This window comes from Robertmurraya sp. GLU-23, from assembly GCF_052983275.1.
Genome location: NZ_JBRKCV010000017.1, coordinates 1 through 101,320 on the forward strand (window position 1 = coordinate 1; position 101,320 = coordinate 101,320).

Here is a 101,320-nt window from a genome sequence, read left to right on the forward strand (position 1 = left end):
GTCTAGGGCTTCCTTCAGATTCCTCGTCACCACGGACACCCTTGCCTTCGACTAATGGTTCGCATATCCCAACGCCCATAGCGGACTCTCACCGCCAAGTTGATGAACATGCCTGGCACACTAAAAAAAGCCCCTCCGAATCAAAGATTCGAAGGGACGACTTATATAATCGCGGTACCACCCAACTTGAGGAACAGCAAGCTCCTCCACTTAAAAAGATAACGGACTAACCGTTTACTGCTATAACTGACTTTAAATACAGGTTCACAGTAAATGCTCAGGGAGGTAATTCGATATTCTACATGTACTGACTCGCATCAACCGTCAGCTTTCTTTAACAGAGATAGAACAACTACTAATTTCCCGTCAAGGCAAAATATTTAGGTGTTATTAGCATTTTTAACATAAAGGAACCTTTATTGTCAATCCAATTTTAGGTAATTTCTCATAAAACGACAGGATTCCCCTTTTTGATAGCCTTTTTATGTTATAATATAACTTGATTTTAGGGGGAATGTTGCCAATGAATGAAGAACGTAATTGGAAAGAAAAACTGAGGACATTGCTTCAACTTTTTACAAATAAAAAAACAGTAAAAGGTGCGAGCATTACCTATCAAGTAGTTTGGAACCTGACCTTAATATTACTTATTATTATTCTACTTGGTGGGGCGTTTGCAGGTGGTGTTGGAGCAGGCTACTTCGCATCATTGACAAAAAACGAACCTATCCGATCTTACGAAAGTATGAAGAAAGATATATACAACTATGAAGAAACATCAAATCTTTATTTTGCAAATGATGTATACCTCGGAAAGCTTCGAACGGATTTGGAGAGAGAAGAAGTAAAACTAGAGGAAGTGTCCGACTACCTTTTAAAAGCGGTCGTTGCTACTGAGGACGAATACTTTTATGAGCATGACGGAGTCGTTCCTAAGGCAATTCTACGCGCACTTTTCCAAGAGGTAACAAACTCCTCTGTCCAGTCTGGTGGAAGTACGTTAACACAACAGCTTATTAAGAATCAAATCCTTACAAATGAAATTTCTTTTGAACGTAAAGCGAAAGAAATTCTACTTGCTCTACGTCTCGAAAAGTTTTTTGACAAAAAAGAAATTTTGGAAGCGTATTTAAATGTATCGACCTTTGGTAGAAATTCCTCTGGAAGAAATATTGCAGGGGTCCAATCTGCTGCAAAGGGCCTTTTCGGTATTAGTGCAAAGGAATTATCACTCCCACAGGCAGCCTTTATTGCTGGTTTGCCGCAAAGTCCTTTCGGCTATACTCCCTTTACCAATAAAGGCGAACTAAAAAAGAACCTTGAGCCAGGGTTAACAAGAATGAAGACGGTATTGCAAAGAATGTACGAAAATAACTCGATTACAAAAGATCAATACGACGAGGCATTAGCGTATGATGTAACAAAGGATTTTATCCCTGCTGGGACAAGCTCAATTGAACAATACCCTTGGGTTACTTTTGAAATCGAAAAAAGAGCCGTAGACATACTAGCGAAAATACTTGCTGAAAAAGATGGTTATACAGAAGAAGACTTACAAAATGACAATGCTTTGTTTGAAGAATATCAAACTTTAGCAGACAGAGATATTCGTCGTAACGGGTATGAAATTCACTCCACGATTGATAAGAACATTTACGACGCAATGGATAAGGTGAAAAATGAGTATCAAAACTATGGGCCAGACAAGTCAGAAACGGTGATAGACCCTGAAACAGGGGAAGAAGTGACCATTATGGAACCTGTCCAAGTAGGTGCGATTCTTATTGAAAACAAAACCGGTAAGATCTTAAGTTTCGTAGGTGGTAGAGAGTATTCTGAAGACTCGCAGCTGAATCATGCTACGAATGCCATTCGTCAAAACGGGTCAACAATGAAGCCTCTGCTTGTTTACGCTCCAGCTTTTGAGCTTGGAAAGGCTTCACCAGGTAGTATTTTACCTGATGTACCGTTACGTTTAGCACCAGGCATTAATCGTCCTTGGCCAACTAACTACACCAAGACTTATAGTGGACTAGTTACTGCTAGATATGCGTTAGCTAAATCATTTAACGTACCTGCTGTTAAACTTTACAAAGATATTATTGGTCAAAGGCCAGCAGAATACTTAAAAAAGATGGGATTCTCATCTTTAACTCCTGGGGATTATGAACAATTATCAACAGCTATTGGTTCATTAGATAACGGAGTAACCGTTGAAGAAAACACAAATGCATTCGGTACTTTTGCAAATAGTGGACAATTTATCGATGCATATATGATTGAAAAAATCGTTGATAAAGATGGAAATATTCTTTACCAGCATGAAGTAAAACCAGTAGAAGTATTCAGTCCACAAACCGCTTACCTCACAATCGATATGATGCGTGATGTAATTAATTCGGGGACAGCTACTTCCGTTAAAAGTAGACTAAAGTTTTCATCAGATTGGGCTGGGAAAACTGGTACAGGAACAGATTTCCACGATGCTTGGTTTGTGGCGGTAAATCCAAATGTTTCCTTTGGTATTTGGAACGGGTATGATACGCCAAAATCTCTAAAATCATCTGGTCTCAATTATAGCTTACGAAATAATTATTTATGGGCTGATCTCATGAATGCAGCTTATGATGTAAATCCAGCTTTAATTGACCCTGCTGAAAGCTTTAACATGCCTGGTGGAATTGTGAGGCGTTCATTCTGTGGTATTTCCGGATTGCTCCCTTCAGATGCATGTTCAAAGGCTGGCCTAGTTCAAACCGACTTATTTAATGCGAAATACGTTCCGACGACGGTTGATGACAGCTTAGTCCAAGGAAAATATGTCACCATCGGAGATAAAAAGTATTTAGCCCTAGATTCAACACCAGCTGAGTTTGCTGAAACAGGAATGATATTAAACCCTGATTATATTGAAAAACTCTTTGGAATTAAGACGGGAGTTCAAAACCTGATTCCGAAAAAGAACAATAGCAATTGGGCAAACATTCTACTTCCGGATGATAAACTTACAGATAACGGAAAGGCACCATCTCCTTTATCAATAGGTGTTAATGGCAATCAAATTACTTGGGGTTCTCACCCTGAAAATGATATTGTTGGATATCGTGTGTATTTGAATGGAAATAAAGTTGCTAGTATTAAGACCGGCTCTGCACTTTCATTTAGTGGTGGAAACGGAAAATACTATGTAACAGCAGTTGACATTGCTGGACAAGAATCAGCACCTTCGAATGAGGCATTAATCGGGCCAAAAGAAGAGGAAAAGCCGGCAGAACCACCAGTAACAGATCCAGGGACTGGAACAGACCCTGGTACCGGAACAGACCCTGGTACAGGTGGTGAAACCGGTTCAGAAAATGGTAACGGAAATGGTAACGGGACAAATCCTGGTAATAACGGTGGAAATGGTTCAAACGGATAACCAAAAAAGCAATCCTCTATGAAAAAGAGGATTGCTTTTTTCTTAATCTTCCATTGTAGAAAGATCACCTGTTGGTAAATCTAACTCCCACGCTTTTAAGACGCGTCGCATAATTTTACCACTTCTTGTTTTCGGAAGTTTATCACGGAATTCAATTTCACGAGGTGCAGCATGAGCTGCTAACCCTTTTTTCACAAATTGACGGATATCCTCCTTTAACTCTTCTGTTACTTCGTATCCATCTCTTAAAGCAACAAATGCTTTAATGATTTCCCCTCTAACTGGATCTGGCTTCCCTATGACACCTGCTTCAGCGACTGCTGGATGTTCAACCAGTTTACTTTCCACTTCGAAGGGTCCAACACGTTCACCAGATGTCATAATTACATCATCAATTCTTCCTTGGAACCAGAAATAACCGTCTTCATCCATATATGCAGAGTCACCAGACACATACCAACCACCCGGCATAAAATACGACTCGTATTTCTGCTCATTTTTCCAAATGGTATGCATCATGGATGGCCAGCCTTTTTGGATGGCTAAGTTGCCCATTCTATATGGAGGTAATTCATTTCCTTGGTCATCAACGATTGCTGCTTTTACTCCTGGGATTGGTTTTCCCATAGAGCCTGGCTTGATTTCCATACAAGGATAATTACAAATTAACTGAGCACCCGTCTCAGTCATCCACCATGTATCATGAATTCTAAGTTGGAATACTTTCATTCCCCAACGAACGACCTCTGGATTCAAAGGCTCACCCACACTTAAAATATGCCTTAAGCTACTTAGGTCAAAGCGCTTCACCACTTCATCTCCCGCACCCATCAGCATTCTAAAGGCAGTTGGAGCACTATACCAAACACTAACGCCATATTCTTCAATCATCTTATACCATGTTTCCGGATTAAAACGGCCACCTACAACCACATTAGATGTCCCTGTAAGCCATGGACCAAAGATTCCATAGGAAGTTCCAGTTACCCAACCTGGATCAGCAGTACACCAGTACACATCGTCATCCTTAAGGTCTAATACCCATTTTGCCGTTTGATAGTGTTGAATCATTGCATTATGTACATGCAGGACACCTTTGGGTTTCCCTGTTGATCCTGATGTATAGTGGAGAATGAGTCCATCTCTTCGGTCTACCCATTCAATATCTAGCTTGCTGCTTGACTCTTCGAATCTCTTTTTAAAATCAATAAATTTTCCTTCCTCTTTAATATTCTCTCCCACCAAGAAAATCGTTTTTAGTGCAGGAAGTTCATCGACTGGGACTCTCTCAAGAAGTTCCGGTGTTGTCACTAGAACCTTTGCCTCACTGTCTTCCAAACGATCCCGAACAGCACCTTCCATAAATGCTTCGAATAATGGTCCAACAATCGCTCCTAGTTTAATTGCTCCTAAAACAGAAAAATACAATTCTGGTGATCTTGGCATAAAAATGAAGACACGGTCCCCTTTTTCCACATCTCCAAATGATTTTAATGCATTACCAGCTTTGTTTGAGAATTGCTTCATTTCTTTAAACGTATACTTTTCATTACGATCTGCATCTCGATAGTAAAGAGCAACCTTGTTTTTACGGTAGGATTCTGCATGTCGATCAATCGCTTCATACGCAAGATTTACTCGACCTGTTTCAGACCATGAAAATTCCTTTTCCACTTCACGCCAGTCGAATTGCTTGTACATTTGATCGTAGTTTCCTAGATTAAATACACCATTAACTACTGATAGCGCTTCCACTTTCATCAAACCGTATCCCCCTTTGTTCATGCTTACTGTTATTATATAACAGAAAAATCTTTTTCTCAATTTTTAAAATATTTGTTTAGGAAAATATTTATGTCACAAAATCTATTTAAATTTAACAGAAAATTATGTGAAAGCGCTTAAATTTAGTGATTTTCATGTATAATATGGATTACAAAAGGTATGATTTTCATTGGGTGGTGTATAGATGGAACATATTAAAATATATAATGCAAAAAAATTAAAAACGCCTCATGGTGATTTAATTATTGAAGGGCCTATTTCTTCTGAAGCCTTATCAGGTTATGAATTTCATCATGACTTAGTTGCTTTTCGCCCCCCAGCGCAACAGCATCAAGCACTAATTGAAATTGCAGCCCTGCCAGAGGGAAGGATTATTGTAGCGAGGGACCGGCATACAATTGTTGGTTATGTTACTTATTTATATCCAGATCCTCTCGAACGCTGGTCTGAAGGGAAAATGGAAGACCTAATTGAATTAGGTGCCATTGAAGTTATTCCAAAATACCGAGGCTGTAGTGTAGGGAAAAACTTACTTATCGTCTCCATGATGGATGATGCAATGGAAGATTTCATTACAATTACAACAGAATATTACTGGCACTGGGATTTGAAAGGTACTGGCTTAAACGTATGGGAGTATCGTAAAATAATGGAAAAAATGATGAATGCCGGCGGTTTAGAATATTTTGCTACTGATGACCCTGAAATTAGCTCTCATCCAGCTAACTGTCTTATGGCTAAGATTGGAAAACGTGTTCCCAATGAATCGATTGAAAAGTTTGATCGATTAAGATTTATGAATCGTTTCATGTACTAACTCTTTATTATTCTCTAAGAGTGATGTATTTATAGAAGGGGAGAAATAGTATGATAGTCGAAGAGATTATGAAATCTGACGTCTCAACTTTAACCTCTGACAGCACGATAGCAGACGCCATTCAAATGATGAAAACAAAGCGGATTAGACATCTTCCAGTAGTAGATAAAAGCAATCAGATCATCGGATTAGTGACGGACCGTGATATTAAGGATGCAACGCCTTCCATTTTTTATGCGTCAGAACACAGTGATGTACTACAAAAACCAGTAAATGAAATTATGAGAACCAATCTAATTACTGGACATCCTTTAGATTTTGTAGAAGAAATTTCAGCTGTTTTTTATGAACATCATATAAGCTGTGTCCCCATCATAAAAGATCAAAAACTTGTTGGAATCGTAACGGAAACGGATCTATTACATACGTTAGTACAATTAACTGGAGCCCATCAGCCTGGTTCTCAAATAGAAGTAAAAGTGCCTAATCGAGCTGGAATGCTTTGTGAAGTCACTTCAGTAATTAGTAAGCGAAAAGCCAATTTACTTAGCGTGCTTGTCTATCCAGACAAAAAGGATGAAAACTATAAAATTCTAGTATTGAGAGTACAAACGATGAATCCCGTCACTCTCATTAACGAATTAAAAAAAGCAGGATATACGGTCCTATGGCCCAATCTGCCAGGGATTACGACATGATTCATGATTCTGTTTTTATCTTTTCTGAAGAACAACTGAAGTACAAATTTAACTCCAATCATCCTTTTAACCAACTTCGCCTAAAAATTACTTTAGATTTATTAAAACAATTGAATGCCCTATCTGATCATCAAATGATTCTACCTAGAAAAGCTAGCAATGAAGAGTTACAGCTTATTCATGATCCTAGTTATATTAATGCGGTAAAGCTAGCTGGTCTCGGTCAACTCTCTGCCGAAAAGGCAGAAAATTATGGACTTGGAACAGATGATACTCCAATCTTCCCCGATATGCATGATGCGAGTTCTTGGCTAGTTGGGGGAACATTAACCGCCGTTGACTATGTTATGACAGGGAAAGCCAAACATGCCCTGAACCTTGGTGGTGGTTTGCATCACGGTTTTAAAGGAAAGGCTTCTGGCTTTTGTGTTTATAATGATAGTTCCGTAGCTATAAAGTATCTTCAAGAAAAATACCATGCAAGAGTTCTTTATGTGGACACAGATGCTCACCATGGTGATGGGGTACAATGGTCCTTTTATGATGATCCCGATGTTTGTACATTATCCATACACGAAACAGGGAGATATTTATTTCCTGGTACTGGGAATGTGAATGAAAGAGGGCAAGGTAAAGGCTATGGTTTTTCCTTCAACATCCCTGTTGATGCCTTTACGGAAGATGAATCATGGCTCGAAGCGTATACCACCTCTTTAACAGAAGTTGCAGCTTTTTTCAAACCAGATGTGATCGTAACCCAGAATGGCGCTGATTCTCATTACTTGGACCCTTTAACCCATTTATCAGCTACCATGAACATTTATCGTGAAATCCCTAAACTTGCGCATCGTATTGCCCATCAGTATTGTGAAGGTAGATGGATAGCTGTTGGTGGTGGCGGATATGATATTTGGAGAGTTGTTCCTAGAGCTTGGTCATTACTCTGGCTTGAAATGACCAATAACTTAGAACTTTTAAAGCATCCATTACCTGTTGAGTGGATTCAAGCTTGGCAGTCAAAAGCCTCTGTCCCTCTACCAAAACAATGGGATGACCCAAGCGATTTATATCCACCTATCCCTCGGAAAGCTGAAATTACTGAAAAAAATTCACAAACAGTCGAAAAAGCATTATTTCCCATTCGTAACCATAAAAAGAGTATTGAAAAAGGCTGAAATTTTTCAGCCTTTTTCCTCAACTATCAGCTATTCATTTGCATGGTATTTTGGATCAGAGATGACAATCTCAACCCTTCGATTTTTTTGCCAATTTTCCTCACTGTTGTTTGGAACAATCGGCCTCGTTTCACCGTATCCAACAGCAATAAATCTGGTTGAGTCAAGCTGAAAGTTTTCAATTAAATATCTGATGACTGACCCTGCTCTAGCTGCAGAAAGCTCCCAATTGGATGGATAACGCTCAGTTGTAATTGGTCGATTATCTGTATGTCCTTCAACCTTTACTAGATTCGGCATCTCTCCAAGCAATGCTCCCACTTTGTCCAAAAAGGCATTTGATTCATTTAGAATTTCTGCTTCTCCTGACTGAAACAATGCTTGTTCTTGAAGTACTAATACAACGCCACGCTCTGTTCGATTGGCAACGATAACGTTGTTTAATCCGTTATTATCTAAATAGGATTGAACCTCCTCCAAAAGATCATCTAAACTTTGAGCAGAGTCATTATTCTCTTCTTGCTCCGTCTCGCCTTCTCCTTCGAGCGGTACAATTGAAGGATAAAAATCTAGGAATTGCTTATCTCTCATCGAGTCAGCCAGTGCTTGGAACTTAATCAGATCGATTTGCGACATAGAAAATAAGAGAATAAAAAATACAAGTACAAGCGTTATTAAATCTGAAAAAGTTACCATCCAACGTGGTGCCCCTTTATGAGACAGCCGCTGTTTTTTAGTAATTTTCATCATCTAAAGCCTCGCTATTTAACCCTTTTTCCTTGGCTTCACGTTCTTCTTCAGACAGAAATGCACTTAGCTTCTCTTGAAGAAGTTTCGGATTTTGCCCTGATTGGACACCGATCACCCCTTCAACAATGACCTGTTTGATAAAAGCTTCATTTTCTGTCTTCAACTCTAGCTTTGCTGCTATAGGGATAAAGACAAGGTTCGCAAGCAAGGATCCATATAATGTTGTTAATAAAGCGATAGCCATATTAGGTCCAAGTGTAGATGGGTCATTTAAATTTTTTAGCATGAGAACAAGCCCAATTAATGTCCCAATCATCCCCCAAGCTGGAGCATAATCACCAGCCTTTTCGAGAATTGCCCTTCCCTTTCTATGCCGGTCTTCCATCGCAGAAATTTCAGCTAATAGAATATCTTGAATAACATCAGGATCCGTTCCATCAATAGCTAATAACATTCCTTTTCGTAAAAATCGATCTTCTACTTGGTCAATCTCCATTTCAAGTGAAAGGAGACCTTCTCTTCTCGCTTTGCCCGATAAATGGACAAAGGTATCAATCAAGTCTTGAAGCTTCCTTTCGTCAGAAGAAAAAGACTGTCTCATAACTTTGATCATCTGCTTTATATCTTTTAAAGAAAAGCTGACAAGTAAGCCTGAAAGTAGTCCACCTATAACAATAAGCAATGATGCAGGGTCAACAAATGACAATAGTCCGCTTATTCCCCCGTTGTATACAATTCCAAATAACAGCATAATTACACCTATCGATAATCCGATAGGTGTTAGAACATCAAGCTTTTTCATAGTTTCTCTCCCAACTATCATAAACGAATTTGTCCACTACCTTACATATCGACAAACGGTTTACTTTGTTGAGCTTCTTAGCTCAATTCGGTGCGGAAGTACTACTGTATGTTCTGAGACTTTTTCCTTATTCATAAATTTCGTTAACAAACGCATCGCAACTGCACCGATATCATACAGAGGCTGGATAACCGTTGTTAGTTGTGGTCTTACCATAAGAGAAATTCTTGTATTGTCTGAACTAATCACTTCAAAGTCATTAGGAACGCTGTACCCTTTATCTTGTGCTCCATGTACAACTCCGACGGCCATCTCATCAGAACCAACAAAGATAGCTGTTGGTTTTTCAGGAAGTTCGATTAACTTGTCAAACGCTTCAATACCTGAATCGTACGTATAATCTCCCTCAACAATAAGGGCTTCTTCAACAGGAATTCCAGCTGCCTCTAATGCCTTTTTGTAACCTACCAACTTCTTCTCTTTGTTAATCGGTTCATGATAAGGACCAATTACCATAGCAATTCTTTTATGTCCTTTTTCAATAAAGGTATTTACAGCATCAAACGTAGCTTGCTCATAATCAATATTTACAGAAGGTACTTGTTCAGAATCTTCCAAGGATCCAGCAAGAACAATTGGAGCTGGAGATCTTTTAAATTCTGCCACATGCTCCTCAGATATATTTCCACCCATAAATACAATTCCATCCACTTGTTTTCCAAGCATGGTGTTCAACAAGTGTAACTCCTTGTCCTTATTTTGGTCTGAGTTACTTAAGATGATGTTATATTTGTACATGGTCGCAATATCTTCAATACCACGAGCAAGTTCTGCAAAAAATGGATTCGAGATATCTGGGATAATTACCCCAACCGTTGTTGTTTTTTTACTAGCCAATCCTCTTGCTACGGCATTTGGACGATAGCCTAATCTTTCAATCACTTCTAAAACTTTCTTTCTTGTAGCTGGTTTTACATTTGGATTACCATTCACAACACGAGACACTGTAGCCATGGAAACATTTGCTTCACGTGCTACATCATAAATTGTTATGTTCACAATACCCACTCCTTCTATATACGTCCTAACTTTACGTTTATTTTACTGCAAGTCTGTCATTTTTAACCATTATATAAAAATCGAAACTTGTCTATTTATGTATCATTATCATACTTCACATAGTGAATTGTCGCAATGTAAAGGCTATCTATTTAACAAAAAAAACAATTTTACGGTGGAAAACGCAAAAAAACCGACTATGATCAGCTCTCATAAGTCGGTTTTTTGTGTTATATCTTATACACGCACTAAGTTAGAAGCTTGAATTTCTTTGTAGAAAGCATTAAATTGGTCAATGTTCATTTGTTGAGCCGAATCCGACAATGCAACTGCTGGATCTGGATGAACTTCTGCCATTACTCCATCTGCACCTACAGCAAGGGCTGCTTTTGCCATTGGAAGAAGGAGATCTCTACGTCCAGTTGAGTGAGTTACGTCAACTAGAACAGGTAGATGTGTTTCTTGCTTTAAGATTGGCACAGCTGAAATATCTAATGTGTTTCTTGTTGCTCTTTCATACGTACGAATACCACGCTCACAAAGGATAATTTGGCCATTACCTTGAGACATAATATATTCAGCTGCATTAATAAATTCTTCAATCGTTGCAGCAAGTCCACGCTTCAATAGAACAGGCTTATTTACAGCACCTGCAGCTTTTAGAAGCTCAAAGTTCTGCATATTACGTGCACCAATTTGGATGACATCAATATAGTCAACAGCTTTCTCTATGTCAGCTGGGCTTACGATTTCACTAATTACAGCTAGATCGTACTCGTCAGCTACTCTTTTTAAAATTTTTAATCCTTCTACACCAAGTCCTTGGAAATCATAAGGTGAAGTTCTAGGCTTGTATGCTCCACCACGCATGAATTTTAATCCTTTTTCTTTGATGGAAGCAGCAACAGCAGCAACCTGCTCATATGACTCAACTGCACATGGTCCGAAAATTAATTGTGGGATGCCATGTCCAACTTTTTCTCCCTTTACTTCAACAATTGTATCTTCAGCTTTCTTCTTACGAGAAACAAGCAATGCTTTGCTATGATCATCCTTTTGAAGCTCTAACCCAGCCTTAAATATTTCTTTAAAAATATGTTCAACCGTAGAATTTTCGAAAGGTCCATCGTTGTTTTCCTTAATTATATCAAGCATGCTTCTTTCACGAACTGGATCGTAACGGTATACCCCTTGTGTTTCCTTTACACGTCCAATTTCTTGAACAAGTCTAGCTCTTTCATTAATTAACTTTAAAAGCTCAACATTTAACTCGTCAACACGGTCCCTAAGCTGATCTAACTCAACATTACTCATCATTTCTCGCCCCTTTGAATTGTAGATTTGAAAACAATGCTTTATTACATGCGAAAAGGAAAACCAAAGAAGGATTGTTCTTTATCCGCTTCATAAAGTGTGTTACATTTCTATATAAGTTAGAGTCATTATATATGAAATTTTTTCAAATGTCACGCAATTTTCTTTAATAATTAAACGCTTTTAAGTATTAAAGTAGATTCTTTATTATATGAACCTAAGCTAGAAGGTGTGATTTTCTTTGTCAATGAATAATAAATTGTTTGCTTTAGATATAGGTACTCGCTCATGTGTTGGTATTATCCTAGAAGAAACCAATGGTCAATATCATGTGGTTGATATGTTATCAATCGAACATTCGGAGCGCGCGATGTTAGATGGCCAAATTCATGATGTTATGGCTGTATCAAAGCTTATTACCCAAATAAAAGAAAAACTTGAAATTAAACATGGTCCTCTTCAAAAGGTATGCGTCGCAGCTGCGGGAAGGGCTTTACAAACGGAACGCTCAAAGGTATCACTTCCCATTAACGGCAAACCAATTATGCAAAAACAGGACATTCTTCATCTGGAGCTTTTAGCTGTTCAACATGCTCAAGCAGCAGTTGCTGAGAAATATAAGGAAGAGAAAAGTCATTATTATTATTGTGTCGGATATTCTGTGCTTTATTATCGTTTAGATGGAGAAGAAATCGGTAGCCTGATTGACCAACAAGGAGACGAGGCATCTGTCGAAATTATTGCCACTTTTTTACCGAAAGTTGTGGTTGAATCTTTATTAGCTGCCTTAACACGCTCAGGGTTAGAGATGGAAGCTCTAACTCTGGAACCGATAGCAGCCATCAATGTTCTCATCCCCCCCTCCATGAGGCGGTTAAATGTAGCGTTGGTGGATATCGGTGCTGGAACGTCTGATATTGCCTTAACTGATATGGGAACAGTGATTGCTTATGGAATGGTTCCTATCGCAGGAGATGAAATTACAGAAGCAATCAGTGATCAATACTTACTTGATTTCCCTTTAGCCGAAATGGCAAAAAGACAATTAAATACCCAAGAGTCCATAACAGTCACTGATATTTTGGGATTTGAGACAGAGGTTTCGAAGGGGGAGGCAATCGAACAAATTTCTTATGCAATTGATCGCCTTGCTGGTTCCATTTGCGATGAGGTATTACAGCTTAACAATGGAAAATCTCCAAAAGCAGTTATGCTAGTCGGAGGTGGAAGCTTAACACCTGAACTGGCAAAAAAAATGGCTGAAAGGCTTGAGCTTCCTCCAAATCGAGTCGCCATTAGAGGGATCGATGCCATTTCGTCATTAACGATTTCTGAGAAAATCACTAAAGGACCAGAGCTTGTCACTCCTATTGGTATTGCCTTAGCTGCCAAACAATCACCGGTACAATATATGACGGTTTACGTAAATGAACAACCCGTTCGACTATTCGAGGTAAAAAAATTAACAGTTGGAGATTGTTTATTAGCTGCAGGAATTAAAATGAATAAGCTATACGGTCGACCTGGACTAGCCATGATCATTACTTTAAATGAGAAAAATATAACCATTCCTGGTCAATATGGTCATCCTCCGACATTAATGAAAAATGGAGAAAGTTGTGCCCTAGACGATTCTATTGAAAACGGAGATATTCTGTATGTTGAAAAAGGACAAGATGGAGAACGTACTACATTATCCATTGGTCAGTTACTTGATGAAATCCCAACCAAAGAAATAGAGATCAACGGAAAAGCATATCAAGTTGAACCAATATTTATATGCAATGGTGAAACGATCGATAAAAATTATCTACTAAATGATCGAGATGTCATGGTGTTTCAATTTTCGAAGACACTTGAAGATCTGTTTCATTATCTAAATCTGTCCAATCTTATGGCAGATCTTCGACCATTTCATCTAATCCTGAATGGTAAGGATACATTTTACCCCTCCTATTCAGCTAAGCTCTACCGTAATGGGATGGAAACAAGGCTTCAAAGCAGCTTTGAGAATCATGACAAAATCACCGTACAACTGAGGGAAAATATTACTCTACAAGATCTTGCTGATGCAAATCAATATATACTTAATCAAACCATACCTGTTACATTTAATGATAAAGAAATACTCTTAAAAAAGAGTATCACCGTTGTGAAACGAGGAAATCAAATTTTGGATGAAGATAGCATCATCTATGATGGTGACTCCTTAAGTATCACCCATCAACGTTTACAGCCCTTTATCTTTCAAGACATTTTTAAGGAGGTCAACATTGACCTTCCAAAAGAAACAAATGGGTCATTCATACTTTTGAAGAACAAAGAAGAAACAACGTTCTATGATCCTCTTGAACCGTTCGACTCTTTACAGATCATTTTTCCAACTCAAAAAGGAAGCCCGGTTATCACATGATACCTGGCTTCCTTTTATTATCATATTTGATTTTCTTGCGAAACGGTAGCTAACGTTTTGCTTGTAATCTTCCAGTGAGAGGCATGCCAAGCAACGTCCCCTTTTACAAATAGGATGGCTTGTGGTGACTCATGTTTAATGTGAAAGCGTTCTGCGATATAATTTGAAAGCTCTCTCGATGATTGAACAATTAAATAATAGCTTTTAACACTTGAGTTAGTAGTAAATTCTTCGTATTCCTCATAAGCTGCTTGACTGATTGGACAAGTATTCGAGTGCTTTAAAAGATAAAAACTCTCATTGTCTACAAGAGCATCAAATTGCTCCTTCGTTTGAATTTGTTCCATTTCTAACCCTCCTAAGGATATGTATAAGTATATTTTACACAAGTTATAATAAAAAACGCAGTGTAGATATAATATCATTACACTGCGCTTTTGAACATTTATCTGCTTATTAATGATTTAACTGAGATTCTGTTTCATCAAAAGCTCTTTTTGTTTCTTCTAGCTTTCTTTGAAGCTCCTTGTCTTCACTTAACACAGGAGAAAAATCTTCTTCATATACGACGTCTGTTTCCGTGACATCAACAGGTTTGACTGACTTCACTTTACTCATAATGTCATTGGATTGCTTGGAAACAGCTTGTCCAATGGAAGAGGACTTTACTTTAGCAACCTCTGCTAATTCAGTACTCTTTGTTTTTGCTACATCATAGAGCTGACTAGTCTTCCCTTTTAAATTTCCAGCTTGTGTGTTTAAATCTGTTCTCATTTCTTTTCCTGACTTTGGAGCGAGGAATAGTGCCGTTGCTGCTCCAACAAGCCCTCCGATGATGGCACCCAATAAAAATTCTTTCGACCCTGATGTTTCATTTACATTTTGTCGATTTTCCTTTTCAGTTTCGTGATTCACCATATCATATTCCTCCTCTAATAATAACCTCTTTCTCTTCCCTTCTCGCTAGGACCTTTTTCAACAATTGCCTTTTCCTTTTTCCTATGAGTCCATCGATCCTTCATTTCCAGAAGGACATTGCCCCATTGGAGGACTTGACTAACCTTGTCCTTATTTTCCTCAACTGCAAAGTTCACAGAATTTGTGATCGTTTGAAGTGAAGAGTTAAACTTTTGAATTGTTACTCCTACATCCTTAACGGAATCAACGACACTTCCTAAGCTATCTGATTTCTTTTGAATATCTTCCGCTAGAGCATTGGTTTTATGCAACAAGTCCGTTGTTTCCCTTGTGACGCCGTCCAGCTGACGCTCCAACCCATTTAATGTTTTTGAAATACTATCTAAGGTTACTTGAAGAGACTGTAACGCTTTCGATAGAAAAATAACTAAAATAAGAAAAGCAATTGCCGCAATCCCTGCACTGACATAAAGTATCCACTCCAAAATATCCTGCACCTCCATTGACGCTTACATTTCATTACTTACCCTACTAAGAATTCATTAAACGTCAATCGTAATAAATCAATACTAAAATTTTACCATAAATAAAACAAAATTGTTATAAATGCGCCAACTTTCGCCCTTTAGGTTACAATAATAAATGTATTAAAAAGTTTTTTAAAAGGAAGGGAAAAAAATGAAAGATTCACGCATTGAGCTTCTAGCCAAAAACCTTATTAATTACTCTGTTAAGCTACAACCTGGTGAAAAGGTGCTAATTGAAAATTTTGGTTTGCAGCGAGAGCTAGTAACAGCATTAGTAAAGGAAGCATATGCAGCGGGAGGACATCCTTTCGTACTTCTTAAAGATCAGCAAGTGGACCGAGCATTGCTTCTTGGTGCCGAAGAAAAACAATTTAACTTGATGGCAGATTTTGAAGCAAACGTTATGAGTCAAATGGATGCATACATAGGGTTACGTTCCGGTGACAATATCAACGAGCACGCTGATGTTCCCGATGACAAGATGAAAATTCACGGATCAACAATCGGAAAGAAAGTACACCGTGATATCCGTGTTCCTAAAACGAAATGGGTAGTCCTGCGTTATCCAAATTCATCAATGGCGCAGCTAGCAAAAATGAGCACAGAGGGCTTTGAAGATTTTTACTTTAATGTTTGTAATTTAGATTATGGGAAAATGGATCAGGCAATGGATGCCCTGGTAGAATTAATGAACAAAACCGACAAAGTAAGAATCACAGGCCCAGGAACGGACCTATCCTTCTCGATCAAAGACATACCTGCCATCAAGTGCTCGGGGCAAATGAATATTCCTGATGGAGAGGTATATACGGCTCCAGTACGTGATTCTGTCAATGGAGTCATCACTTACAACACACCATCTCCCTATCAAGGCTTTACCTTTGAAAATGTAAAACTAACCTTTGAGGATGGGAAAATTGTTGAGGCAACTGCAAATGATGCAGAGCGGATTAATAAAATATTCGATACAGATGAAGGGGCACGCTTTGTCGGAGAATTTGCCATTGGTGTGAATCCTTTTATCTTACATCCGATGCAAGATATTTTATTTGATGAAAAGATTGATGGTAGCTTCCATTTTACGCCTGGCCAATGTTATGATGATGCCTTTAATGGAAATCATTCGAACATTCACTGGGATATGGTCAATATTCAACGCAGCGACTACGGCGGAGGAGAAATGTACTTTGATGATGTGTTAGTTAGAAAGGATGGACGCTTCGTAATTAAAGAGCTCGAGGTATTAAATCCCGAAAATTTAAAATAACAAAAAGATGCAGCCATCAAAGCTGCATCTTTTTATAATTGGCGTTCGTAAGCTTCTTGAAACTTTTGAATATCTCCTGCTCCCATGAACAGGATGACACTGTTTACGTGTTGCTTTAGAGTTTCTGTATTTTCTTCGTTAATCATTTCAGCAGATTCAATCTTATTACGTAAGTCCTCAATGGATAACTTACCATGGTTTTCTCTGGCCGAACCGAAGATATCACATAAATAGACTTTGTCTGCTAATTGAAGACTATTAGCAAAGTCCTCTAAAAATGTTTGTGTTCTTGTAAATGTATGAGGCTGGAATACAGCAACAATTTCACGATCTGGATACTTTTGTCTTGCTGCATCAACCGTCGCCTTAATCTCCGTTGGATGATGTGCATAATCATCAATCAACACTTGAGAGCCGACATGTTTTTCTGTAAATCTTCTCTTAACACCTGTGAAGCTTAAGAGCTGTTCCTTGACCTTATCAGCTGACAGCTCCTCATAGTGACAAATGGCAATAACAGCAAGAGCATTTAATACATTATGATCACCAAAGGTTGGTACCTGGAATGTATCATAAAAAGTGTTTCTAACAAATACATCAAAGGTCGTTCCTTCAGTAGTTTTTACAACATTTCTAGCCTGGAAGTCATTTTCTTCGCCAAAGCCATAAAAAACAACCGGCACTTTTGCTTGAATCTTTTGAAGCTGTTCATCATCTCCACAAGCAAAAATCCCTTTTTTCACCTGCCATGCCATCTCTTGAAATGCTGAAAAAACATCATCAATATTGGCAAAATAGTCAGGGTGATCAAAATCAATATTCGTCATAATTGCATAATCTGGAAAATACGAAAGGAAATGCCTTCTATATTCACAAGCTTCAAATACAAAATACTCGGCATTCTCTTCTCCTTTACCAGTACCATCTCCGATTAAAAACGCAGTTGGTTTTGCACCTCTCATGACATGCGAAAGGAGCCCGGTTGTAGATGTCTTCCCGTGGGCACCAGTCACAGCAATACTAGTGAAATTTTGCATAAAATCACCTAAGAAACGGTGATATCGAATGACAGGTAAACCTAGTTTCATCGCTTCTTGAATTTCTTCATGTTCATCTTTATAGGCATTTCCAGCAATAACTGTTAATCCTGGTACAATATTTTCTTTTTGGAAAGGTAGGATCTTTATTCCTAAATGCTCAAGGGCCGTTTGTGTAAAGAAACGTTTCTCAACATCTGAACCCTGAACCTCAAAATTCATATCATGAAGAATTTGTGCTAGTGCACTCATTCCAGATCCTTTTATACCCACAAAATGGTAAATTGTCATATAAAGAACCTCCAACCATCTTCTAACTGTATCACAGTATATGACATTTTCTTTTATTTGCTCATTTTTGCATTACAAGCCTCTTTGTTTGCAAATAGTGAACACGATTTTATCATATTGTGACATTATATCATTTTTTAATTATAAAAACTATGCAACGTTTGGCCATAATACCTTTTCTTTCTATGTCTATTTTACTCCATAGTTTATGAAAAAAAGCCTAAAATAACCATACTTACACTTCTTGTATACTTTGAAGATCATCCTGAGTAATTAATACATCACGCGGTTTACTACCACGATTTTCAGAAATATACCCGTTTTTCTCCATCATATCAATTAACCTAGCTGCTCGATTATATCCAATCTTGAATCTTCTTTGAAGGCTAGAGGTGGAAGCAGATCCTTGATCAACAACAAATTCACAAGCTTCAAAAAATAGTTCATCTTCTTCTTCTGTAACAGCAGCCCTCTTTAAGAGTTCCTCTTGATGAAACAAGTAGTTTGGACTTTGTTCCCTTCGTACATGAGTGACTACTTGATCAATTTCTTCATCCGATACAAATGTACCTTGTAGACGAACAGGCTTTGAAGAACCATTTTCTAAAAATAGCATATCCCCACGACCAAGTAGACGTTCCGCTCCGGCAATATCAATAATCGTACGAGAATCGATTTGACTTGATACAGAGAAGGCGATTCTTGTAGGAACATTTGCTTTAATTAATCCGGTAATAACATCAACAGACGGGCGTTGTGTTGCAATAATTAAGTGAATACCACATGCTCTAGCCTTTTGGGCAATACGACATATCGCTTCCTCGACATCAGCAGGAGCCATCATCATCAAGTCTGCCAATTCATCTATAATAATGACAATAAACGGTAGCTTATCAGCATGTTGATTATGCTGTTCACATTGTTCATTAAAACGATTAATCTCACGTACACCTGTATGTGCAAATAATTCGTATCGTCTTTCCATTTCTTCGACAGCCCACTTTAGGGCTGCTGTAGCTGCTTTTACATCGGTAATTACTGGGCTTACAAGATGCGGTATTTGATTATAAGGTGCTAGCTCCACCATCTTCGGATCAATTAAAAGAAGCTTTAATTCATCCGGTCTAGCTTTATAGAGAAGACTGACTAAGATGGTATTTATGCACACACTTTTCCCCGATCCAGTAGCACCTGCAATTAAGCCATGCGGCATTTTACGCAAATCAGTTACAATTGGCTTCCCTGATATATCTAGTCCGAGTACAGCTGTTAAAGGTGATTTCGATTCGAGAAATTCTGGGCTGTTAATAATTTCTGAGAGTAAAACCGGTCTACTTACTTCATTTGGGACCTCAATCCCGATCGTGTGCTTCCCAGGAATCGGTGCTTCAATCCGAATATCTTTTGCGGCAAGACTTAATTTGATGTCATCTGCTAAATTAGTAATTTTGTTTACCTTTACACCCGGCTCTGGTTGCACTTCAAACCTCGTAACCGATGGACCTTGTGTTACATTTACCACACTTGCTCGAACGTTAAAACTTTCTAACGTGTCGTTAAGAAGTCTTTCCCTCTCTTCAAGCCATTCCCCACTTGTATCATAAATAACAGGAGGTGACAGGAGATCGAGCTCTGGGAAAACGTAGTACGGATTTTCTTCATCAATCACTTCAGCTATCTGATTGACATTAGTAAGCTTCTCTTTGTCTTCTGCTTCCTTTTCAGGTATCAAAGGTATCGGAGGTTCAATAGTGGCCTCATTCTTTATTTGATTTCTTTTTTCCTCTAATTTACGACGATCTTCTTTCAACATTAATACATTAAAAGGCAATTGCTTGCGTTTAGGCGCAGGTTCGACAGGAGGTTCTTCATGACCATCTAATTCCCCCTGTTCGGTAATTTGTTGCGTGCTTTCTTCGATTGTTTGCACCTCTACCTGTTCAAGTTCCTCTTCAGCTACATTGAGATCTTCTGTCTGTATACTCTTTTCAAATACGTTCAGTTCGTCTATTTGTACACTCTGTTCACCTTCTAGTTCTTCCGCTTCCTCGGCAAAACTCTCAACTGCTACGGCAACCTCCAATTCCCCAGTAGTCACCAATGGGACATAGTGCTCTAAAACTTCCTCTTCAACTGTCTCTATTTGATCTAAATGATCATGATCCGGTTCTGCACCTGTTTCTGCAGGAAGCAATTCCTCCGTAACATCCATGCTAATGAAATCAATTGGATCCGTATTTATAATCGTTTCTTCTACTTGAACAACTTCTTCAATGGCCTGTTTTTCTATTTTTTCTACTTTAACAGGTGTTTCTGAAGAACGTTCTATGTACTCTTTCTTCAAAAAGGAATTTAACTCGTACTCTACCGGCTTTTCCTCCTGCATTTTTACCCTTTTCTCAAATCCATGGACGGGAGAAGGAATTTCTGTTGGTCGAAACGGCCTTCTTGACACATCTCTATTTTTCGTTTCACTTTTAGTAGGTGGACTTACTTTGCTTTCTGTCAGTGGGCTGACTCTAGGTTTCGAACGAACCGTTTCACTTTTCATAACTGGTTCTGTTCGTTGACGGGAAGAAGTCCTTTCTTTTCTACTTTTTCTAGCTGTTTGTTGCATTTCTCGTTCATCAGGTATTAACGGAAACTTAAATTTACCTTTCGGATACTGGTAGACAATTCGAGCATCCATATCTTTTTGTTCTTTTTTTGTTTCTTTAAATGATTCTACTTTTTGTTCATATATTTCTTCCGCTTCATCGTCACTTATTTTGCTAAACAATTTCTTAAACCAATTCAAACCTTATCACTCTTTCTTCTATCTCATCATGTCTTCTTATTTTATCACTGAATACAATAATATCGATAAGAAATAAAAGATTGCTAGTAATAATATAATTTTGAATCTTTTGACCTAACCAATTCTTAGCTTGTTGATCTTAGATTTAGGACACCCTAACGAAAAAAAGGACCACCATTGGCCCTTTAGTTTGGTTTTTTACTTCTGTTTTTTCCTAAGATAAAGATGGGTTCTAATTCACCATTTTCATATAAAAAGGATAATGCCGTTATTGGGACGCGACCGCTGGCAAAAAAGCTCATGGTCATTTGTGCGAGAATATCATACCCTGTCTCATTTTGAATATCTGCAAGAATTAATACATCCTGATGTGGAACCGCTATCGCCATATCTCCAGTAATTTTCGAACTCATTTCCTTCAAAAACGCATCGTTTAGGACACGGCTTGCATCATACCCGTCATTTGTATTGAGAAAATAAAAGATATTTCCTGCCACTTCATCACGTTTCATAGTAGTTTTTAGGCTTCTTACATTGAAAAGAGCGACTTCCCGAATATAGTCTCTCGTCCAATTTTCCTTTGCCATTAATGCTTCATCAATAATTCGGTATGCATTTCCCAAATCTAACGCATAATAAACTCTAGTTTCAGCCGTATGATCATCATATACTAAAGGAATTTCTTCACGCGATACAACAGGAGTAGACGTAGAGCGTATGACAGGGAAAATCCGAGTCTTTTCACCTTCTTGAGTCGTTTTCTCATCCATTGCCTTAAGGCCTTCCTCCACATAATATACAACTTCGTCGATGGCCTTTTCTTTGTCTACTTCCCATTTTGCTATAATTCTAGGCAACTCAACCGTAATTCCTCTTCCACTTTCCTTGCTCTCTATACGTAATTGATCATTTTTACGATCATAAGTGATCGTTCGGTTATCACTTTGAAGGCGCTTTTCAAGCTCCATCTTCATTTTTTTACTATCCATTTTCATATATACTTTGCCTCCTTATTGGAGAATTTCGCTTTTATCTACATGAAATAGCCCCAATCTTGTGAGGATTGGGAGCTATTTTTTTATTTTAGACCTTCGATAAATTGCTCAATTTCCTCTTGGGTTTTCCGGTCTTTGCTGACAAAACGACCTAACTCGTTTCCATCTGCAAACGCAATAAAGCTTGGGATTCCAAACACATCTAAGCTAATACAAAGATCAATAAACTGATCACGATCCACATGTACAAACTTGTATTCACTATATTTCGCTTCTATTTCTGGCAAGACTGGCTCTATCACTCGGCAGTCAGGACACCAATTTGCTGAAAACATAAATATATGTTTCCCGTTGTTTTTCATCGTTTCAAACTGTTCTACACTCTCAAGCATTTTCATATGATTACCTCCCATAACAGTTTATACAGTACGTAAATAGTTATTCAGACTACCCCATATTCTAAAACATTGTAGCTTCTTTTGAAAAGAAATTAGCTTCTAATAAAAAACGAAGGAATTCATCCTTCGCTTTCTTTTAACTTTATGGAGTTAACGATGTCACTCATCATATCTGCTTCGCTGCTTAGGGACCTAGTTTTTGTTTCTGTGGTAATCTTCATACCACCGACACCAATAGTAAGCTCATTCATATGATCTTCGAGCTTTTTTACTAATAGAAAGCCATATTTCCCATTTGTTTTAATTACTTTATCGATATCATATTTGTCTTGAGCGACAGTCGCTTGGTAAACGACTTCACTATCTTGAGCTTCTATTGGATTGTAAAACAATATATATGTTTTTGAACCATTCTTTAAAATAATATTATTCGGAGATTCTTCATCCACTTCAAAACCAAAAGGTAAATAATACTCAATTTCCTCAGTTTTATTATTTGGTTTTTTAGCCTCTTCCTTAAATGAGTTCTCCACAACATCAACTGTTTCTGTTTCCTCTTCGTCAAAGGATGCAGAACATCCACTAAGGTAAAATAGAGCAGCTATACAGAGGAGAGATGCCTGTATATACTTTCTCATACTTTCTTCCTCCCTACATAGGAACTATTGTCTTCTTTTCTATCATACCCGTCTCCCTATCCAATGACAAGCCTTCCAATTGTTACAATTGTGTATCTAAACCATTTATGTTCCTGTATTCAAATTGACCGACAAGCAAAGAGCTAACGTGAAGAAACATTTCCTTCCTTGGAATAAGCCCATTCGTCAAGATTCCTATTGCTCCTTCTTTGCTTCGAATATTTACTTTATCCATGAAATCATCCATAATCGGACCCAATTCTTCCCCTACTAAAAGCCTATGCTCAATTTCTTTTGGTAATAAGATTCTAGCTCCGCCGCTGATAATGGGGGGAGTTCCATGTTGAGCTAATGCCCCCCAATTACATAACATCATACCAAATTTCGTTTGCTGTACTCCACCTTCAAGACCAATCCCTATTTCTGCACCACTGATTTCAAGGGCTGCTTGCGCTCGATTGATGGCTCCTTGAATCGTCTCTTCATCTGAAAATGGTTGTTCACTTACTCCAGATGCGACATCCATTCCCTTAACTTTTGCATCATATCCCTTAAAAGCCTCTTCAACAGCTTTTACTTTCGTTTGGTTTTTTGAACCTACTGCCACATGCATATACCTACACCTCAACTTCAATATGAAAGGAGGTTCCCAATGGTTACCTCCTCTTGTTTTTAACTATTTTGTCTAATTGTATCTACTGTAGTCTGGTCACAAGCTTTTACAAGTTTTATTAAAAGCTCTTTTGCTGCAGCATAATCATCAACATGAACAATCGAAGCGGCAGTATGAATGTATCGAGAGCAAATACCAACAACAGCACTTGGAACACCTTCATTTGAAATATGCACTCGTCCAGCATCAGTACCACCAGGGGAGACAAAGTATTGATAGGATATATTATGCGTTTCTGCTGTATCTAGAACAAACTCTCTCATCCCACGATGGGTTACCATTGATCGATCTAGAATTCTTAGCAACGTTCCTTTTCCTAATTGACCAAACTCATTTTTATCACCCGCAGCATCATTTGCAGGACTTGCATCAAGGGCAAAGAAAATATCTGGTTTTATCAATGACGCTGCTGTTTGCGCCCCTCTTAATCCAACTTCTTCCTGAACGGTTGCTCCAGAATATAAAGTGTTTGGTAAGGTCTCTCCTTGAACTTCTTCTAATAATTCAATAGCTAAACCACATCCATATCGATTATCCCAAGCCTTTGCCATTATTTTCTTTTCATTTGCCATTGGGGTAAACGGACAGATTGGCACTATTTGCTGTCCCGGCTTAATTCCTAATTCTTTTGCATGATCCCTGCTATCTGCCCCAATATCAATCAACATATTGCTAATTTCCATCGGCTTACTTCTCTTACTTTCGTCCAATAGATGAGGAGGAATGGAAGCAATCACCCCAATAACAGGACCGTCATTTGTCATGACCTGTACACGCTGTGCTAGTAGAACTTGGCTCCACCAGCCGCCTAATGGCTGAAAACGAATCATCCCATTATCAGTAATCGCAGTAACCATAAATCCTACCTCGTCCATATGTCCTGCAACCATAACACGAGGGCCATTGGCATTTCCGTGCCTCACTCCAAAAATACTTCCTAAATTATCTTGAATGATTTCATCAGAATACTGAGTTAATTGTTCACGCATAAACTTTCTAACCAAATGCTCGTTTCCAGATGCACCCTGAAGTTCCGTTAACGTTTTAAAAAGCTGTAATGTCTTCGAATTCATGTATTATGACCTCCTAATATTCACATGACTCTTTATGTACAATCTTATTTTACTGAACTTTCCTACGTGTTACCACTTTATTGGCTGTCACTCTTAATTATGTACGCAAAATTTGATATGATGGAAGAAGGAGTTATTGGTATGTAAAAGGAGGGGCTTTATGAACTGGAAATCATTTTTAACTGGTGTTTCTGTTGGAATCATTTCAGGCTTTCTAGCTAGCGAGTGGGTCTCCCAAAAGGGCAAAGTGTCCCCAGAAAAAGCCCTTACACACGCAAAGGCAAAATTTAAAGAAAGAGGTCCGATTAGCGGCTCTTGGATTCAAATGACAACCGAGCCGTTTGAAAAAAATAACATCACCTATGATGTGTATAAAGGTGGAGTATCACGAACGGTAAATGATACTTTAGAACAATACGAATTTATTTCAGATGCAAAAACCGGATCTATTTTAGAAGTATATCCACTATAAGAAAAGCTGCCGAAAGGCAGCTTTTCTTATATGACTTTCTTTACTGACTCAACAATTTCATAATGTTCATTCCACTTTATCGCTCGATAGAAAGCATCATGATAAAAGGTAAACCAAGCATGTTTCTCCATTCCAAATTGGAGCCACTTTTGTTTTGCCTCTATCGAATTCATTGGATAATCATCATATGCCATAACCCAAAGTGGATTTAAATGGGCATGAGTGGGCATGATATCTGCCATATGAACAATCACTTCATTGTCATCCTCTACAATAAGAATGGAATGTCCATCACTATGTCCACCAGTATGAACCATTTTTATTTTCCCGTTGACCCACTCTTGCTCAAAGGGAACAACCTGTAATTCTATACTTTGCCAATTCTCTTTCCAGTATGTATTTTGAGACCGAATATTTGGTTTTCTCATTTCATTCCACTCTACTGTGGAAACGATAATTTCTGCATTAGGAAATGCAGATACATACTCGTTATTTACTTTTTCTGTTAGCCCACAAGCATGATCAAAATGCATATGTGTCATTAAGACATAATCAATATCTTCTTTTGTTAACCCAAGTACTTCTAAGGATTGTAGCAGTTCTGATTCCTCTGTTACACCGAAATTCTTTATTTGTTTGTCAGAGAGCTTTCCTTTCCCTATTCCAGTCTCAACCAAAAAGTTTTTCCCATCCTGCTGGATTAGAATAGGGTCGGTTCTAAGTTCAATTTGATTCTTGTCGTTATGAGGGTATTTCTTTGACCAAAGTGCTTTCGGTACGACACCAAACATGGCACCACCATCTAAATGAGTAACTCCACCATTCAACCAAGTAAGCTTAACATGGTTTAACTGCAACGTTTCCATTTCATCCCCCCTAGGTCATATACCTGTATTGTACCATCCCTTCCTTTTTTAGGAATATAAAAAAGAGTCTATTAAGAAAATAGACTCACTCAATTTACTGTAAAAAATTCTTCCCATAAAAAATTTCATCCATTTCAGAGGTTAAGCTTTCTGTTATTTCTTCCTGCTCATATAGGCTTAACGAATCCTTTGTGTATCCAAATAAGTAATTATTTAAATCAAAATTTTTCAATTTACACTTCGTGTGAAAGATGTTTTCTTGGTACACATTCACATCAATCATATCATATTGATTTTTGATCTCGTCTGGAATAAAGTTTTGAATCGAAGTAATATCATGGTCTATAAATAATTTATGACCAACTTTATCCCTCGTAAATCCGCGTACCCGATAATCAATAGTCATAATATCTGTATCAAATGAATGTATTAAGTAATGTAACGCTTTTAAAGGAGAAATTTCCCCACAGGTAGAAACGTCAATATCGGCTCTGAAGGTACTTATTCCTTCATATGGATGATACTCAGGGTACGTATGAACAGTGATATGACTTTTATCTAACTGAAACACAACATTATCTGGTAATGGTCCTGGTGATTCATCATATGTTGACTCTGTGGGAACCTCTACTACAGGTCCTTCAGACACGAGAATGGTCACACTTGCACCCTGTGGTACATAGTCCTGCTGAGCAATATTTAGAACATGTGCACCAATAATATCGGACACATTATTTAAAATTTTTGTTAACCGATCTGCATTATATTGTTCATCAATATACTCTAAGTAAGCTTCCCGCTCCTGCCTGGTTTTTGTATAACAAATATCATACATATTGAAGCTAAGTGACTTAGTTAAGTTATTAAATCCATGCAACTCAATTCGCTGTTCTGGAGTGAGCATTCATTCTTCCCCCTTCACATAATCTCCGTAAATATTATTAACTTACCCAACTCCTTACGAAAAAAACAGTCCTACAATAGTAGGACTGCTTATTTTTTCTGAAATTGAACTTCGCAACGATTGATACGAAAGCCTTTGGCGGAAAATTTCTCTTCGTATTCTGTCATAATATTCCCTTCATAAGAACTATTATGAAGATCTAAGCTTACATACTTTAAAAGCATTCCGTACTCTGAAAAGCTTTTAAGAGAGAACTCAAATAAGCCTTGATTATCTGTTTTAAAATGAATCTCACCGTTATCTACCAGAATATTTTCATAAATGGAAAGGAAGGTTTTGTATGTTAACCGCCTCTTCTCATGGCGTGTTTTTGGCCAAGGATCAGAGAAATTTAAATAAACTTGATCAACATCACCCTTAGCAAAATAGTTCTGAAGTTCGACAGCATTTACGTTCATTAGACGCAGATTAGGAAGGTCTTCCTCAATTAGACGGTCGAGAGCAATCACAATTACACTTTTATATACCTCAATCCCAATATAATTAATATGTGGATTTGCTTTAGCCATTTCAGTAATGAAACGACCTTTACCTGTTCCAATTTCGATATGAATAGGCTGGTCATTACCGAATACTTTATTCCAATTTCCTTTGTAGCTTTCTGGACTTGCTACAACATATTGCGGATAGGATTCGAGCCTATCCTTTGCCCAAGGCTTATTTCTTAAACGCATGTTGACACCCCTAAAATAATCTATCGTTCAAACCATATCATGCGAACAATTTTGTTGCAACCCAAACTAATACTTCGTCCATATAATTAATTTACGTATAAATAAAAAAAGGAATTCACAACATAAATGTGAAGTTCCTTTTTGCGTATTTTCAAGCAACCTTGAAAGGGTGTATCGAATGCCTTTAGAACAGAAAGATCAAATGAATTTATTAAAAGATATATTAACGAATCACAGTACCGATTGTTGTGGGTCCGTATCTGAATGTGAACAATTAGAACGTTTGGTAAAATCACTAATGGTTAACACGGAACTCAATCATGATACAAAAAATACACTGGAACAAATTTACAGTTATTCACAGCAAGGTACAAATACGAATGAACTTGATCAACATATCGAGTCACACCAAGAACAACTTGGACAGTGGGTATCAGAAATCGATCAATTTTCTTGAGCAACCAGTGTAGCTAAATAATTGACCCAGTAATTCATCTCTTCGTATCTATTCTTATTTTTATGCCATTGAATAGATGAAATGGTCTGTGCAATCGTATACCATTTCATTCGTAGCATCAGTTCGTCCGTCAGCTCTATTTCATACATGTCCAACCATTCGCGCCATTTGTCTTGCGGGAGATACCAGTACAGCATCATCCCTAAGTCTATGGCAGGGTCTGCAATCATCGCGCCATCCCAATCAATGAGATACAACTGGTTGCTTACTGTGAGCAACCAGTTATTGTGATTAACATCGCAATGACAAACAACTTTTTCCTCATAATGTATACGATCGAGCTCCTGATGCAAGAATAATAGAGCCTCTTGGATGGCCGCTTGAGATTTCACTTCCTTATCTAGCCCTTCCACTACAATGGACAAAAGATGAACAGGCTCTAAGGGTGTTTTCCCCATCCTTTTTAGCATGCCGAGTAAGGCTTCCGACTGGTGGATTTTCTTTAGAAGTTTTGCCACTCGCTTCGTATTCATATCTTGCGGCTTTAGCTCTCTGCCCTCTAACCATTGCTGAGCAGTGATTACATCCCCGTTTTCAAGCCTTTTCGTCCAAATTAGCTTTGGAACAATACCTTCTGCTGATAATACGGCAAGGAATGGAGAGGAATTTCGTTTAAGAAAGAGCCTCTGATCTTCATGCTGTGCAATAAACGCTTCTCCTGTCGCTCCTCCTGCAGGAACGATTTCCCACTCTTGTCCAAATAAGTGTTCCAAAATTGTTCACCTTCATTTTAACTGCGTCGTTAGTTTCTATAAATAAGTAGCTTTACTCTATTAAGTATTCACCATGGCAATGCACAAGTCTCTTACAAGTAAAAAAGACGGCTATTGTAAAGAAAATCGACAATAGCCATCTTTTATAGATTTTATCTCCTAGTGTTTCCTTCGTCAAGTAGAGACATCATACTTTCTTACTTGACTAGTACATACACACTAAGTTGAGGGAGACTAAATTCTTTTTCATGTAATTGATAAATCCCATTCATTTCTACGATGTTTTGGTCCACAATGACCTGCCAATCAACGGTAGGTAACGAAACATAACGTTCTGTTTTTAGAGGATTGAGTAGTACGATAATTTCACTCCATATTCCAAATTTCCTAACATCACGAAGGGTGTATCCAATAACGGGCTTTTCCACTGGTAAAAAAGACATATGCTTATTAATCAGTTCGGTAGAATGAAAACGGAATGCTTGATGTGATTTTCTTAATTTGATTAATCCCTTGATATAATCTACATGCTCTTTGTTTTCAAATACTCGGTCCCAATCAACTTGATTAATGTCATTAGGGGCTCTATAACTATTTCCGTTACCTTTTTTTGTCCGAAAAAATTCTTGGCCACAATGTAAGAAGGGAACCCCTTGAGAAAGGAGAACAAATGCGGTTGCCAATCTCTGTTGCTTTTTTCTAATCTCCTCAGGTTCCTCTTTTTCACATATAAGGAGTTTATCCCAAAAGGTATGGTTGTCATGAGATTCAATGTAATTTACCGATTGAATCGGTTCTTGAAACAATCCCTTTTCCTTCAAACCTACACTACCTGCTAAAATTTTCTTTGCAGCCTCGTAATATCTTTCATTTCCTAATGCGTAGCCTTTATCATGGAGATTGAATGTATTGCCCTTTACCGTATCCCTAAAGAAGTCATTGAATTGACCAACTCTTGGAAGTTTCTTCTGATTACGAATACTCGCCTTTGTATCAATGGCAATTGGCGTATTTAAATCCCATCCTTCCCCAATCATAATGGTTGAAGGATCCAATAAATCAAGTGATTTTCTTATTTCATTCATTGTTTCTATATCTAAGATCCCCATCAAATCAAACCGAAACCCATCTATACCATATTCTTTTTTCCAAAAGAGTACCGATTCGACGATAAATTTCCTTACCATTTTTCGTTCTGAAGCAATATCATTACCTACTCCAGTTCCATTAGAGGGCATTCCATTTTGATCATGTCGAAAAAAATAGCCGGGTACAATTTTTTCAAAAGAAGATTCTTCTCTAATGTATACATGGTTGTATACAACATCCAATATCACTCGAAGTCCTTCATCATGAACAGCGCCAATTAACATCTTTAATTCATTGATTCTTGCATACGGATCATGACAATTTGATGAATAACTTCCTTCAGGGGCATTGAAGTGTATTGGATTATATCCCCAGTTATAATCTTCCTTATCCCCCAGCTCATCAACACCTGCAAAATCATGAAGCGGAAGGAGCTCAATATGAGTTACTCCTAAATTCTTTATATAGCTAAGACCCGTAAGCTGACCGTGGCTAGTAAACGTATCTCGTTCACTCGCACCTAAATATAAACCTTTATCTGTAACTCCACTATTTGGGTGGATGGTTAAGTCTCTAATATGTGCTTCATAAATAATAGCGTCAGTTGGGGAATTAAATCCTGTTAGCGGTTTACTGACCACAGGGGTTCGATTCAAATCGACTATCACTCCTTTTTCCCCATTAGCTGTAACAGCAACAACATAAGGATCTACCGCTTCTCTCCATTGAAGATTTACACAAACGAGATAAGTATAGTGATATCCTTCCAGATCTCCTTCTACCGTAGTGACCCATATTCCTTTTTCCATACGAGTCATTTCGTAATGACATGTTTGATCGTCAGCTGTTCTAGCAAGTTTAAGCTGACATTGTGTTGCGGTAGGCGCCCAAAGTGTAAAGATGGTCCTTTCTGGTGAATATTGAATCCCTAAAGGCCCGTCATAGTAAAATTTTTCGTCAAACTGCGGAGTACGGATAACCGCTCCAATTTGGAGATCCGTCTCTCCTCCATATTCATCCATTACACAATAAGTCAATCCGATTTCTGGTTTATTATCGGTAGTACAAATATATTTAACGGAATCATGTAATCGTATTTTCTCAATAATAGCTAATTTCTCCGTTTGATCACCAGCTTTAAGTGAAAATTCCTTTGACTCGCCATTATGATAACTCATAGGTAACAAGATCGTAATTATGTTCACATCATCTAAATAGGCATAAAAAAGTCTTTCAATAATAATCATGCATTTTTCAGCTCCTTCTGCCCCCTATCCTTCTTTATTCCCCTTGTTTTAATTGGCAACACCTGCTGACAAGCCTGAATTTGTAAAGGCGTTTCAGCAAAATAATCACCATCAGCATGTGCCATCATTGGGGTAGAAGAATATATTTGAATTTCTCGTCCAGTTAACATCTTCACTTCTTTGAAGGCGACATGACCACCCCAAAAAACGCTTACAAACACAGAAAGCATTTTTAGCCTTGATAAACGATGTACGATAATAATATTTAACAAGCCATCATCGGTTTTGGCATTTGGAGCAATTTGCATTCCTCCGCCATAAAACGGCTGGTTGGCCACAGTCACAAACCAAGTAGCAGGAAAATCATAAACGATTCCATCCACAGTAAGTTGAACATCTGTCGGTTTAAAAATAAGAATTTCCTTAATAAGCAAGTACACGTATACTAGGCCACCCAAGGAAAATTTATTTAGCCACTTTTTCACCTTAGATTGATTGGCGAGTTTGGAAATTAAGCCGTCTAGACCTGCCCCCATGTTATTTATGAAGTACAGGTCCTCCATACTAGAGCTTGATATTCTACCAATGTCTGCTAACCTCGGTTCTTGCTTTCTCTCTCTTAACAATACAGTTAATGCATGAAGAGGATTTCTTGGTATTTGAAATCCTCTTGCAAAATCATTTCCAGAACCAGCGGGAATAAATCCAACCTTAACATGTGGAATAGAGATGACCCCATTAACTACCTCATTTAATGTTCCATCTCCTCCAACAACAGTGATTATTATCTCGCCTTCTTGCTTAGCAAGAAACATCGCTATTTCAGCACCATTTCCTTTGTAAGCGGTCAGAAAGGCTTCGTAGGGTATTTGTTTTCTTTCTAATTCTTTTTCTACTTTAGCCCATACTTTTAAACTGTAGCCATTTTTCGCATTTGGATTAATAATAAAGTATAATTTCCCCATTTTTCTCATCCCATACGTATCTAAAATTCTTTTTCTTCTTGTTCCCCTTTATTTAAAACATCCCATTCTAGTCGGCGCATACTGGTTGTTTGGCTAAACTGCAGGAGCATTTGTGCTGCTTTTAGCTGAGCATGCTTTAGTGGAGTTTTATTGCTTCTCATCGTTCGAAACCAATCTTCGTAATTTCTTTTTTCAATGAGTTGTATACCATAGGGTGGATAAGGATAATCAATATAGCCATTTCTACTTAATACTACTTTATGAATCGGCAACTCTATTTCATACAACTCAAATATTTTCTTTACAATTTTTTCTGTACGATTAAGTCCAATAAGTGGATTTAGCACCTTTTGTTCCTGATCTTGATGACGCTTTATCCAAAACCTTTCTTTCGTCCCTTGAAATACAGTATGGTCCTCTTCCTCTAAGAAACTGATACACCACACATCTGTTGGAGTGATCAAGATCGTCTCTACTTCTACCGGAGCTTTTTTCAATAGAAAGATTGGCTCATACATCACGAGCGTTGTATCGGGAAAGCGTTGCAAAAAGTACTTAAGTCTGTGATCATACAAATACTTCTTACTGATATTTGATTGCTCTAACAAGGTTGTGCTCGCCCATTTCATTTGAAAACGAAATAATTGGTCAAGAAATTGATGCTTGAGCTCAACTTCAGTAGCTGGTTTAAAGGTAAAAGAAGGGGAAAATGAGAGACCTGAAGATTCTTGTACCTCCGATTGTATCTCCTTCTCCAGCGCTACTTCGTCTTTTCTTTCTCTTTTAAAAAACCCCTTCATACGATCAACTAAAGGCTGTTTATCTTCTTCTAACCAATTCGTTGAGACGGGTTGAATGCTCTCAATAATAGAATCTGACTCCCAGAGAGAATAGATTTTTTCCCATTGCTGCTTTTTCAACCTTACATATCTAGTTGGATATTCATAAATATTTTGTTCGTAACGTGAAACATAATCTTGCAGTTTAATTAATTGTCCCATACGGGTTTTCCTTTCTATAAACAGATGATCTATAACTTAAAAGATTGAATAACCTCGTATTTTGGTTCTCTTTCCAAATGTGTCTGGTATAACACCATTTCATTAGCAACAAACGAGATCGTGTCACGAACAAAAGGGTTCTTTTGTTGTAGTGATTCAGGCGTAAATAGGGTATCACCCTTCCACTTTCTTGCTACTGTTATATGTGGATGAAACGCTCTCTTCTCTAGGGAATAACCCGCTAACTCACAAGCATGAAATACCTTTTTCCTTACTTCGTATAAACATATTTGTTCCACTAATCGCACCCAAAAGATTCTTGGAGACTCCTTTTTTCCAAAAGTATCTAGTCCTTCCATTTCTAAAGGAAACGTATTTTCTTTCTTAAGTGCATCTGATACAAGTTGAATCGACTTTTCCAACATGCCTATTTCTGAGTTACCTAAAAAGGCTAGAGTAATATGATAATCCTCAGGATGAACCCATTTTTGAAAAGGAAATTCTTTTTGGATTGGAAGTAGTTTATTATATACAAGTTTTTTCGTATCACTTGGTATTTTTACTGCATAAAAAAAATGAGTTTTTTTATCCATTAATTTTTCAAACCTTTCAAGCTTTCTTATATTTTAACAGAGATTGTAACTGAATCGAAAAAATGACGATTACATGAAGCACATATGTTTGAATACAATATACCTCTTTAGGTATAATAAAGTTATTCTCTTTTATATGTTACATTTCCCATTTTTGTAGTAAAAATTTCGAATTCTAAGGAAAATAATTGAAGGTTAGGAGAACATTAGATGAAAGTTGTTCAAAATATTGCAGAACTAATTGGGGAAACCCCTTTACTTAAATTAAATCGTTTGGCCCCAAATAATGGTGCTTCCGTCTATTTAAAACTCGAATTTTTTAATCCTAGTAAAAGCGTAAAGGATCGTGCTGCATTCAACATGATTATTACAGCTGAACAGAAGGGATTATTAAAAAAAGGAGCAACCATTATTGAGCCGACAAGCGGGAACACAGGAATTGGACTAGCCATGAATGCTGCAGCCCGAGGATACCGTTCCATATTAGTCATGCCTGATACCATGACTAAGGAACGCATAAATTTATTAAAGGCATACGGTGCTGAAGTTGTTTTAACACCAGGTGATGAAAAAATGCCTGGGTCGATTAAAAAGGCACAAGAGCTTGCGAAAGAAATACCTAATAGTTATTTACCTATGCAATTTGAAAACGAAGCAAATCCAGATGCACACAGACACTCTACCGCTCTTGAAATTGTTGGGGCGATGAAGGAAATTGGTAAGCCCCTTTCCGCATTTGTTGCCACTGCTGGAACAGGAGGGACGATCACTGGAACGGGTGAATTGTTAAAAGAACATTATTCAAATTTGCAAGTTCATGTAGTGGAACCTGCAGGCTCCCCAGTCCTTTCTGGGGGCCAGCCCGGGAAGCATAAATTAGTAGGAACGAGCCCAGGATTTATACCTGAAATACTAAACCAGGATGTATACGACCAGATTCATAAAATTACAGATGAAGATGCCTACTCAATCACAAGAAGATTGGCTAGTGAAGAAGGAATATTAGTTGGACCATCCTCAGGTGCCGCTTGCTACGCTGCCATTGAAGTTGCTAAAACTCTTGGCCCTGATGACGTGGTTGTCTGCATCGCATGCGATACCGGTGAAAGATATCTTTCAAGTGATTTATTTTCTTAAGATACTAGAGAAGGCTGCCCTAGTAGGCAGCCTATTTTAGTTACTCTATCGATCCGCATTCCTTCTCTATTTCGTCCTTTATCAACTGCTGAAGCTTTTTCGTAACTTCACCTGGAGTTCCTTCAGAAATTTTTTTCTTCTCAACTTCTACAATGGGTGTTACCTCCACGGTTGTTCCAGATAAAAATACTTCATCTGCACGTAAAACCTCTTCAACTGTGAATTCTCTTTCTTCAAAAGGAATTTGATTTTGCTCACATACTTGCTTTACTTTTTGCCTTGTAATTCCGTTTAATATCAAGTTGTTCGCAGGATGAGTGATAACCGTTCCGTTTTTCACAATGGCAACATTAGAGGAACTTCCTTCTGTTACGATATCCCCTCGATGTTGTATGGCCTCAAAGCAACCAGCTTCAACTGCTTTTTGTTTAGCAAGTAGATTTCCTAGTAAATTGAGACTCTTAATATCACAGCGAAGCCATCGAATGTCTTCAATGAATATAGCCTTTATGCCTTCTTGCATACTGCTAACCGGACGGTCCACTTTTCTCGTATATGCAACAAAAGTAGGAGCTACGTTGTGAGGGAAGGCATGATTACGCGGAGACGCCCCTCTTGTAAATTGCATATAAATAATGCCATTTGCCAGCCCATTTTTCTCAATAAGACCTTTTAACATTTCCTCTAGTTCCGACGGTTGATAAGGTATTTGAATGCTTATCTTTTCCGCACTTTCCTGCAATCGATTCAAATGCTCTTTTGCCGTAAACATTTTTCCATTATACACCCGTATTACTTCATAAACACCATCGCCGAACTGATAGCCACGATCTTCAATATCTACCGTTGCAATTTCACGATCTACTATTTCTCCACCCACAATAACGTATTCCATACATACACTCCCTTTGTTCTCTATTTATTTAGCTAATTCATATAAGGCTTGAGCATAGATTGCTGTTGCTTTTAGCAAATCCTCTACAACCATATACTCATCCTTTTGGTGAGCCACGTCCGGTCGACCTGGGAATAATGGCCCAAAGGCAACTCCTGATTGCAGTGAACGTGCATAAGTGCCCCCACCAATCGCAAGCAACTCTGCCTTCTCACCTGTTTGTTCTTCATAAACCTTTTTCAGGGTTTGAATTAGAAAATCCTTTTCATCCACATGATGAGGTTTGGAGTCTGATATATTTTGAACCTCAAACCCTTGTTCATGTAGAACAGGAGCTAGCTTTTCCTGTATTTGATCAAGTTCAGCTGTAACTGGGTAACGAAGATTGATTCCTAACATCCCGCCATTTTCTTTTGTAAAGGAAAGTTTACCAACGTTCATCGTAAGATCCCCAGAGATCTCATCTGTATAAGCAATTCCCAATTGTTTTCCACGGCTATCTTGATAGAAATAGGTTTGAATAAACGAAAAATACTGTTTGGCTAGGCCACTTAGCGATAATTTATTTAGGAAAACAGCGAGAAGGATGCCGGCATTTTTCCCAAGATCAGGTTCCATCCCATGCACAGATACTCCTTCTAGTTCTAAAATAAGTTCTCCATTATCAAGTAAGTATTTTCCATTCAGCTGTTGCTCATTTAGGAAGGTTTGGAATTCTTGAATAATATGTGTTTCTTCTTGATTGGTATGTAAGGCCACCTTGGCGAAGTCTGGAACCATATTGTAGCGTCTGCCTGCTTGAAAAGATAAAACAGTGGTTCCACTGTTTTCCTCCGTTTCGTAAACCCTTTGCACAATGTCAAAATCCGAGATTCCTTTTTCAGCAAATATGATTGGGAAATCAGCATCTGGCGCAAAACCCATAGTCGGCATCTCTTCCTGTTCAAAATAATGCTCCACACAGCGCCAGTTGCTTTCTTCATCCGTTCCAATGATCATTCTCACTCTTTTCGAAAGAGGTAATTGAAGTTCTTTTACAATTTTCATCGCATAATAAGCGGCCATTGTTGGTCCCTTATCATCAATGGCCCCACGAGCATATATATTTCCATCACGAATTTCTGCTGCATACGGATCACTCGACCATCCATCTCCTTCTGGCACCACATCAACGTGACAAAGAATGCCGACGCTTTCCTGTCCTTCTCCAAATTCTACATGCCCAGCAAGATTTCCTACATTCTTGATTGCAAAGCCATCAGACTTCCCAAGTTCAAGCATGTGGACGAGTGCATCCTTTACCCCCTGTCCAAGCGGTGCATCATCAGTGGCATTTTCTTCATCTAGAACGCTTTTTATTTGTAAAAGCTTTCTTGTATCTTCAATTAATGAATCTTTTCTTTTTTCGACTTCTGAAAACCAATTGATGTTTGTCACGAAAATCCTCCTAAAAAATCCAATCTACTTGACTTAAATAATATATCCCCGTGCAGGAAAAGACAACCGCAATGACCATTCCTAGAAGAAGTTTCAAAATAAAAAATGCTGTCCTTTTTTTGGACAGCATTTTTCTTATGGACCCAGTAGCTCTTGCAGTTCGGCATTTTCGTAATCTAATGCGTAATCATAGGCGGTGTAGCCAGAGGCATCTATGTAGTTGGCATCTGCCCCGTATTCTAACAATAGCTTTACCATTTCTACGTCCTCCGCAAAAACAGCACTGATGAGTGGGGTGGCATCATATATATCGACCGTATTGGCATCTGCCCCATTTTCAAGTAATAAAGCTGCAGCATCATAGTAACCCGAGTAAACCGCCCAATGTAGAGCAGTTGAGCCTTCACTATCTGCTTCATTTACATCAGCACCTTCATCTAAAAGAGTGGATATGGCATCCGTATCGTTCTCACTTGCTGCCTCCATTAGGGGTGTCATGCCCTCGATTTCAAAAGCTTCAGAGAATACATTGAACTTCTCTAGTACCTTGTAGGTCATATACACGCCGCCAGCAAATACAAGTGATAGAAATAAAGCTACGATTACTCCAATTACGATTCCTCTTTTTGGTTCCTTTAACGTCTCCACTTCTGTTTCTGAAAAGAATTTATCAACTTCATATAATCTTTTTGGCAGATGAGGATGTGTAGAGAGCTTTTCATTTAACCAAACAAAGAAGCCTGCTTCCGATTCTATTTGTCTCATATATGACTCTTTGTTGACCTTTTTATAAAGCTCCTTCCCAATTGCTAAAATGGTCAAAGCGTTTTTTGATGCTGGTAGTGATCCAGAGTAATAGGTTGCATAACGGTCGCATGTATATTCACATGCCCGTAAGTAGGCATCTCCTAAAAAAGGGACCCACATGGCTGGTAATAGAAGAAAATTCACCGTTACATGCTTCCTTTTTAAATGAGCAAACTCATGAGCAAGAACAAATAGTACTTCATCTTCTGCATCTCTTTCAATAAGTTCAAATATCTCCGAATAAAGGACCACCATATTTCTCCCAAAAAATCTGGTCGCAAATGCATTTAATGTTCCTTGTGATTCAATAACATACATTTGGGGCATCTTTTCTAAGCCCATTTGTGCGGCCATTTCCTGTGCCTTTTGATAAAGGATAGGAAATTGTTCTTCACTTATACGTACGCCATTTCTTCTAATGCCTCCGACCATTAATCCATGAAAAAATACGGATAAGAGGACCATGACGATAATAATTCCAATACCTAGAATAGAAAAAACTAAAAAGAGATAGGTTAAAATACTAAAAGTTAAAACAAGTGCAAAATAGATATTCTCTTTGCGATGGACAAGCTGTGAAGGTAAATAAGTATTCAATCTGTGTCATTCCTTTCAAATTATTATTGTCCTATTTTTTCAAAAATCAAATTTCTTATCATAACCGGTATGACTTAAGTAATAGAATGTAACAGCAGCAAGAAAAAGGAGGGATATTTTAAAGAAAAGATTACCGTTTTATTAAATTATTATGTAAAAGTAGAAATTATCTGTAAATAAGAGTACAATAATCTACAAGAAAAGACATTTTCATTTAGTCAGCTTATAATTCACTTGTAAAGGGGTTGTCTAGGGAAAAGAAGCTTACATACATTTGGAGAGTCATCTTCAAGAAGTCGTCCGTTGTAGCTATTTGCCAAAGGTTTGAAAAAAGGATAGGGAGTGGTTTTTTGAAACCTTCGACTAACCGGATGTTAAACCGTATCAAATCCATCTACATGTTTATTAATAACCATGGAATTGTCACGACGCAAGAGCTTGTGGAGGAATTTGGTATCACTCCTCGAACGATCCAGAGAGATCTAAATGTTTTAGCTTATAATGACCTAGTCGAAAGTCCAAGTCGTGGAAAATGGACAACAACCGAAAAAAAGGTAAAAATATCATCTTAAATGACGGTTCGCCCTTCCCTCATCGGAAGGGCGAACTCTTTATTTCACTTCATAATTGATTAACTCTTCTAGTTCCTCGTCCGTTAATTCTCGATACTCCCCTAATTCTAGAGTCTCATCAAGCTTTAGTGGTCCCATTGATAATCTTTTTAAATAAATGACTCTTTTTCCTACGGCTTCAAACATTCGTTTTACTTGATGGAATTTCCCTTCTGTAATCGTTAGCTCAATATCAGATGTTATTCCTGATTTCAAAATCGTTAAATAGGCTGGCTTCGTCACATACCCATCATCGAGTGTGACTCCCTTTTGAAAAGCTTCCCCATCATCGTTAGTGACCATTCCTTCAATAACTGCGAAGTAAGTTTTGGGTACGTGCTTCTTTGGAGATAACAAACGATGAGATAGCTGCCCATCGTTTGTTATCAATAAGAGTCCTTCCGTATCTTTATCAAGGCGTCCCACTGGAAACGGTTCAAACACTTGATCCTCATATTCAAGCAGATCAATCACTGTCTCATCATGATTATCTTCAGTAGCTGATATGACACCAGGTGGTTTGTTCATCATTAAATAAACAAATTCCTTGTACTCGACTACCTCTCCATTTAAGGTAACCACGTCATTGTCTGGATCAATATGTTGTTTGGAATCTTTTATTACTTTATCATTCACGACTACTGCGCCGTCTTTTAACAGTTTTTTTACATCTTTTCTACTTCCATAGCCTAAATTAGCAAGCATTTTATCAATACGCAATTGTTTCCCTCCCAGTGGAGTCTTACCCTCTTAGTTTGACCTTCTTCATGATTCTTTCCACACGTTCACCAAATAAAAAGTAGATGAGGCGAGTTTTAAAGCTTAAATATACATAAATTCCTGCGCCAGCTGCTGCTGAGAGGAGGATAATAATAATAGACTCCATCTCAGATTTTGGAGATAAAACCAGTGTTGTTAAATAGTATACAAGGGCTGCTACGAGTATCATAAGCACATTAAAAATAACAATCAGCAATCCTCTCCGCAAAACGAGGCGGAAACGATACCCAGAGAATATTTTAATAACGACCAAATTAATCGCAATCGCAACTCCGTAACCAAGTGCGGTTGCGTAAATTGCTCCGTCTGTCTCAAACCACTTTATGAATGGAATATTTAGGGAGAGCTTCACCAGAATTCCTACTAACAGGCTTAGTATGGTGAACTTTTGCTGGTCAATTCCTTGTAATATCGCTGCTGTCACTGAGTAAAGGGCAAACAAAACCGCAACTGGTGCATATAACTGGAGGATGTCAGTCCCAGATGCATTAGGTCCGTAAAAAACCGTATACGCAGGCTCAGCAAGTAGTGAAAGTCCAAGTGCAGCTGGCAAGGTGATGAACATCAGCACCTGAAAGGTTTGGTTGAGTTGCTTGTTTACTGCCTTTTGGTCTTTTGAAATAAAGGCTTGAGTAATACTAGGCACTAGTGTTAATGAAAAAGCCGTTGCCAACGATACAGGAATGATCACTAACTTATGGGTATTAAAGCTTAATTTAGCAAGCTCTATTTCTGAAATACTTCCAAGACCAATCGAAGTCATTGCCCTGTTAAAGGTCATCGTATCAATCCATTGGAATAAAGGATTGGCAATTCCAACAAGAATAAATGGAATCGAATAAATCAGAATTTCCTTGTACATATCTTTTAATGATACTTGAACGGTTCCCTTATCTTGTAGAAGTAATTCATCAAGATGTGGCTTTCTCTTATACCAATACCAAAAGAGAACAAATAAACTACCCAAACCTCCAACGAAGGCTGAGAATGTTGCAATACTAATGGCAGTAACAACTTCACCTTTCATTACATTTAGGACGATAAAGGCTCCCGATAATAGAAAAGCGATTCGAACAATCTGTTCAACCACCTGTGACACAGCCGAAGGTCCCATCGATTGATGACCTTGAAAAAATCCGCGTATTAAACTCATAAACGGAATTATGATAAGAGCAAAACTTACTGCTCGAATGACTGTTACAATATCTTTTGGGTTGGTTTGTTTGTCATGATCAGCAATGATTATGTCTGCAACAATTGGTGCTGATAAATATAGAATTAGGAAGGCAGCCAAACCTGTCCCAAGCATGACGACTAATCCTGACTTAAAGAGCCTCCTGCCAACCGCATATTCATCCATGGCATTATATTTAGAAATAAATTTAGCTACAGCTAGAGGTACTCCAGCGGTTGCAAGACTAATAAATATGGTATAAGGAACATAGGAATATTGATACAGGACGGTCCCTGTCTCTCCTACAATCCTTGCAAACGGAATAACATAAAAAAGACCTAATAATTTTGAAATAAATGTTCCTAAAGTTAGAATAAATGTTCCTCGTAATAACTTAGATTGCATGTGATCCCTTCCTATGTAGAAATGCAGAAATGATTTCAAACGCCAAATTCATATTTTATCATAAAGTTTGAAAAAAACTGTGATTTTTGTGTGAACCTAATTTGAGTGTACACAACTCCGTGCTTTGATGCTACTTTTTGTGGAAAAGTTTTCTTTCTATGCAAGCTGTCTTATAATGATGTAATGAAAGTTGGTGATTGATATGAATTATGACGTAATCGTCATCGGTGGTGGCCCTTCTGGTTTAATGGCTTCCATTGCTGCAGGTGAAAAAGGAGCTAAGGTGCTTTTAATTGATAAAGGAGACAAGCTAGGGAGAAAGCTTGCTATATCTGGTGGTGGTCGGTGTAATGTGACGAATCGACTTCCAGTGGATGAAATTATCAAGCATATCCCTGGTAATGGTCGATTTTTATATAGCGCGTTTTCGATATTTAGTAACGAGGATATCATTTCCTTTTTTGAAAAGCTTGGAATTCAACTAAAAGAGGAAGACCATGGACGGATGTTTCCTGTTTCAGATAAAGCACAATCTGTTGTTGATGCAATGATCAGAAGGATGAAAGAGCTTAGAGTGGATATCCTGACAAACTCCCCAGTCGAAACAGTCGAGTTTGAAAATGGCAAGGCGGTTACAGTACGATTAAAAAACAAAGAAAGATACTCTGCCTCTGCGATTATTTTAGCAGTCGGTGGAAAGTCTGTTCCTCATACAGGTTCAACGGGAGACGGATATGCTTGGGCGGAAAAGGCAGGACACACAATCACTGACCTATTTCCAACCGAAGTTCCTATTACTTCAAATGAACCTTTTATTCAGTCAAAGGAGCTTCAAGGATTGTCATTACGTGGAGTAGGCCTTAGTGTGTTAAATCCAAAGGGCAAGCCTCTCATCACCCATGAGATGGATATGATTTTCACTCACTTTGGGATTAGTGGCCCGGCAGTTCTTCGTTGCAGCCAGTATGTGGTGAAGGCGATGAAAAAATGGGATCTAAAGGAAGTGGTAATGAGTATTGATGCCCTTCCTGGTAAAAAAGAGGAACCACTATTCCAGGAAATCATTGCGATGGTAAAAGCCGACCCAAAGAAAAGTGTAAAAAATATACTTAAGGGGTATTTGCCCGAACGCTATTTATTGTTTTTATTACAGGTTGCTGACATCGATGCAAACGAACAGGGTGGTGTCATTTCCCATGATAAGCTTCGAAACTTTGTAAAAGCTTGCAAACAGTTTCAGTTTAAGGTGAATGGAACTCTTTCCCTTGAAAAAGCTTTCGTTACAGGTGGCGGAGTGTCTGTGAAAGAGGTTGAACCGCAAACAATGGCATCCAAGCTTGTTGATGGGTTGTATTTTTGTGGGGAGATACTAGATATCCACGGATATACTGGTGGGTATAATATTACTTCTGCCCTCGTAACGGGACGATTAGCTGGAGTGAATAGTGCTGAATATGCTTTAAGTCAAGCCTGAGGATGTTTTCTTCCTCAGGCTTTATATATAATCATGGCGGTAAAACAATAAATTTGCTCATCCACGTCTTCTGGTAAGGCAGCAATATTGTATTTAATATCAACTAGCTTTTGTTCATCTACCTTTTCGAGAAAACGATTCATTTTCTTTTCAAGGTCTTTTTCATGCTCCTCATCAAACAGTTTTACCTGAATCATTAGTCTCACTCCCTTTTATTATAGAGTATTAACAAAATTCAGATATTTTAAAAGCATAAAAAAAAGCCTAGTTTCCTAGGCCCCATTACATTATTCTACTTTTCCAGTCCATTTCATCATGCCGCCGACCATATTCACTACATTATAGCCATGGTCATGCAGGAAATAGCATACATTTTCACTTCTTCCACCTGAGCGACAAATGAATATGTACTCCGTATCTTGATCTAATTCGTCTAAACGCATAGGGATTTCCCCCATTTTAATATGCTTTGCACCAGGAATCATTCCAGCAGCTACTTCTTCATCCTCACGCACGTCGATCAGTTCTAGCTTTTCCCCTTTTTCTAGCTTTTCTTGTAACTCTGCAGTTGTAATTTCTTTTACCATCCAACATTACCCCTTTTAATTTTTCTTCTATCGTACACGACTTGCTCGGTACATTTCAATCTTTCTATTTTAGAAAAAGAGCCCCCGAGTGAATGGGAGCCCTATCATACACTTAATTTGCTACAATATTAACTAATTTCCCTGGTACAGCGATTACTTTTCGAACAGTCTTGCCATCGATTTGCTCTTTGACTGTTGTATCATCCATTGCTATTTGCTCTAGTGCTTCTTTATTTGCATCAGACGGTACCATAAGCTTCGCCTTCACCTTACCGTTAATTTGAACGACGATTTCTACTTCATCATCAACTAGCTTCGCTTCATCAAATGCTGGCCAAGCTTCATAGGAAATGCTTTCGCTATGACCTAACTTTGACCAAAGCTCTTCTGCGATATGTGGACAAATCGGAGCAAGCAATTTCACAAAGCCCTCCACAAAGTCTTTTGAAAGCACTGGTGTTTTATAAGCTTCGTTAATAAATACCATTAACTGCGAAATAGCTGTATTAAAGCGTAATCCTTCAAAGTCCTCAGTCACCTTTTTCACGGTTTGGTGATAAACCTTTTCCAGACTAGAAGAATCAACCGATTGAACCTTCTCTGCAATCTCTCCATTTTCATCCACTAACAAGCGCCAAATACGGTCTAAGAAGCGGCGAGAACCGTCTAATCCTTGTGTTGACCATGCAATCGATGCTTCAAGTGGACCCATGAACATTTCGTATAAACGTAGAGTATCGGCACCATGGGTTCCAACAATTTCGTCAGGGTTTACGACATTTCCTTTTGATTTACTCATTTTTTCATTGTTTTCTCCAAGAATCATCCCTTGGTTAAACAATTTTTGGAATGGTTCTTTTGTGCTTACTACACCGATATCATATAAAAACTTATGCCAGAATCGAGCATAAAGCAAGTGAAGAACCGCATGCTCTGCTCCACCGATATAAATATCAACTGGAAGCCACTCTTTTAATTTTTCTGGATCTGCTAACGCTTGATCATTCTTCGGATCAATATAACGTAAGTAGTACCAGCAGCTTCCTGCCCATTGCGGCATCGTATTTGTTTCACGACGTCCCTTTTTACCTGTTACAGGGTCAACTACGTTCACCCAGTCTTCAATATTCGCAAGTGGCGATTCACCTGTACCAGACGGACGAATTTCTGTCGTTTTTGGCAACACCAATGGAAGCTCTGAATCAGGAACAGCTGTCATTGTTCCATCCTCCCAGTGAATGACTGGAATTGGCTCTCCCCAATAGCGTTGGCGGCTAAATAACCAATCGCGTAGACGGTACGTAACCTTCTTCGTTCCGATTTCTTTTTCCTCTAACCAAGCAATCATACGAGAAATCGCTTCTTCTTTGTTCATTCCATTTAAGAAGTCAGAGTTTACATGCTCACCATCACCTGTATAAGCTTCCTTGGAAACATCTCCACCTGCAACGACTTCCACAATTGGTAATTCGAATTTCTTAGCAAATTCGTAGTCTCTCTCATCATGACCAGGTACCGCCATGATCGCTCCTGTTCCATAGCTAACAAGTACATAATCAGCGATCCAGATTGGCATTTTCGCTCCATTAACCGGATTAATTGCATAAGCACCTGTAAATACACCTGTTTTGTCTTTAGCTAAATCGGTACGCTCCAAATCACTCTTGCTCTTGATCTGTTCAATGTATGCTTGAACCGCGTCGCGCATCTCAGCTGTCGTTATTCTTTCAACCAATGAATGCTCTGGTGCTAATACCGCATACGTTGCACCGAATAATGTATCAGGTCTTGTTGTAAAGACCGTAAACTGCCCATCATTACCCTCAATATTAAAAGTAATCTCGGCACCTTCAGAACGACCGATCCAGTTGCGTTGCATATCCTTTAAGCTCTCTGGCCAGTCAAGTTCTTCTAAGTCCTCTAATAAACGATCTGCATACGCAGTAATTTTTAATACCCACTGCTTCATTGGACGTCGTTCAACTGGATGACCACCACGTTCACTTTTTCCATCAATTACTTCTTCATTTGATAATACCGTTCCAAGAGCTGGACACCAGTTTACGGCTACCTCATCAATATAGGCTAGGCCTTTTTCAAACAACTTTAAGAAAATCCATTGTGTCCATTTATAATATTCAGGATCTGTAGTGTTCACTTCGCGATCCCAATCGTATGAGAAACCTAATGCCTTGATTTGACGCTTAAATGTGGCAATATTTAATGCCGTGAATTCAGCAGGATCATTCCCTGTGTCTAATGCATATTGCTCAGCTGGAAGACCAAACGCATCCCATCCCATTGGGTGTAAAACGTTATAGCCTTGCGCACGCTTCATACGTGATAAAATATCTGTTGCTGTGTACCCTTCTGGATGCCCTACATGCAGTCCAGCTCCAGATGGATATGGAAACATATCTAACGCATAAAATTTGCGCTTACCTTTTTCTTCACTAGTTTGAAACGTCTTGTTAACATCCCAAAAGCTCTGCCACTTTTTTTCAATTTCTTGATGATTAAAGCTCACTTTTAATTCCTCCTAAAAATACTTGTTTAAACGCAAAAAATCCCGTCCCTATAAAAAGGGACGAGAGGATTATGTAGAATCTCCCGCGGTACCACCCACATTAGTGCACAAGTCACTCGCTTCATTATCCTTAACGCGGAATACGGCAAGCATTACTTTCTTTCACACTTGCGACTCAAAGGCGAGTTCATGGACACCTGGTTGACTTTCACCATCCGTCAACTCTCTACTTTCAGGTATTTCTCACTACTACTCCTTATCATGGTCACCACATATTTAAGTATGATGCTATTGTAGTGTATTTTCTAGTTCGATGCAAGTTGTGTTTTGTAGCATATGAAGATAAGGAGTAGTGTGTGTGTATTTTTTATTGAACCGTATAGCCTGCGTCAATAACGACCGCTTGACCAGTAATCCCTTTCGCCGCTTCACTTGCCAGAAAAATCGCGTAACTAGCAATCTCATCAACAGTTAACAAGCGTTTTTGTGGGACGAGGGGGTAGAGAACATCCTCGAGAACTCTTTCTAACTCTACTCCTCTTGTCTTGGCTAGATCTGCTAGCTGATTACGTACCAGTGGAGTGTCCACATAACCTGGGCAAAGAGCGTTCACCGTAATTCCATAGGTTGCTGCTTCTAGGGCTGTTACTTTCGTTAACCCAATCACTCCATGCTTCGCACTATTGTATGCGGCTTTACCAGCGAACCCAACTAACCCATTGATAGATGCCATATTAATGATTCGACCGAAACCTTGTTTTTTCATATGAGGCAACACATGCTTTGTTAACATAAACGGTGCTGTTAACATGATTTTTATCAACAACTCAAACCTTTCTGTTGGAAATTCCTCAAGATATGATACATGTTGAAGTCCTGCATTATTGATTAACACATCAATGGATCCTAAATGAGAAATCACATGGTCAATCGCTGCAATAATTTCTTCTTCCTTTGTTACATCGCATTTGATTCCTATTGCCTCAAAACCTAACCCTCGAAGCTCGTTTGCTGAAGCGACAACCGCCTCTTCATTAACATCCGTTAAGACAATCTTTGCACCTTGCTCAGCAAACTTTCTACTAATCTCATATCCTATCCCCTGGGCTGCCCCCGTCACAAAAACACTCGGTTGGTCCTTCATGAGAAACTCCTTTCTAGATACCTACACCTAAAGAAAATAGAATAATCGCAAGAATTACACCTAAAGTAGGTACAATGACGGTTACGGCACCAACTGGATTATAGGCATCCTTATGACTTTCCCCACAAATGGCACGAACAGTTGTGACGACATATCCGTTATGAGGGAGAGAGTCCAATGCTCCAGATGAAATCGCAACGACTCGGTGGAGCGCTTCCGGATTAACTCCCATATCCATGTAATGAGGAGCAAGTAATGGCAAGGCAATCGCTTGACCACCAGAGGCTGAACCGGTCATACCCGCAATGACACTAACGGCTATTGCCCCTCCAATTAAAGGGCTTCCTGGAATGCTCGTCATAAAGTCAACAGCCACTCCAAAAGCAGGAACTGCCTTCGCAACACCGCCAAATCCTACAACAGCAGCTGTATTACCTATGGCAATTAAAGCACCAAGAGTTCCTTCTGAAACAGCACTCCAAAAGTTTTTAAAATATTTACGGTTAAGGGCATATGTCGCGATAACACCGCCCAAAAGTGCAATAATAAGTGCCGATTGCTTTAAGGAGTCATGAAAAATAAATGAAATTGCAAGAACTACGACTAACGGCAAAATCCCCATTAAAGGATTTGGTAGCTCTCTTTCTTCATTAACCGGATCACCATCTCGTTCAACAAAGTGCTCTCCTTTTTCCACCGCTTTTGTAATCATGCGCTTTAGCCACCAATAACCAAAAATCATCATAAATACGGCAACAATTAAGCTAACTTCCCATCCCGCATAAGGAGAAGTATTCAAATAATCAATTGGAATCCAGTTTTGGATTTCAGGCGAGCCCGCAGAGGTCATCGTAAAGGTAACTGATCCAAAGGCTAATGCTGCAGGGATGAAACGTCGTGGCAAGTTCGCTTGTTTAAACAAACTAAGCGCCATCGGATAGACAGAAAAAGCCACAACGAACAAACTTACTCCTCCATACGTTAACACCGCACAGGCAGCAACAATGGCAAGAATGGCATACTTCATTCCAAGCTTCTCAACAATCATCCTAGAAACCGAATCAGCTGCACCGCTATCTTCCATAACTTTTCCAAAGATAGCCCCTAAAAGGAACATTAAATACCAAGCCGTAACAAAGCTAGAAAAACCAGACATATAGTTTCCAACAAGGTTCGCTTCCCCTTCTGCTACAAGTTGTGGAAACAATGGCATTCCATTCAGAACAGCAACAAACAATGCTGATAATGGACCTGCGACAAGTAAATTCATTCCTCGCATCGTTAAGAAAATTAATAAGGCCAAACCACCAATTAAACCAATCATACTTAGCATCTTATATCCCCCTTTGTTGTCGAATGAGATTGCAAACGGTTACACTTTCTTTCGCACCCTCCCTTCCCTTTTCTTTATGCAAGGATTATGCCAAACTGTAAATCCTTATTGTGATGTGATTTTTATGACTATTTATTGAATATTTATTCCAGATTTCCGGAATGTACCGTCTATTAGATCTCAAAAATCATAGAATAGATTTCCAAAAAAACATGTCCTTTACTTGAATGGGCTTAATAAAATCATAGACAGAAAGAAGTCCAGAAATCTGGAACATATTCCGGATATCTGGACTACTCAAGCCCATATTTTTTTAATTTATCATACATTGTGGATTTACTAATTCCAAGTGCTTTAGCTGCCAAAAGTTTATCATGATTATACTTTACTAAGCTTTGCTGAAGAACTCTTCGCTCGGTTTCGTCCATTATTTCCTTTAGCTTCCTTTTTCCAAGTGGGTAAACCGACGAGTCATGAATATAATCCGGTAAGGACTCCACTGTGATGATTTCTCCATTTGATAAGTGAATGGCCGCCTCCATCACATTTTCTAGCTCTCGGATATTTCCTGGCCAACTATACGTTTGAAGCAATTCAGACACGTCTTCACTCACTCCATGTATCCTTTTCCCACTTTTTCTTGTAATCTTATTAATAAAGTACTCTAGTAAGATCGGGATATCTTCCATCCTTTCGCGTAATGACGGGACATGAAAGGGGACAACATTAATTCGATAAAAAAGATCTTCCCGAAATCGTTTTTCCTCCATCATTTTTTCTAAAGGACGGTTAGTCGCAGCAATAATCCGAACATCTACATTCATTGGCTTTAGTGCCCCAACACTTTCAATTTCTCCTTCTTGAAGTGCACGCAGCAACTTCACCTGCATATTTAATGGCATGTCGCCCACTTCGTCTAAGAAAAGAGTTCCTCCATCCGCTAGATGAAACTTTCCTTTTTTCCCACCTTTCTTTGCCCCTGTAAACGCACCTTCCTCATAACCAAAAAGTTCAGATTCTAATAGATGCTCTGGGATAGCTGCACAATTGATCTTAACGAATGGCTGATGACTTCGATTGCTCAGCTGATGAATGCTGTGCGCAAAAAGCTCTTTTCCCGTACCACTTTCTCCTCGAATTAGGATCGAAATATCACTCGCCGCAATCATTTTGACCTTTTCTTTTAAACTGACAATTTGCTTTGAAGTTCCTAGAATATCCTCTAATGAGTATTTCACGCTTCGATCAAGATCTTGTATGTAGCTTTGCATCTTTGATAGCAAGCTCTTTACATGTGAGTTCATCTTCATCTACTCGCTACAATATGCATTCTCGAATTCTCTATAACCTTTGACACATGAACCCCGATTACTTCATCTCTGTTCACACCAATAAACTCACAATAATTTTTATTTATATAAGTAATTAAGCCTTCTCTATCAACAACCACTAGCCACTCAAATGCGTTTTCAACAATCGTCTCAATCGTATCCACAGAAAGCTTTGACAAAGCATGAATCATTCGATGGCTCCTCCCGTTTTTTATTCCATTATCATACTTTTCAGAGAATGGTGTAAAGCAGAAAAAAACTGATCGATTGTTTCGATCAGTTCTCCACAAAATGAGTGACTACTCCTCTTTAATCTCAAACTCCCCAATTCCTAGATCCGCATTCACCGTTATTGTAACGTCACTTTTGCCAAATTGGTCATTTACGTAGACTCCATCTCCCTCTGACGATAATCCTTCCACGGATTTTACTCCTAAACCTTTTTCAGAAATCACCTGTACCCCAACATCTTTTGGTAATATCAAGGTTGTAACACCTACGCCCATATCCATATTTACATCAAAACTTTTCTTCCAGTCTCCACTTAAATCAACCGTAAGGTCCCCAACACCAGCGTTAATTTGAAGGTCTTCAAGCTTCAAACCTGATAAATTTAATGTAGAAGCGGAAGCACCCGAGTTCACAATTAATTCCAAAGGCACTTTATTTGTTACCTGTAGATTCCATTCATTTTTTAGGCCGCCTTTATTTACATTGATATCATCGCTTCTTGATTGGTCAATAGTTATTTTTCCTGTATCCCCAGTTAATTTATAGGAAACCTCAGGCTCTAAATCTTTATTGTTATACTTCGCCTCTCCAGTCACCCACTCTTTTGATCCTTGTTCCAATGTTAATTCTCCCGCTCCCATATTTACCTCAAGTTCTATTTCTTCTGCTTTATCTCTTTCAACCGATAGACTTTTTTCATGAGCATCTTTCCCAACTGCTAAAATATTGCACCCTGCAAGCATAAGGGCTCCAGTAGCCACCACAACTCCATGTATTAATTTTTTCATTTTTCTTCCTCCTTGAATTCTATACCTTGATTATAGAAGGACATCGAAAAAATGTAGCGAGGCGCAAGCTTTAACTTCTCCTCGGACTTAAGGCGTAGGATCATCTGAGCAATACAAAAAACTAGCTCATTTTATAAGCTAGCTTGTTTGAATTGCATTTTTCTCGATTGAAGATTTCGATCATATATGAATGTGGTTATTATGGAGATCACAAATAAAGTGATTAAGATTAATAACATCATCTGATGGCCGTAAAAGTCTACGAGTACTCCACCCAATAAAGGGCCGATCATTCTGCCACCTGTTGCCGTACTATTGACGATTCCCTGATAAAATCCTTCTCTTCCCTTTGGTGCTAATTTATCTGCAATGGTCGGTACCGCGGGCCAGACAAGCATTTCACCAATCGTAAGTATGACCATTGCTGTCAGGAATCCAGAAAATTCATTAGCTATAGAAGCAACGGCAAATGACAGAATAAAAATAAGAATACCTGCAATAATTTGCCCTTTGATATGATGAGCAAATGGTTTCAATATTTTATTAATAATGGGCTGAGCAACAACAATCAATGCACCGTTAATGGTCCATAATACACTGTATTGCTTCAATGTTATTCCGAGCTCCTGTGTGTGTGAAGCAATGGTAGACTGCCACTGCACATAACCAACCCAGCATAATAAATACCCAATACATAAAATCAATAGTGCATATAGCTTTGCATGACTTCTCACTGTAGAAGATTGTTCTAAAATATTGGTTTGCTTACCACCACTATTGCTCGATTGTATTCCACGGTAACCAAACACAGCTATGAATAAAAAGAGGATATACATTAGTGTATTGGCAACAAATATCCACTGGAACGAGTACGATGCAACTAGACCGCCAAGTGCTGCCCCAATAGCAACCCCTAAATTTTGGGCAACATAAATTGCATTAAAGGCACTTCTGCCTCCTTCTTTCCACACTGTTCCTGCCATTGCGTACATAGAAGGAAATACGATTCCAGAACCAAAACCAATGATCGTTAAAAAAACAACATACATGGGCCACCCATGCCAAAAAGTAAGACCTATTAGTGCTGCCACTGTAATTGCGATTCCAAGTAAAATGGCTTTATAACCACCAATCTTATCAAACAAAGCTCCTCCAAATAAATTACCTGCAACACTTGCACCAGCGTTCAACATAAGAACAAACCCAGCCACTGTCAATGATTTTCCTAAGTGCTCATGGATGTAAATCGTGTTTAAAGGCCATAAAAAAGAAGAGCCAGTTACATTCACCGCCATCCCTATAATCAGTAACCATAGAGCTCTAGGCATGAAAAAACGCCCCTTTTCTTTGTTAAAAGTTTTTACAATTTCGAGTCTAGAAATAATTTTAGTTGGTTCAAATGGAAACATCAATCATTTTCTATTGACAAAAAGAGAGTAAAACTATTCAATCAATTCAAAACAAAAAGATAAGAGCCCCAACAACTGTGGGACTCTTATTTGCTTAAGAGCTTTGCTCCGGTTCTGGATGAAACTTAGATTTCACAGGCTGACCGCCTTTGTTTTCATACTTCTTTTTTGAAGCTTTAACCTGATCAAAATCTGATCCTAGCTCTACATCTTGATTATTGATTCCATTTCTAGTTTTTTGCTCAGGGTTGTTTTGTTTCGAACGCTTTTTCATCCTTCTCCCCCTATCGATCAAGTAGCGTCATTTGGTTTTGGAGTTGCTGTATTTGCAGCCTCATACGGTGCAAGTCTTCTCGTTGTACCTCATTTGCACTTAATGCCATTTTTGCGACATCATTGTATGCATCCTCAAGCTCTCTCATAGCAATATCTAAGTTCTCATCGTTATAATGATCCTGCCTACTGCTTATGTTAAACTGTGTCTCGGCATTTCGTAATACCGCATTACATCTCTCAAAGAGGTTAATCATGGATTGATGAGTTGCCATTCTAAAAGCCCCCCTTTTCTTCTAACAAAGAAGCAATATGCTTCATATGTAGTGTGTGCAAGTACTCCTTTTCTTACAACTTCTCTCTAGTGGCAGAACTCACCAATCATTAATCCAGTTGGTTGTCTACCCTTTTTCTGATAAAATGAGAATACTTTGATTGTAAGGAGATTACGAAGGTGAGCAAGTTACATCCTTTTTTATACGCATCAGATAATAAGCGATATCATACATGGAATTACCACTTAAGACAAACCTTTGGACATAAAGTGTTTAAAGTAGCACTTGATGGCGGCTTTGATTGTCCGAACCGAGACGGCACTGTTGCTTATGGGGGTTGTACCTTTTGTAGCGCAGCAGGCTCAGGAGACTTCGCAGGAAATAGGGTAGATGATTTAACGACACAGTTCCAAGAAATAAAAGAAAAAATGCACTTTAAATGGAAAGATGGCAAGTATATGGCTTATTTTCAAGCCTATACAAATACGCACGGACCACTTGAGGAATTAAAAGAAAAATTTGAAAGCGTCCTTTCACAAGAAGATGTTGTAGGTATATCTATAGCAACAAGGCCTGATTGCTTACCAGACGATGTTGTTGAATATTTAGCCGAACTGAATAAGAGAACTTATTTATGGGTAGAGCTTGGCCTTCAAACCGTTCATGAGCGAACTGCACTATTGATAAACAGAGCTCACGATTACCAATGTTATGTGGAGGGAGTAAACAAGCTTCGCAAGCATAATATTCGAATTTGCTCACATATTATAAATGGGTTGCCACTTGAGTCCTATGACATGATGATGACAACTGCAAAAGAAGTGGCAAAGCTGGATGTTCAAGGAATTAAAATTCATTTATTACATCTTTTAAAGGGAACACCTATGGTAAAACAATATGAGAAAGGAATGCTTGAGTTTCTTTCTTTTGAAAACTACGTAAGCTTAGTATGTGACCAATTAGAAATTTTACCACCTGAAATGATTGTCCATCGAATCACGGGGGATGGACCAATTGATTTAATGATTGGACCCATGTGGAGCGTGAATAAATGGGAAGTATTAAATGCAATTGACGCTGAACTCAAAAGAAGAGACAGCTGGCAAGGGAAGTTCTATCGTGTGGAGGCCACCAGCTTATGAAGCTAGAGAGAATTTTGCCCTTTGCAAGAAGCTTGCTAGAAAAGGCATTTATCCTGGATACCGTAGCAGTAGATGCGACTATAGGAAATGGCCATGATACTTATTTTTTAGCAAAACTCGCAAGCGGTACAGGTCATGTGTATGGTTTTGATATTCAAGACCAAGCCCTCCAAGCGACAAAAGAGCGTCTAGCGAAGGAAAACCTTTCAGATCGTGTCACCCTTATCCATCGTGGACATGAAGAGGTGAAAGACTTCATTCCCCAATCAGCAAAAGGAAAGGTAACAGCTGCGATTTTTAATCTAGGGTATCTACCTGGTGGAGACAAGAGCATTGTTACAAAACCTGAAACTACTATTTTCGCCATTGAGCAGCTATTGGACCTTTTAGCTGTCGAGGGAATCATTGTCCTTGTCATTTATCATGGGCATGAAGAAGGTGCGATTGAACGGGATAAACTGTTACAATATGTGAAAGAGTTAGACCAAGAAAAGGCACATGTCCTACGTTATCAGTTTGAAAATCAGAAAAACAATGCCCCCTTTATCATCGCAATTGAAAAACGATCTTAACAAAAAAACAGTCTGAAATTTGATTTCAGACTGTTTTACTGTGTTCGAGCTCGAAATATATTCCATTTTTGTACGGAGCGATACAAACGTCCATTGATATAGAAGAATAAACCAACGGGACCTGAGTTCCATATCATTGTTCGTGAAAGCTTTCTTACTCCTTTTTGATTACGTACTTTATCATCTGATAAATAAATACCTAATAAACCTCGGTTAATCAACTGATGAAACCTTTTATAAGGGAGATTTTCAATGTGGCGATCTGCTTCATTTACAAAATGATTAAGTCGTTCGAACAGCGCTTTTTCATCTTTATAGTAAAAACAAAAATTAAGATCTCCACCATCTAAATCCTCTTCCTGATCGATAAAGTAATCCAGTAAAATATGTAATCCCTGCACATAAGGAAAATAACCTTCACGAATGGAATCTGCATGGTGATGAGCAAATCCTTCGCTCATGGCAAATGAAACAAGGCAGAATATTCCTAAGGTAGAACCGGAGCAAGCTGAAAATTCATACCATTCCATTTCAGGTATTTTGCTACTATGCTTACCAAACCAATTTTTCAGTCGGGGAATTCGTTCTTCGTGTTGAACATGCTTATGGATTTGTAAATCGCAATAATAATGGCATAACTCAAGCAAGTGATCTCGTATCATTTCGTACTTATCTACCCCTGCAAGGACCTCCTGACAAGTTGCCACAAGGTCATGTAAATACCCTCCATCATCCTGGTCTTCCCGATGCTCATAATAATTCTTCTGCACTTTCCCAACGGTAAGGGCATGTTCCATTGATTCATGCAACGTCGCAAAATCAATCGGATCAAGAGAAGTACTCCGGTCACATAAATTATCTAAATAATCACTAATCGTCTGATAGGCAACGATAAAACGAATGGCTTCTTCATACCGGTCCATTCCCATTAAAGAAAGAATTCCACCGCCCTCACAATGAAAGGTTTTGTGTTCAATGCTAGCTAGTGCTTGCTTCCGAAGCTCTAGATTCGGGATTTCTTTTGCTCGTGCCTTCCACCCATTCAGTTCTCTATGTACAGCAGGTAGAACCTTCCTATACACTTCCGTCATTAAGCTGATGGGCATTGTTGGAACACTCATGTATTTCACCTCACTCACACAATATATCCTAGTCCTTTTAATTGACCTTCTACGAAATCTTTAACATATAAAAATACTTCTTCCCGTTCTGGTTCATTAAACACTTCATGATAGCACTTTGGCCATTCCTTGAAACGTTTCTCCGATAGTGGGACTGAGTTGAACCAACTTCTTACCTTCTCTTTATCTACGATCCTGTCATCCCCACTTTGAACGACCAATAATGGGGTGTCCTGAGTTCTTTTAATCATTGCGAATGCATTCTTCATCGCTTCTTCTAGCTCACGATACCAGCGTACCGATATCTTTTTTACATATAAAGTGTCTTTAAGGTCCAATTCTCTTACATCTTCATTTCTCGTCACCATATCCAAAGAAATTCCAGAAGATACTCGTAAAGCTGGGAACACTTTATTTAAAATAAAGGTTGCCGCGTGTAAGATAGGAGAAGGCTTGTTCACTAAACCTAAGCAAGGAGATGAAAGAATGACACCAGCTACATTTAATCGCTCTTTTTGTAGAAGCCTTAGTGTAATCAGTCCTCCCATGCTATGACCAATTAAGAATACTGGTAAATCAAATTGATAGGATGCATCAATCCACTTTTTTACTTCATCCACATACTCTTCGAATGAATCGATATGCCCTCTTCTTGATCTTGTCGTTAATCCATGACCAGGCAAATCACCCATGACGACATGAAAGCCCGAGTTTCTCCACTGCTCAATAAGCCAACCATATCTTCTATGATGCTCCATCGCCCCATGAACGATAACAATAACGGCTCTGGCATTCCCTTCCGCTTCCCATTTCCACATATGTATTGCCCCTTCTAAAAAAAGTATAAGAAAAATTTCTATAAATTCGTTATAGTAAATATATGATTACATAAAGGAGGATGTTTATGATTTATCCTTACCATGATAAAACCCCAAAAATTGCTGAGACTGCGTACCTTGCTGATTATACGACGGTAACTGGAGATGTTGTCATTGGTGACCAAACAAGTATATGGTTTGGTACAGTTATCCGTGGTGATGTTGCCCCGACAATTATTGGGAACCGCGTGAACATTCAGGATAACTCTATTTTACACCAAAGTCCAAATAATCCGCTCATAATTGAAGACGAAGTCACCATCGGTCACCAAGTGATTTTACATAGCTGCATCATCCGAAAGAAAGCTTTAGTTGGAATGGGTTCTATTATACTAGATCAGGCAGAAATTGGCGAAGGTGCATTCATTGGAGCCGGCAGTTTAGTTCCTCAAGGAAAGAAAATTCCGCCGAACACGCTTGCGTTTGGTCGCCCTGCCAAGGTGATTCGTGAGTTAACTGAGGAAGACATAAAGGATCGTGATAGAATCATGAACCAATACGTAGAAAAAGGCCAATACTACAAATCGATACAAAAATAAGAAATCTTAGAAAAAGTATCTTGAAACTAGAGGAAATATGCCGATATAACTAATATAGAATGCTAACTACATGTTGTATCGGTGGTGCTTATGACTACACTAATCATTTTAATAGGGATTTTAATTATCCTACTATTTATTTTTACACATCTTATAAAGAAAAGTCCTTCTCTTAAAACTTCTTTTTCAATTATTGGAATGGTTTTACTAGGGTTCTTCATCTTATTTATTGCACAAACCCCACATATTGCCGAAGCCGTTGGTCGAATGAAGATCTGGGTACAAGCCCCATTACGTTCGACGAACACTTTTAACGACGATCGGGTTGACCTTACGATTATCCCGTTAGAACAAACCGTTCTCATAGATGCACCAGTCATCAACCAACTACCTGAACTTCCACGCGGCTGTGAAGTTACAAGTTTAGCCATGCTACTACAATACGCAAATATTTCAGTAGATAAGATGACTCTTGCTAAAGAAATCATAAAAGACTCTACAGCCTACAAGGTTTCTGATGGAAAAGTTTACTACGGTCATCCTAATGACGGATTTGTAGGGAGCATGTATACAAAAGAACTACCTGGTTTAGGCGTGTACCATAAACCCATTAAAGAACTAGCTGAGAAATATTTACCTGGACAAATTGATGATTTAACCGGTTCACCTTTTAATGATCTAAAAATACACCTTTCTGACAAGCGTCCTGTCTGGGTGATCACCAACACCTCCTTTAAAAAGCTGTCATCCAATCAATTTGTGACCTGGCACACTCCGAGTGGTGTTATTGATATTACCTACAAAGAACACTCTGTTTTATTAACAGGCTTTGATCAGGATTATGTATACTTTAACGATCCATTAACAGGGGAAAAAAATAAAAAAGCACCCATAATGGATTTTGAAGAATCCTGGGTGCAAATGGGAAGTCAGGCAATTACCTACCTCCCTCGTTAATTAGCTTTGTAACACTTTTTCCGCTAAGTATTCCTTCTCGAAGGAGTACTTTTTTTCTACATATACCTGATGCCATACCATAAACATGAGCACCGTCCAAATCTTTCTACTATTATCGGCTTTTCCTTGGCAGTGATCCTCAAGCAATTGAAGTACATACGTTTTATTTAATAAATAATCTGTATCACTTTCTCTTATAATGGTCTTTGCCCATTCATTCATCTCAGCCTTTAACCAGTGACGGATTGGAACCGGGAAGCCTAGCTTTTTACGATTAAGAACATGTTCTGGTACAATTCCTTCTGCTGCTTTTCTAAGAACATACTTCGTTGTTCCGTTGGCTGTTTTTAAACTTGTTGGAATTTTAGAAGCAACCTCAAAAACGGCTTTATCTAAAAATGGGACACGAAGCTCTAACGAATGAGCCATGGTCATTTTGTCAGCCTTCAATAAAATATCTCCACGCATCCATGTGTGAATATCTATATACTGCATACGGTCAACTGGATCGTAGCCTTCACTTTCTTTATAAAGAGGCTTTGTAATATTGGTGAAATCTAAACCTTTGTTATACGTATTTAGAAGATCACTCTTTTCAAGCTCACTAAACATTTTTGCATTTCCGATATAACGTTCTTCTAAAGGAGTCAAACCACGTTCAATAAAGCTCTTCCCGCGCATTCCCTCTGGCATCATTTTCGCTAGCAAACGTAAAAACGCTTTTCCAACCTGTGGAATTTTATTAAACACCTCTAGACTCTGAGGCTCTCTATAAATATTGTAGCCACCAAATAGCTCATCTGCACCTTCTCCAGATAAAACCACCGTCACGTGCTTACGAGCTTCACGTGCCACAAAATATAAAGGGACACATGCAGGGTCTGCAAGCGGATCGTCCATATGCCACATAATCTTCGGTACTTCATTCATATACTCTTCTGGAGTAATGATATAGCTAATATTTTCTACTCCAAGCTTATCAGCCGTTTCCTTAGCAACATCAATCTCACTAAACCCATTATGATCAAAACCTACAGAAAATGTCTTAATCGCCGGATGGAATTCTTTTGCAATGGAAGCAATGATCGAAGAGTCAATTCCACCAGAAAGGAACGAACCGACAGGCACATCACTTCTCATATGAATTTTGACAGAATCAAAAAGAACATCTTTAATTTCCTTTACAAAATCACTCTCTGATTTTCTTACTGGGTGGAAATGAGCCTTCCAATAACGCTTAATTTCCATTTCAGATCCGATTTTCTTTGTAAAGTAGTGCCCTGGTTCTAATTTTGAAATACCTTCTGACATCGTATAAGGCTCAGGAACAAACTGATACGTTAAGAAATACTGCAAAGAATCATAGTTTAATACATCGTTCTGCAGTGCCAGTAAAATACTCTTTTTCTCAGATGCAAAGAATATCTTTTCCCCGTCATCAAAATAGAAGAAAGGCTTAATGCCGAATGGATCACGTGCTCCATAAAGCGTCTTCTCAACCTTATCCCAAATTACAAAGGCAAACATTCCACGAAGCTTCTCCACCGCTTTTTCCTTCAGATGGCTATACAAAGCAATAATTACTTCTGTATCTGAGCTTGTTGCAAAGGTGATTCCTTCTGCCAATAGTTCTTCTCTTAACTCTACATAGTTATAAATTTCACCGTTAAAAATAATCCAGTATCTTTCGTTTTCAAAATGAAGGGGTTGATGCCCGCTTTCTATATCAATGATACTTAAACGACGAAACCCAAATTGAACATGAGAATCATAGAAATATCCGTCATCATCAGGTCCGCGATGCGTAATCACATTATTCATATTTTCAAATTGTTGTTTTTGTCCATCACTAAACACTTGCGATTTGTCATGAACACATCCAATAAAACCACACATGTATGTAACTCACCTACTCCGTTCTTACGAGTTTAATCTTCCATTCAGAAAGAATACCTATTAATACTACCATTAAAATTATCGAATCGCACTGTCAAATTGACCATTTCCTAAAAATTCAAGCTTACTACCCATTGTTTACATCCCTTTTTGCTTCTAAACCACCATACCCTTATAGACGAAAAGAAAAACCGGGAGTTACAAATTTTCTGTAACTCCCGGCTGAATTTTTACTATTTAAAATTATCTTTCAAGAGCTTCTTTACGAAGTGTATCAGCTTTATCTGTACGCTCCCATGGAAGATCTACATCTGTACGACCAAAGTGACCATAAGCAGCTGTTTGCTTATAGATAGGACGTCTTAAATCAAGCATATTAATGATTCCAGCTGGACGAAGATCGAAGTTATTACGAACTACTTCAATAAGAACTTCTTCACTTATTTCGCTAGTACCAAATGTATCAATAGAGATAGATACTGGATGTGCAACACCAATTGCATAGGCAAGCTGTACTTCTACTTTATCTGCTAGACCTGCAGCAACAAGATTCTTTGCTACATAACGAGCAGCATAAGCAGCTGAACGGTCAACCTTTGTAGGATCCTTACCAGAGAATGCACCGCCACCGTGACGAGCATATCCACCGTACGTATCAACAATAATCTTACGTCCTGTTAATCCAGCATCACCTTGTGGTCCACCGATAACGAAACGACCTGTTGGGTTAATGAAATACTTTGTATTTTCATCAATTAACTCTTCTGGTACAACAGGATTAATAACATACTCTTTAAGATTACGTTGAATTTGCTCCAACGTTACTTCAGGGTGGTGCTGGGTTGAAATTACAATTGTATCAATTCGAACTGGTTTATTATTTTCATCGTACTCAACGGTAACTTGAGTTTTTCCATCCGGACGAAGGTAAGGAAGAATATCATCCTTACGAACTTCAGTTAATCTACGAGCTAGTTTATGTGCTAAAGAAATCGGAAGAGGCATAAGCTCCTTTGTCTCGTTACAAGCAAAACCAAACATTAACCCTTGGTCACCTGCTCCAATTGCATCGATTTCTTCATCAGACATTGATCCTTCACGCGCTTCAAGTGCTTGGTCAACTCCCATTGCAATATCAGCTGATTGCTCATCAATTGAAGTTAAAACCGCACATGTTTCAGAATCGAAACCATATTTTGCACGAGTGTACCCAATTTCCTTAATGGTTTCACGAACAATCTTTGGAATATCTACGTATGTAGAGGTTGTAATTTCCCCAGCAACTAATACTAACCCAGTTGTTACTGACGTTTCTGCAGCAACACGAGCATTTGCGTCTTTTGCTAAAATAGCATCTAAAATTGAGTCTGAAATTTGGTCACTGATTTTATCTGGATGACCTTCAGTAACTGACTCGGATGTAAATAAACGACGTTTTTTTGACATCTCCTGACCTCCTATTTATTTATACTTGAGAAAAAGGTATGCTTATTATATCAACATAAACAAAACCTTCCATTTGATACGGAACTCATTCCCTAAGTAGTATGAAATAAACATGCCATTTTTATTATGAAGGTTTGAAAAATTACCCACCCAAATAAAAACTTTATGCAAAATAAAAAACCTTCCCTGCTTGAGGAAAGGGTGATAGCAAAGTAATTTGCGCCTTTCGCTCTTATCGTTCAAGGACTAAAATCCTTGCCTCAGGTTAGCACCTTCTCTTTTATATTAATTACAGTCATCGTAATTAATTATTAAAGCAGGTTGCTGGGTTTCATAGGGCCTGTCCCTCCACCAGCTCGGGATAAGAGAGTATCCGTTCAATGTAGAATAATACCGTATCACGTCAAATACTGTCAATATCTTTATGAAAAATAGTTGGTTCATTCTTTAAATAATGAGCAACTATTATAATTACATTTCCATTGACACTTAGCATCATATAACACGATCGTTCCCATTTGAATTTGTCCCTTCTTTTAATAGTATAGACTATTGACTCCCATTCATCGTTTTATGTAATAAAAAGGCTTAAAAATAGGTCGTATACGATGTTTTTTCTTGCACCCTCTAATATTTTTATAAATAGTATAGACTAATTAAGTTAATGTGTTATACTAATTAAAAAATAACAAATAAAGGTAGGTAGTCATCAGATGAACTCTGTCCGTATTTCTAACCAATTAAGCGAATTGTTAGCCTCTGGTCATGTGCATGTGCAACTATCTGTACCACAATTAGTCGAAAAGGTTCTTACTAGAAACGAAGGAGTCTTAACTTCGACAGGAGCTGTTCGAGCAACAACAGGAAAATATACTGGTCGGTCTCCGAAAGACAAATACATTGTTGAAGAAGCCTCTACAAAGGACAAGATTGATTGGGGAGCTGTTAACCAACCAATCTCTCAAGAAGTGTTCGAACGTTTATATAATAAAGTACTAAGTTACTTGAAAGATAGAGATGAGTTATTTGTTTTCAAAGGGTTTGCTGGCGCAGATAAGAAACATCGTCTACCCATTCAAGTGATCAACGAGTTTGCATGGCATAATCTATTTGCCCATCAGTTATTCATTAGACCAACAGCAGAAGAGCTTTTGACTCATGAAGAACAATTCACAGTCATATCGGCTCCAAACTTTAAAGCAGACCCTATTATTGATGGTACCAAGTCTGAGACTTTTATTATAGTCTCTTTTGAAAGAAAGACCGTATTAATCGGTGGCACAGAATATGCAGGCGAGATGAAGAAATCCATTTTCTCTATCATGAACTACTTATTGCCTGAAAATAATATTCTACCTATGCACTGCTCAGCAAATGTCGGCGTTGAAGGAGATGTCGCTTTATTCTTTGGCTTATCAGGAACAGGTAAAACGACCTTATCTGCTGATGCAAACCGACGCCTAATCGGAGATGATGAGCACGGCTGGTCAGCTAACGGTGTCTTTAATATTGAAGGAGGCTGCTACGCTAAGTGCATTAATCTTTCAAGAGAAAAAGAACCTCAAATCTTCGACGCCATTCATTTTGGATCTGTGTTAGAGAATGTCGTGCTGAATAAAGAAACACGAGTCGCTGACTATGATGATGGAACATTAACTGAGAATACACGCGCTGCTTATCCTATCCAATCTATAAGCAATATCGTGGATCCAAGTGTCGCTGGACATCCAAATACCATTATCTTCCTTACAGCAGATGCTTTCGGGGTACTGCCTCCTATTGCAAAGCTATCTAAGGAACAAGCGATGTACCATTTCTTAAGCGGTTACACTTCAAAACTTGCTGGTACGGAACAAGGAATCACTTCACCGCAAGCAACATTTTCAACATGCTTCGGCTCCCCTTTCCTACCATTAGAAGCAACTCGCTATGCAGAAATGCTAGGGTCCAAGATTGACGAACATAATGCGAAGGTTTATCTAGTGAATACAGGCTGGACTGGTGGCGAGTATGGAGTCGGAAGTAGAATGAAGCTATCATACACCCGCTCCATGGTACAGGCCGCTCTCGAAGGGGAACTAAACCATGTAGAAACAAGTAAAGATCCTATTTTCGGATTGGAGATTCCCCTTCATGTTCCTGGTGTTCCGGATGATGTTCTTCAGCCAAACCGAACATGGGCTGACCAAGAAGCATACCAGATTAAAGCGAACGAATTAGCCACTAAATTCAAAGATAACTTCAAAAAATTCGCAAATGTTTCAGTACAGATTATCGAAGAAGGCGGTCCTTTAGTATAATTTTTAAAAAAGAGCGTAATCAGTCGATTACGCTCTTTTAATTAGATGAATGTAAGGATATCAATTGATACTCGATCGTCGTTTTTTCACTTTCTAAAATTACTTTTTTAATTTTTGCCATGCCACTTACTTCCCCATCCATCGTTCTTCTTACCTCGACAGGAATGTCTATTGGATATAAGCGATATCCTTCTTTGGTTATTGTAAACAGGTTTTCCTCAAGTCGCTTTTCTCTACCCTTAGTAACAATCATTGTATTAAGTTCTAATGGCATACCCATAATTCTCCACTCCTTTTCTTATATTTTATCATTATTATGACTGTTTTTTCATCCATTGAGTTAAGTCTGTCACAACTTTTCGGTTAATACTTGGAGGAAAATAATGTGTCAACTCCTCAAAATACCAGCTCTCTACTGAACGACGTTTATCCTTTAATCTCTCTTCCAATCTTCGCGCATGGTCCACACTTACATTTTGATCCTTCGATCCATGAATGATTAAAGTTGGACATCGCAATTGTTCAATATCATACAATGGAGTGCGAAATTTATATCTTTCTGGATATTTCGTCGGTGTACCACCAATGACTCTCTTCATCATCCTTCTCAAATCTTCTCTTTCCATATATGTAAGATTCATATCACTTACTCCACCCCAGGTAACGAGAGAGGCCGTATCTGGAAACTTGATGGCAGTTAATAATGCCATCACCCCACCACGTGAGAACCCAAATACATGTACCCTTTTCACTCTTGAATGCTGCTGTAAGATACGATAACCAGCAAATGCATCTTCTCGATCATCTCCAGCAAAATCTTCATTTCCTTCTCCTCCTTGATTTCCCCGGTAGTAGGGGGCAAATACAATAAAGCCTTCCGAAGCAAATTGCACCAACCTAGATGGCCTTACCTTTCCTACGCTTTTTATTCCACCCCTTAAATATAAAAAACCCTCTAAAGGCTCCTCTCCTTTAGGTTCTGCTAACATTCCTTTCACCTTATATCCTTCCGAATAATACGTTATGATCGATAACTCGACATGCGGATGAGGCGATGGAAACCTCTCCCTATCAACAATTTCAAGAGTATACATACCTTCTGTTACACTTCCTTACACATGTTTTTAATCTAGGCATTCACACATTTTTTTCGACTTCATACGATATGTTAGGCTCACAAACCATTCACATAAAAAAGTTTATCTATTAAGGAGGTTATCCATAAAATGAAAAAGTCATTTAAGATTTTCTTTTCCATGTTCTTAGTTGTCATTCTCATTATACCAATTGCTGCCTGCAGCAAGGAAGAAGTCCAAAAAGTACGCATTGGTGAAGTAACCCGTTCCATTTTCTATGCTCCTGAATATGTTGCGATAGAAAATGGTTTTTTTGAAGAAGAAGGATTAGATGTTGAGTTAACCACTACCTCAGGTGGAGACAAAACAATGACTGCCTTGTTATCAAATAGTATTGATGTTGCTCTTGTTGGATCTGAAACATCTATTTACGTTTATGCTCAGGAAGCAAATGACCCAGTCATCAACTTTGCCCAGCTAACACAAACAGATGGTACTTTCCTTGTATCTCGTGAAAAAATTGATAACTTTTCGTGGGAGATGTTGAAAGAATCCACCTTTTTAGGTCAAAGAAAAGGCGGTATGCCACAAATGGTTGGAGAATTCGTTCTAAAACAACACGGTATTGATCCACATAACGACCTGAACCTGATCCAAAATATTGATTTTGCCAATATTTCCAGTGCCTTTGCCTCTGGAACGGGCGACTTTGTTCAGCTTTTCGAACCAACTGCAAGTGTGTTTGAACAGGAAGGAAGAGGCCATATTGTCGCTTCATTCGGTACAGAGTCAGGCATGGTACCATATACAACATTTATGTCAAAAGAAAGCTATATGACGGAAAACAAAGAAACTGTTGAAAAATTCGCAAGAGCCATTTATAAAGCACAAAAATGGGTAGCTGAAAATTCTGCAAGAGATATCGCAGAAGCCATTTCTCCTTACTTCGAGGATACAGACTTAGCTTTAATTGAGACGGTGGTTGACCGTTACAAGAGCCAGGGCTCTTACGCAACAAACCCAGTGCTAGATGAAGCAGAGTGGGAAAACCTTCAAAATATTATGGACGAAGCAGGCGAGTTACCTAAGAGAGTGGATCACAGTGTGCTTGTAAATACCCAAATTGCCGAAGAGGTAATGAAATAAAATCATTAAATTTCGAGGTGGCCGACTATGAGCTTATTAAAGCTAAAACATATTCATCACACGTATTTTACTAAGACCTCAGCTACAACGGCCCTCTCCGACATTTCACTCGAAGTCGAGGAAGGAGAATTCATTTCCTTCCTTGGTCCGAGCGGATGCGGAAAAACAACCCTACTTTCTATCATAGCAGGTTTATTTCAACCGACAGAGGGTACCATCCTGCTTGAGAATCAATCTGTTAACAAATCTAAGAAAAAGATCGGTTATATGCTACAGCAAGATTATTTATTTCCTTGGAAAACCATCGAGGAAAATATATTGCTTGGTTTAAAAATTTTTGGAATTGAAGACAGTACTAGGAAGGAATATGCCTTCTCTCTCCTTGAAGAAATGGGATTAAAGGGCTATAAAAAACAATATCCGAAGCAACTCTCTGGCGGAATGAGACAAAGGGTTGCACTCGTTAGAACCTTAGTAACGGAACCAAAGCTACTTATGCTAGATGAACCATTTTCTGCATTAGATTATCAAACAAAGCTTCGACTCGAGGACCTTGTGTCTGAGACATTAAAATCCTTCGGAAAAACAGCTATTCTTGTCACACATGATATTGGAGAAGCAATCGCCATGAGTGATCGAATTTATTTATTTTCTGCTAGTCCTGGGCAAATTCACAAATCATTTGAGGTTCCAAAGCAGTTAAGAGAACTCTCTCCTTTTCAAGCTAGAAATCACGAAATTTACACACAGTTATTCCAAGCTATATGGAAGGAGTTGGAGTCTCTTGAACAATAAGCAACCAGTGGAACTCCTTCACAAGAATTATATTAAAAAGCTAACATACGAGAAGAGATGGGTCCGTTTTTACCAATTTGTCATCTTCTTTGTATTTTTCCTAGGCTGGGAGATTGCGAGTAAGAAACAATGGATCGACCCATTAATTTTTAGTGCACCTTCTAAAGTATGGGATTTACTCATTAAAAAGATTCAGGATGGTACACTTATGGTAGACCTAGGGTACACCCTATCAGAAACCGTACTTGGTTTTATTTTAGGAACACTTTTTGGAACCATTCTTGCTGCCATTCTCTGGTGGTCACCCTTCCTGTCAAAGGTACTTGACCCCTACTTAGTAATATTAAATGCCATGCCAAAGGTTGCTTTAGGTCCGATTTTAATCGTTGCACTCGGTCCGAGTATGAGTTCTATTATTGCGATGGGTGCGATCATCTCGGTCATTATCACGACCATTGTCGTTTATACTGCCTTTAAAGAAGTGGATCCCAATTATATTAAGGTCCTTCAAACATTTGGTGCCACAAGGTCCCAATGCTTTAAAGAAGCCATACTTCCAGCTTGTTTCCCTACGATCATTTCAACACTAAAGGTGAATGTTGGACTCTCATGGGTTGGAGTTATCGTTGGAGAATTCCTTGTTTCGTCTAGAGGATTGGGTTACATGATCATTTATGGTTTTCAAGTATTTAATTTCACCCTTGTACTGCTCTCCTTACTTGTCATTGCCGTATTCGCAACAATCATGTACCAGTTGGTTGAACTGTTAGAGAGAAAATTGATTAAAAGTAACTAAAAGAGGCGAAGGATCATCCTTGCCTCTTTTCTACAGCAAATGTGTTTGTATGTAATGCAAACTCTTTTCAACTACAGAATCCTTCATAATAAAACTATATTCATCACTCAAACGATCACTTAGGTGGAGATCATCAATGAACACCGGCCCATCCGTTTCTAGAAAGTCCTCTTTCCTTACCAATTCCTTTATCTCCCCGTAGAAGATGGCTTTAACAAATCTCTCATCCCCGTTACGAACTTCATAATGGCCAATTCTCATTAACTTATTTAACACCCCGCCTGTCTCTTCGAACACTTCCCGGGTTGCAGCTTCCTCTAACGTTTCCCCACGTTCTACTTTCCCACCAGGAAATTCTAGCCCTCTTTCTTTATGCTTAGTCAGAACCCATCCATTTTTATATTTACTTAGAATAAGAACATGTTTCACAACAGTGTCAAACTTATTTTCTCCAAATGAAAGCAACACTTGTGCTCCTAAATGGTCCCTAAACATCTCCATGAACCCTTCACCCTTAATTTTCTATTTATTTACATAATAGCTGAAACCAATTGTTTTTCCAATCGTATATATGTAGATAATATTAAAGGGTATTAAGGATCCTGACAGAATTTAGAATAAAAAACAACAAACCGCTTTCGAATTACGTAAGCGGTTTGTTATTTTTTATGCCCATAGACTCAATATGCTTTTTAGCTTCATCGTCTCCAAGACGATAGATCATGTTATACACTTGAACCGTGATCGAATCATAGGCATCATTTTCTCTGTCATGATGATATTGAACATATGGAACGTGCGCACGGAAAAAATTTCCCCAGTCATTTGCATGATTTTGATCAAAATATTCACGAAGCTGAATGATTTCTTCATCTGTAGCTTCTATTTTAAAATTCCAAGGAGAGCTTGTTTTGCTTTGTGTGATTTCTCCTGTACTAACCGTAATATAGTACGTCTTTTTCTCATTATCCATAACCCACACTCCCTTTTTTATTATAATTTGCACAAGGAAATGATTTATTCCCTTTTTCCCAACACCTTATTGAAGAAAATTAAAGAATAGTTTACATATTTACGGGTATTGCTGAAGTATAATGATAACAATACCTTTATAATAAACATAAGGGAGGTGAAGAACGTGAAGCTTGTAGATGAAATATATGAGTTTTATCGGCACAAGTTAACAGGTGATGAAGAAGATATTGATATGCTTGCTTTTGCCTTTTTAGAGGAGTTAACTCAAGAGGATTTGCTTAATATCATTAAAGATCTCGATAAGCAAGAATTGTACGATTTAGTTGGTGTCTATCTAATTGAAGGATTGAAAGGGAAATTTGCTCAAGAAGAATACGGCCAACGGAAAATCCCTAACTTCCAACAACGGAACTTTCACTAACAGTACATAGAAGAAAACGAAAGCACATAGACAGAAGCTGACTAAACTAGTCAGCTTCCTTTATTTTACTCTAGATAGATTCAGCAACGATAACTGACCAACCTTTACCTTTATAGGCATTATATCCCTCAGTTAACGAGTATGCGAAAATTTGATTATCCTCGATCGTATACCCTCGAGTCTCTATTCCTGATAAAATTTTTTGGACAGCTTTTAAATGAGTGAGCTTTGTTTTTAAAATTTCGGTACGGTCCTTAGATGCGATCACATAACCTTCTGAATTAATCGCATAAAGCTTGCTTTTTTCATCTGTTTGTACCCGGTCAATAATGTCATAAATGTACTCCCAGTTAAATCGGGTGGTGAATACGCCTATAACTTCTCCCACATCATTTCGAACAGGACTAGAATACCCCATTGTATATCCCTCCACAACGGAAGAATAATACATATCTGTGACGTACACATCATTTGTTTTTACCGTTTCTTGAAACCACTCCCGGTCACTCATATTCCGCCCTACTTGGCTTTGATTTTGTGCAGCAACCAGAATTTCTCCTGATAAGTCAACAACGAACAGATCGAAATACACTTCATAGATGTTATAGATATTTTTCATGAAGGCTTCCGCAGTCTTTTTCGAATCAGAGGTAGGCTGAAGTAAACATTCTTTTATCGCATCGAAGGTTGCCCATGCTTGAACATCACAATTTCTTTCAAATAAATTCCGATCGATTTTATCGATCGTATCATAAGCAATATCCACCGTTCTTAAAGCTATAATATTATTTGCCTTTGTTTGTATACTTTTGATAATACTCTCACTTGCTTTACTAGAATCTAAGCAGTCTTGAGCAAACTTTTTAATCTCCTTTGCAACAACTGAAAATGCTCGTCCAGCTTCGCCTGCTCTTGCAGCCTCAATTCCAGAATTTAATGCTAATATATTGGATTTCATGGAGATGTCTTTAATATTTTGCATAACACCTTCCATTTTACTATTTTCCTGCTTTAATTCATTCATCAGCACGGATACATTTAAATTTTTCTCTTGAGTACTAACCATATCCACTCATTCCCCTCTCAAACCGAACCATAATGTTATGTTTTGTGACATGATATGATAAATAATATCACAATTTTGAAAATATTGTCGATTTAGAGAGTAGAAAATTTTAATATTTTATGAATCTTTTGTACCATAAAAAAAATCCAAAATGTATATGAAAATGACTATCCATTTGTTTGTGAATTTGACGGACCATTTTTTATTGATTCTTTTGACTTTGGCTCTGTAATTATTATTGATGACTTCGTAAAGGTAAAAGAATGAATAGGCGGAGAATTTCCGGCTAATGTATATAGAGGAAGCTTAAGAAGCAGAAATAAGCGGAGGAATTCCGGTTAACTGCTCAAAATAAGCCAAAATTCAAAGATTTGGATCACATAAGCGGAAAAACTCCGCTTATTCTTAAGAAAATAGGGGTATTTCCCAATTTAAACGGAATTTTTCCGGTTATTTTTCAAATACAGCGAAACCAACATCAGTTTTATAACAGTACCTTGACTTAAAATGCTTTATACATTAAGGTGGCACTTTGTAATATTCTTACACAACAAAAAGCCCTGCATTTTGCAGGACAAAATGTATAACAAATATAAGGAGATTTTCAAATGTATTCATATAAAAAGTGATAGGTAACTGAACCCGTTCCTGTTCAAGAGTTGTTTTTACAAATTAAACTGATTCACCTAAGTACGCTTTTAACATCCATACATGTTTTTCTAATGTTGAATGAATTGCAAGGAACATATCACCTGTTGCCTCGTCGTTCATCTCTTCAGCAAGTGACATTCCGCTTTTTAGTTCTTCAATTAACAGAGAGAAATCAGTTGATAGGCTTTGAACCATTTCAATCGCTGATTCATTACCTGTGGACTCTTTGATGCTCGATTTCTCTAGATACTCCTTCATAGTAGCAAGGGGCTCTCCACCAATTGATAAGAGTCTTTCGGCTAATTCATCAATATGAATAGCTGCCTCGTTATAAAATTCCTCAAATTTTGTATGCAGTGTAAAAAAGTCTTTCCCTTTAATATACCAATGAAAATTATGTAGCTTGACAAATAACACGCTCCAGTTAGAGATTTGGCTGTTCAACACATCATGTAATTTATTTTCCATAAGTGATCTCCTCCTATCATTATTATTCATGCCGTTACTCCCATTGTTATATTACCCAGAATGGACAAGATAAAACGTTTGGCCAAGTGACAAATAATTAAAGTTCTTAATCACACATGCTAAAATAGAATGGGAGAAAGGAGGAATAATATGATAACTGTTCTAATTATTTGTCTCATAATTGTAGGTATTGTCTTACTTTTATCGGTTGTCACCACTACAAAGGCCTATTCATATAAACATACCGTTGATTCACTTGAGGATAACCCAAATATACATAATGAAAGCGAACAAAAAAAAGAAGAGTGAGGGTATCTTAGTGAATATACTTTCTATTTTTGTTGGAATTATTTTCTTCCTAAACATTTTACTTGCTATCATTGTTATTTTTTTAGAGAGAAGAGATCCTAGTGCCACCTGGGCTTGGATTTTAGTACTATTTTTCATTCCTGTTCTAGGCTTTATCATGTATTTACTTTTTGGACAGAACTTGAGTAGAAAGAAAATGTTTTATTGGGAAGATCGTGACAAAGTAGGAATAGAGTCTTTAATCGAAGAGCAGATTTCACAATTGAATCAAAGAAGCTTTCCTTTCCAAAATTCAACTGAGGAAAAAAGTCGTGACCTCATTCATATGCATTTAATTAATAATGCTGCCATGTTTTCTCGACATAACGACATTCAAATTTTTACTGATGGCAAAGAAAAATTCCACTCTCTCTTTCACGATATAGAGCACGCTCAAGATCATATCCATTTGCAATACTATATCATCAAAAATGACGAACTCGGCAGAAGGTTAATGAACGTTTTATCACAAAAGGCACTTGCTGGAGTAAAGGTCCGAGTTCTTTACGATGAACTAGGTTCTCGATCATTAAGAAAGTCATTTTTCAAAGAGTTGCGTCGAGCTGGCGGAGAGGTAGAAGCCTTCTTCCCTTCAAAACTGCCTTTAATTAATTTGCGATTAAATTATCGTAATCATCGAAAGCTTGCTATCATTGATGGAAAAATCGGGTATGTTGGTGGATTCAATGTGGGAGATGAATACTTAGGTTTAAATAAAAGGTTCGGATACTGGCGAGATACACATGTTCGGATTGTCGGTGAAGCTGTACACCCCATACAGACTAGGTTTATTCTCGATTGGAATCAAGCTTCCTACCGTTACGATATTAACTATTCCCCACGATACTTCCAACAACCAGGAAATAGCGGGGAAGTTGGCTTACAAATTGTAACAAGCGGACCTGACTCAGAATGGGAACAAATAAAAAACGGGTATATAAAAATGATCTCATTAGCAAAAGATTCCATTATCATTCAAACACCTTACTTTATTCCAGACTCGAGCCTCTTAGATGCATTAAGAATCGCTTGTTTATGTGGAGTCGATGTAAAAATTATGATTCCGAATAAGCCAGATCATATGTTTGTCTATTGGGCAACCTATTTTTATGTTGGAGAAATGCTGAAAGCTGGTGCAAAAATTTATATTTATGAAAAAGGATTTATCCATTCAAAATCCATTGTTGTGGACGATGAAATTGCTTCTGTTGGGACAGCGAATATTGATGTACGAAGCTTCCGGCTGAATTTTGAAGTGAATGCCTTTATCTATAATAGAGAATTCTCTAACACACTAATGGATCAATTTTCTGAGGATATGAACTCCTCAACGGAGCTAACACTTGAAAACTATATGAAAAGACCGGTGAAGATTCGTTTAAAAGAATCTGTATCAAGACTGCTATCTCCAATATTATAAAANAATTGCTTCTGTTGGGACAGCGAATATTGATGTACGAAGCTTCCGGCTGAATTTTGAAGTGAATGCCTTTATCTATAATAGAGAATTCTCTAACACACTAATGGATCAATTTTCTGAGGATATGAAGTCCTCAACGGAGCTAACACTTGAAAACTATATGAAAAGACCGGTGAAGATTCGTTTAAAAGAATCTGTATCAAGACTGCTATCTCCAATATTATAAAAAATAGCCGAGCAAAAACGCTCGGCTAAACTTTTAAGCAAATACCTGTTTCAAATCTTCTTTTGATTGTTCAAGCCAAAAACGCATTAATCGTTTAGCTCCCTCAAGGTCGTGAAGCTTCGCTTGGCCACATTGTGTTTCATTAGCTGCAGGAATTTCAACGATTTCCACGGCTGATTTCATCGTATCCTCTAATAGATCAATAATTTCTTCTACCGAAGGCTCCCCACTTACCACGAGATAATAACCTGTTTGACACCCCATTGGAGAAATATCAATAATATCAAAATGGCTGTATTTTTCCGCATGCTCACGAAGGTTAAATGCTAATAAGTGTTCCAACGTATGAATAACATCTGGCTTCATTGCTTGCTTATTCGGCTGACAGAATCGAATATCAAATTTATTAACAACTCCATCACTTCCCACTTTATGTACTCCACAATGTCTTACATATGGGGCTTTCACTGCATTATGATCTAGTTCAAAACTTTCTACAGAAGGCATATGTTCCACTCCTATTCATTCAATTTCTTTTATCAGTATACAACAATTATTACGCATTATCTCTACTTACTCTTATGCCATTTTTTAGACTAATTTCCCTATCTATGTTATGTTGTTCGTAAATAGGAAAGAGGAAAGTGAGAGATTTACATGTTAAAAAAGGCGATGATGGCCTTTATCCGTTTCTATCAAATTGCCATATCTCCGCTCAAACCGCCAAGCTGTCGCTTCTATCCAACTTGCTCACACTATGGATTAGAGGCCATTGAAAGATTTGGACCAATAAAAGGTGGTTACCTAACCATTAAACGTTTATTAAAATGTCACCCATTTCATCCAGGTGGGTTTGATTATGTTCCAGAAAAAAAGGAAAAAAAGAATTAAATGCCCTCATATCCATTTTCAACAGCGTCTAATCTACCTGTTTCAGGATCAATGACAAGTCCATGTACAGGAACTCCTTTTGGAAGAAGAGGATGCTTCTTAATCATGTCCACACTGTGCTTCACGCTATCAGACACATTGTCAAATCCATGCATCCACTCAGAGACGTTAATGCCAGAGTAGTTTAGCATATCAAGCGTCTCTTGAGTAATTCCCCGCTCTTTCATGCTTTCGATGACTACATCAGCCTTCATTCCACTCATTCCACAATCATAATGACCAATGACCAAAACTTCATCTGCCTGCAACTGATACACAGCTACAAGTAAACTTCTCATAATACTTCCAAACGGATGCGTAACTAGTGCACCAGCATTTTTTATGAGTTTTACATCCCCATTTGACACGTTCATCGCTTTTGGTAAAAGCTCTAGTAATCTTGTGTCCATACAAGTTAAAATAACTAGGCGTTTGTTTGGGAATTTTGTTGTTGTAAATTCCTCATACCGTTTTTCTTCAACAAACTGTTGATTATACTCTAAAATTTCGTCTAACAGTCTCATCCTAGTACCCCCTTTTTTATACTTATGACTATAATACAAGATAATTGCAAAACTAGACAATTTTTATGGTTGCATATTTCTCTACTATTAGGTAATATAACTAATGTAAATCGTAACCGTTTCGGATTATCTATTAAAATACAAAATTACAACTATTATTATATACTTTAAATCGAAATAATTACGTTTTATCTATAATTGAGAGGAGAGTAAGTATGTTTCGTAAATATACAGCAATTATTTTTATGATAATCATTGCCACATTTCTAGCAGGTTGTCAGGGTGACTCAACGGAAACCAATCAAGAAAACGATAAACTATCCATCTATACAACCGTTTATCCATTACAGTACTTCACAGAACGCATAGGTGGAGATTTAGTAAAAGTCACATCCATTTATCCTAACGGTGCAGATGAACACTCTTTTGAGCCATCTCAAAAAGACATGATTGATCTTGCAGATTCTGACCTTTTCTTTTACATTGGTCTAGGTTTAGAAGGTTTCGTTTCAAAGGCAGAGGAAGCATTAAAAAATGAAAACGTCACGTTAGTAGCAACTGCTGAACATATCACATTTGAGGAGCATGAAGAAGAGTCTACTGAGGAACACGCTCACGAAGAAACGACAGAAGAGCATGCGGAAGAAACTGAAGAAGAACATGCTCATGAAGAAGAGGATGAACATAACCACGGTGATGTAGACCCTCATGTATGGCTTGACCCTATTTATTCGATTAGCCTGGCAGAAGAAATTAAAGAGCAGCTTCTTGAAAAACTACCCGATCACAAAGAGCAAATCGAAGAAAACTTCGCATCACTAGAAAAAGAATTACAACAATTAAATGAGGAATTTACTGAAGTAACAAGCACAGCAAAACACAAGGAATTTTTAGTATCTCACGCGGCATTCGGTTACTGGACTGAGCGTTACGGGCTTGAGCAAATCAGCGTATCAGGTTTGGCCTCAACAAATGAGCCTACTCAAAAGGAGCTTGAAACGATTATCGCTGAAGCCGAGGAACATGATCTACATTATATTTTCTTCGAGCAAAATGTAAGCTCAAAGCTAACTGAAATTGTTCAAAAGGAAATTGGCGCAGAACCATTAACTCTCCATAATCTTTCAACTTTAACGGATGCAGACGTAAAAGAAGAACGCACGTATTTTACCATCATGAAAGATAATCTTGAAGCATTGCAAACCGCTTTAAACGAATAGTGTTCGTTAGCCCCCTCGTTATTTGAGGGGGTTTTGCTGTTTTTAGATTTATTTTTAAACTATTTATAGCACTTTTCTTTAAAAATGCTTTGGAATTTCTTATTTATATCATATTTGGTTTCTGATGAGTCTCTTCTCAGGATAATCACTAGACTTTTTTGCGATTTTTAAAATTTATTTGCGATCCCCAGAATTTATTTGCGATTCCAAAAATTTATTTGCGATCCTTAGATTATATTTGCGATCCCTAGAATTTACTTGCGATTCTCACATCATATTTGCGATTCCATCTAAGAATCTCAATTCGCCCCACCTCACAATTTCCCCCCATCCATTATCTGTCACTATATCGCCTTATTTCTTGTGAAAATAGGAAAAGATTACATATTTATTTTTTATTAGAAAAGAATAACGTGGTGAGTATATTGAAAGGGAGATCGTAATGGATGATTTACTAATTGCACGCTCGTTATTCGGAACTACTATGGGTTTTCATATTATTTTTGCAACCATCGGGGTAGGCTTGCCTTTTATGATGCTTACAGCTGAGCTTATGTATCAAAAAACGAAAGACCAGGAGTACGTAGTTATGGCTAAGCGCTGGACAAAAGCCTTTGCCGTACTACTTGGTGTCGGGATTCCAACTGGTACAATCGCTGGAGTTCAACTATCCCTTTTATGGCCAGGATTTATGGAAGTCATCGGTGTCGTCATGGCCCTACCCTTCCAAATTGAAATATATGCTTTCTTTATTGAAGCACTATTTATGTCCATTTATGTATATGCCGCTGAGCGTATTCCTCCTTGGGCTCGAATTACAAGCCTCGTACTTGTGGCGCTTGGGGCTTTAGCATCTGCCGTTCTCATAACGAATGTTCACGCTTGGGAAGGGACACCTACTGGATTCAGAATTGAAAACGGAATGATAACCGATGTAGATCCATGGGCAGCATTTTTTAACCCAAGCTTTATTGTCACAGCGGGGCATGTGGCGTTATCTGCCTATACAACAGGTGCATTTGTGATTGCGTCCGTATCAGCCTATAAACTATGGCGAACAGAATTTAATACGCGAATCTACCATTTTCACAAAAAAGCATTAACTCTTAGTCTTATTGTTGGAGGAATATTTTCACTATTAACCGCCATAAACGGACATGAATCTGCTCAATATTTGCATGAATATCAACCGGAAAAACTTGCCGCAGCAGAAGGATTATTTGAAACTCAATCACATGCCCCACTCGTCATCGGAGGATTTACTGACCGTGAAACTGAAGAGGTTAAGTACGCCATTCACATTCCTTGGGCACTTAGTTTTTTAGCAGGAAATAGCTTTGATACCGTCGTTAAGGGACTGAAAGAATGGCCAGAAGAAGAATGGCCACCGCTATTTGTTCACACCCTATTCAATGGAATGGTAGGCATAGGATCTTTACTAATTTTATTACCTCTACTCGCTTTACTATGGATAAAATTTTTAAAAAAAGAAAAATATCCTCGTTGGATTCTTTCGACTTTTATTGCCTCTGGCCCTTTAGCAGTATTGGCGATTGAATTTGGATGGATTTTTGCTTGTACCGGAAGACAACCTTGGACGATTTATCGCGTGCTATCTACAGCAGATTCAGCGACAACCGCAACAAATTTAGGTGTATTATTTCTAGCATTTGCAGCTGTATACGTCATTCTAGGGGTTTCAGTGGTCTTTGTCCTTCTATATTATTTTAGAAAGAACACCGTTGCGGATGATTTACATCGAGCCGAACAAAAGGGTGTACCACTTTATGGATCCAATACGTAACGAGGCACCATTTTATATGGAGGAGTGAAAATAGATGACTGATGCATTACTAGCCATTACTGTGTTATGGGGATTTGTATTCATCTATGCTGTTATGGCAACTATGGACTTTGGCGCCGGATTTTGGTCTATGATTTACTTTAATAGAACGCAGACTAAGGCTACAAACATCGCTAACCGATATTTGTCCCCCACATGGGAAGTAACCAACACATTTATTGTTGCTCTTGTTGTTGCTGTGTATAGTTTATTTCCATCCGCAGCTTATACGCTTGGAACCGTATTGCTTATTCCAGGGAGTATGATCTTGCTTTTGCTTGCCTTACGAAGTGCGTTTCTCGTTTTCTCAAATATTGCATCTGAATATCGAAAACCACTAACATATATCTCTGGAATTACAGGTATACTTATTCCAGGATTACTCATCAGCGTACTTCCAATTACACATGGTAACTATATCGACTTTGCAGATGGCCACCAAACCCTTAATCTTATAAAGCTTTTTACCAGTGCCAATGAATACGCGTTTATTGGATTTGCAATAAGTTCCACTTTGTTTTTATCCTCCTTATTGCTTGCAGACTATTCAAAAACAGCGGAAGAATATGAGGCCTATGCTGTATATCGAAGAGATGCGATTATTCTAGGTCCGATCTCTCTGGCAATGGCCGTTCTTATTATGTTTACGCTCCGAACAGAAGCACCTTGGCTTTACGAAAAAATGATGGATAATCTGGCGTTTTTAATCGTATCGGTTGTGTTTTTTGTCATTGGAGGGCTTGGATTGTTTTTACCTTCTGTCACTGGGGGACCAAAGGGAATGCCTCGCCTTACTGTCATTGCCATAACGATTCAATACTTACTTGCAAGTCTTGCCTACGGACAAGCGCACTTGCCTTACATTGTTTACCCAGAGGTGACCATTCAAAACGCATTCACTGATCCGAATTCGTTCCGGGCTATTTTCGCAACCTACATAGCCGGTTTCGCCATTCTCTTCCCAGGTTTCTTTTATTTCTGGACATTATTTATGAATGATAAAAGATATCTACAGCAAAAACCACCAGAAGAAACGAAGACATAAGAAAAGCGCAAGCGCCTTGGGAAGCTCCGACAGGCATAAGACGGAGACCGCAAGAGGTCCTGTCCTCTGTAGGGCTTTGGCTTATGACCCCGAGGAGCTAGGCGCTGGAGCTAGACACTGTTCAAAGTTCAAACATATCTTTCTTATTCTTTTTAAAAAAACGTGCCCGATATTTGGCCTGAGGCCAAATGGGGGCACGTTTTTTCTAATTATAATTTCGTAAAACTTTCCTCAAAAATCGTTACGTCTTTCAGCCTCTCACGATTTATCTCAAACCCTATACCAGGACCATTTGGAACATCAATCATTCCATTACGGACAATGACTTCAGGAGTTGTAATGTCCTCTTCCCAATATCGGCTGCTAGCAGAAATATCTCCGGCAATCGTAAAATTAGGTAGAGAAGCAATAGCGATATTGTGCGCTCTGGAGATACCAAATTCAAGCATTCCACCACACCAGACGGGTACTCCTTTTTCCAAACAATAATCATGAATGTCCTTTACTGTTTGAATGCCGCCTACTCTGCCAGCTTTTATATTTATTACCCGGCAGCTTCCTAGCTCAATTGCTTTCTTAGCATCTTCAAAAGTGACAATACTTTCATCTAAACAAATCGGTGTTTGGAGCACGGATTGTAGCTTTGCATGCTCAACAATATCATCGTGCCCTAAAGGTTGTTCGATCATTAGCAATCCAAAATCATCTAGTGCCTTTAATCGATTGATATCCTTTAATGTATAGGCAGAATTTGCATCGGCCATTAATTGAACACAGGGAAAATGAGATCTGATTGATTGGATATAATCATAATCATTTTGTGGAGAAATTTTTACCTTCACACGTTTGTATCCGTTCTCAAGATTTCTTTCAATTTGCAAAAGCGTCTCTTTCATCGATTTAGCCCCAACCACTACTCCTGATGGAATGCTATCTTGAGTTCCTCCAAGCAGGCTCGATAATGACTGATTTCTTTCCTTTGCATATAGATCCCAAATAGCCATTTCAAGACCTGCTTTGGCCATAAAGTTTCTCCGGAGTTTGTTAAAAATCGGAGTGGCCTCACTCGGATGTTTAATGCGACTACGAAAAAGCAATGGGATAAAAAATTCTTTTAACATATGTAAGGAGGTTTGAACGGTCTCTTCCGTATACCATGGAGAGGAAAAGGCTACTACCTCTCCAAGCCCAGTCACTCCGTCTCGATTCATGACCTCTATGATAATCCCTTCCCGTTCATGCACCGTACCTAAATGAGTGGTAAACGGAGTCTTTAGCTTCATGGAGACAACCGATAGCTTAATTCTCTCAATTCTCATTAGAAGCTCCGCCTTTTACCCATTCTTTTAAACTTCTTCTTAAAAGCTTATTAGACGCATTTCTTGGTAGCAGGTCAACGAACATGACCCTTTTAGGAACCTTATATTTTGCTAACTTGGATGAAGAATATTGTATGATTTCTTGTTCTGTTATTGATGTATTCCTAACAACAACAAAGGCTACCGGTACTTGTCCCCATTCCTGATCTTCTACACCGATAACCCCCGCCTCTTGAATAGCAGGATGCCCTTGTAAAACTCCTTCAATTTCCGCAGGATAAATGTTTTCTCCACCTGAGATAATCAAGTCTGAACGGCGATCCTGCACATATAAGAAACCTTCTTCATCGATATACCCTATATCCCCAGTTGCAAACCATCCATCTTTTTGGTGCGAACCCTCTTTATTCAAATACCCTTTCGTGACATTCGGACCTTTTACAAAAATTTCTCCTGATTCTAACGGCTGCTGTTTCAATCCATCAGCATCAACAATTTTCAACTGTGATGGAAAAAGTGCCTTTCCTGCCGAACCTAATTTGCTCAAGCTATATTCAGGAGATAAAGTTACAAATTGAGAGGCCGTTTCGGTCATTCCGTACGTTTGATAAACAGGAATTTGTAACTCCACACATCTTTCTAATAATGAAAGTGAAGCTGGTCCCCCTCCTAAAAGCATACAGCGAAAATGACCCGGCAACTGGCTATCCAAGTGCTCTAATAATCGGGAAAGCATCGTACTTACTACAGACATCGTTGTTACTTTCTCAGACTTTATATCTTGTAACGTTCTTTCCACGTCAAAGCTCTCGTGCAACACCATCTTTATTCCATAAATCACACTTCTCATTAAAATGGAATACCCACTAATATGAAAAAGGGGAACTGCACATAGCCAACCATCGCTATCTTGCAATCCAAGATTTAAGCTTGAACCAACTGCGCTCCACCAATGATTTCCATACGTTTGCATAACCCCTTTAGGAGAACCCGTCGTTCCGGAAGTATACATAAGTGAGCAAACCTCCTCTAAAGCTACTTCATTAACAAGAGGTGGCTCAAAAAATGGTGTTTGAAACAACTCATTTTTGTAGACGACACGTACATCTAATTGTTCCGCTTTTTCTTTAAACAATGATTCCGTAATTAAAAAAGCTGAATTTGAGTCCTTCAACTGATAATTCAATTCTTCTGGAGTTAATCTTGTGTTAAGTAAAGCTGCTTTTATACCAAGTAGCTGTAATGATAACAATATAACGACACTTTCGGAATGATTCGATAATAACAGTGCAACGTATTGATCCTGTCTCATTCCATATGCGTGCATTCGACCTGCTACATCGACACATTCGGCATATAGCTGTTGAAATGTGTAGCGTTTATCTTCAAATACCAACGCCGTTCGACTAGGTGTCAAAAATGCTCTCTTTTTAAGAAAATTTGGCATAACTTCAATTGACAATTTTTTCACCCTCTTCCTAATCACGTTATCAAATTGGTTTATTTTTTTCAATGATCATGCTAAAGTGCGACATAAAAAACCGAAGAACTTAATTCTTCGGCACGATGTTCCCTTCCTCTTCCTTGTCAGTAAAACGATCTAAAATGGTTATTGTATCAACAAGATGATTGTTAAATATTTGGCGCGCAACCGCTAATAGTTCGATGATCATCGGATCCTTTAGCGTGTAAATGACTTTATTCCCTTCCTTTGTCCCTGACACGATATTTTTGGCTCGTAAAATCGTTAATTGCTGCGAAACAGATGATCCTTCGCTACCGATGAGTGTTTGTATTTCATTTACGTTCTTATCCCCTTCGGCTAACAGTTCAAGAATGCGTATTCTTAATGGATGAGCCAAAGCCTTAAAAAACTCTGCTTTAAACTGTTGCATCTCTAAATTCAAGCATTTCACTTCCTTGTTTCATTACTAGAAGGTAGTAGGCTGTAGTACTTTCCCTTCAGTAGATTCGGGTTTTGAAAGTTTGGTACACTCTCTGAAAGCAAAGTGTCTACATCCTAAACACTTATTTTTGTCCACCTGTTTTAACGCGAATTCAATCGCTTCCCCAGTGTTCTCAAAAAAGTGTTCGTGACCTATTTTGTCATATAGACCCGTTCGCATTAATACATTTTTTGGCTGCTCGTTTATTCCTGATATGATAACTATACCATTTTTTGAAAAATGGGACACAATACTGGCTAAATTTGCTTCCCCCGTTGTATCCATAAGAGGCACCCTACTCATTCGTAACAACAATATACGAGGTCGATAGTGAATAGTATCCATGATAGAAAATTCAAAGGTTTGAGCGGCTCCAAAAAAGAGGGGACCTTCTACATTGTAAATGCTAATTTGCGGACAATCATGAATATCCGTCACCACATGATTTTCTACTTTTCCATGCTTATGATGTAAATTAGGTAATGCTTTCGCAGTCGTGACTAGATCGCTCATTCTTTTTGTAAATAAGATAGCGGCTAATATTAATCCGATTTCAACAGCCGTCGTTAAATTAACAAAAACGGTTAGTAAAAAGGTAACTACCAGAACGATGGAGTCAGTAGATCTTGTTTTTAGAATATGAGCAAATACCTTCCTTTCACTCATATTCCATGCAACCACCATTAATATCGGTGCCATACTTGCAAGTGGAATATAGGAAGCAAATGGCGAAAAAAACAACAAAACTAGCAAAACGACAACCCCATGTATGATTCCAGATAAAGGGGAAACTGCTCCATTTTTAATATTGGTAGCTGTTCTTGCAATAGCTCCTGTTACCGGAATGCCCCCAAATAGTGGAGTAACCATATTTGCCATTCCTTGTCCGATCAATTCTTTATTGCTGTTGTGACGGGTGTTTGTCATGCCATCTGCCACAACTGCCGAGAGCAATGATTCTATTCCTCCGAGCATGGCAATAACAAAGGCAGGTTTTAATAGAGTAATGATCATTTCAATACTTACGTTTGGCAAGTGTATGCGTGGTAATGAGTTTGGGATAGCACCGTATGCAGAACCAATTGTTTCCACCTGTCCAGGATAAAACCAGGTAGCTACCAAGGTTGATGCAAGTAAGCCCAGTAGTGGACCAGGAACTTTAGGGGCTAACCTCGGTGAGAGGGTGATGATTAGCAAGCATACAGCCGCAGTTAATACACTATAAAGATTCATTGAATGAAAATGTATAACAATTTCTAGCAAATTACTAATAAATTCTTCATGCTTTTGAATTCCAACAAGTCCAAGAAAACTTGCCATTTGTCCTAAAAAAATAGTAACAGCAATTCCCGATGTAAAACCAATAGTTACGGGTCTAGGAAAATACTTGATAAGTGAGCCAAATTTTAAGATCCCCATAATAAGGAGCATAATACCAGCTAAAAAACCTGCAATTAATAGATTTTCATATCCGTAAGTCATAACGATTCCAAAGAGGATGGGAATAAAGGCTCCAGTCGGACCTCCAATCTGAAATTTAGATCCCCCTAACAAGGAGATAAGGATTCCTCCTACAATGGTTGAAACTATACCATATTCTGGTTTGACACCTGAAGCAATCGCAAAGGCCATTCCAAGTGGAATAGCGATGACACCAACAATTAGACCAGATAGTACATCCTTTGGAATACTACTTAACGAATAATTTGAAAATCTTTTATCACTTAACATGTTCACCCTTCTTATCCCTTTTATTTGTATATCTGATTATTTGAATATACAATAACTTAAAGTTGTTTTACAAGATATTTTTTCAAAAAAAAAAAGAGCCTGGCTATGTAAAAGCCAAGCATCTTTCTCTCTAACCTATCAAGGAAAACGAGGGAATTGACCGAAGTCTGGCTTGCGTTTTTCTTTAAACGCATCGCGCCCTTCCTTTGCTTCATCCGTTGTGTAATAAAGGAGAGTTGCATCTCCAGCAAACTGTTGAATACCAGCTAATCCATCTGTATCTGCATTAAATGCTGCTTTTAAGAAACGAAGAGCGGTTGGACTCTTTTCTAGCATTTCCTCACACCATTTAATCGTTTCTTCCTCCACTTGCTCAAGAGGAACAACTGTATTTACTAGCCCCATATCAAGTGCTTCTTGCGCATTGTATTGACGGCATAAATACCAAATTTCTCGTGCTTTTTTGTGTCCAACGATTCTTGCTAAATAGCCGGAGCCATATCCAGCATCAAAGCTACCCACTGTAGGACCCGTTTGTCCAAAGATTGCATTATCAGCAGCGATGGTTAAATCACAAACGATATGTAAAACATGTCCTCCACCAATCGCATATCCCTTTACCATCGCAACAACTGGCTTAGGAGTTACACGAATTAAGCGTTGAAGATCAAGAACATTTAAACGAGGGATTTCGTCTTCTCCAACGTAACCACCATGTCCACGTACTTTTTGATCTCCTCCTGAACAGAATGCTTGGTCTCCAGCTCCTGTTAAGACGATTACACCAACATTACGGTCGTCACGTGCATAAGCAAACGCATCAATTAATTCCATTACCGTCTTAGGACGAAATGCATTTCGCACTTCAGGACGATTAATGGTAATCTTTGCAATGCCATTATATGTTTCATATAGAATATCTTCGTAATTTCTTTGAGATACCCACTCAGCTGTCAATGTGTTTTCCTCCCTTAATTAAGAATTGGATTTATTTCGACAAAAACCCACTTACTATTGTACCAAATTTTTCAGGTTGTTCCACATGTAATGCATGACCACATCCATCAATATTTATCCACTGACTGTTTTTTAGACATTTTGACATCTTTTCAGCAATAATAACAAATTTCTTGTCGATGGATCCCGTAAGCAATAAGACTTCACCTGAATACCCATTTAGTGTTTCCCAATAGCTGGGTTGTGACCCTGTACCCATTCCAATCAAACTATTTGCCAATCCTTTAATAGAATTTTGCTTTCTTTGCTCTTTTATTCGTTGTTGAATAAGTGAAGGTAATTTTTTTTGGCTTTCGAATAGTGGGATATTGCCCCAATATTCGACAAACCAATCTAATCCACTTTGTTTTATTTCATTGGCCAACTGTTGATCCTGTTCTCTTCGACTACTTCTCTCTTCGTTCGTTAAGAGTCCTGGAGAAGCACTTTCGAGTATAAGCTTACGTACCAAAGTTGGATTCATCAGCGCAAAGGCAAGCGCAACCCGACCTCCCATCGAATATCCAACCACATCTGCTTGACCTATATTTAAATATTGTAAAATATAATGCAAATCCGCTACCACTGACTTCATTTCGTATCGTTCAATCGAATCGGGGGAGGACGATCTTCCATGACCGATGAGATCAATTTTAATGATTCTCGAGTTTTTCTTTAACTCTTCTTCACAATCCGACCATGTAGAGATATCACCGGTAAATCCATGAAGTAAAATAACCGGAAAACCAACTCCTGATACTTCGACATGATATTCTACACCATTCACCTCAATAATCATCAGTTTTCGCCACGCAAATTCCGACTAATTTCCCGGGAAACATAATCCCACAAATTTCGATGCTCTTGTAGGTTTTCATCTCTTTTTGTCGGAACTTCAATAACCGATAATCCTTTTTTCGCCAAAGTTTGCTCAAAAGAGGAAGCAAGCTCCATCCAAGTGGAAACTCGGATAAATGTCCCTCCGTACATAGAAACAGCTGGTTCAAAATCAAGGTCTAAAGGAGTACCAAATAGTCGTTCAAAATGTTTCGGATGACTTGCTTGAGGAAGGAAGCTAAAAATCCCACCACCATTGTTATTAATCACAATAACCCGAAGATCAATCTGATATAACTTAGAAGCAATGAGTCCGTTTAAATCATGGAAAAAAGTCAAATCTCCAAGTACTAAATACATAGGTTTGTGAACGGTGCCAGCACCTAGAGCGGATGAAACCACTCCATCAATTCCGTTTGCCCCACGATTGGCCATAATTCTAATGGACTTTGAATTATTATAGAAAAAAGAATCCACATCACGTATTGGCATGGAATTGCCAACAAACAAGGTAGCTCCATCCGGCAGTAATTCTACTAGTTCATAAAATAAACGACCCTCACTGAGGGATTCATTTTCCTTCACACGGAACAAAGCTGTTTTTGTTATCTCATTCATTTGTTGCCACTTACCAAGAAACATTGTATCCTGGTGTTCATTTAAAAGAGGGAGAAGCGATTCACAAAATTCTACTTCATCACAATAAACCATGTTTGTCGTTAACAAAGATGGGTCTCTCCATCCTTCCCCGCCATCAACCACAAATTGAGGGACTTCTTCATTCTTTTTCATAAACAATGAAAATGCCTTCGAGATAGGCATTGCACCAAAACGAATAATTACATCTGGTGCTAAATGACTTACGACATCATCATTCCTTAAAAATGTATCATAGCTATCTATAATATGTACAAACTCATGCTTTCCACTTCGAAGCTGAGATAAAGGATCCGCAATAATCGGATACTGAAGCTTTGCAGCTAGCATAGTGATGGCTTTAGCAAAGGTTGGATGATCGATTTCACCACAAACAATTAAACCATTTGCATGTTCATTCAACACGTTCGCAATGGCTTGTAATTGACCTTCATTCAACGCCAAGTGACCTTGTTCAATATGAACATAACCATTTTCTCTCTCTGCCATGACAAATATATTTTCACTTGTTAAATCAGGAACCAGTGGTTCACGAAGTGGGAAATTTAAATGAACGGGACCAGCTGGCGACGATAAAGCGGTTGCAACAGCGCGCCCAGCAACGGTGCGCGCATAACGAAGCATCTCTTTGGAGCCTTCCGGTTGAGACATCTCGATAAACCATTTTACATGCTTCCCGTATAAATTCACTTGATCCATTGCTTGTGGTGCACCAACATCACGAAGTTCATGTGGTCGATCCGCTGTGATGACCATTAGAGGTACTCTTGATAAATTCGCTTCAGCTATTGCAGGGAAATAGTTCGCTGCTGCTGTACCTGATGTACATAACAAGACTGTTGGTTTTCGGGAAGCCTTGGCCATCCCCAACGCAAAAAAGGCTGCTGATCTTTCATCTACATGAATATGAAGACGAAGATCAGGATGTTCAGCCATAATCATTGCAATAGGAGTGGACCTTGATCCAGGGCTAACAACAACGTCCTTTACTCCTGCATGTATTAATTCTGCTACAAAAGAAGCAATGTATTTCGTTAATGCTTGTTGGTGATTCATTACTCTTTCCCCCTTAAGGCAGAAAGCATCGGACGAAACTTAATATTCGTCTCCTGATACTCACTGTCTACGTTTGAATCCTTAACGATTCCACAACCGGCGAATAAAGAAGCCTGGTTTCCTTGTAACAAACCTGAACGTATAGCGACTGCAAATTCTCCATTGCCTTCAAAATCAATCCAACCGATTGGTGCGGCATACATTCCTCTATCTAAGTCTTCCATTATTCGAATGCTTTCTACTGCTTCTTTTCTTGGCAACCCACCTAAAGCAGGCGTTGGATGAAGCAGGTTCACAAGCTGAAGTAACGAACTTTCCTCATCAGCAATTCCAACCACTGGCGTGTATAAGTGCTGGATATGCTTATTTTTCAACAACTGTGGGTGAGATGGAATTCGTACTTCATGGCATACCTTTTCCATTGCCTCTTTAATCATATCAACAACAAACTGATGTTCATTTAAGTTTTTTTCATCACATAAAAGCTCATTACCTAATAGCTCGTCTTCTTTTAACGTCCTCCCTCTAGCAATGGAACCGGCCAAACAGGTCGAGTACACAGTGTTTTTTACCTTCTTTACTAATCTTTCTGGTGATGCCCCAATAAAACAGTCACCTTTCGATTCAAAGGCAAAAACAAAACTATCTCTCTGTTCCTCTAAAAGATTCATAATCACGGGCTCTACAGGGATCTGCTCCTCAAACTGAAGTCTAAGCTCTCTAGCAAGCACGACCTTTTTCATGGTCCCTGCCTTTAATAATTCTACTACCTCGCTCACACGTTTCTTCCAATTTTCAGAATGGACTTCATTTACATGTGATAAGTTGGACAATCGTGGCATTGATTCTTTATCAATTCCACTGAATAACGCTTTTCTTTCTTGTTCAGCTACCTCATACAATGTATCATCATCTTCGGCCGTACAAAGAATGTTAGTTGTTAAATAGTACTCTCCTTTTAATACACTTACAAGGTATTTGGGTATGTGGAAAAGAGAATGTGGAAACTGTGCCCAACGATCTGTTTTCTCTTTTAATGGATCAAAAGAAAATCCTCCGAACATTATTGGTCCTGTAGCTGTTAGTTTCTCTTCCATTAGCATGATGCTATTATTCATAAGCTTTTGCCATTGCTTCTCCACATGAAAAAAGCGGCCAGAAGCCTGATCCGATTGTATTTCTTTACATATTCCAATGCCAATCATAACTACTTCATCAGAGGGATCTTTCCAAAAAAAGCGTTCGCCAACAAATTCGTCTCTTCCAGCTGCAAACACGGACAGAGGCTGAACCGGATGAATCCTTTGGACTTCGCTAACTAATACGGGCATTGAAAGCTTCCGAGCTCTCTCAATTGCTTCAATGATCCCTTCTTTAAGCTCCGTATTCTGAATGGTAACCAAATTCGTACAACTCCTGTAAAATAACGTTATAAACTTATTTTAAGATACACCTCAATCCAAGACCATGTCAACAAAAGGCATCTTGAAAAACCTATATCTTTCCTTATTATAAGCTATTTCTATCTATTTTGAGATATTATGCCCTTAAATGTTTTTCCTGCACAAAAAATTATCGTAGAAAATATGGAAATGGTCTCCTTCATTAGGAAGGAAAATTTAATTGACACACTCCTTCGTTTTTCCTACACTTGAATTTGGATATGAATTATTTTAAGCTTATATAGTTTTGACAAATAAATATAGAAATGGGGAGAGGTACGATGCAACCACAAATGCAAACGGGTCCTTCGCCTACGTTTAAGGGGAAAAATTGGAGAGTCTGGTGGCAACTTACACGACCACATACGTTAACAGCTGCCTTTGTTCCAGTATTATTAGGAACCGCATTAGCCTTACCATTAACATCTATTGATCTTGGGCTATTTATCGCCATGCTTATCGCTTGCTTACTTATACAAGCGGCAACAAATATGTTTAATGAATATTATGATTTCAAACGTGGTCTCGATAACGAGCATTCTGTAGGTATAGGTGGAGCCATTGTTCGTGAAGGAATTCAACCAGCGACCGTCATGAAAATAGCTCTTAGCCTTTATGGTATTTCCATGCTGCTAGGAGTATATATTTGTATGAATTCAAGCTGGTGGCTTGCTGCGATTGGTCTAGTTTCAATGACAGTTGGTTATTTATACACGGGAGGCCCTATTCCGATTGCGTACACACCTTTTGGAGAAATATTTGCAGGATTCTTTATGGGAATGCTGATTATATTAATTGCTTTTTATATTCAAACAGGCTTTATTACTATGATTAGTGTATTAATTTCTGTACCTATTGTCATAACAGTAGGTGCCATTCTACTTGCCAATAATATACGTGACCATGATGGTGACAAAGAAAATGGAAGAAGAACATTAGCGATCCTACTTGGTCAAAAAAGAGCGATCGTTCTTTTAGCAGGAATGTTCATTGTCTCATATGCATGGGTGTTTACTCTTATTGGTTTGGACTATGCTTCTGCATGGTTAACGATCGTACTGCTAAGCTCACCAAAGGCAATAAAGGCGATTAAAGGATTCATCGGAAAAACCAAACCCGTTCAAATGGTGCCAGCCATGATAGCGACAGCCCAAACAAATACGATATTTGGATTTTTGTTATCCATTGGTCTATTTTTAGGACATTTCTTAAATAGTTAGACAAAAGAGGAGACCATTTCCATTAAAATGGTCTCCTCTTTCATATTTACCTGACTTTGCCTTTTACAGGAGAGATACTCCAAATGTCATCCGCATACTGCTGTATGGTTCGATCACTTGAGAAAAAACCTGAATTCGCTATATTTGCTAAACTCATCTTTAACCATTTATTTTGATCAGCATATGCTACCCCTACTTCTCTTTGGGCTTCCACGTAAGATGAGAAATCACGCAAAACAAAATACTGATCATTTTCCATTAATAATGAATCATGGATCGGCTCAAACTCATTATCAAGATCACCAAAATAACCGTTTGTTAATTGATCTACCACTTGGCGAATACGTTTATCATGGTGATAATAGTCGACAGACGTATAGCCACCATACTGGTAATAATTCATTACTTCTTCTGCTGTTAATCCAAAAATAAATATATTGTCATCACCAACATGTTCCTTGATTTCAATGTTCGCTCCATCAAGCGTACCTAAGGTAAGTGCACCATTCATCATAAACTTCATATTACCTGTTCCCGAAGCTTCTTTACTAGCAGTCGAAATTTGTTCACTCACATCTGCCGCAGGAAAGATTTCTTCAGCTAATGACACACGGTAGTTTTCAAGAAACACTACTTTCAATCGATCAGATACCGTTTTATCATTATTTATTTTTTCTGCAATGGTATTAATGAGTTTAATAATCTTCTTTGCATAGTAATAACCTGGTGATGCTTTCGCTCCGAACAAAAATGTTCTTGGATGCATTTGAAAGCTTGAATCCTCTTTTAAGCGATTATACAAATACATAATATGAAGAACATTTAAGAGTTGTCGTTTATAAGCATGCAATCTCTTTACTTGAACATCAAATATAGATAAAGGATCAACGACAATACCTGTCTTTGCTTTAATTTTTTCTGCAAGTGATTTCTTATTATTCTGCTTGATTTCATACAACTGCTCTAAAAATGCAGAATCTTGCTGGAAAAACTGAAGCTCTTTTAAATGCTCCGGCTGATTGATCCACTTCGTACCAATCCCCTCATTGATCAAATTCGTCAGTTTCGGATTGGATTTAATCAGCCAACGTCTATGGGTAATCCCATTTGTTTTATTATTAAACTTCTCAGGAAATACTTGATAAAATTGGTTCATTTCTCTTTGTTTTAATATTTCTGTATGAATGGCTGCCACTCCATTCACACTGTATGAACCAACAATCGCCAAATGAGCCATTTTTACTTGGTCATGAGCAATGATTGCCATATCCTCAATTTTCTGCCAAGCTCCTGGATACTGCTTCCAAAGGTCTTGACAAAATCTCTCGTTTATTTCATTTACAATCATAAAAATTCTTGGAAGCAACGGTTGAAAAATTCGAACCGGCCATTTTTCTAGAGCTTCTGCTAAGGTTGTATGATTCGTATATGAAATGGTGTTTGTTGTAATATGCCAAGCTTCCTCCCAGCTCATTCCTTCCTCGTCAATAAGTACCCTCATTAATTCGGGAATAGCTAACACGGGATGCGTATCATTTATATGAAGACCCACATATTTATGAAAATCTATTAAACTAGCATGTTGTTTGCGATAAGATCTCACAATCGAACGAATACTTGCAGAGACAAGGAAATACTGCTGCTTTAAACGCAGAATTTTTCCTTCATCATGCGTATCATCGGGATACAAAAACTCTGAGATAAGCTCCGTATCACGCTTATATTTCATAATATCTCGATTCATTGGATACGGTGTCGTTTCGGCACTCCATAAGCGCAACGTGTTAACAGTGTCTGTCTGATAACCTACCACAGGAAGGTCATATGGCACGGCCATTACCGTTTCCGCTTCAAGATGACGAAATTCGAGCTTTCCATTAATGTTGATCGCTTCGACTCTTCCCCAAAAAGGAACATCTACAGCTAAATCCGCTTTCCTTACTTCCCATACATGGCCATGACGAAGCCATTGCTCAGGTAATTCTACTTGAAATCCATCTACAATTTTCTGCTCAAATAAGCCGTGCTTATAGCGAATTCCACATCCATGACCTGGAAGATCTAAAGTAGCAAGCGAATCCATGAAGCAGGCTGCAAGACGGCCTAAGCCGCCATTACCAAGTGCTGCATCTGCTTCCATTTCCTCTAAATCACTAAGATCAATTCCTAGCTCCTTAAGCCCTTCTTCCACTATATGATCAATTCCTAGGTTAAGAAGGTTATGCCTTAAAAGCTTTCCGAGGAGAAACTCAATAGATAAATAATAAATTTGTTTTTCTTTCTCAGCTCGATAACTTTCATTTGTCTTGATCCAGTTTGAGCTTACATATTCACGGATCATGATTCCTAGAGTATGATAGTGATCTCTCTTCGTACTTTCTTGAAAGCTTTTTCCACAAGTCATTTCGAGACGTTGTAAAAACGTTTCCGTGAACATTTCTTTATTAGAAAACATGAGTTTCACTCCTGGATATAAGTTGAGCATATAATTGATTGTACTTAAAAGCAGACTGTGCCCAGCTGTTATCAATGCTCATTGTATGCTTAACAAGATTATTCCAAACCCGATCATTTTCGTAAAAATGGATGGCACGTTTAATGGTATACAACATATCATGCGCATTAAAATTCTTGAAGGAGAAACCATTCCCTTCTCCTGAGAATTCATCATATGCCGTTACCGTGTCATTTAGACCCCCAGTTTCCCGAACGATAGGGATTGTGCCATAACTCATCGCAATCATTTGACCTAACCCACATGGTTCAAATTTTGAAGGCATGAGGAAAAGGTCAGCACCTGCATAAATTTGATGAGCTAGACCTTCATCAAAACCAATATATGCTTTAAATCGATCTGGATACTCCCGCTCCATGTCTCGAAAGAAATTTTCAAACTCGTCATCCCCCGTTCCAAGAATGAGGAATTGAATCGGCTCCGCCATAATTTCATGAAACACATGTTTAACAAGATCTAACCCTTTTTGTTTTGTTAATCGTGTGACCATAACCATTAATGGAATTTGTGAAGCCTGAGGCAAGCCAAATCGTTCTTGAATGGCCTTTTTATTTACTAGCTTATGGTTACGATGATTGGCATCGTAAGTTTTCACAAGAAAAGAATCCTTCTCTGGATTATAAAATTCATCATCAATTCCATTTAGAATTCCTTCTAGATCACTTACACGACTTCTTAACAATCCATCCAGCTTTTCTCCATAGTACTCCGTTTGTATTTCGTCCATATATGTTGGACTAACGGTAGTAATTCGATCAGACGCAATAAGTGCTGCTTTCATAAAATTTATATTTCCATAAAACTCAAGCTGATCGGTATTAAAATATGAATCATCTAAATCAAATAAATCCTTTAAAGCTTCCTTAGGCATAATACCTTGAAATCCAAGATTATGAATGGTAAATACCGTTCGCATAAAACCATAACCATTTTTCTTTTGATATTCCGTTTTTAACAAGAAAGGAATCATTCCAGTATGCCAATCATGGCAATGAATCACATCTGGATAGTAATCTAACATCCGAATCGCTTCAAGTACGGCTCGGTTAAAAAAAGCAAACCGTTCACCATCGTCAAAATATCCGTACAGGGCTTCTCTCTTAAAATAGTATTCATTATCTATAAAATAATAAGTAATGCCATCGTGTATATACTCTTCAATACCACAAAATTGATTTCTCCAACCAACATTCACAATAAACTCATGTTTTTTTGTCATTTTTTCACGTAATTCTTGAGGAATGGTACCGTACTTCGGCATCATTACTCTTACATCTGTACCAAGTCTTTTCAATTCTTTTGGTAGAGATCCTGCTACATCTGCTAACCCTCCAGATTTAACGAAAGGTACACATTCCGAAACTGCAAATAAAACTTTCACGAATTCATCAACGCCCCTTGTACTGTTCCTTTACGAACCACATATGGTAATTCTTTTGTGCCATACATCATCGTTCCATCATTTACCTTAACATCTTTATCTAAAACAACGGAATCTAATACGCAATTTTCACCAATTTGACATTTTTGCATGATGATGCTGTTCTTTATTACCGATCCCTTGCCGATTTTTACAGCACGAGAAATAATACTATTTTCAACTGTACCTTCAATTAAGCACCCATTGGCAATTACAGAATTTTTCACGGTGGCTCCTGTAAAATACCTAGTAGGTGGCTCATCCTTTACTTTTGTAAATACTGGCTGATTCTTTAAAAATAGTTCCTTCCAAATGGATGGAGTTAATAGCTTCATACTTTCATTAAAATACGTAGTAATCGAGTCAACCATTACTGCGTATCCTTTAAATTCATAATGACATTGACGATAAGGACTGTTAATATCTGTCACAACATCTCTCATACAAGTATATCCCGTTTCGTCTCTTGTCTCGAAAAGTTCTACTAAAAGAGATTTCTTTATCAAAAACATATGAAGAGACCGTCCGTCTTTTCTTACTTCTGTAATATCACAGCCACTCTTGATATGCCAATCAAGCATAGGCTCAAAATTCATATTACAGACAGTAAAGCAATTTGAGATGAGGGCGTACTGTTGGTTACTTCGATCAAAGAAATCTTTATTTGCAGCAAAATGATTAAATGATGTTATTTCTCTTTCTTCTGCAGGGGCTGGAAAAAAGAATAATCCATCGCGTTTACGATTTAAGTCCCAATCCTTCCCAGACCCCAAATGATCCATTAAGGAACGATATTGGTTTTTCGGGAAAATTGCCACACTCTTTATTCCAGAATTAACCATGTTTGAGAGAATAAAATCTATTAATCGATATCTCCCTCCAAATGGTACTGCAGCTAATGAACGATGTTGGATTAGATCCTCTAATCCTTTTTGATAAGTTGTTGCATCAATTACTCCAAGCAGCTTTCTATCCATCCTTACCCCTCATCTCCTCATTTTATTTGTTCTCTTATCTCTGTATTTTAAAGGGATTGAAGCATATCCTCTGTTACTAACACAATATCATCATCTGCATCTGGTAATGCACGAATAATTGTTCCATCTGGTATTACCATTTCTGACGGGACAATTGCCTTTTCAATAAACACATTTTTTCCAATCACTGCATCTGGCATGATAACTGATTCTTTAATAAGAGCGCCTTTCTCAACCTTTACTCCTTGAAAAAGAACCGACTTCTCAATTTCTCCTTCAATCACACAACCCTCATTGATGAGTGAATCAACGACGAGTGCGTCATTTGATATAAACTGTGGTGGTTGATTTGGGTTAACTGAGTAAATTCTCCAAGTATAATCAAATAAATCTAATCCACACGTATCATCTAGAAGATCCATATTTGCTTCCCAAAGACTACGTACAGTTCCGACATCCTTCCAATAACCACTAAAAGGATAGGCAACTAGTTTCTTCTGGTCTGAAAGCAAAGTCGGTAGAATATCCTTTCCGAAATCATGGCTTGAATCTGGAAGAGCAGCATCCTTTATCAAATATTCTTTTAGAACAGACCATTTAAAAATATAAATTCCCATAGAGGCTAGATTGTTTTTCGGATTTGCAGGTTTTTCGTCAAATTCGACAACCTTCATATCGCTATCAGTATTTAAAATACCAAATCGACTTGCTTCCTCCCAAGGTACTTCAATGACCGAAATGGTAGCATCAGCATCTCTTTTAATATGGAAATCTAGCATTAATTCATAGTTCATTTTGTAAATATGGTCTCCGGACAGAATAAGTACGTATTCCGGATCATATTGAACTAAGTAATTTAAATTTTGATAGATGGCACAAGCAGTACCTGTATACCATTTCATCTCCTTGGATTCACTATAAGGTGGAAGAACAGTAACTCCACCATTTTTTCGGTCCAAGTCCCATGCACTTCCGATTCCAATGTACGAATTTAACACTAGTGGTTGATACTGAGTTAGGACACCTACCGTATCAATTCCAGAGTTCGTACAATTGCTCAATGTAAAATCAATGATTCGGTACTTCCCTCCAAACGGTACAGCTGGTTTTGCTAAATTTGAAGTTAAGGAATGTAACCTACTTCCTTGCCCTCCTGCTAACAGCATAGCTACGCACTTCTTCTTTGCCATTTCCTTTTCTCTCCTTTCGATGTTTAACGGGACGCAATATAGAAACCCCAAATGGAGGTATCCTCATCATGATGTGATGCTCTCTTCCATGAAAACTTTCATCAATCGTTTCTATTGGCTTTTTATTTATTACACCGGATCCTCCAAATTCAACCGCATCTGTATTCAATATTTCTCGATACGTACCTTCTTTGGGAACTCCGATCTTATAATCTTCATAGGTCTTTTCTGTAAAATTACACACAATAACCATTGGATCTCCTTCTTCGCCTTTTCTAACAAAAGAGAAAATCGATTGATCACGGTTATTTACATCAATCCATTCAAATCCTTCATGTAAATGATCAAGCTCATATAAAGGTTTATTGCGCTTATATACCTTGATCAATTCTTTTACAAAAAGATTCATTTTCCCATGCATCTCATAATCTAATAGATGCCAATCCAATTCTTCTTCATCTTTCCATTCAGAGAACTGACCTAGCTCAAATCCCATGAATAGAAGTTTTTTCCCTGGATGTCCAAACATATATGCTAATAAAAGCCTTAGTTGAGCAAATTTCTGCCAATAATCTCCTGGCATTTTATCCAGTAACGATTTCTTTCCATGAACAACTTCGTCATGTGAAAATGGAAGGATATAATTCTCCGAAAATGCATAGAGAAGGGAGAAGCTGACTTTATCGTGAAAATGTGAGCGTTCATTTGAACCTGTTTCCATATAGGAAAGCATATCGTTCATCCAGCCCATATTCCATTTGTAGTTAAAACCTAATCCACCGTAGTGAGTTGGGGAAGTTACCTGTGGCCAATCAGTAGAGTCCTCGGCAATCATCAAAAGCTGTGAATCATATTGATATACAACTTGATTTAACTTCTTTAAAAATGCAATACCAAATTCATTTACTCGCTGACCATCTGAATTAGGCCAATAAATGATATTTGAAACCGCATCTACGCGAAATCCGTCCACATGAAAGTATTCCATCCAATACAATGCATTAGAAATTAAGAAACTCTGCACCTCTGTTTTACTTAAGTCAAAATTAGCAGTCCCCCAAGTAAAATTTTCACGATCAACTTCTGTTTCATACTCATAAACCCAAGATCCATCAAATCGATGTAAACCGTGTGCATCTTTACAGAAATGACCAGGAACCCAATCCATAATTACACCAATATGATTTTGATGACATTGGTCAATAAAATACATTAAATCGTGAGGCGTTCCATAACGACTAGTAACAGAAAAATATCCTGTTCCTTGATAGCCCCAAGAAATATCTAGTGGATGCTCCACTAGTGGCAACAATTCAATATGTGTAAATCCATGTTCAAGTACATAAGGAATGACCTCGTCTGCTAATTCACGATACGTAAAAAAGCTACCGTCCTCTTTCTTTTTCCATGATCCAACATGCATCTCATAAATAACGGTAGGACTTGTATATACTTTGTTTCTCTCTTTTTTCTGAAGCCATTTATGGTCGTTCCATTGGTATCCATCTAAGGAATAACATATGGAAGCTGTTTTTGGCCGTTCTTCAGAGAAAAAGGCATATGGATCAGACTTCAATAATATTTCTCCAGTGGATGTGTGAATTTCATATTTATAAAGGCAGCCCGTTAAATCCTGCTCAACAATGAGCATCCATACCCCTTCATCATTTACCTTTTTAAATTCATAACCACTTCCATTCCAATTGTTTACATCACTAGCAAGAGATACTTGTGTTGCGTTTGGTGCCCACACACAAAATCTTGTGCATTTCTTTTCATCAATAGTAAGAACATGAGCACCAAACAGACGATAGCATTCAAAAAAATTCCCCTCATGAAACAAGTGCAGCTGGTATTCAGTTGGATGAATCAAATCCAAAATCATTCTACTCCCTACCTATTCTTTAGTTTTGTACATTACTTTTACTGTATAATTCTCGCCACACTTTCAAATCCCTCTTTAATTTTTCTGACAATTAACTGTCCATTTCGACATAATTATCTATAAGGCCAATGTTTTCGACAGCATTCATCCCTTTAACGCAGCAAACTGCAAAAAATGATAGAAATTATTTTTTAATAGATAATAAATTTTATGATGCAGATATAGAGATATATGCTATTTATTTGGTGTTAATGAAAAAAATATGTATTTTAAATTTTAAAATAACTGAAATTTGAATAATATATTCAAGAGGATTTATTTATGTGATGAGGTGGTTTTTATGAAGAAAAATGAAAGGGTTTTCATATAATTGTCGAATATTGGAAATGTTAAATGAACTTTGAGGATATTTGATATAAGAGGTAATAGAGTAGTTTGTGGAGGTATAGGAGGACCTAGAAAATCAAAAAAAAAACATTGAACAAATGTTCAATGTTTTTATGACCCCTACGGGATTCGAACCCGTGTTACCGCCGTGAAAGGGCGGTGTCTTAACCGCTTGACCAAGGGGCCATATGGCGGAGAAGGAGGGATTTGAACCCTCGCGCCGGTTACCCGACCTACACCCTTAGCAGGGGCGCCTCTTCAGCCTCTTGAGTACTTCCCCATATGGCTCCACAGACAGGACTCGAACCTGTGACCGTTCGGTTAACAGCCGAATGCTCTACCAACTGAGCTACTGTGGAATAATAGTAAGTTACTTTACTATCCTAAAAACACTATGGTGGGCCTAAATGGACTCGAACCATCGACCTCACGCTTATCAGGCGTGCGCTCTAACCAGCTGAGCTATAGGCCCTTATTTGGAGCGGGTGATGAGAATCGAACTCACGACATCAGCTTGGAAGGCTGAGGTTTTACCATTAAACTACACCCGCATAAAACTTATGGGGCGACTGATGGGAATTGAACCCACGAATGCCGGAACCACAATCCGGTGCGTTAACCACTTCGCCACAATCGCCATAATTCAACTGAATATAAATGGTGGCTCAGGACGGAATCGAACCGCCGACACAAGGATTTTCAGTCCTTTGCTCTACCGACTGAGCTACTGAGCCACAATATTATAGAACCCTAGATAAAATCTTATTTCGTCCTTCGTCCCGATCTTCAATCGGTACGCTGGATGCAAATTCAAAGAAGCTTATTCTTCGTGCTCTACCAACTGATCTACTGATGCACTTAAAATGGCGGTCCCGACCGGGATCGAACCGGCGATCTCCTGCGTGACAGGCAGGCATGTTAACCGCTACACCACGGGACCAAAGTTTTTCTCAAGTTTCCCTGAAAACAACTTTTAATTGCGGGGACAGGATTTGAACCTGCGACCTTCGGGTTATGAGCCCGACGAGCTACCAGACTGCTCCACCCCGCGACAATATTATTTTTAAAAATGGAGGAGGTAGAGGGATTCGAACCCCCGCGCGGTATGACCCGCCTGTCGGTTTTCAAGACCGATCCCTTCAGCCGGACTTGGGTATACCTCCAACATATTATAAATGGTGGACCTTGTAGGACTCGAACCTACGACCGGACGGTTATGAGCCGTCTGCTCTAACCAGCTGAGCTAAAGGTCCAATAAATAATGAAACCTGAGTTAATAGGTTTTGGTAGCGGCGGAGGGGATCGAACCCCCGACCTCACGGGTATGAACCGTACGCTCTAGCCAGCTGAGCTACACCGCCAAAGTAATTCATTGAATTTTTAATTCACATGTTCCTGAATTAATGAAGATTATTTTCACTACACTACGTTACGTGAAAATATCTAAGTGGAGCCTAGCGGGATCGAACCGCTGACCTCCTGCGTGCAAGGCAGGCGCTCTCCCAGCTGAGCTAAGGCCCCATAAATATCGAGTTAGATGGTCGGGAAGACAGGATTCGAACCTGCGACCCCTTGGTCCCAAACCAAGTGCTCTACCAAGCTGAGCTACTCCCCGATTAAATCTAATATGGCGCGCCCGAAAGGAGTCGAACCCATAACCTTCTGATCCGTAGTCAGACGCTCTATCCAATTGAGCTACGGGCGCATATTTTTGTAATGTAGTGTGTTAAGGATAGCTATTTTGCTTTGCAAAAAGCTTTGGTGCCGAGGACCGGAATCGAACCGGTACGGTAGTCACCTACCGCAGGATTTTAAGTCCTGTGCGTCTGCCAGTTCCGCCACCCCGGCAAAAGAAGTTCTTGGAGCGGAAGACGGGATTCGAACCCGCGACCCCAACCTTGGCAAGGTTGTATTCTACCACTGAACTACTTCCGCATATGGAAAATTATTTTACTAGCATAAAAAACTTTGGTGCGGGTGAAGGGAGTCGAACCCCCACGCCTTGCGGCGCTAGATCCTAAGTCTAGTGCGTCTGCCAATTCCGCCACACCCGCATAATGATAAATGGAAAGTTATTTTACTGAAGTAAAAAACTCTACTGAAGCAAAAAACTTTGGTGAGCCATGAAGGACTCGAACCTTCGACCCTCTGATTAAAAGTCAGATGCTCTACCGACTGAGCTAATGGCTCGTACAAATGGTGCCGGTGAGAGGACTTGAACCCCCAACCTACTGATTACAAGTCAGTTGCTCTACCAATTGAGCTACGCCGGCAATTAATAATTATTTATTTTCACTTCGTGAGTGAAGGATAGTCATTTTCACTTCGTGAAAAAACTTTGGTGGAGGATGACGGGATCGAACCGCCGACCCCCTGCTTGTAAGGCAGGTGCTCTCCCAGCTGAGCTAATCCTCCATTACCGCCTGGCGACGTCCTACTCTCACAGAGGGAAACCCTCAACTACCATTGGCGCTGAAAAGCTTAACTTCCGTGTTCGGTATGGGAACGGGTGTGACCTTTTCGCTATCGCCACCAGACTATTTATGCGACACTATTTATTATAATAGTTTTCCGCAATTTTTCAAGAGAAATTTTTAGCATTCTCTCAAAACTAGATAATATATTGAAGAAGAAGAAATACACGGGTATCACTTTGCATAAACGAGCTCCGGCGGCTAGTCCCTCGGGGTCATAAGCCAAAGCCTTCCAGAGGTCAGGACCTCTTACAGTCTTCGTCTTATGCCTGTCGGGACTAACCAAGCCGCCTACGCATCTTT

Annotated in this window: 90 protein-coding genes, 21 tRNA genes, 1 rRNA gene, 2 pseudogenes, 1 riboswitch and 2 other annotated features; of the genes and pseudogenes, 28 read left to right on the plus strand and 86 right to left on the minus strand. The window is 38.4% G+C overall.

The features are described 5' to 3' along the window. Nucleotides 1–149: 149 nt before the first annotated feature. Nucleotides 150–379, minus strand: a binding site (T-box leader). Nucleotides 380–523: 144 nt separating this feature from the next. Next, nucleotides 524–3,421, plus strand: a complete 2,898-nt coding sequence (locus tag ACVBAX_RS20260) for a transglycosylase domain-containing protein (protein ID WP_447118599.1) — start codon at nt 524–526, stop codon at nt 3,419–3,421. Between the two features lie 42 nt (nt 3,422–3,463). On the opposite strand, the gene acsA is transcribed toward ACVBAX_RS20260, so the two are convergent. Further along, the gene (gene acsA / locus ACVBAX_RS20265) at nt 3,464–5,182 is read right to left on the minus strand and encodes an acetate--CoA ligase (protein WP_447118662.1); all 1,719 of its coding nucleotides are present in this window, start codon (nt 5,180–5,182) and stop codon (nt 3,464–3,466) included. Nucleotides 5,183–5,390: 208 nt separating this feature from the next. On the opposite strand from acsA, the gene ACVBAX_RS20270 reads away from it, so the two are divergent. The 3 genes from ACVBAX_RS20270 to ACVBAX_RS20280 are packed head-to-tail and all read left to right on the plus strand — an operon-like array spanning nt 5,391 to nt 7,896. After that, nucleotides 5,391–6,023, plus strand: coding sequence for a GNAT family N-acetyltransferase (locus ACVBAX_RS20270; RefSeq protein ID WP_447118600.1), 633 nt, complete (start codon nt 5,391–5,393; stop codon nt 6,021–6,023). A gap of 50 nt (nt 6,024–6,073) precedes the next feature. Further along, nucleotides 6,074–6,721, plus strand: coding sequence for an acetoin utilization AcuB family protein (locus ACVBAX_RS20275; protein WP_430776069.1), 648 nt, complete (start codon nt 6,074–6,076; stop codon nt 6,719–6,721). Further along, the gene (locus tag ACVBAX_RS20280) at nt 6,718–7,896 is read left to right on the plus strand and encodes an acetoin utilization protein AcuC (RefSeq protein ID WP_447118663.1); all 1,179 of its coding nucleotides are present in this window, start codon (nt 6,718–6,720) and stop codon (nt 7,894–7,896) included. Before ACVBAX_RS20275 ends, ACVBAX_RS20280 begins: the two co-directional genes overlap by 4 nt. Nucleotides 7,897–7,926: 30 nt before the next feature. On the opposite strand, the gene motS is transcribed toward ACVBAX_RS20280, so the two are convergent. From motS to ACVBAX_RS20300, 4 genes are all read right to left on the minus strand, one after another. After that, entirely contained in the window at nt 7,927–8,643 is a 717-nt protein-coding gene (gene motS / locus ACVBAX_RS20285) for a flagellar motor protein MotS (RefSeq protein ID WP_447118664.1), read from the minus strand. Further along, entirely contained in the window at nt 8,630–9,448 is an 819-nt protein-coding gene (gene motP / locus ACVBAX_RS20290; RefSeq protein WP_447118601.1) for a flagellar motor protein MotP, read from the minus strand. The genes motS and motP overlap by 14 nt, the downstream gene beginning before the upstream one ends. Nucleotides 9,449–9,508: 60 nt before the next feature. Continuing rightward, on the minus strand, nt 9,509–10,507 hold the full coding sequence (gene ccpA, locus ACVBAX_RS20295; RefSeq protein WP_447118602.1) for a catabolite control protein A: 999 nt from the start codon (nt 10,505–10,507) through the stop codon (nt 9,509–9,511). A 237-nt stretch (nt 10,508–10,744) separates the two neighbouring features. Next, nucleotides 10,745–11,821, minus strand: coding sequence for a bifunctional 3-deoxy-7-phosphoheptulonate synthase/chorismate mutase (locus ACVBAX_RS20300; protein ID WP_447118665.1), 1,077 nt, complete (start codon nt 11,819–11,821; stop codon nt 10,745–10,747). 247 nt (nt 11,822–12,068) lie between these two features. Between ACVBAX_RS20300 and pilM the strand changes: the two genes are divergently transcribed. After that, complete coding sequence (pilM, locus tag ACVBAX_RS20305; RefSeq protein WP_447118666.1) at nt 12,069–14,234, plus strand: pilus assembly protein PilM; 2,166 nt, start codon at nt 12,069–12,071, stop codon at nt 14,232–14,234. A 20-nt stretch (nt 14,235–14,254) separates the two neighbouring features. Here the strand turns inward: pilM and ytxJ are convergent, their stop codons facing one another. The 3 genes from ytxJ to ACVBAX_RS20320 form a co-directional block, all read right to left on the minus strand. Further along, the gene (gene ytxJ, locus ACVBAX_RS20310; RefSeq protein ID WP_447118603.1) at nt 14,255–14,581 is read right to left on the minus strand and encodes a bacillithiol system redox-active protein YtxJ; all 327 of its coding nucleotides are present in this window, start codon (nt 14,579–14,581) and stop codon (nt 14,255–14,257) included. A 109-nt stretch (nt 14,582–14,690) separates the two neighbouring features. After that, a complete protein-coding gene (locus tag ACVBAX_RS20315; RefSeq protein ID WP_430776073.1) occupies nt 14,691–15,152 on the minus strand; it encodes a YtxH domain-containing protein in 462 nt (153 codons plus the stop codon). Between the two features lie 14 nt (nt 15,153–15,166). Next, entirely contained in the window at nt 15,167–15,637 is a 471-nt protein-coding gene (locus ACVBAX_RS20320) for a DUF948 domain-containing protein (RefSeq protein ID WP_447118604.1), read from the minus strand. A 193-nt stretch (nt 15,638–15,830) separates the two neighbouring features. On the opposite strand from ACVBAX_RS20320, the gene ACVBAX_RS20325 reads away from it, so the two are divergent. Then, the gene (locus ACVBAX_RS20325) at nt 15,831–16,946 is read left to right on the plus strand and encodes an aminopeptidase (RefSeq protein ID WP_447118605.1); all 1,116 of its coding nucleotides are present in this window, start codon (nt 15,831–15,833) and stop codon (nt 16,944–16,946) included. 32 nt (nt 16,947–16,978) lie between these two features. On the opposite strand, the gene murC is transcribed toward ACVBAX_RS20325, so the two are convergent. From murC to ACVBAX_RS20360, 7 genes are all read right to left on the minus strand, one after another. Beyond that, nucleotides 16,979–18,274, minus strand: a complete 1,296-nt coding sequence (gene murC, locus ACVBAX_RS20330; RefSeq protein ID WP_447118606.1) for a UDP-N-acetylmuramate--L-alanine ligase — start codon at nt 18,272–18,274, stop codon at nt 16,979–16,981. 235 nt (nt 18,275–18,509) lie between these two features. Continuing rightward, on the minus strand, nt 18,510–21,071 hold the full coding sequence (locus tag ACVBAX_RS20335) for a DNA translocase FtsK (protein WP_447118607.1): 2,562 nt from the start codon (nt 21,069–21,071) through the stop codon (nt 18,510–18,512). A gap of 185 nt (nt 21,072–21,256) precedes the next feature. After that, nucleotides 21,257–22,060 (minus strand): DUF1444 domain-containing protein, encoded by an 804-nt coding sequence (locus ACVBAX_RS20340; RefSeq protein ID WP_447118667.1) that lies wholly within the window; start codon nt 22,058–22,060, stop codon nt 21,257–21,259. Between the two features lie 89 nt (nt 22,061–22,149). Continuing rightward, nucleotides 22,150–22,464 carry a thioredoxin family protein gene (locus ACVBAX_RS20345; protein WP_447118608.1) on the minus strand — a complete coding sequence of 105 codons (315 nt, stop codon included), beginning with the start codon at nt 22,462–22,464 and terminating at the stop codon, nt 22,150–22,152. Nucleotides 22,465–22,583: 119 nt separating this feature from the next. Continuing rightward, nucleotides 22,584–23,102 (minus strand): hypothetical protein, encoded by a 519-nt coding sequence (locus ACVBAX_RS20350; protein ID WP_430776079.1) that lies wholly within the window; start codon nt 23,100–23,102, stop codon nt 22,584–22,586. An 82-nt stretch (nt 23,103–23,184) separates the two neighbouring features. Continuing rightward, nucleotides 23,185–23,715 carry a DUF84 family protein gene (locus ACVBAX_RS20355; protein WP_447118609.1) on the minus strand — a complete coding sequence of 177 codons (531 nt, stop codon included), beginning with the start codon at nt 23,713–23,715 and terminating at the stop codon, nt 23,185–23,187. 59 nt (nt 23,716–23,774) lie between these two features. Beyond that, a complete protein-coding gene (locus tag ACVBAX_RS20360; RefSeq protein ID WP_447118610.1) occupies nt 23,775–24,848 on the minus strand; it encodes a M42 family metallopeptidase in 1,074 nt (357 codons plus the stop codon). A 160-nt stretch (nt 24,849–25,008) separates the two neighbouring features. Here ACVBAX_RS20360 and ACVBAX_RS20365 point away from each other — a divergent pair, with 160 nt between their 5' ends. Beyond that, nucleotides 25,009–25,320 carry a PepSY domain-containing protein gene (locus tag ACVBAX_RS20365; RefSeq protein ID WP_447118611.1) on the plus strand — a complete coding sequence of 104 codons (312 nt, stop codon included), beginning with the start codon at nt 25,009–25,011 and terminating at the stop codon, nt 25,318–25,320. Between the two features lie 26 nt (nt 25,321–25,346). Here the strand turns inward: ACVBAX_RS20365 and ACVBAX_RS20370 are convergent, their stop codons facing one another. The 3 genes from ACVBAX_RS20370 to trmB all read right to left on the minus strand — a co-directional run bounded on the left by ACVBAX_RS20370 (nt 25,347) and on the right by trmB (nt 27,824). Next, on the minus strand, nt 25,347–26,186 hold the full coding sequence (locus ACVBAX_RS20370) for a YtnP family quorum-quenching lactonase (protein ID WP_447118612.1): 840 nt from the start codon (nt 26,184–26,186) through the stop codon (nt 25,347–25,349). Nucleotides 26,187–26,280: 94 nt separating this feature from the next. Then, on the minus strand, nt 26,281–27,090 hold the full coding sequence (speD, locus tag ACVBAX_RS20375) for an adenosylmethionine decarboxylase (protein WP_447118613.1): 810 nt from the start codon (nt 27,088–27,090) through the stop codon (nt 26,281–26,283). 89 nt (nt 27,091–27,179) lie between these two features. Continuing rightward, nucleotides 27,180–27,824, minus strand: a complete 645-nt coding sequence (trmB, locus tag ACVBAX_RS20380) for a tRNA (guanosine(46)-N7)-methyltransferase TrmB (RefSeq protein ID WP_447118614.1) — start codon at nt 27,822–27,824, stop codon at nt 27,180–27,182. A gap of 178 nt (nt 27,825–28,002) precedes the next feature. On the opposite strand from trmB, the gene ACVBAX_RS20385 reads away from it, so the two are divergent. Next, nucleotides 28,003–28,281: a YtzH-like family protein gene (locus tag ACVBAX_RS20385; protein WP_447118615.1), complete on the plus strand. Its 279-nt coding sequence runs from the start codon at nt 28,003–28,005 to the stop codon at nt 28,279–28,281. Here ACVBAX_RS20385 and ACVBAX_RS20390 read toward each other — a convergent pair. From ACVBAX_RS20390 to thpR, 5 genes are all read right to left on the minus strand, one after another. Then, nucleotides 28,269–29,054 carry a phosphotransferase gene (locus ACVBAX_RS20390; RefSeq protein WP_447118616.1) on the minus strand — a complete coding sequence of 262 codons (786 nt, stop codon included), beginning with the start codon at nt 29,052–29,054 and terminating at the stop codon, nt 28,269–28,271. The genes ACVBAX_RS20385 and ACVBAX_RS20390 overlap by 13 nt on opposite strands. 197 nt (nt 29,055–29,251) lie before the next feature. Next, nucleotides 29,252–31,390: a type I pullulanase gene (pulA, locus tag ACVBAX_RS20395; RefSeq protein ID WP_447118617.1), complete on the minus strand. Its 2,139-nt coding sequence runs from the start codon at nt 31,388–31,390 to the stop codon at nt 29,252–29,254. After that, nucleotides 31,387–32,355 carry a diacylglycerol/lipid kinase family protein gene (locus ACVBAX_RS20400; RefSeq protein WP_447118618.1) on the minus strand — a complete coding sequence of 323 codons (969 nt, stop codon included), beginning with the start codon at nt 32,353–32,355 and terminating at the stop codon, nt 31,387–31,389. The genes pulA and ACVBAX_RS20400 overlap by 4 nt, the downstream gene beginning before the upstream one ends. 20 nt (nt 32,356–32,375) lie before the next feature. Next, on the minus strand, nt 32,376–33,356 hold the full coding sequence (locus ACVBAX_RS20405; protein WP_447118619.1) for an NERD domain-containing protein: 981 nt from the start codon (nt 33,354–33,356) through the stop codon (nt 32,376–32,378). Nucleotides 33,357–33,385: 29 nt separating this feature from the next. Further along, nucleotides 33,386–33,949, minus strand: a complete 564-nt coding sequence (gene thpR / locus ACVBAX_RS20410) for an RNA 2',3'-cyclic phosphodiesterase (RefSeq protein ID WP_447118620.1) — start codon at nt 33,947–33,949, stop codon at nt 33,386–33,388. A 210-nt stretch (nt 33,950–34,159) separates the two neighbouring features. Here thpR and cysK point away from each other — a divergent pair, with 210 nt between their 5' ends. After that, a complete protein-coding gene (gene cysK, locus ACVBAX_RS20415; protein ID WP_447118621.1) occupies nt 34,160–35,086 on the plus strand; it encodes a cysteine synthase A in 927 nt (308 codons plus the stop codon). A gap of 40 nt (nt 35,087–35,126) precedes the next feature. Here the strand turns inward: cysK and dat are convergent, their stop codons facing one another. The 3 genes from dat to ACVBAX_RS20430 all read right to left on the minus strand — a co-directional run bounded on the left by dat (nt 35,127) and on the right by ACVBAX_RS20430 (nt 38,822). Further along, complete coding sequence (gene dat, locus ACVBAX_RS20420; RefSeq protein WP_447118622.1) at nt 35,127–35,981, minus strand: D-amino-acid transaminase; 855 nt, start codon at nt 35,979–35,981, stop codon at nt 35,127–35,129. A 24-nt stretch (nt 35,982–36,005) separates the two neighbouring features. Beyond that, nucleotides 36,006–37,418 (minus strand): dipeptidase PepV, encoded by a 1,413-nt coding sequence (gene pepV / locus ACVBAX_RS20425; protein ID WP_447118623.1) that lies wholly within the window; start codon nt 37,416–37,418, stop codon nt 36,006–36,008. A gap of 135 nt (nt 37,419–37,553) precedes the next feature. Continuing rightward, on the minus strand, nt 37,554–38,822 hold the full coding sequence (locus tag ACVBAX_RS20430; RefSeq protein WP_447118624.1) for a M48 family metallopeptidase: 1,269 nt from the start codon (nt 38,820–38,822) through the stop codon (nt 37,554–37,556). 350 nt (nt 38,823–39,172) lie between these two features. Between ACVBAX_RS20430 and ACVBAX_RS20435 the strand changes: the two genes are divergently transcribed. Continuing rightward, nucleotides 39,173–39,394 carry a DeoR family transcriptional regulator gene (locus ACVBAX_RS20435; protein WP_066057490.1) on the plus strand — a complete coding sequence of 74 codons (222 nt, stop codon included), beginning with the start codon at nt 39,173–39,175 and terminating at the stop codon, nt 39,392–39,394. A 39-nt stretch (nt 39,395–39,433) separates the two neighbouring features. Here the strand turns inward: ACVBAX_RS20435 and ACVBAX_RS20440 are convergent, their stop codons facing one another. Continuing rightward, complete coding sequence (locus ACVBAX_RS20440) at nt 39,434–40,153, minus strand: pseudouridine synthase (protein WP_391558761.1); 720 nt, start codon at nt 40,151–40,153, stop codon at nt 39,434–39,436. A 22-nt stretch (nt 40,154–40,175) separates the two neighbouring features. Beyond that, nucleotides 40,176–41,792: a putative polysaccharide biosynthesis protein gene (locus tag ACVBAX_RS20445; protein WP_447118625.1), complete on the minus strand. Its 1,617-nt coding sequence runs from the start codon at nt 41,790–41,792 to the stop codon at nt 40,176–40,178. Nucleotides 41,793–41,994: 202 nt separating this feature from the next. Between ACVBAX_RS20445 and ACVBAX_RS20450 the strand changes: the two genes are divergently transcribed. After that, the gene (locus ACVBAX_RS20450; RefSeq protein ID WP_447118626.1) at nt 41,995–43,266 is read left to right on the plus strand and encodes an NAD(P)/FAD-dependent oxidoreductase; all 1,272 of its coding nucleotides are present in this window, start codon (nt 41,995–41,997) and stop codon (nt 43,264–43,266) included. Nucleotides 43,267–43,280: 14 nt separating this feature from the next. Here the strand turns inward: ACVBAX_RS20450 and ACVBAX_RS20455 are convergent, their stop codons facing one another. The 10 genes and pseudogenes from ACVBAX_RS20455 to ACVBAX_RS20500 form a co-directional block, all read right to left on the minus strand. Next, on the minus strand, nt 43,281–43,463 hold the full coding sequence (locus ACVBAX_RS20455) for a sporulation protein Cse60 (RefSeq protein WP_066057499.1): 183 nt from the start codon (nt 43,461–43,463) through the stop codon (nt 43,281–43,283). A gap of 90 nt (nt 43,464–43,553) precedes the next feature. Next, nucleotides 43,554–43,853, minus strand: coding sequence for a rhodanese-like domain-containing protein (locus ACVBAX_RS20460; protein WP_119709527.1), 300 nt, complete (start codon nt 43,851–43,853; stop codon nt 43,554–43,556). 112 nt (nt 43,854–43,965) lie between these two features. Then, on the minus strand, nt 43,966–46,380 hold the full coding sequence (gene leuS, locus ACVBAX_RS20465; protein ID WP_447118627.1) for a leucine--tRNA ligase: 2,415 nt from the start codon (nt 46,378–46,380) through the stop codon (nt 43,966–43,968). 53 nt (nt 46,381–46,433) lie between these two features. Continuing rightward, nucleotides 46,434–46,652, minus strand: a binding site (T-box leader). Nucleotides 46,653–46,747: 95 nt separating this feature from the next. Beyond that, nucleotides 46,748–47,524, minus strand: coding sequence for a 3-hydroxybutyrate dehydrogenase (locus ACVBAX_RS20470; RefSeq protein ID WP_447118628.1), 777 nt, complete (start codon nt 47,522–47,524; stop codon nt 46,748–46,750). Nucleotides 47,525–47,537: 13 nt separating this feature from the next. After that, nucleotides 47,538–48,857, minus strand: a complete 1,320-nt coding sequence (locus tag ACVBAX_RS20475) for a GntP family permease (RefSeq protein ID WP_447118629.1) — start codon at nt 48,855–48,857, stop codon at nt 47,538–47,540. A gap of 293 nt (nt 48,858–49,150) precedes the next feature. Then, a pseudogene (locus tag ACVBAX_RS20480) lies at nt 49,151–50,379 on the minus strand (sigma-54 interaction domain-containing protein). 108 nt (nt 50,380–50,487) lie between these two features. Then, nucleotides 50,488–51,207, minus strand: a complete 720-nt coding sequence (locus ACVBAX_RS20485) for a toast rack family protein (RefSeq protein WP_447118630.1) — start codon at nt 51,205–51,207, stop codon at nt 50,488–50,490. A 131-nt stretch (nt 51,208–51,338) separates the two neighbouring features. Beyond that, nucleotides 51,339–52,535 (minus strand): MDR family MFS transporter, encoded by a 1,197-nt coding sequence (locus ACVBAX_RS20490; protein ID WP_447118631.1) that lies wholly within the window; start codon nt 52,533–52,535, stop codon nt 51,339–51,341. A gap of 175 nt (nt 52,536–52,710) precedes the next feature. After that, entirely contained in the window at nt 52,711–52,890 is a 180-nt protein-coding gene (locus ACVBAX_RS20495) for a glycogen biosynthesis protein GlgD (protein ID WP_160546911.1), read from the minus strand. Nucleotides 52,891–52,900: 10 nt separating this feature from the next. Beyond that, nucleotides 52,901–53,164 (minus strand): YtzC family protein, encoded by a 264-nt coding sequence (locus ACVBAX_RS20500; protein WP_251513388.1) that lies wholly within the window; start codon nt 53,162–53,164, stop codon nt 52,901–52,903. Between the two features lie 179 nt (nt 53,165–53,343). Between ACVBAX_RS20500 and ACVBAX_RS20505 the strand changes: the two genes are divergently transcribed. Both ACVBAX_RS20505 and ACVBAX_RS20510 read left to right on the plus strand, forming a co-directional pair. Next, a complete protein-coding gene (locus ACVBAX_RS20505; protein ID WP_447118632.1) occupies nt 53,344–54,306 on the plus strand; it encodes a TIGR01212 family radical SAM protein in 963 nt (320 codons plus the stop codon). Beyond that, nucleotides 54,303–54,878 carry a class I SAM-dependent methyltransferase gene (locus ACVBAX_RS20510; RefSeq protein ID WP_447118633.1) on the plus strand — a complete coding sequence of 192 codons (576 nt, stop codon included), beginning with the start codon at nt 54,303–54,305 and terminating at the stop codon, nt 54,876–54,878. Before ACVBAX_RS20505 ends, ACVBAX_RS20510 begins: the two co-directional genes overlap by 4 nt. Before the next feature lie 35 nt (nt 54,879–54,913). Here the strand turns inward: ACVBAX_RS20510 and ACVBAX_RS20515 are convergent, their stop codons facing one another. Together ACVBAX_RS20515 and ACVBAX_RS20520 are read right to left on the minus strand one after the other, a co-directional pair. Beyond that, on the minus strand, nt 54,914–55,999 hold the full coding sequence (locus ACVBAX_RS20515) for a tetraprenyl-beta-curcumene synthase family protein (RefSeq protein ID WP_447118634.1): 1,086 nt from the start codon (nt 55,997–55,999) through the stop codon (nt 54,914–54,916). A gap of 14 nt (nt 56,000–56,013) precedes the next feature. Then, nucleotides 56,014–56,817 (minus strand): lysophospholipase, encoded by an 804-nt coding sequence (locus tag ACVBAX_RS20520; RefSeq protein WP_430776107.1) that lies wholly within the window; start codon nt 56,815–56,817, stop codon nt 56,014–56,016. Nucleotides 56,818–56,903: 86 nt separating this feature from the next. Between ACVBAX_RS20520 and ACVBAX_RS20525 the strand changes: the two genes are divergently transcribed. Both ACVBAX_RS20525 and ACVBAX_RS20530 read left to right on the plus strand, forming a co-directional pair. Continuing rightward, the gene (locus tag ACVBAX_RS20525; protein WP_447118635.1) at nt 56,904–57,416 is read left to right on the plus strand and encodes a gamma carbonic anhydrase; all 513 of its coding nucleotides are present in this window, start codon (nt 56,904–56,906) and stop codon (nt 57,414–57,416) included. A gap of 90 nt (nt 57,417–57,506) precedes the next feature. Beyond that, on the plus strand, nt 57,507–58,373 hold the full coding sequence (locus tag ACVBAX_RS20530; RefSeq protein WP_447118636.1) for a C39 family peptidase: 867 nt from the start codon (nt 57,507–57,509) through the stop codon (nt 58,371–58,373). On the opposite strand, the gene asnB is transcribed toward ACVBAX_RS20530, so the two are convergent. Together asnB and metK are read right to left on the minus strand one after the other, a co-directional pair. Continuing rightward, nucleotides 58,374–60,269 (minus strand): asparagine synthase (glutamine-hydrolyzing), encoded by a 1,896-nt coding sequence (gene asnB, locus ACVBAX_RS20535; protein ID WP_447118637.1) that lies wholly within the window; start codon nt 60,267–60,269, stop codon nt 58,374–58,376. Nucleotides 60,270–60,512: 243 nt separating this feature from the next. Next, nucleotides 60,513–61,715: a methionine adenosyltransferase gene (gene metK / locus ACVBAX_RS20540; RefSeq protein ID WP_430776111.1), complete on the minus strand. Its 1,203-nt coding sequence runs from the start codon at nt 61,713–61,715 to the stop codon at nt 60,513–60,515. A 229-nt stretch (nt 61,716–61,944) separates the two neighbouring features. Further along, nucleotides 61,945–62,083, minus strand: a riboswitch (SAM riboswitch). A 345-nt stretch (nt 62,084–62,428) separates the two neighbouring features. Here metK and pckA point away from each other — a divergent pair. Continuing rightward, nucleotides 62,429–64,015, plus strand: a complete 1,587-nt coding sequence (gene pckA / locus ACVBAX_RS20545; protein ID WP_447118638.1) for a phosphoenolpyruvate carboxykinase (ATP) — start codon at nt 62,429–62,431, stop codon at nt 64,013–64,015. 37 nt (nt 64,016–64,052) lie between these two features. On the opposite strand, the gene ACVBAX_RS20550 is transcribed toward pckA, so the two are convergent. Both ACVBAX_RS20550 and ACVBAX_RS20555 read right to left on the minus strand, forming a co-directional pair. After that, nucleotides 64,053–64,295 (minus strand): DUF2584 domain-containing protein, encoded by a 243-nt coding sequence (locus ACVBAX_RS20550; RefSeq protein ID WP_430776113.1) that lies wholly within the window; start codon nt 64,293–64,295, stop codon nt 64,053–64,055. A 34-nt stretch (nt 64,296–64,329) separates the two neighbouring features. Beyond that, nucleotides 64,330–65,109, minus strand: a complete 780-nt coding sequence (locus ACVBAX_RS20555; protein WP_447118639.1) for an alpha/beta hydrolase family protein — start codon at nt 65,107–65,109, stop codon at nt 64,330–64,332. A 132-nt stretch (nt 65,110–65,241) separates the two neighbouring features. Between ACVBAX_RS20555 and ACVBAX_RS20560 the strand changes: the two genes are divergently transcribed. The 3 genes from ACVBAX_RS20560 to ACVBAX_RS20570 are packed head-to-tail and all read left to right on the plus strand — an operon-like array spanning nt 65,242 to nt 67,828. After that, nucleotides 65,242–66,237, plus strand: coding sequence for an ABC transporter substrate-binding protein (locus tag ACVBAX_RS20560; RefSeq protein ID WP_447118640.1), 996 nt, complete (start codon nt 65,242–65,244; stop codon nt 66,235–66,237). A 27-nt stretch (nt 66,238–66,264) separates the two neighbouring features. Further along, nucleotides 66,265–67,032, plus strand: a complete 768-nt coding sequence (locus tag ACVBAX_RS20565; protein ID WP_447118641.1) for an ABC transporter ATP-binding protein — start codon at nt 66,265–66,267, stop codon at nt 67,030–67,032. Further along, nucleotides 67,022–67,828, plus strand: a complete 807-nt coding sequence (locus ACVBAX_RS20570; protein ID WP_447118642.1) for an ABC transporter permease — start codon at nt 67,022–67,024, stop codon at nt 67,826–67,828. The genes ACVBAX_RS20565 and ACVBAX_RS20570 overlap by 11 nt, the downstream gene beginning before the upstream one ends. Nucleotides 67,829–67,858: 30 nt before the next feature. Here ACVBAX_RS20570 and ytkD read toward each other — a convergent pair whose 3' ends face one another. Together ytkD and ACVBAX_RS20580 are read right to left on the minus strand one after the other, a co-directional pair. Further along, on the minus strand, nt 67,859–68,329 hold the full coding sequence (gene ytkD / locus ACVBAX_RS20575; protein WP_447118643.1) for an RNA deprotection pyrophosphohydrolase: 471 nt from the start codon (nt 68,327–68,329) through the stop codon (nt 67,859–67,861). A 142-nt stretch (nt 68,330–68,471) separates the two neighbouring features. Beyond that, nucleotides 68,472–68,801, minus strand: coding sequence for a hydrolase (locus tag ACVBAX_RS20580; RefSeq protein ID WP_447118644.1), 330 nt, complete (start codon nt 68,799–68,801; stop codon nt 68,472–68,474). Nucleotides 68,802–68,966: 165 nt separating this feature from the next. Here ACVBAX_RS20580 and ACVBAX_RS20585 point away from each other — a divergent pair, with 165 nt between their 5' ends. Continuing rightward, on the plus strand, nt 68,967–69,224 hold the full coding sequence (locus ACVBAX_RS20585) for a DUF6154 family protein (RefSeq protein ID WP_119709552.1): 258 nt from the start codon (nt 68,967–68,969) through the stop codon (nt 69,222–69,224). A gap of 70 nt (nt 69,225–69,294) precedes the next feature. On the opposite strand, the gene ACVBAX_RS20590 is transcribed toward ACVBAX_RS20585, so the two are convergent. Together ACVBAX_RS20590 and ACVBAX_RS20595 are read right to left on the minus strand one after the other, a co-directional pair. Next, nucleotides 69,295–70,290, minus strand: coding sequence for a methyl-accepting chemotaxis protein (locus tag ACVBAX_RS20590; protein WP_447118668.1), 996 nt, complete (start codon nt 70,288–70,290; stop codon nt 69,295–69,297). Between the two features lie 672 nt (nt 70,291–70,962). Beyond that, on the minus strand, nt 70,963–71,409 hold the full coding sequence (locus ACVBAX_RS20595; RefSeq protein ID WP_447118645.1) for a Dps family protein: 447 nt from the start codon (nt 71,407–71,409) through the stop codon (nt 70,963–70,965). A gap of 150 nt (nt 71,410–71,559) precedes the next feature. On the opposite strand from ACVBAX_RS20595, the gene ytzI reads away from it, so the two are divergent. From ytzI to ACVBAX_RS20610, 3 genes and pseudogenes are all read left to right on the plus strand, one after another. Further along, a complete protein-coding gene (gene ytzI / locus ACVBAX_RS20600) occupies nt 71,560–71,718 on the plus strand; it encodes a YtzI protein (protein ID WP_430776122.1) in 159 nt (52 codons plus the stop codon). Nucleotides 71,719–71,728: 10 nt separating this feature from the next. Beyond that, a complete protein-coding gene (gene cls / locus ACVBAX_RS20605; protein WP_447118646.1) occupies nt 71,729–73,177 on the plus strand; it encodes a cardiolipin synthase in 1,449 nt (482 codons plus the stop codon). 4 nt (nt 73,178–73,181) lie between these two features. Then, nucleotides 73,182–73,403 (plus strand): annotated as a pseudogene (locus ACVBAX_RS20610) (phospholipase D-like domain-containing protein); the annotation flags it as partial. A 33-nt stretch (nt 73,404–73,436) separates the two neighbouring features. Here the strand turns inward: ACVBAX_RS20610 and ACVBAX_RS20615 are convergent. After that, nucleotides 73,437–73,910: an S-ribosylhomocysteine lyase gene (locus ACVBAX_RS20615; protein ID WP_066057584.1), complete on the minus strand. Its 474-nt coding sequence runs from the start codon at nt 73,908–73,910 to the stop codon at nt 73,437–73,439. Between the two features lie 150 nt (nt 73,911–74,060). On the opposite strand from ACVBAX_RS20615, the gene yidD reads away from it, so the two are divergent. Beyond that, a complete protein-coding gene (yidD, locus tag ACVBAX_RS20620) occupies nt 74,061–74,294 on the plus strand; it encodes a membrane protein insertion efficiency factor YidD (protein ID WP_430777130.1) in 234 nt (77 codons plus the stop codon). On the opposite strand, the gene ACVBAX_RS20625 is transcribed toward yidD, so the two are convergent. Beyond that, complete coding sequence (locus tag ACVBAX_RS20625; protein ID WP_430777129.1) at nt 74,291–74,857, minus strand: beta-class carbonic anhydrase; 567 nt, start codon at nt 74,855–74,857, stop codon at nt 74,291–74,293. The genes yidD and ACVBAX_RS20625 overlap by 4 nt on opposite strands. Nucleotides 74,858–75,072: 215 nt before the next feature. Between ACVBAX_RS20625 and ACVBAX_RS20630 the strand changes: the two genes are divergently transcribed. From ACVBAX_RS20630 to ACVBAX_RS20640, 3 genes are all read left to right on the plus strand, one after another. After that, entirely contained in the window at nt 75,073–76,077 is a 1,005-nt protein-coding gene (locus ACVBAX_RS20630; protein ID WP_447118647.1) for a metal ABC transporter solute-binding protein, Zn/Mn family, read from the plus strand. A gap of 442 nt (nt 76,078–76,519) precedes the next feature. Further along, nucleotides 76,520–77,881, plus strand: a complete 1,362-nt coding sequence (locus tag ACVBAX_RS20635; RefSeq protein ID WP_430777127.1) for a cytochrome ubiquinol oxidase subunit I — start codon at nt 76,520–76,522, stop codon at nt 77,879–77,881. 34 nt (nt 77,882–77,915) lie between these two features. Then, a complete protein-coding gene (locus ACVBAX_RS20640) occupies nt 77,916–78,965 on the plus strand; it encodes a cytochrome d ubiquinol oxidase subunit II (RefSeq protein WP_447118648.1) in 1,050 nt (349 codons plus the stop codon). Between the two features lie 209 nt (nt 78,966–79,174). On the opposite strand, the gene menC is transcribed toward ACVBAX_RS20640, so the two are convergent. The 8 genes from menC to ACVBAX_RS20680 form a co-directional block, all read right to left on the minus strand. Then, nucleotides 79,175–80,284, minus strand: a complete 1,110-nt coding sequence (gene menC, locus ACVBAX_RS20645; RefSeq protein WP_447118649.1) for an o-succinylbenzoate synthase — start codon at nt 80,282–80,284, stop codon at nt 79,175–79,177. Beyond that, nucleotides 80,274–81,746, minus strand: a complete 1,473-nt coding sequence (locus tag ACVBAX_RS20650) for an o-succinylbenzoate--CoA ligase (RefSeq protein WP_447118650.1) — start codon at nt 81,744–81,746, stop codon at nt 80,274–80,276. Before ACVBAX_RS20650 ends, menC begins: the two co-directional genes overlap by 11 nt. Nucleotides 81,747–81,834: 88 nt before the next feature. Further along, complete coding sequence (locus ACVBAX_RS20655) at nt 81,835–82,191, minus strand: ArsR/SmtB family transcription factor (RefSeq protein WP_119709563.1); 357 nt, start codon at nt 82,189–82,191, stop codon at nt 81,835–81,837. A 24-nt stretch (nt 82,192–82,215) separates the two neighbouring features. After that, complete coding sequence (locus ACVBAX_RS20660; RefSeq protein ID WP_447118651.1) at nt 82,216–83,961, minus strand: SulP family inorganic anion transporter; 1,746 nt, start codon at nt 83,959–83,961, stop codon at nt 82,216–82,218. Between the two features lie 138 nt (nt 83,962–84,099). Continuing rightward, complete coding sequence (gene menB, locus ACVBAX_RS20665) at nt 84,100–84,918, minus strand: 1,4-dihydroxy-2-naphthoyl-CoA synthase (protein ID WP_447118652.1); 819 nt, start codon at nt 84,916–84,918, stop codon at nt 84,100–84,102. A 31-nt stretch (nt 84,919–84,949) separates the two neighbouring features. Next, nucleotides 84,950–85,756 carry a 2-succinyl-6-hydroxy-2,4-cyclohexadiene-1-carboxylate synthase gene (menH, locus tag ACVBAX_RS20670; protein ID WP_447118653.1) on the minus strand — a complete coding sequence of 269 codons (807 nt, stop codon included), beginning with the start codon at nt 85,754–85,756 and terminating at the stop codon, nt 84,950–84,952. Further along, nucleotides 85,756–87,507: a 2-succinyl-5-enolpyruvyl-6-hydroxy-3-cyclohexene-1-carboxylic-acid synthase gene (menD, locus tag ACVBAX_RS20675; RefSeq protein WP_447118654.1), complete on the minus strand. Its 1,752-nt coding sequence runs from the start codon at nt 87,505–87,507 to the stop codon at nt 85,756–85,758. Before menD ends, menH begins: the two co-directional genes overlap by 1 nt. After that, nucleotides 87,507–88,910, minus strand: coding sequence for an isochorismate synthase (locus tag ACVBAX_RS20680; protein ID WP_447118655.1), 1,404 nt, complete (start codon nt 88,908–88,910; stop codon nt 87,507–87,509). The genes menD and ACVBAX_RS20680 overlap by 1 nt, the downstream gene beginning before the upstream one ends. 320 nt (nt 88,911–89,230) lie before the next feature. On the opposite strand from ACVBAX_RS20680, the gene ACVBAX_RS20685 reads away from it, so the two are divergent. Then, the gene (locus ACVBAX_RS20685; protein WP_430777120.1) at nt 89,231–90,169 is read left to right on the plus strand and encodes a 1,4-dihydroxy-2-naphthoate polyprenyltransferase; all 939 of its coding nucleotides are present in this window, start codon (nt 89,231–89,233) and stop codon (nt 90,167–90,169) included. 46 nt (nt 90,170–90,215) lie between these two features. Here the strand turns inward: ACVBAX_RS20685 and ACVBAX_RS20690 are convergent, their stop codons facing one another. The 28 genes from ACVBAX_RS20690 to ACVBAX_RS20825 all read right to left on the minus strand — a co-directional run. Further along, nucleotides 90,216–92,624: a glycogen/starch/alpha-glucan phosphorylase gene (locus ACVBAX_RS20690; protein ID WP_447118656.1), complete on the minus strand. Its 2,409-nt coding sequence runs from the start codon at nt 92,622–92,624 to the stop codon at nt 90,216–90,218. Continuing rightward, the gene (gene glgA / locus ACVBAX_RS20695) at nt 92,614–94,065 is read right to left on the minus strand and encodes a glycogen synthase GlgA (protein WP_447118657.1); all 1,452 of its coding nucleotides are present in this window, start codon (nt 94,063–94,065) and stop codon (nt 92,614–92,616) included. The genes ACVBAX_RS20690 and glgA overlap by 11 nt, the downstream gene beginning before the upstream one ends. After that, nucleotides 94,062–95,081, minus strand: coding sequence for a sugar phosphate nucleotidyltransferase (locus tag ACVBAX_RS20700; protein ID WP_447118658.1), 1,020 nt, complete (start codon nt 95,079–95,081; stop codon nt 94,062–94,064). Before ACVBAX_RS20700 ends, glgA begins: the two co-directional genes overlap by 4 nt. Before the next feature lie 47 nt (nt 95,082–95,128). After that, a complete protein-coding gene (locus ACVBAX_RS20705; RefSeq protein ID WP_447118659.1) occupies nt 95,129–96,271 on the minus strand; it encodes a glucose-1-phosphate adenylyltransferase in 1,143 nt (380 codons plus the stop codon). Then, nucleotides 96,219–98,156: a 1,4-alpha-glucan branching protein GlgB gene (gene glgB, locus ACVBAX_RS20710; protein WP_447118660.1), complete on the minus strand. Its 1,938-nt coding sequence runs from the start codon at nt 98,154–98,156 to the stop codon at nt 96,219–96,221. Before glgB ends, ACVBAX_RS20705 begins: the two co-directional genes overlap by 53 nt. Nucleotides 98,157–98,657: 501 nt before the next feature. Next, a tRNA-Glu gene (locus tag ACVBAX_RS20715) sits at nt 98,658–98,729 on the minus strand. Between the two features lie 3 nt (nt 98,730–98,732). Beyond that, nucleotides 98,733–98,823 (minus strand) — tRNA-Ser (locus tag ACVBAX_RS20720). Nucleotides 98,824–98,826: 3 nt separating this feature from the next. Then, a tRNA-Asn gene (locus tag ACVBAX_RS20725) sits at nt 98,827–98,902 on the minus strand. 36 nt (nt 98,903–98,938) lie between these two features. Beyond that, a tRNA-Ile gene (locus tag ACVBAX_RS20730) sits at nt 98,939–99,015 on the minus strand. A gap of 5 nt (nt 99,016–99,020) precedes the next feature. After that, nucleotides 99,021–99,094: transfer RNA gene (locus ACVBAX_RS20735), tRNA-Gly, on the minus strand. 10 nt (nt 99,095–99,104) lie between these two features. Next, nucleotides 99,105–99,180: transfer RNA gene (locus tag ACVBAX_RS20740), tRNA-His, on the minus strand. 21 nt (nt 99,181–99,201) lie between these two features. Beyond that, nucleotides 99,202–99,277 (minus strand) — tRNA-Phe (locus ACVBAX_RS20745). A gap of 130 nt (nt 99,278–99,407) precedes the next feature. Further along, nucleotides 99,408–99,483 (minus strand) — tRNA-Asp (locus ACVBAX_RS20750). Between the two features lie 37 nt (nt 99,484–99,520). After that, a tRNA-Met gene (locus ACVBAX_RS20755) sits at nt 99,521–99,594 on the minus strand. A gap of 19 nt (nt 99,595–99,613) precedes the next feature. Then, nucleotides 99,614–99,706 (minus strand) — tRNA-Ser (locus ACVBAX_RS20760). Nucleotides 99,707–99,719: 13 nt separating this feature from the next. Further along, nucleotides 99,720–99,796, minus strand: a tRNA-Ile gene (locus ACVBAX_RS20765). A 31-nt stretch (nt 99,797–99,827) separates the two neighbouring features. Then, a tRNA-Met gene (locus ACVBAX_RS20770) sits at nt 99,828–99,904 on the minus strand. 87 nt (nt 99,905–99,991) lie between these two features. Next, nucleotides 99,992–100,064: transfer RNA gene (locus ACVBAX_RS20775), tRNA-Ala, on the minus strand. Between the two features lie 17 nt (nt 100,065–100,081). Beyond that, a tRNA-Pro gene (locus ACVBAX_RS20780) sits at nt 100,082–100,158 on the minus strand. A 13-nt stretch (nt 100,159–100,171) separates the two neighbouring features. Further along, nucleotides 100,172–100,248 (minus strand) — tRNA-Arg (locus ACVBAX_RS20785). Between the two features lie 54 nt (nt 100,249–100,302). Continuing rightward, a tRNA-Leu gene (locus ACVBAX_RS20790) sits at nt 100,303–100,391 on the minus strand. A 12-nt stretch (nt 100,392–100,403) separates the two neighbouring features. Further along, a tRNA-Gly gene (locus ACVBAX_RS20795) sits at nt 100,404–100,478 on the minus strand. 34 nt (nt 100,479–100,512) lie between these two features. Continuing rightward, a tRNA-Leu gene (locus ACVBAX_RS20800) sits at nt 100,513–100,597 on the minus strand. A gap of 60 nt (nt 100,598–100,657) precedes the next feature. Next, nucleotides 100,658–100,733 (minus strand) — tRNA-Lys (locus tag ACVBAX_RS20805). 7 nt (nt 100,734–100,740) lie between these two features. Further along, nucleotides 100,741–100,816: transfer RNA gene (locus ACVBAX_RS20810), tRNA-Thr, on the minus strand. A 66-nt stretch (nt 100,817–100,882) separates the two neighbouring features. After that, nucleotides 100,883–100,958: transfer RNA gene (locus tag ACVBAX_RS20815), tRNA-Val, on the minus strand. 6 nt (nt 100,959–100,964) lie between these two features. Further along, nucleotides 100,965–101,080 (minus strand): 5S ribosomal RNA (rrf, locus tag ACVBAX_RS20820). Between the two features lie 4 nt (nt 101,081–101,084). Beyond that, nucleotides 101,085–101,320: hypothetical protein (locus tag ACVBAX_RS20825; protein WP_447118661.1), on the minus strand; the 236-nt coding region annotated here is incomplete at its 5' end.

Coding starts and splice junctions, on each gene's coding strand:
- ACVBAX_RS20260 (WP_447118599.1), top strand. CDS start 524: ATGAATGAAGAACGTAATTGGAAAGAAAAACTGAGGACATTGCTTCAA.
- acsA (WP_447118662.1), bottom strand. CDS start 5,182: ATGAAAGTGGAAGCGCTATCAGTAGTTAATGGTGTATTTAATCTAGGA.
- ACVBAX_RS20270 (WP_447118600.1), top strand. CDS start 5,391: ATGGAACATATTAAAATATATAATGCAAAAAAATTAAAAACGCCTCAT.
- ACVBAX_RS20275 (WP_430776069.1), top strand. CDS start 6,074: ATGATAGTCGAAGAGATTATGAAATCTGACGTCTCAACTTTAACCTCT.
- ACVBAX_RS20280 (WP_447118663.1), top strand. CDS start 6,718: ATGATTCATGATTCTGTTTTTATCTTTTCTGAAGAACAACTGAAGTAC.
- motS (WP_447118664.1), bottom strand. CDS start 8,643: ATGAAAATTACTAAAAAACAGCGGCTGTCTCATAAAGGGGCACCACGT.
- motP (WP_447118601.1), bottom strand. CDS start 9,448: ATGAAAAAGCTTGATGTTCTAACACCTATCGGATTATCGATAGGTGTA.
- ACVBAX_RS20300 (WP_447118665.1), bottom strand. CDS start 11,821: ATGAGTAATGTTGAGTTAGATCAGCTTAGGGACCGTGTTGACGAGTTA.
- pilM (WP_447118666.1), top strand. CDS start 12,069: ATGAATAATAAATTGTTTGCTTTAGATATAGGTACTCGCTCATGTGTT.
- ytxJ (WP_447118603.1), bottom strand. CDS start 14,581: ATGGAACAAATTCAAACGAAGGAGCAATTTGATGCTCTTGTAGACAAT.
- ACVBAX_RS20315 (WP_430776073.1), bottom strand. CDS start 15,152: ATGGTGAATCACGAAACTGAAAAGGAAAATCGACAAAATGTAAATGAA.
- ACVBAX_RS20325 (WP_447118605.1), top strand. CDS start 15,831: ATGAAAGATTCACGCATTGAGCTTCTAGCCAAAAACCTTATTAATTAC.
- murC (WP_447118606.1), bottom strand. CDS start 18,274: ATGACAATTTACCATTTTGTGGGTATAAAAGGATCTGGAATGAGTGCA.
- ACVBAX_RS20340 (WP_447118667.1), bottom strand. CDS start 22,060: ATGGATAGTAAAAAAATGAAGATGGAGCTTGAAAAGCGCCTTCAAAGT.
- ACVBAX_RS20345 (WP_447118608.1), bottom strand. CDS start 22,464: ATGAAAATGCTTGAGAGTGTAGAACAGTTTGAAACGATGAAAAACAAC.
- ACVBAX_RS20350 (WP_430776079.1), bottom strand. CDS start 23,102: ATGAGAAAGTATATACAGGCATCTCTCCTCTGTATAGCTGCTCTATTT.
- ACVBAX_RS20355 (WP_447118609.1), bottom strand. CDS start 23,715: ATGCATGTGGCAGTAGGTTCAAAAAACCAAACGAAAGTAAAAGCTGTT.
- ACVBAX_RS20360 (WP_447118610.1), bottom strand. CDS start 24,848: ATGAATTCGAAGACATTACAGCTTTTTAAAACGTTAACGGAACTTCAG.
- ACVBAX_RS20365 (WP_447118611.1), top strand. CDS start 25,009: ATGAACTGGAAATCATTTTTAACTGGTGTTTCTGTTGGAATCATTTCA.
- ACVBAX_RS20370 (WP_447118612.1), bottom strand. CDS start 26,186: ATGGAAACGTTGCAGTTAAACCATGTTAAGCTTACTTGGTTGAATGGT.
- speD (WP_447118613.1), bottom strand. CDS start 27,090: ATGCTCACTCCAGAACAGCGAATTGAGTTGCATGGATTTAATAACTTA.
- trmB (WP_447118614.1), bottom strand. CDS start 27,824: ATGCGTTTAAGAAATAAGCCTTGGGCAAAGGATAGGCTCGAATCCTAT.
- ACVBAX_RS20385 (WP_447118615.1), top strand. CDS start 28,003: ATGCCTTTAGAACAGAAAGATCAAATGAATTTATTAAAAGATATATTA.
- pulA (WP_447118617.1), bottom strand. CDS start 31,390: ATGATTATTATTGAAAGACTTTTTTATGCCTATTTAGATGATGTGAAC.
- ACVBAX_RS20400 (WP_447118618.1), bottom strand. CDS start 32,355: ATGGGGAAATTATACTTTATTATTAATCCAAATGCGAAAAATGGCTAC.
- ACVBAX_RS20405 (WP_447118619.1), bottom strand. CDS start 33,356: ATGGGACAATTAATTAAACTGCAAGATTATGTTTCACGTTACGAACAA.
- thpR (WP_447118620.1), bottom strand. CDS start 33,949: ATGGATAAAAAAACTCATTTTTTTTATGCAGTAAAAATACCAAGTGAT.
- cysK (WP_447118621.1), top strand. CDS start 34,160: ATGAAAGTTGTTCAAAATATTGCAGAACTAATTGGGGAAACCCCTTTA.
- dat (WP_447118622.1), bottom strand. CDS start 35,981: ATGGAATACGTTATTGTGGGTGGAGAAATAGTAGATCGTGAAATTGCA.
- ACVBAX_RS20445 (WP_447118625.1), bottom strand. CDS start 41,792: ATGCAATCTAAGTTATTACGAGGAACATTTATTCTAACTTTAGGAACA.
- ACVBAX_RS20450 (WP_447118626.1), top strand. CDS start 41,995: ATGAATTATGACGTAATCGTCATCGGTGGTGGCCCTTCTGGTTTAATG.
- ACVBAX_RS20455 (WP_066057499.1), bottom strand. CDS start 43,463: ATGATTCAGGTAAAACTGTTTGATGAGGAGCATGAAAAAGACCTTGAA.
- ACVBAX_RS20460 (WP_119709527.1), bottom strand. CDS start 43,853: ATGGTAAAAGAAATTACAACTGCAGAGTTACAAGAAAAGCTAGAAAAA.
- ACVBAX_RS20470 (WP_447118628.1), bottom strand. CDS start 47,524: ATGAAGGACCAACCGAGTGTTTTTGTGACGGGGGCAGCCCAGGGGATA.
- ACVBAX_RS20475 (WP_447118629.1), bottom strand. CDS start 48,857: ATGCTAAGTATGATTGGTTTAATTGGTGGTTTGGCCTTATTAATTTTC.
- ACVBAX_RS20485 (WP_447118630.1), bottom strand. CDS start 51,207: ATGAAAAAATTAATACATGGAGTTGTGGTGGCTACTGGAGCCCTTATG.
- ACVBAX_RS20490 (WP_447118631.1), bottom strand. CDS start 52,535: ATGCCTAGAGCTCTATGGTTACTGATTATAGGGATGGCGGTGAATGTA.
- ACVBAX_RS20495 (WP_160546911.1), bottom strand. CDS start 52,890: ATGAAAAAGCGTTCGAAACAAAACAACCCTGAGCAAAAAACTAGAAAT.
- ACVBAX_RS20500 (WP_251513388.1), bottom strand. CDS start 53,164: ATGGCAACTCATCAATCCATGATTAACCTCTTTGAGAGATGTAATGCG.
- ACVBAX_RS20510 (WP_447118633.1), top strand. CDS start 54,303: ATGAAGCTAGAGAGAATTTTGCCCTTTGCAAGAAGCTTGCTAGAAAAG.
- ACVBAX_RS20515 (WP_447118634.1), bottom strand. CDS start 55,999: ATGAGTGTTCCAACAATGCCCATCAGCTTAATGACGGAAGTGTATAGG.
- ACVBAX_RS20520 (WP_430776107.1), bottom strand. CDS start 56,817: ATGTGGAAATGGGAAGCGGAAGGGAATGCCAGAGCCGTTATTGTTATC.
- ACVBAX_RS20525 (WP_447118635.1), top strand. CDS start 56,904: ATGATTTATCCTTACCATGATAAAACCCCAAAAATTGCTGAGACTGCG.
- ACVBAX_RS20530 (WP_447118636.1), top strand. CDS start 57,507: ATGACTACACTAATCATTTTAATAGGGATTTTAATTATCCTACTATTT.
- asnB (WP_447118637.1), bottom strand. CDS start 60,269: ATGTGTGGTTTTATTGGATGTGTTCATGACAAATCGCAAGTGTTTAGT.
- metK (WP_430776111.1), bottom strand. CDS start 61,715: ATGTCAAAAAAACGTCGTTTATTTACATCCGAGTCAGTTACTGAAGGT.
- pckA (WP_447118638.1), top strand. CDS start 62,429: ATGAACTCTGTCCGTATTTCTAACCAATTAAGCGAATTGTTAGCCTCT.
- ACVBAX_RS20550 (WP_430776113.1), bottom strand. CDS start 64,295: ATGGGTATGCCATTAGAACTTAATACAATGATTGTTACTAAGGGTAGA.
- ACVBAX_RS20555 (WP_447118639.1), bottom strand. CDS start 65,109: ATGTATACTCTTGAAATTGTTGATAGGGAGAGGTTTCCATCGCCTCAT.
- ACVBAX_RS20560 (WP_447118640.1), top strand. CDS start 65,242: ATGAAAAAGTCATTTAAGATTTTCTTTTCCATGTTCTTAGTTGTCATT.
- ACVBAX_RS20565 (WP_447118641.1), top strand. CDS start 66,265: ATGAGCTTATTAAAGCTAAAACATATTCATCACACGTATTTTACTAAG.
- ytkD (WP_447118643.1), bottom strand. CDS start 68,329: ATGGAGATGTTTAGGGACCATTTAGGAGCACAAGTGTTGCTTTCATTT.
- ACVBAX_RS20580 (WP_447118644.1), bottom strand. CDS start 68,801: ATGGATAATGAGAAAAAGACGTACTATATTACGGTTAGTACAGGAGAA.
- ACVBAX_RS20590 (WP_447118668.1), bottom strand. CDS start 70,290: ATGGTTAGTACTCAAGAGAAAAATTTAAATGTATCCGTGCTGATGAAT.
- ACVBAX_RS20595 (WP_447118645.1), bottom strand. CDS start 71,409: ATGGAAAATAAATTACATGATGTGTTGAACAGCCAAATCTCTAACTGG.
- ytzI (WP_430776122.1), top strand. CDS start 71,560: ATGATAACTGTTCTAATTATTTGTCTCATAATTGTAGGTATTGTCTTA.
- ACVBAX_RS20615 (WP_066057584.1), bottom strand. CDS start 73,910: ATGCCTTCTGTAGAAAGTTTTGAACTAGATCATAATGCAGTGAAAGCC.
- yidD (WP_430777130.1), top strand. CDS start 74,061: ATGTTAAAAAAGGCGATGATGGCCTTTATCCGTTTCTATCAAATTGCC.
- ACVBAX_RS20625 (WP_430777129.1), bottom strand. CDS start 74,857: ATGAGACTGTTAGACGAAATTTTAGAGTATAATCAACAGTTTGTTGAA.
- ACVBAX_RS20630 (WP_447118647.1), top strand. CDS start 75,073: ATGTTTCGTAAATATACAGCAATTATTTTTATGATAATCATTGCCACA.
- ACVBAX_RS20635 (WP_430777127.1), top strand. CDS start 76,520: ATGGATGATTTACTAATTGCACGCTCGTTATTCGGAACTACTATGGGT.
- ACVBAX_RS20640 (WP_447118648.1), top strand. CDS start 77,916: ATGACTGATGCATTACTAGCCATTACTGTGTTATGGGGATTTGTATTC.
- menC (WP_447118649.1), bottom strand. CDS start 80,284: ATGAGAATTGAGAGAATTAAGCTATCGGTTGTCTCCATGAAGCTAAAG.
- ACVBAX_RS20660 (WP_447118651.1), bottom strand. CDS start 83,961: ATGTTAAGTGATAAAAGATTTTCAAATTATTCGTTAAGTAGTATTCCA.
- menH (WP_447118653.1), bottom strand. CDS start 85,756: ATGATTATTGAGGTGAATGGTGTAGAATATCATGTCGAAGTATCAGGA.
- menD (WP_447118654.1), bottom strand. CDS start 87,507: ATGAATCACCAACAAGCATTAACGAAATACATTGCTTCTTTTGTAGCA.
- ACVBAX_RS20685 (WP_430777120.1), top strand. CDS start 89,231: ATGCAACCACAAATGCAAACGGGTCCTTCGCCTACGTTTAAGGGGAAA.
- ACVBAX_RS20690 (WP_447118656.1), bottom strand. CDS start 92,624: ATGTTTTCTAATAAAGAAATGTTCACGGAAACGTTTTTACAACGTCTC.
- ACVBAX_RS20700 (WP_447118658.1), bottom strand. CDS start 95,081: ATGGATAGAAAGCTGCTTGGAGTAATTGATGCAACAACTTATCAAAAA.
- ACVBAX_RS20705 (WP_447118659.1), bottom strand. CDS start 96,271: ATGGCAAAGAAGAAGTGCGTAGCTATGCTGTTAGCAGGAGGGCAAGGA.
- glgB (WP_447118660.1), bottom strand. CDS start 98,156: ATGATTTTGGATTTGATTCATCCAACTGAATACCAGCTGCACTTGTTT.